General features: G+C 48.2%; 95 protein-coding genes, 5 tRNA genes, 1 pseudogene and 1 riboswitch. Of the genes and pseudogenes, 43 read left to right on the forward strand and 58 right to left on the reverse strand.

Annotated features, from left to right (window positions below; all coding sequences use genetic code 11):
* The 5 genes from FHS77_RS10395 to FHS77_RS10415 form a co-directional block, all read right to left on the reverse strand.
* Positions 1 to 173: helix-turn-helix domain-containing protein (locus FHS77_RS10395; RefSeq protein WP_184223071.1), on the reverse strand; the 173-nt coding region annotated here is incomplete at its 3' end.
* Positions 174 to 351: 178 nt separating this feature from the next.
* A complete protein-coding gene (locus tag FHS77_RS10400) occupies positions 352 to 513 on the reverse strand; it encodes a hypothetical protein (protein ID WP_184223073.1) in 162 nt (53 codons plus the stop codon).
* A gap of 333 nt (positions 514 to 846) precedes the next feature.
* Positions 847 to 1,098: a hypothetical protein gene (locus tag FHS77_RS10405; RefSeq protein WP_184223075.1), complete on the reverse strand. Its 252-nt coding sequence runs from the start codon at positions 1,096 to 1,098 to the stop codon at positions 847 to 849.
* 348 nt (positions 1,099 to 1,446) lie between these two features.
* Positions 1,447 to 1,536 (reverse strand) — tRNA-Ser (locus FHS77_RS10410).
* Between the two features lie 159 nt (positions 1,537 to 1,695).
* Complete coding sequence (locus FHS77_RS10415; protein ID WP_246431294.1) at positions 1,696 to 2,304, reverse strand: Cif family virulence factor; 609 nt, start codon at positions 2,302 to 2,304, stop codon at positions 1,696 to 1,698.
* Positions 2,305 to 2,482: 178 nt separating this feature from the next.
* Here FHS77_RS10415 and sufA point away from each other — a divergent pair, with 178 nt between their 5' ends.
* Complete coding sequence (gene sufA, locus FHS77_RS10420; protein WP_184223077.1) at positions 2,483 to 2,863, forward strand: Fe-S cluster assembly scaffold SufA; 381 nt, start codon at positions 2,483 to 2,485, stop codon at positions 2,861 to 2,863.
* Between the two features lie 72 nt (positions 2,864 to 2,935).
* On the opposite strand, the gene FHS77_RS10425 is transcribed toward sufA, so the two are convergent.
* The 3 genes from FHS77_RS10425 to FHS77_RS10435 form a co-directional block, all read right to left on the reverse strand.
* Entirely contained in the window at positions 2,936 to 3,850 is a 915-nt protein-coding gene (locus FHS77_RS10425; protein ID WP_281383603.1) for a DMT family transporter, read from the reverse strand.
* 97 nt (positions 3,851 to 3,947) lie between these two features.
* Positions 3,948 to 4,099: riboswitch (FMN riboswitch) on the reverse strand.
* 100 nt (positions 4,100 to 4,199) lie between these two features.
* Positions 4,200 to 4,667, reverse strand: a complete 468-nt coding sequence (locus tag FHS77_RS10430) for a GFA family protein (protein WP_184223079.1) — start codon at positions 4,665 to 4,667, stop codon at positions 4,200 to 4,202.
* Positions 4,668 to 4,945: 278 nt separating this feature from the next.
* Positions 4,946 to 5,398, reverse strand: a complete 453-nt coding sequence (locus FHS77_RS10435) for an OsmC family protein (RefSeq protein ID WP_184223081.1) — start codon at positions 5,396 to 5,398, stop codon at positions 4,946 to 4,948.
* A 317-nt stretch (positions 5,399 to 5,715) separates the two neighbouring features.
* Here FHS77_RS10435 and uvrA point away from each other — a divergent pair, with 317 nt between their 5' ends.
* Positions 5,716 to 8,637 (forward strand): excinuclease ABC subunit UvrA, encoded by a 2,922-nt coding sequence (gene uvrA, locus FHS77_RS10440; protein WP_184223083.1) that lies wholly within the window; start codon positions 5,716 to 5,718, stop codon positions 8,635 to 8,637.
* A 1-nt stretch (position 8,638) separates the two neighbouring features.
* On the opposite strand, the gene FHS77_RS10445 is transcribed toward uvrA, so the two are convergent.
* The gene (locus FHS77_RS10445) at positions 8,639 to 9,499 is read right to left on the reverse strand and encodes an NAD(P)H-hydrate dehydratase (protein ID WP_184223085.1); all 861 of its coding nucleotides are present in this window, start codon (positions 9,497 to 9,499) and stop codon (positions 8,639 to 8,641) included.
* A gap of 256 nt (positions 9,500 to 9,755) precedes the next feature.
* Between FHS77_RS10445 and FHS77_RS10450 the strand changes: the two genes are divergently transcribed.
* Together FHS77_RS10450 and glnA are read left to right on the forward strand one after the other, a co-directional pair.
* Positions 9,756 to 10,094, forward strand: a complete 339-nt coding sequence (locus tag FHS77_RS10450; protein WP_184223087.1) for a P-II family nitrogen regulator — start codon at positions 9,756 to 9,758, stop codon at positions 10,092 to 10,094.
* Between the two features lie 47 nt (positions 10,095 to 10,141).
* Positions 10,142 to 11,551, forward strand: a complete 1,410-nt coding sequence (gene glnA, locus FHS77_RS10455) for a type I glutamate--ammonia ligase (protein WP_184223089.1) — start codon at positions 10,142 to 10,144, stop codon at positions 11,549 to 11,551.
* A 69-nt stretch (positions 11,552 to 11,620) separates the two neighbouring features.
* Here glnA and FHS77_RS10460 read toward each other — a convergent pair whose 3' ends face one another.
* From FHS77_RS10460 to FHS77_RS10470, 3 genes are read right to left on the reverse strand one after another with little or no spacing between them, the layout of a single operon-like run.
* Positions 11,621 to 12,406, reverse strand: coding sequence for an ATP12 family chaperone protein (locus FHS77_RS10460; protein ID WP_184223091.1), 786 nt, complete (start codon positions 12,404 to 12,406; stop codon positions 11,621 to 11,623).
* A 49-nt stretch (positions 12,407 to 12,455) separates the two neighbouring features.
* Positions 12,456 to 13,361 (reverse strand): DMT family transporter, encoded by a 906-nt coding sequence (locus FHS77_RS10465; protein ID WP_184223093.1) that lies wholly within the window; start codon positions 13,359 to 13,361, stop codon positions 12,456 to 12,458.
* A gap of 53 nt (positions 13,362 to 13,414) precedes the next feature.
* Complete coding sequence (locus FHS77_RS10470) at positions 13,415 to 14,398, reverse strand: RluA family pseudouridine synthase (RefSeq protein WP_184223095.1); 984 nt, start codon at positions 14,396 to 14,398, stop codon at positions 13,415 to 13,417.
* Between the two features lie 358 nt (positions 14,399 to 14,756).
* Here FHS77_RS10470 and FHS77_RS10475 point away from each other — a divergent pair, with 358 nt between their 5' ends.
* The gene (locus tag FHS77_RS10475) at positions 14,757 to 16,556 is read left to right on the forward strand and encodes a glucan ABC transporter ATP-binding protein/ permease (protein WP_184223097.1); all 1,800 of its coding nucleotides are present in this window, start codon (positions 14,757 to 14,759) and stop codon (positions 16,554 to 16,556) included.
* 43 nt (positions 16,557 to 16,599) lie between these two features.
* On the opposite strand, the gene FHS77_RS10480 is transcribed toward FHS77_RS10475, so the two are convergent.
* The 11 genes from FHS77_RS10480 to cckA all read right to left on the reverse strand — a co-directional run bounded on the left by FHS77_RS10480 (position 16,600) and on the right by cckA (position 29,437).
* Positions 16,600 to 17,421 (reverse strand): MBL fold metallo-hydrolase, encoded by an 822-nt coding sequence (locus FHS77_RS10480; RefSeq protein ID WP_184223099.1) that lies wholly within the window; start codon positions 17,419 to 17,421, stop codon positions 16,600 to 16,602.
* A 49-nt stretch (positions 17,422 to 17,470) separates the two neighbouring features.
* A complete protein-coding gene (locus FHS77_RS10485; protein ID WP_184223232.1) occupies positions 17,471 to 18,256 on the reverse strand; it encodes a TatD family hydrolase in 786 nt (261 codons plus the stop codon).
* Positions 18,257 to 18,305: 49 nt separating this feature from the next.
* The gene (gene metG / locus FHS77_RS10490) at positions 18,306 to 19,853 is read right to left on the reverse strand and encodes a methionine--tRNA ligase (RefSeq protein ID WP_184223101.1); all 1,548 of its coding nucleotides are present in this window, start codon (positions 19,851 to 19,853) and stop codon (positions 18,306 to 18,308) included.
* A 91-nt stretch (positions 19,854 to 19,944) separates the two neighbouring features.
* Positions 19,945 to 21,027, reverse strand: coding sequence for a DNA polymerase III subunit delta' (locus FHS77_RS10495; protein WP_184223103.1), 1,083 nt, complete (start codon positions 21,025 to 21,027; stop codon positions 19,945 to 19,947).
* Positions 21,017 to 21,679, reverse strand: coding sequence for a dTMP kinase (gene tmk / locus FHS77_RS10500; protein ID WP_184223105.1), 663 nt, complete (start codon positions 21,677 to 21,679; stop codon positions 21,017 to 21,019). Before tmk ends, FHS77_RS10495 begins: the two co-directional genes overlap by 11 nt.
* An 83-nt stretch (positions 21,680 to 21,762) precedes the next feature.
* Positions 21,763 to 22,917, reverse strand: coding sequence for a D-alanyl-D-alanine carboxypeptidase family protein (locus FHS77_RS10505; RefSeq protein WP_184223234.1), 1,155 nt, complete (start codon positions 22,915 to 22,917; stop codon positions 21,763 to 21,765).
* Between the two features lie 46 nt (positions 22,918 to 22,963).
* Complete coding sequence (locus FHS77_RS10510; RefSeq protein ID WP_184223107.1) at positions 22,964 to 24,190, reverse strand: septal ring lytic transglycosylase RlpA family protein; 1,227 nt, start codon at positions 24,188 to 24,190, stop codon at positions 22,964 to 22,966.
* Between the two features lie 224 nt (positions 24,191 to 24,414).
* Complete coding sequence (locus tag FHS77_RS10515) at positions 24,415 to 24,663, reverse strand: helix-turn-helix domain-containing protein (RefSeq protein ID WP_210307106.1); 249 nt, start codon at positions 24,661 to 24,663, stop codon at positions 24,415 to 24,417.
* 314 nt (positions 24,664 to 24,977) lie between these two features.
* On the reverse strand, positions 24,978 to 25,481 hold the full coding sequence (locus FHS77_RS10520) for a BA14K family protein (protein WP_184223109.1): 504 nt from the start codon (positions 25,479 to 25,481) through the stop codon (positions 24,978 to 24,980).
* 141 nt (positions 25,482 to 25,622) lie between these two features.
* On the reverse strand, positions 25,623 to 26,849 hold the full coding sequence (locus FHS77_RS10525) for a TIGR03862 family flavoprotein (RefSeq protein ID WP_184223111.1): 1,227 nt from the start codon (positions 26,847 to 26,849) through the stop codon (positions 25,623 to 25,625).
* Entirely contained in the window at positions 26,849 to 29,437 is a 2,589-nt protein-coding gene (cckA, locus tag FHS77_RS10530; RefSeq protein ID WP_184223113.1) for a cell cycle histidine kinase CckA, read from the reverse strand. Before cckA ends, FHS77_RS10525 begins: the two co-directional genes overlap by 1 nt.
* 500 nt (positions 29,438 to 29,937) lie before the next feature.
* On the opposite strand from cckA, the gene FHS77_RS10535 reads away from it, so the two are divergent.
* Positions 29,938 to 31,140: a flagellar biosynthetic protein FliO gene (locus tag FHS77_RS10535; protein ID WP_184223115.1), complete on the forward strand. Its 1,203-nt coding sequence runs from the start codon at positions 29,938 to 29,940 to the stop codon at positions 31,138 to 31,140.
* Positions 31,141 to 31,231: 91 nt separating this feature from the next.
* On the opposite strand, the gene dksA is transcribed toward FHS77_RS10535, so the two are convergent.
* Positions 31,232 to 31,648, reverse strand: coding sequence for an RNA polymerase-binding protein DksA (gene dksA, locus FHS77_RS10540; protein ID WP_184223117.1), 417 nt, complete (start codon positions 31,646 to 31,648; stop codon positions 31,232 to 31,234).
* 330 nt (positions 31,649 to 31,978) lie between these two features.
* Between dksA and FHS77_RS10545 the strand changes: the two genes are divergently transcribed.
* The 4 genes from FHS77_RS10545 to FHS77_RS10560 all read left to right on the forward strand — a co-directional run bounded on the left by FHS77_RS10545 (position 31,979) and on the right by FHS77_RS10560 (position 35,836).
* Positions 31,979 to 32,518 carry a SixA phosphatase family protein gene (locus FHS77_RS10545; protein WP_184223119.1) on the forward strand — a complete coding sequence of 180 codons (540 nt, stop codon included), beginning with the start codon at positions 31,979 to 31,981 and terminating at the stop codon, positions 32,516 to 32,518.
* A gap of 102 nt (positions 32,519 to 32,620) precedes the next feature.
* On the forward strand, positions 32,621 to 34,084 hold the full coding sequence (locus tag FHS77_RS10550) for a YcjX family GTP-binding protein (protein ID WP_184223121.1): 1,464 nt from the start codon (positions 32,621 to 32,623) through the stop codon (positions 34,082 to 34,084).
* The gene (locus tag FHS77_RS10555; protein WP_184223122.1) at positions 34,081 to 35,157 is read left to right on the forward strand and encodes a YcjF family protein; all 1,077 of its coding nucleotides are present in this window, start codon (positions 34,081 to 34,083) and stop codon (positions 35,155 to 35,157) included. Before FHS77_RS10550 ends, FHS77_RS10555 begins: the two co-directional genes overlap by 4 nt.
* A gap of 145 nt (positions 35,158 to 35,302) precedes the next feature.
* Positions 35,303 to 35,836, forward strand: coding sequence for a hypothetical protein (locus FHS77_RS10560; protein WP_184223124.1), 534 nt, complete (start codon positions 35,303 to 35,305; stop codon positions 35,834 to 35,836).
* 65 nt (positions 35,837 to 35,901) lie between these two features.
* Here the strand turns inward: FHS77_RS10560 and folK are convergent, their stop codons facing one another.
* The 3 genes from folK to folP all read right to left on the reverse strand — a co-directional run bounded on the left by folK (position 35,902) and on the right by folP (position 37,695).
* The gene (gene folK / locus FHS77_RS10565; protein ID WP_374786243.1) at positions 35,902 to 36,432 is read right to left on the reverse strand and encodes a 2-amino-4-hydroxy-6-hydroxymethyldihydropteridine diphosphokinase; all 531 of its coding nucleotides are present in this window, start codon (positions 36,430 to 36,432) and stop codon (positions 35,902 to 35,904) included.
* A complete protein-coding gene (gene folB, locus FHS77_RS10570) occupies positions 36,429 to 36,788 on the reverse strand; it encodes a dihydroneopterin aldolase (RefSeq protein WP_184223126.1) in 360 nt (119 codons plus the stop codon). The genes folK and folB overlap by 4 nt, the downstream gene beginning before the upstream one ends.
* A gap of 64 nt (positions 36,789 to 36,852) precedes the next feature.
* Positions 36,853 to 37,695 carry a dihydropteroate synthase gene (folP, locus tag FHS77_RS10575; protein WP_184223128.1) on the reverse strand — a complete coding sequence of 281 codons (843 nt, stop codon included), beginning with the start codon at positions 37,693 to 37,695 and terminating at the stop codon, positions 36,853 to 36,855.
* 209 nt (positions 37,696 to 37,904) lie between these two features.
* Between folP and FHS77_RS10580 the strand changes: the two genes are divergently transcribed.
* On the forward strand, positions 37,905 to 38,522 hold the full coding sequence (locus FHS77_RS10580; RefSeq protein ID WP_184223131.1) for a DUF922 domain-containing Zn-dependent protease: 618 nt from the start codon (positions 37,905 to 37,907) through the stop codon (positions 38,520 to 38,522).
* Positions 38,523 to 38,587: 65 nt separating this feature from the next.
* On the opposite strand, the gene FHS77_RS10585 is transcribed toward FHS77_RS10580, so the two are convergent.
* The gene (locus tag FHS77_RS10585; protein WP_184223133.1) at positions 38,588 to 39,871 is read right to left on the reverse strand and encodes an O-acetylhomoserine aminocarboxypropyltransferase; all 1,284 of its coding nucleotides are present in this window, start codon (positions 39,869 to 39,871) and stop codon (positions 38,588 to 38,590) included.
* A 177-nt stretch (positions 39,872 to 40,048) separates the two neighbouring features.
* A complete protein-coding gene (locus FHS77_RS10590; RefSeq protein ID WP_184223135.1) occupies positions 40,049 to 40,480 on the reverse strand; it encodes a CoA-binding protein in 432 nt (143 codons plus the stop codon).
* 103 nt (positions 40,481 to 40,583) lie between these two features.
* On the opposite strand from FHS77_RS10590, the gene FHS77_RS10595 reads away from it, so the two are divergent.
* From FHS77_RS10595 to FHS77_RS10615, 5 genes are all read left to right on the forward strand, one after another.
* Positions 40,584 to 40,997: a PaaI family thioesterase gene (locus FHS77_RS10595; RefSeq protein ID WP_184223240.1), complete on the forward strand. Its 414-nt coding sequence runs from the start codon at positions 40,584 to 40,586 to the stop codon at positions 40,995 to 40,997.
* Positions 40,998 to 41,232: 235 nt separating this feature from the next.
* Positions 41,233 to 41,697: a 50S ribosomal protein L13 gene (gene rplM, locus FHS77_RS10600; RefSeq protein ID WP_184223136.1), complete on the forward strand. Its 465-nt coding sequence runs from the start codon at positions 41,233 to 41,235 to the stop codon at positions 41,695 to 41,697.
* Between the two features lie 2 nt (positions 41,698 to 41,699).
* Positions 41,700 to 42,173, forward strand: coding sequence for a 30S ribosomal protein S9 (rpsI, locus tag FHS77_RS10605; protein ID WP_184223138.1), 474 nt, complete (start codon positions 41,700 to 41,702; stop codon positions 42,171 to 42,173).
* Between the two features lie 272 nt (positions 42,174 to 42,445).
* A complete protein-coding gene (gene argC / locus FHS77_RS10610; protein WP_184223140.1) occupies positions 42,446 to 43,375 on the forward strand; it encodes an N-acetyl-gamma-glutamyl-phosphate reductase in 930 nt (309 codons plus the stop codon).
* Complete coding sequence (locus FHS77_RS10615; RefSeq protein ID WP_343060996.1) at positions 43,376 to 44,221, forward strand: aminoglycoside phosphotransferase family protein; 846 nt, start codon at positions 43,376 to 43,378, stop codon at positions 44,219 to 44,221. It abuts the gene before it with no gap.
* Positions 44,222 to 44,225: 4 nt separating this feature from the next.
* Here the strand turns inward: FHS77_RS10615 and FHS77_RS10620 are convergent, their stop codons facing one another.
* Positions 44,226 to 45,290 (reverse strand): COX15/CtaA family protein, encoded by a 1,065-nt coding sequence (locus FHS77_RS10620; RefSeq protein WP_184223244.1) that lies wholly within the window; start codon positions 45,288 to 45,290, stop codon positions 44,226 to 44,228.
* Positions 45,291 to 45,591: 301 nt separating this feature from the next.
* Here FHS77_RS10620 and FHS77_RS10625 point away from each other — a divergent pair, with 301 nt between their 5' ends.
* Positions 45,592 to 45,813: a DUF2842 domain-containing protein gene (locus FHS77_RS10625; protein ID WP_184223142.1), complete on the forward strand. Its 222-nt coding sequence runs from the start codon at positions 45,592 to 45,594 to the stop codon at positions 45,811 to 45,813.
* Here FHS77_RS10625 and FHS77_RS10630 read toward each other — a convergent pair.
* Positions 45,767 to 46,819, reverse strand: coding sequence for a tyrosine-protein kinase family protein (locus FHS77_RS10630; RefSeq protein ID WP_184223144.1), 1,053 nt, complete (start codon positions 46,817 to 46,819; stop codon positions 45,767 to 45,769). The two genes, FHS77_RS10625 and FHS77_RS10630, sit on opposite strands and share 47 nt — an antisense overlap.
* A 282-nt stretch (positions 46,820 to 47,101) precedes the next feature.
* Between FHS77_RS10630 and FHS77_RS10635 the strand changes: the two genes are divergently transcribed.
* Positions 47,102 to 47,692, forward strand: a complete 591-nt coding sequence (locus FHS77_RS10635; protein WP_184223146.1) for a polysaccharide biosynthesis/export family protein — start codon at positions 47,102 to 47,104, stop codon at positions 47,690 to 47,692.
* A 148-nt stretch (positions 47,693 to 47,840) separates the two neighbouring features.
* Positions 47,841 to 49,337 carry an undecaprenyl-phosphate glucose phosphotransferase gene (locus FHS77_RS10640; protein ID WP_343060997.1) on the forward strand — a complete coding sequence of 499 codons (1,497 nt, stop codon included), beginning with the start codon at positions 47,841 to 47,843 and terminating at the stop codon, positions 49,335 to 49,337.
* Positions 49,338 to 49,402: 65 nt separating this feature from the next.
* Here the strand turns inward: FHS77_RS10640 and FHS77_RS10645 are convergent, their stop codons facing one another.
* Both FHS77_RS10645 and pcsA read right to left on the reverse strand, forming a co-directional pair.
* On the reverse strand, positions 49,403 to 50,380 hold the full coding sequence (locus FHS77_RS10645) for a quinone oxidoreductase family protein (RefSeq protein WP_184223148.1): 978 nt from the start codon (positions 50,378 to 50,380) through the stop codon (positions 49,403 to 49,405).
* Positions 50,377 to 51,204 (reverse strand): phosphatidylcholine synthase, encoded by an 828-nt coding sequence (gene pcsA, locus FHS77_RS10650; RefSeq protein ID WP_184223150.1) that lies wholly within the window; start codon positions 51,202 to 51,204, stop codon positions 50,377 to 50,379. The genes FHS77_RS10645 and pcsA overlap by 4 nt, the downstream gene beginning before the upstream one ends.
* A 169-nt stretch (positions 51,205 to 51,373) precedes the next feature.
* On the opposite strand from pcsA, the gene FHS77_RS10655 reads away from it, so the two are divergent.
* A complete protein-coding gene (locus FHS77_RS10655; RefSeq protein ID WP_184223152.1) occupies positions 51,374 to 52,582 on the forward strand; it encodes a UbiH/UbiF family hydroxylase in 1,209 nt (402 codons plus the stop codon).
* 68 nt (positions 52,583 to 52,650) lie between these two features.
* Here FHS77_RS10655 and FHS77_RS10660 read toward each other — a convergent pair whose 3' ends face one another.
* Complete coding sequence (locus FHS77_RS10660; protein WP_246431296.1) at positions 52,651 to 54,213, reverse strand: DEAD/DEAH box helicase; 1,563 nt, start codon at positions 54,211 to 54,213, stop codon at positions 52,651 to 52,653.
* Positions 54,214 to 54,551: 338 nt separating this feature from the next.
* Positions 54,552 to 55,328, reverse strand: a complete 777-nt coding sequence (locus FHS77_RS10665; protein WP_184223154.1) for an NAD kinase — start codon at positions 55,326 to 55,328, stop codon at positions 54,552 to 54,554.
* A gap of 156 nt (positions 55,329 to 55,484) precedes the next feature.
* Here FHS77_RS10665 and FHS77_RS10670 point away from each other — a divergent pair.
* A tRNA-Thr gene (locus tag FHS77_RS10670) sits at positions 55,485 to 55,560 on the forward strand.
* Between the two features lie 402 nt (positions 55,561 to 55,962).
* On the opposite strand, the gene FHS77_RS16125 is transcribed toward FHS77_RS10670, so the two are convergent.
* The 11 genes and pseudogenes from FHS77_RS16125 to FHS77_RS10725 all read right to left on the reverse strand — a co-directional run bounded on the left by FHS77_RS16125 (position 55,963) and on the right by FHS77_RS10725 (position 68,014).
* Entirely contained in the window at positions 55,963 to 56,196 is a 234-nt protein-coding gene (locus FHS77_RS16125; protein ID WP_210307107.1) for a hypothetical protein, read from the reverse strand.
* Positions 56,197 to 56,283: 87 nt separating this feature from the next.
* Positions 56,284 to 57,422 (reverse strand): annotated as a pseudogene (locus FHS77_RS10680) (IS3 family transposase).
* A 516-nt stretch (positions 57,423 to 57,938) separates the two neighbouring features.
* Positions 57,939 to 58,024: transfer RNA gene (locus FHS77_RS10685), tRNA-Leu, on the reverse strand.
* A 196-nt stretch (positions 58,025 to 58,220) separates the two neighbouring features.
* A complete protein-coding gene (gene clpA, locus FHS77_RS10690) occupies positions 58,221 to 60,680 on the reverse strand; it encodes an ATP-dependent Clp protease ATP-binding subunit ClpA (protein WP_184223156.1) in 2,460 nt (819 codons plus the stop codon).
* Positions 60,681 to 60,686: 6 nt separating this feature from the next.
* Positions 60,687 to 61,019 (reverse strand): ATP-dependent Clp protease adapter ClpS, encoded by a 333-nt coding sequence (gene clpS, locus FHS77_RS10695; RefSeq protein ID WP_184223250.1) that lies wholly within the window; start codon positions 61,017 to 61,019, stop codon positions 60,687 to 60,689.
* A 253-nt stretch (positions 61,020 to 61,272) separates the two neighbouring features.
* Complete coding sequence (locus FHS77_RS10700) at positions 61,273 to 61,665, reverse strand: SUF system Fe-S cluster assembly protein (RefSeq protein WP_184223158.1); 393 nt, start codon at positions 61,663 to 61,665, stop codon at positions 61,273 to 61,275.
* 5 nt (positions 61,666 to 61,670) lie between these two features.
* Positions 61,671 to 62,915 (reverse strand): cysteine desulfurase, encoded by a 1,245-nt coding sequence (locus FHS77_RS10705; protein WP_184223160.1) that lies wholly within the window; start codon positions 62,913 to 62,915, stop codon positions 61,671 to 61,673.
* A gap of 63 nt (positions 62,916 to 62,978) precedes the next feature.
* Positions 62,979 to 64,250 (reverse strand): Fe-S cluster assembly protein SufD, encoded by a 1,272-nt coding sequence (gene sufD, locus FHS77_RS10710; RefSeq protein WP_184223162.1) that lies wholly within the window; start codon positions 64,248 to 64,250, stop codon positions 62,979 to 62,981.
* 14 nt (positions 64,251 to 64,264) lie between these two features.
* Entirely contained in the window at positions 64,265 to 65,020 is a 756-nt protein-coding gene (gene sufC / locus FHS77_RS10715; RefSeq protein WP_184223164.1) for a Fe-S cluster assembly ATPase SufC, read from the reverse strand.
* A gap of 99 nt (positions 65,021 to 65,119) precedes the next feature.
* Entirely contained in the window at positions 65,120 to 66,643 is a 1,524-nt protein-coding gene (gene sufB / locus FHS77_RS10720; RefSeq protein ID WP_184223166.1) for a Fe-S cluster assembly protein SufB, read from the reverse strand.
* A 189-nt stretch (positions 66,644 to 66,832) separates the two neighbouring features.
* Positions 66,833 to 68,014, reverse strand: coding sequence for an aminotransferase class V-fold PLP-dependent enzyme (locus FHS77_RS10725; protein ID WP_184223168.1), 1,182 nt, complete (start codon positions 68,012 to 68,014; stop codon positions 66,833 to 66,835).
* A 207-nt stretch (positions 68,015 to 68,221) separates the two neighbouring features.
* Here FHS77_RS10725 and FHS77_RS10730 point away from each other — a divergent pair, with 207 nt between their 5' ends.
* From FHS77_RS10730 to FHS77_RS16410, 4 genes are all read left to right on the forward strand, one after another.
* Positions 68,222 to 68,896, forward strand: coding sequence for an alpha/beta hydrolase (locus tag FHS77_RS10730; protein WP_184223170.1), 675 nt, complete (start codon positions 68,222 to 68,224; stop codon positions 68,894 to 68,896).
* A gap of 133 nt (positions 68,897 to 69,029) precedes the next feature.
* Positions 69,030 to 69,575: an acyltransferase gene (locus FHS77_RS16405; RefSeq protein WP_184223172.1), complete on the forward strand. Its 546-nt coding sequence runs from the start codon at positions 69,030 to 69,032 to the stop codon at positions 69,573 to 69,575.
* A 178-nt stretch (positions 69,576 to 69,753) separates the two neighbouring features.
* On the forward strand, positions 69,754 to 71,007 hold the full coding sequence (gene tyrS / locus FHS77_RS10740) for a tyrosine--tRNA ligase (RefSeq protein WP_184223174.1): 1,254 nt from the start codon (positions 69,754 to 69,756) through the stop codon (positions 71,005 to 71,007).
* Positions 71,008 to 72,274: 1,267 nt separating this feature from the next.
* Positions 72,275 to 72,406: a hypothetical protein gene (locus FHS77_RS16410; protein WP_281383605.1), complete on the forward strand. Its 132-nt coding sequence runs from the start codon at positions 72,275 to 72,277 to the stop codon at positions 72,404 to 72,406.
* Between the two features lie 136 nt (positions 72,407 to 72,542).
* Here the strand turns inward: FHS77_RS16410 and FHS77_RS10745 are convergent, their stop codons facing one another.
* The 3 genes from FHS77_RS10745 to FHS77_RS10755 form a co-directional block, all read right to left on the reverse strand.
* On the reverse strand, positions 72,543 to 73,040 hold the full coding sequence (locus tag FHS77_RS10745; protein ID WP_184223176.1) for a GNAT family N-acetyltransferase: 498 nt from the start codon (positions 73,038 to 73,040) through the stop codon (positions 72,543 to 72,545).
* A gap of 303 nt (positions 73,041 to 73,343) precedes the next feature.
* Positions 73,344 to 73,419, reverse strand: a tRNA-Lys gene (locus FHS77_RS10750).
* Between the two features lie 395 nt (positions 73,420 to 73,814).
* Positions 73,815 to 74,024, reverse strand: a complete 210-nt coding sequence (locus FHS77_RS10755; RefSeq protein ID WP_184223178.1) for a hypothetical protein — start codon at positions 74,022 to 74,024, stop codon at positions 73,815 to 73,817.
* A gap of 173 nt (positions 74,025 to 74,197) precedes the next feature.
* Between FHS77_RS10755 and FHS77_RS10760 the strand changes: the two genes are divergently transcribed.
* A complete protein-coding gene (locus FHS77_RS10760; protein WP_184223180.1) occupies positions 74,198 to 75,124 on the forward strand; it encodes a cation diffusion facilitator family transporter in 927 nt (308 codons plus the stop codon).
* Positions 75,125 to 75,139: 15 nt separating this feature from the next.
* Here the strand turns inward: FHS77_RS10760 and FHS77_RS10765 are convergent, their stop codons facing one another.
* Positions 75,140 to 75,766, reverse strand: coding sequence for a LysE family translocator (locus tag FHS77_RS10765; protein WP_246431297.1), 627 nt, complete (start codon positions 75,764 to 75,766; stop codon positions 75,140 to 75,142).
* Positions 75,767 to 75,971: 205 nt separating this feature from the next.
* Between FHS77_RS10765 and FHS77_RS10770 the strand changes: the two genes are divergently transcribed.
* From FHS77_RS10770 to dprA, 4 genes are all read left to right on the forward strand, one after another.
* Positions 75,972 to 76,937, forward strand: coding sequence for an aspartate carbamoyltransferase catalytic subunit (locus FHS77_RS10770; RefSeq protein ID WP_184223182.1), 966 nt, complete (start codon positions 75,972 to 75,974; stop codon positions 76,935 to 76,937).
* The gene (locus FHS77_RS10775; protein ID WP_184223184.1) at positions 76,937 to 78,223 is read left to right on the forward strand and encodes a dihydroorotase; all 1,287 of its coding nucleotides are present in this window, start codon (positions 76,937 to 76,939) and stop codon (positions 78,221 to 78,223) included. Before FHS77_RS10770 ends, FHS77_RS10775 begins: the two co-directional genes overlap by 1 nt.
* Positions 78,224 to 78,290: 67 nt before the next feature.
* Positions 78,291 to 78,917 (forward strand): glycerol-3-phosphate 1-O-acyltransferase PlsY, encoded by a 627-nt coding sequence (plsY, locus tag FHS77_RS10780; protein ID WP_184223186.1) that lies wholly within the window; start codon positions 78,291 to 78,293, stop codon positions 78,915 to 78,917.
* Complete coding sequence (gene dprA, locus FHS77_RS10785; protein WP_184223188.1) at positions 78,914 to 80,131, forward strand: DNA-processing protein DprA; 1,218 nt, start codon at positions 78,914 to 78,916, stop codon at positions 80,129 to 80,131. The genes plsY and dprA overlap by 4 nt, the downstream gene beginning before the upstream one ends.
* A gap of 130 nt (positions 80,132 to 80,261) precedes the next feature.
* Here dprA and FHS77_RS10790 read toward each other — a convergent pair whose 3' ends face one another.
* The gene (locus tag FHS77_RS10790) at positions 80,262 to 80,456 is read right to left on the reverse strand and encodes a hypothetical protein (RefSeq protein WP_184223190.1); all 195 of its coding nucleotides are present in this window, start codon (positions 80,454 to 80,456) and stop codon (positions 80,262 to 80,264) included.
* Between the two features lie 280 nt (positions 80,457 to 80,736).
* On the opposite strand from FHS77_RS10790, the gene topA reads away from it, so the two are divergent.
* The 10 genes from topA (at position 80,737) to parE (ending at position 93,779) form a co-directional block, all read left to right on the forward strand.
* Positions 80,737 to 83,436 carry a type I DNA topoisomerase gene (gene topA, locus FHS77_RS10795; RefSeq protein ID WP_184223192.1) on the forward strand — a complete coding sequence of 900 codons (2,700 nt, stop codon included), beginning with the start codon at positions 80,737 to 80,739 and terminating at the stop codon, positions 83,434 to 83,436.
* A gap of 3 nt (positions 83,437 to 83,439) precedes the next feature.
* Positions 83,440 to 85,821 (forward strand): ribonuclease R, encoded by a 2,382-nt coding sequence (gene rnr, locus FHS77_RS10800; RefSeq protein ID WP_184223194.1) that lies wholly within the window; start codon positions 83,440 to 83,442, stop codon positions 85,819 to 85,821.
* Complete coding sequence (locus tag FHS77_RS10805) at positions 85,821 to 86,270, forward strand: DUF983 domain-containing protein (RefSeq protein ID WP_184223196.1); 450 nt, start codon at positions 85,821 to 85,823, stop codon at positions 86,268 to 86,270. Before rnr ends, FHS77_RS10805 begins: the two co-directional genes overlap by 1 nt.
* Before the next feature lie 174 nt (positions 86,271 to 86,444).
* The gene (locus FHS77_RS10810) at positions 86,445 to 87,218 is read left to right on the forward strand and encodes an NUDIX hydrolase (RefSeq protein ID WP_343061001.1); all 774 of its coding nucleotides are present in this window, start codon (positions 86,445 to 86,447) and stop codon (positions 87,216 to 87,218) included.
* A gap of 3 nt (positions 87,219 to 87,221) precedes the next feature.
* Positions 87,222 to 88,400 carry an MFS transporter gene (locus tag FHS77_RS10815; RefSeq protein ID WP_184223198.1) on the forward strand — a complete coding sequence of 393 codons (1,179 nt, stop codon included), beginning with the start codon at positions 87,222 to 87,224 and terminating at the stop codon, positions 88,398 to 88,400.
* Positions 88,401 to 88,501: 101 nt separating this feature from the next.
* A complete protein-coding gene (gene rpmG / locus FHS77_RS10820) occupies positions 88,502 to 88,669 on the forward strand; it encodes a 50S ribosomal protein L33 (RefSeq protein WP_184223200.1) in 168 nt (55 codons plus the stop codon).
* A 226-nt stretch (positions 88,670 to 88,895) separates the two neighbouring features.
* A complete protein-coding gene (locus FHS77_RS10825) occupies positions 88,896 to 89,135 on the forward strand; it encodes a BolA/IbaG family iron-sulfur metabolism protein (protein ID WP_184223202.1) in 240 nt (79 codons plus the stop codon).
* Between the two features lie 178 nt (positions 89,136 to 89,313).
* A complete protein-coding gene (gene grxD / locus FHS77_RS10830; RefSeq protein WP_184223204.1) occupies positions 89,314 to 89,646 on the forward strand; it encodes a Grx4 family monothiol glutaredoxin in 333 nt (110 codons plus the stop codon).
* Between the two features lie 361 nt (positions 89,647 to 90,007).
* Positions 90,008 to 91,267, forward strand: coding sequence for a multidrug effflux MFS transporter (locus tag FHS77_RS10835; RefSeq protein ID WP_184223206.1), 1,260 nt, complete (start codon positions 90,008 to 90,010; stop codon positions 91,265 to 91,267).
* Positions 91,268 to 91,655: 388 nt separating this feature from the next.
* On the forward strand, positions 91,656 to 93,779 hold the full coding sequence (gene parE / locus FHS77_RS10840; protein WP_374786245.1) for a DNA topoisomerase IV subunit B: 2,124 nt from the start codon (positions 91,656 to 91,658) through the stop codon (positions 93,777 to 93,779).
* 74 nt (positions 93,780 to 93,853) lie between these two features.
* On the opposite strand, the gene FHS77_RS10845 is transcribed toward parE, so the two are convergent.
* The 3 genes from FHS77_RS10845 to galE all read right to left on the reverse strand — a co-directional run bounded on the left by FHS77_RS10845 (position 93,854) and on the right by galE (position 96,192).
* Positions 93,854 to 94,174 (reverse strand): 2Fe-2S iron-sulfur cluster-binding protein, encoded by a 321-nt coding sequence (locus FHS77_RS10845; RefSeq protein ID WP_184223210.1) that lies wholly within the window; start codon positions 94,172 to 94,174, stop codon positions 93,854 to 93,856.
* A 113-nt stretch (positions 94,175 to 94,287) separates the two neighbouring features.
* Positions 94,288 to 95,124, reverse strand: a complete 837-nt coding sequence (locus FHS77_RS10850) for a class I SAM-dependent DNA methyltransferase (RefSeq protein WP_184223212.1) — start codon at positions 95,122 to 95,124, stop codon at positions 94,288 to 94,290.
* A 69-nt stretch (positions 95,125 to 95,193) separates the two neighbouring features.
* Positions 95,194 to 96,192 carry a UDP-glucose 4-epimerase GalE gene (gene galE, locus FHS77_RS10855; protein ID WP_184223214.1) on the reverse strand — a complete coding sequence of 333 codons (999 nt, stop codon included), beginning with the start codon at positions 96,190 to 96,192 and terminating at the stop codon, positions 95,194 to 95,196.
* 174 nt (positions 96,193 to 96,366) lie between these two features.
* Here galE and mazG point away from each other — a divergent pair, with 174 nt between their 5' ends.
* The 3 genes from mazG (at position 96,367) to FHS77_RS10870 (ending at position 98,066) form a co-directional block, all read left to right on the forward strand.
* Positions 96,367 to 97,191, forward strand: a complete 825-nt coding sequence (mazG, locus tag FHS77_RS10860; RefSeq protein ID WP_184223216.1) for a nucleoside triphosphate pyrophosphohydrolase — start codon at positions 96,367 to 96,369, stop codon at positions 97,189 to 97,191.
* A 90-nt stretch (positions 97,192 to 97,281) separates the two neighbouring features.
* On the forward strand, positions 97,282 to 97,725 hold the full coding sequence (locus FHS77_RS10865) for a universal stress protein (protein WP_184223218.1): 444 nt from the start codon (positions 97,282 to 97,284) through the stop codon (positions 97,723 to 97,725).
* 264 nt (positions 97,726 to 97,989) lie between these two features.
* Positions 97,990 to 98,066: transfer RNA gene (locus FHS77_RS10870), tRNA-Asp, on the forward strand.
* A 213-nt stretch (positions 98,067 to 98,279) separates the two neighbouring features.
* On the opposite strand, the gene FHS77_RS10875 is transcribed toward FHS77_RS10870, so the two are convergent.
* The 4 genes from FHS77_RS10875 to FHS77_RS10890 all read right to left on the reverse strand — a co-directional run bounded on the left by FHS77_RS10875 (position 98,280) and on the right by FHS77_RS10890 (position 102,052).
* Entirely contained in the window at positions 98,280 to 98,888 is a 609-nt protein-coding gene (locus FHS77_RS10875; protein WP_374786246.1) for an ABC-type transport auxiliary lipoprotein family protein, read from the reverse strand.
* A gap of 2 nt (positions 98,889 to 98,890) precedes the next feature.
* The gene (locus FHS77_RS10880) at positions 98,891 to 99,886 is read right to left on the reverse strand and encodes an MlaD family protein (protein ID WP_184223222.1); all 996 of its coding nucleotides are present in this window, start codon (positions 99,884 to 99,886) and stop codon (positions 98,891 to 98,893) included.
* A 3-nt stretch (positions 99,887 to 99,889) separates the two neighbouring features.
* On the reverse strand, positions 99,890 to 100,747 hold the full coding sequence (locus FHS77_RS10885; protein ID WP_184223224.1) for an ABC transporter ATP-binding protein: 858 nt from the start codon (positions 100,745 to 100,747) through the stop codon (positions 99,890 to 99,892).
* A gap of 129 nt (positions 100,748 to 100,876) precedes the next feature.
* Complete coding sequence (locus FHS77_RS10890) at positions 100,877 to 102,052, reverse strand: ABC transporter permease (RefSeq protein WP_184223226.1); 1,176 nt, start codon at positions 102,050 to 102,052, stop codon at positions 100,877 to 100,879.
* Positions 102,053 to 102,453 lie beyond the last annotated feature (401 nt).

Raw genomic sequence — 102,453 nt, forward strand, 5'->3', positions numbered from 1 at the left:
GTGCGCTCCAGCAGTGCTGCAACGCCACCTTCTTCAACAGCTGCTTTATAGCGATAAAAAGTATCGCGCGACAGTCCCATCACCTGACAGGCTTTCGAAACATTGCCGAGTTCTTCCGCCAAATTTAACAGGCCTGTTTTATGTTTGATGATTTTATCTGTAGAATGCAACATTGTGGTTTCCTTCGTTTTGAGGTTAGGTTTGCACCACTATCAAAACCGATAACCACAAAGCTCTGCAAGAGCCTACACCGTTCCCATTTCGCTAAGCCTAAATGGGAGCGGTGTCAGATCAAATCAGAACTAATACAACTAAACAAATACAGCCCCGTCCTAAACAGGCGGGGCTTTTTTATTTTGCTTCTTTAACACCTTCTTCTTTATGGTCGCCACAAAACCACAGTTGGCCGTAACGGCCTTGAAAGCCAAAACTGCCCCATTTCTTGCAGCCGTTATGCATGCACCAGTGTTCGTCCATTCCTTTGGATGTTCTGACCTTCTTCTCATCGCTCATGCTATGCCACCTACGAAGCCACTTAATTCCTTAAGGCGCTCCATAGCCATACGGAATCGGCCATCACATCCTTTGCCACGGCATCGTGAGCGGCGCTCGACTTCATCTAGGTAAAGTTGCTCATAGCCTTCCTTCTTACAAATGTCTGCCTTCCTGATGTAAACAAGGCGTCCACATTTTAGGCATATCATTTCCAAGTGTTGATCATCTTCCAGATCTCGGACTTGTATTTGGCTTTTCCAGCTCATATCGTTGGCTCCAAAATCAGGCGAGTAGCATCACTCTCACGCAACAAAATGCGCAAGTTTATGTCTGCAAAATGTGAACTTGTTTTTAGTCTTCTTGTGCCGCTGGCACTTCGCCATAAGAGGCGAGCAGGCGCGGTTCATTCATATCGCCGCTCTCTTCATCGACCACCACGGCATAAGCCACAACGCCTGCAAAGCGCTCCGCCATGAGGCCAGCAATCCTTTTTGCGCTTTCTTCAGTTTGGGCTGGTCGCATTTCGGCAGCGGTTAAATTTCGGCGATTTTTCCGATAGGGGATTACAATGAACTTTTCGGTTGTTTGCGTATTGGTGCTCACGACTCGTACTCCTTTTGTTCTAAAATGTATTAAATAGGAATATTTGTCAATAATTAGGTATATGTTCCGCATGGGGAGATGTGGAGAATGTAAAATAAGTGAGCGATTTCAAACTTTATGAGAGGTTTGACTGAGGGCAATAAAATTACAATTTGGCTAATACCTTGGCGCTGGCAGCTCAACAGTTATAGGAATCAGCCAAGTGTTGCGATCACAAAACTGCGCCTAGAACCCGTAGTTAGAACAGGGATTCAAGTTAGGATAGGACACATCTAAAGCTATCCGTTTTATTTCACGGTTATGTCAAATGAATAAAAACTGGAAAAACACCAATGAAATCAATGGTTATGGCGGAGGGGGTGGGATTCGAACCCACGGTACGGTCACCCGCACGCCGGTTTTCAAGACCGGTGCCTTAAACCACTCGGCCACCCCTCCGGCTAACACTTTATATTTGAACAAGAAGAACAAATATGCGCCCATATAAGGCAATATGAGCAGTGCTGAATGTCGCCTTTATATGCAAATCATTTGAAACGTCAACTGCTTATTATGCTTAAAGAAAAAATAATTGAATGAAGCTGTTAATAACAGTTTTTAGGGGGCCTCGCAGCTTTCCGGAACACTCTTTTCCAGATCAAGCGGTGAGGGGGTAAGACTACCTGTCATAATCTCCAATGGTTTAAACGGTGGCTCTTCCTGCATAGCCGGATTTGTCATTCGCAAAGTGTAACAACCGGTAAAGACAGTTTTTTTACCATCATTATCTTCTGCTTCAATCGCAAGTGGAAGGCTCCAGTAAATTTGTCCGGCACCTGGGTCGGGCTCAATGTGTCTGGTTTTTACACGTACAGATTTAGTATTTTCGTAGCCTTTGGCAAAATCATCAAAATGCGGATCACGGCCTTCTTCTGAATAATAGCTATAGGCGCGCACATATTCCTTACGATTGATCGCATTGTAATATGATTCAATCAATGTTTCGGGATTACTGCGATTATCAAGATAGTCAGGGACTTTTTCCGTTTCTTCAACCTCGTCCTGAACGGCAGGAGCTTCAGTCTTTTCAACGGTTTCAGCTGTCGCAGCAGGTTTAGGCTCTTTTTCATTGGCTGAAGCCGGCAGGCAAGACAAACCGCTAATGACAGCAGCGAGCATCAGCCCGCGCATGGTCACATCCTGCTTTTGTGCATATATCTGTCGCATGAAATGATCCTTGTTAATTTATGAGCTAGCCGCAAAACATTGATCCCTTGCGATCAGCATTGTAGGATACTAAATATAGTGAAATCATGGCAAATTAAGTGAAGTTTTGTGATCGCCACGATTCTTGATTTTCTTGCTGATAGATTCAGTACTTTTGTACAAATTGAAAGTGAATAAAATGGGCCGTTTTGCAGTAATGACCTTGACCGATGCTGCTGCTGGTCGTGTGAATGAAATTGTTGAAGCGCGTGAAGATGCGCATGGCATCCGCATTGGCGTCAAAAAAGGCGGCTGTGCGGGAATGGAATATACGATCGATTTGGTCAATGAGCCGCAGCAAGGAGACGATCTGGTGCAGCATAATGGTGCGCATGTTTATATTGCGCCACAGGCCGTTATGTTTTTGCTGGGTACACAAATGGACTTTGAAGTGACGCCATTACGCACTGGCTTTGTTTTCAACAATCCAAACCAGACCTCGGCATGTGGTTGCGGTGAATCAATTGAACTGACGCCAGTCTCTGAAGAGAAGCTTCGTGAGCTTGAAAGCAATTTATAAAGAATTTATAATAATATATTGAAATCATTATAAAAAAGCCCGCCATTTTATCTAAATGGCGGGCTGCTTCTTTTAAGCGCGGGCAGGGAGCTTTCCGGCATCACGGCGCACGAGATAAAGCGATGCGCCGACAATGAGGGCTGCGCCAAACCAGAAATTATTATCCGGCACTGCGGCAAAGACGATCCAGCCGAGAATGACATTGATCGGCAGTTTCAGATCATCAAATGGTTGCAGGAAGACAGCATCTGCTTCGGAATAAGCTGCGATTTGGCAATATTGCGCAATCGCGGTGAGGGTGCCAATCAGAATAAGAATAAACCAAACCTCCATCGCCGGCGCTGCCATTTCCGGCATACCGATGCCTGATGCAACCCATAAACCTGCATTGATTGGCGAAAGCAGAACCAGCATATAGATGGAGATGCTGACAGAGCGCTCAAAACGCGTCAGATATTTGGTCATGACGGAATATCCCGCCCAGAGAGCTGCCGCCAGCACTGGCAGCAAAGCATAGGCGGTATAGGTGTCAGACCATGGTGCCAGAATAATCACGGCACCGGAAAAGCCGACAATAGCGGTGATAAGGCGCGCCGGAGTGACAACTTCTTTCAAGAAAAACCGTGCAAATAGGATCACGAAAAATGGTGATGTCATTGCCAGTGCAATGACCTGCCAAATTGGCACATGGGTGAGGGCGTAGATCCACACCTGCACGCCAGCTGCGGCCAATGCAACGCGCATAATATGCAGCATCAAATGGTTGGTGCGTAATGCCTGCAAGCCAAGACGGAACACGAAAGGCAGTGTAAGAATAAGGGCAATAATATATTGCCAAAAGGCAATCATAACCGATGGAATGCCTGTTTTAGTGCCAGCCCATTGGGTGGCGACATTGACGCCTGCATAGGCAACACAAGCAGCCAACATCAGGCTAGCGCCAAGTACAGACGATCTGGTCGTTTTAACAGAGGTAATTTGGCTCAACGTTGTTTTCCTGTCTCGTTAGCCTGTCACCTCAGGGTACGGGTAGAAAACAACAATAGCAGGCGGCCAAAAGCCGTTTGCGCATGCAGCATTCACACCACGCTCTCTCTCATCCGGACTATGACCGTCGGCTTCGGAGTTACACCGAATCTGCTGACCCTGACAAGAAATGTCAGGCGCTCGCGGGCTTTCGAATAAGTTTTATTCGTTACCGCCGGTGGGGAATTTCACCCCGCCCTGAGAACTGGATTTCATTAATCTAGCAGCTAAAGACCAAAATCTGATCTCTGGCTGCATATGAGATAGGATATGTGTGGCGTTAAATCAATCTATAGATGGATTTAACGCTTTAAGTATGGGATGCATTTGATGATGCAAACTCACCCATAAGCATTTCAAAGTCTTCAAAAGGCGGGAAACCTTCATAGCTGTGAGTGGCAGGTGTCTGCGCCCAGGCTAGTTTTTCCTTGGTCATTGTTTCGATAAACGGGACGAACCACGCATGATCTTCAAATAATGACGGACGCACATTGAGAAAGCCGTCAACGCCTTCAATGCGGGTATACATCCACGTCATGCAGTGATCGCAGAAATAATGATGCTGTTGGGCTCCATGCAAACCACCGATAACAGGTTTTCCTTGTGTGACTTTAAATCCGGAAGAGGGAACCATCGCGGTTAATGAAAACGCACTGCTGCTCATGGTCTGGCAGCCGGTACAATGGCAAGCTGCTGTCATGATCGGAGCAGCAGTGACTTCAATTTTGACCTGACCGCAACGACATTGTCCGCTTAGTGGTAATCGAGGCATTTTCATCAATTGCATCCTTCAAAGAATAATATTTATTTTACAAATTCTTTGAAACCTTATCAATCAAATGTTCGCTACATGTGCCATTCGACGCTTAAGTGAGAGAGGCTTATTCTATCTTGTAAAATACGCGCATCATGGTTAGATAAGATAGGTTATGGAACAAAGTGATGTGAGCAGTTGAGGTTTTACGGGTATTTAAGCCTCAATCAGCTTGATAATGATTGTGGTTGAAGCGTCAGGCTTATAGCGCGCACACCGTCAACGCCTGACGCTTGGTGTTTTTAACTGATAACCTTAATTTCTGTTTTAACAGAATTGGCAATGAAACACTGTTCATGTGCTAAATGGTGTAATTGCGCTTCCGCTTCAGCGCTTGGCTTCTCACCACCGTAAATGATCTCTGGCTTTAACTCGACACGGCTTACAAGGATTTTACCGTCAATCTTTTCCATGAATCCGGTTGCTTTATCTGTATAGCTTTCAATGACAATGCGCTTGGCTGCGGCCACGCCAAGAAATGTAAGCATGTGACAGCTTGAAATAGCTGCAATGAAAGCCTCTTCCGGATCAACATTAGCTTCAACCGAATAAGGCAGCGGAATGACATGTGGTGATGATGAAGCCGGAACAACCTGACCGCCATCAAAACGCCAGATATGCGCACGGCTATATTTCTTATCCGTAAAAACAGCGCCTTCACGCTCCCAATGCACTTCCACAGACATTTCCATCATACGCGTCCTTTATCGGTTCATGTGCCTCACTATACTATGTCAGGATGAAAGGCAGAACCAGTCCGCAACAGACAAATTATCGATTGCAGAGATTTTATACATTAAATGCGCAAGAAGACGTAAAAGGCACTTGTTCGATATTTGTTCTCATGTTAATTCGAGAAATAATGCTGAAACTGCTCTTCACTATGTGGTTGTCGAGTTCCATATAACTGATCAGTAAAGCAGTAAATGAACCGGATGCCGTGATGACGTGCGTTTTGCGCAGCGTCCAAGCAAGCTGGTTTGGGCATGATTTGAAGCAGGCAGAACGCAAAATGAGTGAACATAAATTCATCTCCATCCGTGGCGCACGTGAGCATAATCTGAAGAATATTGATCTGGATTTGCCGCGTGACAAGCTGATTGTCATGACAGGTCTTTCCGGCTCCGGTAAGTCATCACTTGCCTTTGACACGATTTATGCTGAAGGCCAGCGCCGCTATGTGGAGAGCCTTTCGGCCTATGCGCGCCAGTTTCTGGAAATGATGCAAAAGCCGGATGTCGATCAGATCGACGGGCTTTCACCTGCCATTTCAATTGAACAAAAAACCACCAGCCGCAATCCGCGATCGACCGTTGGTACTGTTACCGAAATTTATGACTATCTGCGTCTGCTGTTTGCGCGCGTAGGGGTGCCCTACTCGCCAGCCACTGGTTTGCCGATTGAAAGCCAGACCGTCAGCCAGATGGTCGATCGCGTTTTAGCTCTCGAAGAAGGCACACGTCTTTATATTCTGGCGCCGATTGTACGTGGTCGTAAGGGCGAATATCGCAAAGAACTGCTGGAATTGCAGAAAAAAGGCTTTCAGCGCGTCAAAATTGACGGTGAGTTTTATGAAATCGCCGATGCTCCACCGCTTGATAAGAAATATAAGCACGATATTGACGTTGTAGTGGATCGTCTTGTGGTGCGTGCTGATATCGGCTCGCGTTTGGCTGACAGTTTGGAAACCTGTCTGCAATTAGCAGAAGGTTTGGCGATTGCAGAATTTGCCGACAAACCACTGCCGGATTCTGAAAAAGCCGGTCAGTCTGCCAATAAATCAAAGAATGAAACCCATGAACGCGTGATGTTCTCGGAGAAGTTTGCCTGTCCTGTGTCAGGCTTTACTATTCCTGAGATCGAACCGCGTTTGTTTTCCTTTAACAACCCGTTTGGCGCCTGCCCGACCTGCGATGGCTTGGGTACGCAACAGGCTATCGATCCCAACCTGATTATCCCGGATACAGCCCTTGCTTTGAAAAATGGCGCTGTGGCACCATGGGCAAAATCCTCGTCGCCTTATTATAACCAGACACTGGAAGCGCTTGCTAAATCCTATGAGTTTGCGATGTCTGACAAGTGGAGCGAATTGTCGGAAATTGCTAAAAAAGCTATTCTTTACGGCACAGGCGGCAATGAAATTACCTTCGCCTATAATGATGGCACACGGTCGTATCAAACGACTAAAAGCTTTGAAGGTGTTATTCCTAATTTGGAGCGCCGCTGGAAAGAGACGGATTCGGCCTGGTCGCGTGAGGAAATTGAACGCTTCATGTCCTCCAGTCCCTGCCCGTCTTGCAAAGGTTATCGCCTGAAACCTGAGGCGTTGGCTGTGAAGATTGGTGGTCTGCATATTGGACAGATTACTGAGCAATCTATTCGTGTGGCTGATGATTGGTTTAAGAATGTCGATAGTGGTTTTAATGACAAGCAGCGTGAGATTGCGGCGCGTATTCTGAAGGAAATCCGCGAACGTCTTCGCTTTTTGAATGATGTCGGTCTTGAATATCTGACTTTGTCGCGTAATTCCGGCACATTGTCAGGTGGTGAAAGCCAGCGTATTCGTCTTGCATCACAAATTGGCTCTGGCTTAACCGGTGTTCTTTATGTGCTTGATGAGCCGTCCATCGGCTTGCATCAGCGCGATAATGCCCGTTTGCTTGATACTTTGCGCCATTTGCGTGATCTCGGCAACACGGTGATTGTTGTTGAGCATGATGAAGATGCCATTCTGACCGCTGATTATGTGGTTGATATCGGCCCTGCTGCCGGTGTGCATGGCGGACAGGTGATTGCGCAAGGTACGCCTGAGCAAGTTATGGCGTCCAAGGATTCGCTGACCGGTAAATATCTTTCCGGTGCACTGGATGTTGCAGTGCCCGCAGAACGCCGTGCACTTTCTGAAACAAAACGCCTTAAAGTGATCGGTGCGCGCGGCAACAATCTTAAAAATGTTTCAGCTGAAATTCCGCTTGGCACTTTTGCATGCGTCACCGGTGTTTCAGGTGGTGGTAAATCAACCTTCCTGATTGAAACTTTGTTTAAATCAGCATCGCGCAAGATTATGGGCTCGCGTGAGCATCCGGCTGAACATGACCGGATTGAGGGGCTCGAGTTCCTTGACAAGGTCATTGATATTGACCAGTCACCGATTGGTCGTACACCAAGATCGAACCCTGCCACTTATACTGGCGCATTTACTCCTATTCGCGATTGGTTTGCCGGGCTTCCTGAAGCGAAAGCGCGTGGTTATCAGGCAGGCCGCTTCTCATTCAACGTCAAAGGCGGCCGCTGTGAGGCTTGTCAGGGCGATGGACTCATTAAAATTGAGATGCACTTCCTGCCGGATGTTTATGTCACTTGTGATGTGTGCGATGGCAAGCGTTATAACCGTGAAACACTCGAAGTTCTGTTTAAAGGCAAGTCGATTGCCGACGTGCTGGACATGACCGTGGAAGAAGGCGCTGAATTCTTCTCGGCGGTGCCATCTGTGCGCGACAAGCTCGAAACTTTGGTAAAGGTTGGCCTGGGGTATGTGAAGGTTGGCCAGCAGGCAACAACCCTTTCCGGTGGTGAGGCGCAGCGCGTCAAGCTTGCTAAAGAACTCTCCAGAAAAGCGACTGGTCGCACGCTTTATATTCTTGATGAGCCGACAACCGGTTTGCACTTCCATGATGTGGCAAAACTATTGGAAGTACTGCATGAACTGGTGGATCAGGGCAACACGGTTGCTGTGATTGAGCATAATCTGGAAGTGATCAAGACAGCAGACTGGATCATCGATATCGGGCCGGAAGGCGGTGATGGCGGCGGTCAGATTGTGGCGATGGGACGCCCGGAAGATATTGTGAAAGTTCAGGCATCTTATACCGGTAAATATCTGAAAGAACTTTTGGAGCGTCGTCCAAATCAAAAAACAGAGGCCGCTGAGTAATTCAGCGGCCAGTAAAATCTGCTAATATTTGCGGTATCATCAGGGGCAGATCTTCAGCAATGAGGCCTGCCCCCTGTTTTTTCGCAGCCTCACAATGGAACCATACGGCGGCAGATGCGGCCTCAAAGACTGGCATTCCGGCTGCCAGTAAGCCTGTAATCATACCGGCCAATACATCACCTGATCCGGCGGTTGCCAGCAGTGGTGTGCCATTATCATTATAAGAATATCTGCCATCAGGCAGTGCCACAATAGTTTGTGCGCCTTTATAGACGACACATGCCCCTGCCCTTATGGCAGCTTGGCTGGCTTTTTCTGCCTTTGTTAGTTTCTCATTATCTGCAATATCGGGAAATAAACGGCGAAACTCGCCTTCATGCGGCGTTAAAACCACGGCAATCTGTGATGCATGAATGCTGGCAAATAATGCATCTGCCATTTCTTTAAATGATGACAAAGCATCTGCATCCAGTATCAGTGCGTTTGTTTTAGCTTTTTTGAGCAAAGTGATGCAGTCATTACGTGTTTTTACGCCCAACCCATATGCCGGACCGATAAGCGCTGCTGTAACAAGCCTGTTTTCGATGCAATCCACCGCATCCTGAATGGTTCTGGTTTCCCGCAACATGATGCTGGTCAGGTGGGATGCATTAACGAGCAGTGCATCCGATGGCGAAAGAACGGTTACTAGCCCTGCTCCGATCCGCGCTGCACTTATGGCTGCAAGGCGTGCAGCGCCTGTATTTGTGAGGCCGCCAGAAAAGACGAGCGCATGACCACGTTTATATTTATGGGTTTCTGCGTCTAAGCGCGGCAGTGCATTTTTCCATAATGGCGGTTCATTGAGTGCTGCGGTTCCCATTTTTTCACCAATATTATTGCTGTGCAGATTAGCCTGATTTCTAAAGCATCATAATGCCTAAAAAATAGGCAGTCCATTATACTTCAGACATGCCTGATATCTAATCATCTTGTTACGGAGCTGCACTATGCACGTTTTTCTCTCATTTTTTACGAGGGAAAACATAGATAATGAAATTTTTTAAAAACAATTACAACTTGGCACGAAACATGCTTTTATCCTTCATAACCGGATCAGATAAGCGGAGCCTTCGAGAATGAAGAAAATTGAAGCCATAATAAAGCCGTTCAAGCTTGATGAAGTTAAAGAAGCTCTACAGGATGTTGGCCTGCAAGGTATCACCGTCATTGAAGCCAAAGGCTTTGGCCGTCAAAAAGGCCATACAGAGCTTTATCGGGGCGCCGAATATGTGGTGGATTTTCTGCCGAAAGTAAAAATCGAAGTGGTTGTCACCGACGAAGCTCTGGAAGGTGCGATTGAGGCCATCCGCAAAGCCGCACAGACGGGACGCATCGGCGACGGTAAGATTTTCGTCTCCAATATTGAAGAAGTCATTCGCATCCGCACCGGTGAAACCGGACCGGACGCAATTTAGTTTAAAACTTTACTCCCAGCGATCATCAGCCCAAGGATAAATTTAAAATGACCACGCCGCATGATATTCTAAAACTGATCACCGATAACGAGATTAAATTTGTTGATCTGCGCTTCACAGATCCTAAAGGCAAGCTGCACCACCTGACCATGGATGTCAGCTTTGTTGACGAGGATATGTTTACCGATGGCGTTATGTTTGACGGCTCTTCCATCGGCGGCTGGAAGGCAATCAATGAATCCGACATGGTGTTGATGCCGGATCCTGAAACCGTACATATCGACCCTTTCTTCGCGCATCCGACACTGGTTCTGTTCTGTGATATCCTTGATCCGATTTCCGGCGAAGCCTATGCACGCGACCCGCGCACCACAGCCAAAAAAGCAGAAGCTTATGTGAGCGCACTGGGCTTTGGTGACACTGTATTTATTGGCCCAGAAGCTGAATTTTTCCTCTTTGATGATGTGAAGTTCAGCACAGACTCTTACAATACCGGTTTCAAACTGGATGCCTATGATCTGCCAAGCAACAATGATCGTGATCTTGAAAGCGGCAATTTGGGTCACCGGCCTCGCAAACAGGGCGGCTACTTCCCTGTGCCGCCGGTCGACTCCGCACAGGATATCCGCTCTGAAATGCTCAGCATTTTGAGTGAAATGGGCGTAACAGTTGAAAAGCATCACCATGAAGTGGCTGCAGCCCAGCACGAACTTGGTTTGAAATTCGACACGCTCGTTCGTAATGCCGACAAGATGCAGATCCATAAATATGTCGTGCATCAGGTAGCCAATTCTTATGGTAAAACCGCAACCTTCATGCCTAAGCCTGTATTCGGCGAAAGCGGTTCGGGCATGCATGTGCATTTGTCGATCTGGAAAGATGGCAAGCCGACATTTGCCGGTAATGAATATGCAGGACTTTCAGAAACCTGCCTTTACTTCATCGGCGGCATCATCAAGCATGCTAAAGCGATCAACGCATTCAGCAACCCTTCAACCAACTCTTACAAGCGTTTGGTGCCGGGCTATGAGGCGCCTGTTCTCTTGGCTTATTCTGCACGTAACCGTTCCGCTTCGTGCCGTATTCCGTTTGGTTCTTCGCCAAAATCCAAGCGCGTTGAAGTGCGTTATCCTGATCCGTCAGCAAACCCGTATCTCTGCTTCGCAGCATTGTTGATGGCTGGTCTTGACGGTATCAAAAACAAAATTCACCCAGGTCAGCCAATGGATAAAGATCTTTATGATCTGCCAGCCAAAGAGCTGAAAGAAATCCCTACTGTTTGCGCTTCTTTGCGTGAGGCATTGGAAAGCCTTGATAAGGATCGTGAATTCCTGAAAGCCGGTGGTGTCTTTGAAGACGAGCAGATCGACAGCTTCATTGAACTGAAAATGGCTGAAGTGATGCGTTATGAAATGACCCCGCATCCGGTCGAATTTGATATGTATTATTCTTGCTAATACTAAAAAGCCCCGATGAAAATCGGGGCTTTTTTAATTAAATCATATAGTTATAAAAACAACCTAAGATTATGATATAGCTTTCAAAAGTGCATCAGCCGCAAACATTTCCGCAGAACGCTTATTGCGACGCCAGACAGCTTCCTCGTCTTCGCCCCAATTTTCAATTGTCCAATCTTCATCCAGATGCGCCAGTTTCCATGCTTCTTCAGCTGTTAAATGCTGCTTGTAAATCGCAAGCGAGAGCAAGGCAGAGCCGGTTAATGTGGTAAATGTATGCAGCACTGCCAGCGTCACCGGATCATTGGCACTGGATAAATGCACACCAAAGGCAGCAATCGCTTCGCGTGGTTGTTCGACATGCATCACACCTTCTGCAAGATTGAAGCGCGCGCCTAAACTTTCTGCCCAATCAATAATCGGATCCCATTGTTTGGTCTGGCGATCAACCAATTCCTGCGGACTGTCGGCACGATAAAACAGCATATCGCAAGAGGCAAAACGCAGAATATCTTCAAAGACTGCCTGATGATCGAGAGCGATACCATCAATCGCTGTGTTGACCAGCCGGGTGACCGGCATGGTTTCAGCGTTAACAACTTCCTTTTGCGCCTCAAACTCGTCAGCGATAAGCTGTGCTGCGGCATGTGTGGTGAGCACTAAAGGCTGTCGTGCAGGTGTGCGCACCAGCTTACCATCAAGCTGTACGGTAAAACCGCCTTCGGCCCCGGCCACTTCGGCTTTTTCATAAAAACGCTTCGGTAATGGTGCTTTCATCTGAATTTGGGCGCGGCGCACCGGATCAGGATCAGAAAGTGTTGGCCCTGCTTCAAGGTCAGATAAAATATCGCGCATATTTAAGTTCCGTCTTTAAGTGAATATCATTGCCGCTTAAAAAGCGTGTTCAAGTTGCAGCTTTATGACTGCCGGATTTAACTGGCCGGTTGATGATAATCAGCCCTAAGGCAATTAAAACAAGAGCTGCAAAAATTTTCCAGCCTAATGCTTCACCTAATATCAGTCCGCTCATCAAAACCCCAATCGCAGGCGTTAGAAAAGCAAAGTTCGATAGTTTGGATACAGGATAGCGGCGCATCATCCAAAACCAAAGCGGGTAGGTAAATGCTACCACAAATACGGATTGGAAGAAAAATGCTAGGATTGACCACATATCAGGCGAGCGAATGAGAGAGCCGCTCAAAGCCATGAAGGGCAATGGAACAATTGAGCCGATTGCCAGCTGATAAAGCAGCACTTTTTCAGGCGCTGCACGGGTAAGCGAGCTTCCTTTGATCACGATATTGGAAAGCCCCCACATAATGCCGGCAATAATTGCCATGATGTCACCGATATAAGCATAAGGGCTAACACTGGAGACTCGATCGGAAAACACCAGAAAAACGCCTGCGAAGGCAATAACCATCCCGATTATGGCTCGTAAGGACATACGTTCGCCAAGGCAAAAATAACTGCCGATCGCGACCCAAAACGGCATCATATTCATCATCAGTGTGACGCGCCCGACATTGGTATAGTCCATCGCCATGAAGATAAGTACAAACTCGCCGCCAAATAAAAGACCCGCGAGGATGCCCGGCCAGAAAGTGCCGTCCTTGTTGAAGAGCGGCACTTGTTTATATTGGCACCACGTGAAAACCAGCACGCCGCCCAGTACAGAACGGGCACTTGCCATCAGCATCGGGTTAAAACCCTGATTGCCGATTTTAATCGCAACCTGATTAAGCCCCCATGTAAACATGATAAGCAGTACCAGCCCTATCGCCACACTATCAAAGGGGGCTTGCTGCATATTGGGGGCTGGTGATATCAGTCTCGTTCCTGTGCCGTTAGCTGACATGAGACTTAGTCTTCCGAATTTTCCATGTCGAAGCTAAGCAGGTTCCAAGTCTGCACCATATGCGGTGGCAAAGGTGCAGTAACATCCAAAGTTCCGCCAGAAGGGTTTGGAATGCGGATGCGACGAGCGTGCAGATGCAGTTTATTTTGGATGCCGCCCGGGAATTCCCAATTTGAATCCGCTTCAAAATATTTAGGATCACCGATAATCGGATGCCCGATATAGGCTGCGTGAACGCGCAACTGATGCGTACGGCCGGTATATGGTTCCATTTCCAGCCATGTCAGGCCGTTACCAGCTTTTTCAATGATCCGGTAAAATGAAACTGCGTGGTCTGAATCCGGCTCACCATGTTTGCAAACGCGCATTTTATCGCCGTCAGGTGTGGTTTCTTTTACCAGCCAAGTGGAGATTTTATCTTCCTTTTTGCGTGGCAAACCTTTGACCAAAGCCCAATAGGTCTTTTTAGTATCGCGCTCACGGAATGCAGCAGTCAATGACTGTGCTGCACCACGGGTTTTGGCTACTACCAAAACACCGGAAGTATCTTTGTCGAGGCGGTGTACCAGACGTGGTTTCTCACCACGTTTGTTGCGCCATGCTTCCAGCATACCATCAACATGGCGGGTGAGACCTGAGCCGCCCTGCACTGCCAGACCTGCCGGTTTGTTGAATACATAAACCTTTGGATCTTCGTAAAGCAGCATTTGCTTAAGCACATCGCTGTCGCTCTGGCTTCGGATGCTTTTGCCGGTCAGTCCTGATGTTTCAGCTTTATCTTCCAGCCCCAGCGGCGGGATGCGGATGGATTGTCCGCCTTGCAAACGGCTGTCGCTTTTTGCACGACCGCCATCCACACGGATCTGGCCGGAGCGAAGCAATTTTTGTAAATGCCCAAAGCCCAATCCCGGATAATAGATCTTCATCCAGCGATCGAGTCGCATTCCTGTTTCATCCGCGGCAACGGTTTTAATTTCTACGCCAGCCATAAGCTTAACCCAATTTGTAATGCAAAGGCTGCTTGAAAAGCATGTGCGCTTTGCCTGACGCCATTCATCATATGGCGCATTTCATCATTTGTTGTTTTAAGCTCCTAGCACTGCTTTGCGCATCTTGCGAGTTAAGAATTGGAAAGTTTGACCAAAGAACACCAAAATTTAACGTTTCTATCACGCAGCATTACAGTCCGTTGTAATTTATGGTTGAAATGGCCACTTTCATGCCATTCTTGAAACCCAACTCTATTGTGGAAATTTCGCAAAAGTCCCATCTCATGGCAGGTGCAGCAAATTGTGAATGCAATAGCCACACATGCCAGCATGCCTGATGAATGGCCGGAGTTGAACTGTGACATTATTAAAACTTTATTGGCGCTCCATGACTTATTTGGCCGCTGAAAAGCGCGCCACAATCATAATGTGCATAGCCAGCACATTGGTAGCACTGGTGACACTGGCCGAACCGATTTTGTTCGGGCGGGTGATTGAGACTATATCCGAACGCGCCAATGTCGTCACACAACTGGCCATGTGGGCAGCTCTTGGCATTTTCAACATCATTGCGGTGGTGTTTGTCGCACGTGGTGCAGACCGCCTCGCCCATCGCCGCCGCCTTAGTGTTCTGACTGAATCTTATGAGCGTATCATCACCATGCCGCTTGCATGGCACCAGAAGCGCGGCACATCGCACGCCTTGCACACACTTTTGCGAGCAACAGATTCACTTTTCACATTGTGGCTCGAGTTCTTGCGCCAGCATTTAACCACCGTTGTTGCCCTCGCCGCTCTTATTCCGCTTGCAATGCAAATGGATGTGCGCATGTCGCTTGTTCTTGTGGTGCTGGGTGTCATTTATGTGATGATCGGCCAATTGGTTATGCGCAAGACCAAAGATGGTCAGGCAGCCGTTGAAAAACATCACCACCGTGTCTTTGAGCATGTCAGCGACACAATCAGCAATGTGTCTGTGGTGCAGAGCTTTAATCGTATCACGACCGAAGCTGAAAATTTGCGCCAATATGCAGCCGACTTACAAAAAGCACAAAATCCTGTGTTGAACTGGTGGGCTTTGGCAAGTGGTCTCAACCGCATGGCATCCACTATTTCGATGGTGATTGTGCTGTTGCTTGGTGCTTATTTTGTCACCAAGGGTCAGTTGAGTGTTGGTGAAGTTATTGCCTTTATCGGCTTTGCCCAGCTGATGATCGGTCGTCTTGATCAGATCAGTGCTTTTATCAATCAGACCGTCTCAGCGCGTGCCAAGCTTGAAGAATTTTTCGAGATGGAAGATGCAACGGCTGACCGTTATGAACCTGAAGATGCGCTGGAACTCAAAGATGTCTCCGGCGAGATCATTTTTGACAATGTCACTTACGAGTTTCCAAATTCCGGTCAGGGCGTTTATGACGTTTCCTTTACCGTGGCGCCTGGTCAGACCATTGCCATTGTCGGCCCGACTGGTGCCGGTAAAACGACACTGATTAATCTGTTGCAGCGCGTTTATGAGCCTGCTGCCGGTCGAATCACCATTGACGGGCACGATACGCGACATGTTAGCCGTCATTCACTGCGCCATTCCATTGCAACTGTATTTCAGGATGCCGGTCTCTTTAATCGTTCGATTGAAGAAAATATCCGTATCGGTTGTAAAGATGCCGATAATGATGCCGTGCATGGTGCATCTAAAGCAGCTGCTGCGCATGAGTTCATTTTGTCGAAAAGTGAAGGCTATGACACCAAAATTGGTGAGCGCGGCTCTAACCTTTCCGGCGGTGAGCGTCAGCGTCTGGCCATTGCCCGTGCAATCTTGAAAGATGCACCGATCTTGGTGCTGGATGAAGCCACCTCCGCTTTGGACGTTGAAACTGAAGCAAAAGTTAAAAAAGCCATTGATGATTTGAGCGAGGGTCGCACAACCTTTATCATCGCGCACCGTTTATCGACCGTACGCTCGGCAGATCAGGTGCTGTTCCTTGATAAAGGTCATGTGGTTGAGCGCGGCAGCTTTGATGAACTGGCTGCGAAAAACGGCCGCTTTGCCGCACTGCTTCGTGCCGGTGGTCTGATGGCATCCGATGATGAGGGCACAGAAAAAGATGCATCCGCCAGCAATGTGATGCCCTTTCCCGTCAAGGAAGTATCTGCTTAAAAAATAATATAAAAAAGCCCCGAAAGTCGGGGCTTTTTATTATTCATGATTTAATTAAAAACTCGATCTGCATGCCGTCATAGGCTGGATCCACATGGTCGGGCACTTGGGCGGAGACTGTTTCATAGTCGAGCGGAATATGCATATGGGTCAAAATGGCCCGTTTTGGCTGCAAACGCTCAATCCATTCCAGCGCTTCTTCCAAGGAAAAATGGCTGGCATGGCGGCGATATTGCAGCGCATCAATAATCAGCAAATCCAGATTTTCGAGCTTTTCGGGGCTACCTTCCGGAAAAGCACTGACATCAGTGCAATAGGCCACATCACCAATACGGAAGCCTAAACTTTCAATGTCGCCATGGCGCTGTGACAATGGCTGAAAATTAATAGCGCCACCTGCCCCGCTAATGCTGAAAGCTGTTTCATTATCAATTTCATTGGCTTTTAAAATCGGCGGATAATTGGAGCCTTCTGGCGTCACAAAGCAGTAGCCGAAGCTTTCATCAAGCCGCGCCTGCGTAGTGGCAGTCGCATAAATATCCATCAATGCCTGATTGTCCGTCACATAGGTCCGCAGGTCATCAATGCCGTGAATGTGGTCCGCATGGGCATGGGTGTAAAGCACGGCATCAAGCTGGGTAACTTTCGCATCAATCATTTGTGCGCGAAAATCGGGCCCTGTATCGATCACTACCACCGTTTTACCGCCTGACGGGCCGATACGCTCAACCAGCAGCGACGCACGTCTGCGGTTATTTTTCGGATTGTGCGGATCACAAGCGCCCCAATCGCCATTGATGCGGGGCACGCCAGGTGATGAGCCGCAACCTAAAATGGTCAGGCGCAGAGTTGATGCGTCACTCATGAGACACCCTTTTCGATCTCAATCTAAAGGTATTGACTTAACCCAACCTCTAGATTGAAGGTCTGGGCATTTTGGAAAACAGACGGAAGACATTGTCAGTGGTGATTTTGGCAATTTCTTCAGATGAAACACCAATCACATCAGCCAGTACATCTGCCGTGTGTTTGACAAAGGACGGCTCATTGCGCTTGCCGCGATGCGGCATTGGCGCCAGATAAGGCGCATCCGTTTCTACCAGCAAACGATCATGCGGCACAATCTTTGCGGCTTCACGAATTTCAGCCGAATTCTTGAAGGTAATAATGCCGGAAAACGACACATAACCGCCAAGCTCGACACCTGTACGTGCCAGCTCAATGCCGGATGAAAAACAATGCAGAATAAACGGAAACGCCCCCTTGGCGGTTTCATCACGCAAAATCTGCGCCATATCATCATCGGCACTGCGTGCATGAATCACCAGTGGCAATTGGGTGCGGCGCGAGGCTTCAATATGGGTGAGAAGTCCTTGGCGCTGCGCTTCCGGCGTTGAATAATCATAATGATAATCTAAGCCAGCCTCGCCGATGGCCACGACTTTTGCGTGCTGCGCCAGCTCAACAAGCTGATCGGCCGTTACATCTAGTTCTTCATGGGCATTGTTTGGATGGGTGCCGACAGAGCAATAAACTTCGTCATATTTTTCAGCCAAAGCCAAAATCTGATCGAACTTTTTAACCCGTGTCGAAATAGTCACCATACGGCGTACGCCATTGTCGAAGGCGCGCTGCATGATAGCTTCGCGCTCTTCGTCAAAGTCGGCAAAATCCAAATGGCAATGGCTGTCGACCAGCAAAGGCAACTGGATTTTACCTGTATTCATATCATTGGCTGACATCAGACAATCACAATCCGTCTTCTGTTTCCACATAGCGCGGGAAAATCGGCTGAGGAGCAGGCAATGGCGCACCGCTAACCAGTGGATGCGCAGCAATATCAGCAAAATTGCGCTGATCTTCTGGAATTGCCAGCACATCCAGCAGCTTGGCGGAAGATGCAGGAATGAAGGCCTGTGTCATGATTCCAACGCGGCGCAGAATTTCCGCCGTTACATAAAGAACGGTTTCCATGCGTGCCGGATCGGTTTTGCGCAGCGCCCAAGGTTCCTGACCGGCAAAATAGCGGTTGGCTTCAGCAACAACACCGAAAATTGCCGCCAATGCATGGTGGATACCTTCCTGCATCATCTGCTTGCGCGCAGTTGCAAGCGCTGCATCAGCCATATCAAGAATAGCTTTATCATCGGCGCTGAATTCACCGGCTGTCGGCACTTTGGCTTCACAGTTCTTGGCGATCATCGACAGCGAGCGCTGTGCCAGATTGCCCAGATCATTGGCCAGATCCGCATTGGTGCGATTGACGATTGCTTCATGGCTATAACTGCCATCCTGACCGAAAGGTACTTCACGCAGCAAGAAATAGCGCAATTGATCAAGGCCGTAGCGCTCGACCAGGCCCTGCGGGTCAATCACATTGCCGAGTGACTTCGACATTTTTTCACCGCGGTTAAACAAGAAACCATGGGCGAAAACGCGTTTCGGTAATTCGATACCGGCAGACATCAAAAATGCTGGCCAGTAAACCGCATGGAAGCGCAGGATATCTTTACCGATAATATGAGCATTGGCTGGCCAGAAGCCTGCTTTTTCAGTGGTCATATCCGGATAGCCAAGCGCTGTAATATAGTTGGTCAGCGCATCAACCCACACATACATGACGTGTTTTTCATCACCCGGCACCGGAATACCCCAGTCAAAGGTGGTGCGGGAAATGGACAGATCTTTTAAGCCCGATTTGACGAATGAAATCACTTCATTGCGGCGCTCAGACGGCATAATAAAATCTGGCTGACTTTCATAGAGAGCCAGCAATTTGTCCTGATAAGAAGATAGTTTGAAGAAATAGCTCTCTTCTTCCACCCACTCAACCGGCGTGCCCTGCGGGCCATAACGTACATTATCGGCGCGAACTTCGGTTTCTTCTTCGCCGTAATAAGCTTCATCACGAACCGAATACCAGCCGGCATAACCGCCCTTGTAAATATCACCATTGGCCTGCATTGCAGACCAGATATGCTGACAGGCTTTATAATGGCGCTCTTCAGAGGTGCGGATATATTCGTCATGGGACGAATTCAGATAAACCGTCATTTTCTGAAATTCAGCCGTGTTTCTGTCAGCCAGTTCGCGCGGGGTAATGCCCTCTTTACGCGCGCTCTGAAACATCTTGATACCGTGCTCATCAGCGCCGGTCAGAAAGTGAACATCCTTACCGTCGAGGCGCTGAAAACGAGCTAATGCATCGGTAGCAATCAGTTCATAAGCATGACCGATATGCGGCTTACCATTAGGATACGCGATGGCAGTGGTGATATAATATTTTTCGCGGTTCATAACTTCACATTACTTCGTTTCAAATCTTGTTAAATGTGACATACCCTATGTCACAGGCTCTGTCACTTAATCTTATAAACAGAGACTAAAATCACATCGCACCAAAAAGGTCGCCATGAGTGGCGAGGTGTGTTTTTTGTAAAACAAGCATGACGGCTTGTTTACGGTCAAGATTATAGGTCATTGTTTCTGCAGCTTCATCAGAGATTTTATGCCAGAAACGCGACCAGGCATCGGCAGCGCCGACAAAACCATCCTGAGCATATTTGCAAGCCTTTGCAGCAATCAGATTGAGCATGTGCTCCATAAATAAATGATACTGCACTTCCGCTTCGCGACCGGTTAAAACCTGCGCCAGATTTTGTGCTTTCGGCACATCAAAAACGGGAGCGGCCAAAATAGCATCGGCCGTATCTGCAATTTCAAGGCCGCCATTGGCAGCCATCAGCAAAGCACGTCGCACGCTGCCTTCAGAGCGCGCAAGCAGCGACTGCATATAATCCGCATTGCCTGTATCAAGCCCCACATGAGAGCCGATACGGCTTAATGTTTCACGCATGGAACCATTATCAAGCGGCTTGAAACGTAAAGCCTGACAACGCGAGCGGATCGTTGGCAGCAATCGTCCGGCAGAGTGCGAAATCAGGATAAACAAAGCCTTTGCCGGTGGTTCCTCCAGCGTTTTCAGCAAAGCATTCGCTGCATTGCGGTTCATATCATCCGCCGGATCAATGATAACAATACGCCAGCCATCATCCGATGCGGTACGCGTTAGAAAATGCGTTACTTTACGGATTTCATCAACCGTAATCACGGTGCGGAATTTGCTGGTTTTCTGATCAAATGGCCGGCTGATATGCAAGACAGCCGGATGCATACCGCCCGCAATCTGGCGATAAAGCGAGGTGGTATAATCCGGTTTATTTAAGTGCAGAGGGGCGTGTACCACTTGCGGATATTGTAAAATATGCCCTGCCAGCCGGAAGGCAAATGTGGCCTTGCCGATACCCTGCGGCCCTTCCAGCAATAGCGCATGATGCATGCGCCCGCTTTTGTAGGCCTGCACCAGAAACTCGACATTATCCTGATGACCTGCCAGAAAGTCATTGGCAGATGGTGTCGGAATACCTTCAATCGTATCATAGGTTGGCGGACTGACTATATCATTGATCATCTGCCGTCCTCTTGAAATCTTTTGTTTTCAGCAAAGCTGCGACCTGAGCAATAATATCCTGACTTATGGCTTCCAAAGGCCTGTCTGCATCAATCACCTTGCAGCGTTCAGGCTCATTGGCAGCAATCGTAAGGAAAGCCTGCCGGCGCGCTTCTTGTGTAAAAATCTTTTCTTTTTCAAAACGATCTGCTGTTTCGTTGCCACGACGCTTTACCGCGCGTGCCATACCTTTTTCCGCCGGAATATCCAGAATAAAGGTCATGTCCGGTTTGACGCCATCAATAGAAACCCGCTCTAAATTCGCCATAAAAACAGCATCCAGATTGCCGGTTACACCCTGATAGGCACGGCTTGAATCGATAAAACGATCGCATAAAACAATGCGTCCTTCATCCAATGCCGGTCTGATCAGTTGTTCGATATGGTCATTGCGGGCAGCGGCAAAAAGCACGGCTTCCATGGCTGCGCCATATTTTTCGGCGGCACCGCTTAAAATTACATGACGCACGGCCTCGGCACCGGAGGAGCCTCCCGGCTCACGGGTAATCAACGGATCAAACCCTGCGTTTTTCAGGTAATCAGCCAGCAACGCTATTTGCGTTGATTTCCCAGCGCCCTCGCCGCCTTCGAATGTTATGAACAATCCGGCCACAGCTATGCGCTCCTTGCTAAAATCATTGACACTCATCACCGTCTTATGCGGCTTGGCTGAGAGACGCAAGCATAGATCAATAATCAGCGAAATTTACGTATCCAGCCCGTTGCGATTTCAACCAGTGCGCCAAGAGAACGCTCTTCTAAATTACCGACTTCAATGGCTTGGCTGGTATAAACAGGTAGCTCGCGCACAATCTGCTTATCTAATTTTATTTTTAAACTGCCCACCTGCTGATCCGCTTTAACCGGTGCATCCAGTGGGCCGCGATAGACGATTTCAGCCGTAAGCTGATCCTGTCCGTTGCGTGGCAGCAGTAAATCCACATCGTCCTTGACAATGAGTGCCACCGCGCTTTGCGTGCCGTTAAACACCTGCGCCTGTCCAACGACTGCACCTTTGGAAAAAAGCCGCATATCGTCAAAATTACTCATGCCCCATTCAATGAGCTGGCGTGCTTCTTCGGTGCGGTGTTTTTCATTCTTTAGCCCTGCAAGGCTTAAAAACAAACGCCTGCCATTTTTCTCGGCAGATGTGACAAGTGCAAAGCCACTTTCTTTGGTGCCGCCAACATTCATCCCGTCAGCGCCGATATCCAGATAAAGAAGCTCATTCCGATTGCGCTGGAAGATTTTATTCCAAGTGAAATCCGTCTTGGCAAAATAAGGATAATATTCGGGATATTGATGATAAATATGGCGTGCCAGCTTCGTAAGATCACCAACACTCACATGCTGACCATCGGCTGGCAGTCCGGTTGAATTGACAAAGAGCGAGTTTTCGAGCCCAAGGAGCTTTGCACGTTCATTCATAAGCGTGACAAATTGCTTTTCGCTGCCAGTCAACCCTTCAGCCAAAATGATGCAGGCATCATTGGCCATTTGCACAATCATACCCTGAATAAGATCTTCAATTGTTGGCGATGATTTGATTTTGGCAAACATGGTTGGTGTGCGCGACGGTGCGCCGCCGGTACGCCATGCATGTTCGCTCACCACATAGCTGTCATCTAATTTGATTTTCTGCTTTTGCAGTGCATCAAAAACCACTTCAGCCGTCATAAGCTTGGCCAGTGAGGCAGGTGGAAATTGTTGTTCGCTATTGCGGGAAAAAAGTACAGTGCCGGTTTTATCATCCAGCAGCAAAACCTGCGGTGCTTTTATTTGCAAATCATCAGTTGCATAAGCGACCTGCCCTGCAAAAATACCGATAACCAGTACTGAGGATTGCAGCATTGCGCGCGATAATTTACACAATGCTGATTTGGTTTGATATTTGGTTTTACCGAACACGCACGACAAAGGCATCCTGCGCTCCTGCCTGCCAGGCCTGACGCAAGAGAGCATCATTATTCCCGTTGGTGGCAATTGCAGTCAGTGTGAAAATCTCACCCTGCTCTGTCGGAATGGTCACATGGCTGACCTTGCCATATTTATTCAGCCGATCAGCGATTTTGTCAGCCTGTACTTTCGAGGAAAAAGAGCCAAGATCGACATAATCAATGTCTGACGGGGCAGAAACATTCTGCTTGCGCCACGAAGCTGAAATTGCATCAGCAGACAAGATGCTGCCATAGGTCTGCTGTTCTTTGAATGAGGCCGTCGCAACGCGGTCTGACGCGTAACCAGCCATACCGGCAAAACCGTTATGGTCGGCATTCGCAATGCCCAAACCAGTGGCCGGACGCGCCATAGGCAGTGGAATCGTGGCTGGCACGAGCATATCGCCCGACATACTCCCCTGCATAGCGCCGGATGCTGGCTCGCTGCTGAATGCAAATGATGACTGACCTGTCGCAAAAGGACTATTATCAGGTCGCGCAGTTGGTGTCGGACCGTTCATGGCCATCATGACACCAGTAGCCGGCTGCCCGACAGGATCTGATCCGTCACGATAGGACGCCATTAAAAATTGATCATCTTTGCCATCAAGTGGCGCACGACCAACATATTCCACCTTCACATCGGCTGTGCCGTGATGGGTGTAATCAAGCATTTCAGCAGCTTGTTTTGAAAGATCAATGATCCGGCCATTGGAATAAGGACCGCGATCATTCACACGCACGATCAGCGAGCTGCCATTAGCCAGATTGGTCACCTTGGCATAGCTTGGCAGCGGCATGGTCGGATGCGCGGCGGTCAGGTGGTGCATATCATAGATTTCGCCGTTTGCAGTCAAACGACCATGAAATGCATCACCATACCAAGAAGCGCGACCTGTCTTTTTATAATTCGGGTCTTCTTTAGGCTTATACCACTTGCCACGAACCTTATAAGGTTTGCCGACCTGATCACGTCCGCCTCCACGCGGCAAAGGCTTGCCTTTTTGCGTGGTTACACGCGGGCTTGCCTTCACACCATACTGGCTTTCCGCAAAATATTCTTTTGAACGGGTTTTGGACTTTGTTTTTTGATCCGTTGCCGGTGCTGCACAGGCTGTCAGAACACCGCCGATTACCGCAATAACAACAAAACGACTGGACAATTTTGTCAGTCGCTTCTCATTCATTGTCGTGTCGGCTTTGCACCAACTTGATTTATATCTCATAAATGCCGTTCGCTCGCTTAACAAAAAACACAGTTTCATTCAAAACTACGTTTCACATACCCAAAACAGATGGCAGCCAATTATTGACAGGTCATTAAAACTTGATCTGCTTCAGGAAGCAAGAGGGGTTATACAGACCAAATGGCCTGTCTTTGCAAATATGGTAAACAATTACCTGTTCGATTTTAAGAAGCTTTAACCAATATCTTGTCGATTGTTTCAGGCTGGAAGCCGGCTGCTGATGTGATGCGCGCAAGTTTTTTAGGCTCAACCTGATCGCTGTTTTCCAATAATGTGATTTCGTCACTGGTGAGACCGCAAACGACTGCCAGCTCTTCAATTGAATAACCCAATGACTGACGCACAGCCTGCACGATATGTACGCCGTGACCTACTAAATTCTGAATATTTTCTAAAACTGATTTAGACGACATTAAACACCTTTGTTTTTTTAAAACGCTTGCTGAATGGCTCCAAAACAACAAACGCGCTTCAATTTGCCGGAGAAATCCGACAGCAGACAGTGAGACAGGCCCTCACCTGATGGGGAGCATAATTGGCAAATATCAAACTTATACGAAGGTTTTGTCTTCGTATGCAGTTTATTTTTACCGTTAAGAAAGTGTTACCACTATCATTAAACAGAGCTTTGACGCAAACAATGATCGTGCAATAACGCAATTTTGATGTAAAAAGCCCGCCTTCACAGGCGTGAAGACGGGTTTTAAAATTCAAATCTATTCGGTTTTTATCGGCTATATGGTGAATAACATAGTTTACGAGGGCCATTATATGGCTGGAATGTATTATCATAGGCGCGATATGAACGATATTTGCTCGCGCACCAGTTTACATGCGCCTGTCTCATTGTCGGGCGAGCAGGCTGTTGAGGCGTAGTCGCACCAACAATCGCCGCACCTAATGCAAAAGCTGCAATTGGATACCACCAGCCATCATTGTGACGGCGATAACCCGGACGCGAATGCCGATAGCCATTATGGCCGTTCCAATGGCCCGGACGTGCCGGCCTATAACTGTGCTGTGGCGGGCGTGGTCTGTTTGCTTGATGTGGCGGACGTGGCCGATTATTATTAGAATGATGTGGCGGGCGCTGATACTGCACATTCACAACATTGGACGGATTGTTAAGTGCCGATGGCAGTATTGGTGCCGCGAGTGAACTGGCAACAGAAGAAAGAATGATACCTGCACTGATGCCGGTTGCATAACAAGCTGTTACGAAGCGTTTCATTTGTAAACTCCATTGAATACAGAGAAAAAAACTGAATGCTGAAAGTAACTCACGCTATAACTTGCGATATGAACCGTTCATGAACAGGATTGCTGTACATATGAAGAATATGTAATGTGTGCATTCACGCATGCACCGTAATCAGCTTTGCGATACCCATTTTAAAGCACCACGTGCACTATGTAATCCGCTAGCAAAACAAGCCGTTAAAAGATAACCGCCCGTCGGCGCTTCCCAATCAAGCATTTCACCTGCAATGAATGTGCCCCGATGACTCCTCAGCATTAAATCATCATTCAGCGCTCCAAAACGTACACCACCGGCAGATGAAATCACTTCCTCTATCGGGCGTGGTTTTTGCATGTGCAGTGGATAGTTTTTAATACGATCTACAATATCTTCATGCGGTAACAGCGCTGGCAATTCACGCAATAAAGCAATTTTGACAGGGCTTAATCCGGTTGCTTTGCGAAGTTTCGTTGAAAAGCTGGCTTTCGGATTTTGACGCTCCAGAGCTTCTTTGATTTTATGCGACGACAAGGCTGGTGCCAAATCAAGGGTCAGCACCGCTTTTTGCTTTTCTAATAAAGTATCGCGCAAATATGCCGAAAAAGCATAGATGAGACTGCCTTCAACACCATTTGGTGTAATAACAAACTCGCCTTGCAAGCTTTGCCCACCCGCACTTGCCAGAACGGTTTTAACCGGCTCACCGGCAAAACGCTCTTTAATGGTTTCACTCCAATCAACATCAAAACCGCAATTGGCAGGCTTTAATGGCTCGAAATCAATGGAATGCGCCGCAAATTCTGTCTGCCAGCGACCATCGGAACCAAGCTTTGGCCAACTGGCACCACCAAGTGCAAAAATAGTGGCATCTGGCTTGATGAAAAGCTCACCTTCCGGCGTGTGCACAACATGGCCGCCATCTTTAAACCTTAACCATTGATGACGTGTTTTAATCACAACGCCCTGTTCTTGCAGCTTGCTGATCCATGCACGCAGCAGCGGCGAAGCCTTCATTACTTTTGGAAAGATTTTGCCTGAAGTGCCGGCATATGTTTCTGCGCCCAGATCATCTGCCCAGCGACGTAAATCCGTTGGTGTGAAACCATCAATCATTGGCTTCAAAAACGGCAGGCGGTCACCGTAACGCGTGATAAAGCGCTCAAAATTTTCATTATGTGTAAGATTGAGCCCTGATTTACCTGCCATTAAAAATTTGCGGCCAACGGTTGGCATCCGCTCATAAAGCGTTACCTTTTGCCCATGGCGGCTTAAATAGTCCGCCGCCATCAAACCAGCAGGCCCACCGCCGATAATTGCAAAATCAGCCGGTGGCGCGATACGCTTGTCTGTCTCGCGCATCAATCTTCTTTCTCGAGCATTTCCTTAACGGCAGTGGCAAGCTGTTTGAGCGAGAACGGTTTTGGCAAGAAGCCAAATTTGGCATCTTCCGGCAGATTGCGTGCAAAGGCATCTTCCGCATAACCGGACACAAAAATAAACTTGATGTCAGGGTAATGAATGCGCAATTCGCGCAGCAGTGTCGGCCCGTCCATCTCTGGCATAACAACGTCAGAAACAACGATATCAACCTTGCCACCGAGCTCTTCCAGCACTTCAAGCGCTTCAACACCGGATGCAGCTTCATGTACTGTATAGCCGCGTGACTGGAGCGCCCGCACGCCGCCCATACGCACAGCATCCTCATCTTCAACCAGCAACACAGTTGCAGAGCCAGAAAGATCGGCGTTTTTCTCTTGTTTTTTCTCTTTAATAGCCGGAGCCTGTTCGCTCACGGCTTTGTGCTCAACAACATGACGCGGCAAGAAGATTTTAAAAACAGTACCTGTACCAAGTTCTGAATCGCAATAGATAAAGCCACCGGTCTGTTTGATGATACCGTAAACCATTGATAGGCCGAGACCCGTCCCCTTGCCCACTTCTTTAGTGGTGAAAAACGGCTCAAAAATCTTTTCCAGCACATCCGGTGCGATACCGCTTCCGCTGTCCTGAACTTCAAACATAACATAATCAGCTTCGGGCAATTCATGATATTGCAGTGCTGCTACTTCTGCCTGCGGCATATTGCGGGTACGAAGTGTAATCAAACCGCCATCCGGCATTGCATCACGCGCATTGACTGCGAGATTGACCGCGACCTGCTCAAACTGGCCAAGATCGGCACGCACTGGCCAAAGGTCACGGCCATGCTCGATTTTCAGGTCAATATCTTTACCCACCAGCCTTGCCAGCAACATGCGTAAATCTGCCAACACATCGGTGAGATCAAGGACTTCCGGACGCAAGGTCTGTCGGCGCGAGAACGCCAATAACTGGCGCACCAAAGAGGCCGCACGATTGGCATTCTGCTTGATATTCATAATATCAGGGAAGGACGGATCGGAAGCGCGATGATTGCTCAGCAGCAGATCGGACGACATGATAATCGCAGTCAGAACATTGTTGAAGTCATGGGCGATACCGCCAGCCAACTGACCAACAGCCTGCATCTTCTGGCTTTGTGCCATCTGCCCTTCAAGGGCTTTTTGCTCTGTCGTTTCAACCGCAGAGACAATCGCCGCCTCATCGGCATCCTCACCGCCAATATCGGTAACAGGGCTGATATAAAAGCGAACATGACGCTCTTCATTGCCCGGCAACACTGTATCAATCGGTGTAATACTGGCCTGACCGGCAAAGGCTGCCGTTAATGCGCGTGAGAAAGCTTCGCGGTCCCGCTCATGAACAACCGATTCAATAGATAAGCGGCGTTCGGCAACATCACTCTCGACAACACCTGAGAAAATATCAAGAAAACGCGCATTGGTGCGTAAAGTGTGACCTTTACTATCAACCGCAGCAATGGCCATTGGGGCAGAGTTGAAAAAGCGGGTGAAACGCACTTCGGCTGAACGCAGCGCTGCGGATGAATCATCACCTTCCGCACGGTTTAAAACGATTGTGCGGCTGGTACCACGCAAACCATCACGCTGCATCTGCACACGATGATAGAAGCGAACCGCCAGACTTTGGCCATTGCGTTTGGCAAGATCGAGATCAATGACGGAGTTACGGCTGGAGCCCGGTTCCGCTTTGACGGAGTTAATCAATGCCATACCGTTTCCGGCAACAATATCATTAAGCGTTAAAGAACCTGGCACGAATCCTGCCAGATCCACACCGAGCCACTCGGCTAATGTCGCATTGAGATAGATAATCCGGCCGCTTGCATCGGCAGAAAAGAAGCCGGCTGGTGCATGATCGAGATGATCGATTGCTTCCTGCAAGTCCTGAAAAAAACGCTCCTGTTCGGCGCGTTCCTGCGAAATATCAGCAATCTGCCACGCGACTAAAGGGCCTTTATGCAGTTCACTTGCAGCAACAGGACGCGCTTTGATACGATACCATGTCGGCGTCAGGCTGGTGGAATGTAAATTATGGCTATGCACCAAAGGGCCGGTAAGGCGAATTTCTTCCTGCGCAGAAAAACCATCGCGCACAGCATTGGACAAGCGATAAATAGCATCCGAGCCACCGGATTCGGACGTCAAGATTGCATCAAGCGAACGCAGTTCATCGCTGTTGGCAGCACCCGTCATCTGGGCATAGGCCTGATTAGCATAAACAATATGGCCTTTGGTGTCGGAAACGACCGTACCTTCCGGCATTGTATCAAGGAATGAATGGGATAATTGCCCGTCTTTCACACCACGATTAAATTTAATCAGGCCGATAGTGGAGCCGATCAGATAAAAGACACCTAGCATTGCCAGAAGGCCAAGCAATGCAAGCACAAAGCCCTCACCTAACTGATCACGAAACAGGAAGAAAATCACAGTAAGCGCAATCAGCACGAGACCGAGTACCAATAATCTGAGGCCGGATCCCGCTGTTGGTTTTTCGTTTACAACCGATCTTGAGAAAACTTCGGTCTTTGTCTGCTGAGACATACGCCCCGCCACCCTGTCTTTAGATTGTCTTTTATCGCTCATGCTGTGATAGCTAATTTTAACGCACTAAACTACTCTTGCATGAAATTTTCCTGACGGCTGTTCACTCATAAACAGATAAGGTGTGGGCTTGAAGGCCTGTTGACGTGATAATGCAGCGTTAGAGAAAGCTTACCAAGTAAATGCATATAACAGATGATGAAAGAAAAAATCGCCAGCGAATCGACCAGCTCACTGCTATTTTTCTATTTTTGCATTTAAATGCATTGAGATGATCATTTTTGCCGTTTGCGCGCTATAAAAAGCATATTAACAATGCAAACATGATTTTAATCACATTTTTTATAGACTGGTGTTAACTTAAACCATTGTGCTGCGAATGATCTCTTGTAGATATGCAGCCTGAAAACAGATCAGATATTTTGGCTCGATATAAAGATTAAGCCGATTTGTCTGTGTTTAATGAAATAGTCCTGATCAAAATTCAAAGGGGTCACAGGATGAAGGAATCGCTTAGCGGCATTCTTGGCGAAGGAGCCGCCAATATCGTATTGTTCATATTGGCATTTGCCGCCATTTTAGTGGCTATCTTCATTATCTATGCGATTATCAGGCGCATTAGCGGTTCTTCGGCCGGTACTGATAATTATCGTGACCATCATGACCCCTCGTCACGCCTTGCCGTTGTTGATGCGGCGATTGTAGATCATCAGCGCAAATTGGTGTTGGTGCGCCGTGACGATGTGGAGCACCTGATCCTCATTGGTGGCCCGACTGATGTGGTTGTTGAGCAAAACATTACCGCTGACAGTGATTATACCCGTGGTTCGCGTATTACCGAAGCACAGATTGCCCGATATCAGTCTGATTATCAGGAAGATGCTGCGCCGAACTTTGCAGAAGAACTTAACAGTACACCGACACGTCCAATCAACACAATGCCAGCAAGCCCTCTGGCTTTAAGTGATGTTTCTAAAACCGCACCTGCCCCGCAGTATGCTGTGCCAGAACCAAAGCCGGAGCCGGTTATTAAACAGGCAGCACCCGCCGCACCTGCAGCGCCGGTCTTTAAGCCATCACCATCCGCTCCGTCTGTCACGCCGCAAGCGCCGAACCTCACCCGACCGGTACCGGCCGCACCAAGTGTTGCACCTGTCGCCAAAACAGTCGCACCGCAGCCGCGCACAGTTATATCATCAACGCCGGCGGCGAATGTAAAACCTACAATACGTTCGCATCCGGCTTATCCGCTTAGTCAGGTTTCGCAAGGTGTATTGACCTCGACCTCTACTGCTGCCGCAGCGGCAGCTGCAACAGTTGCAGCAAGCAGTGGTCGCCTTGATCATGTTGCGCCACAAAAAGCTGCATCATCTGATGATATTAAACCTGCACCAAGCTTTGCACCGCAAGCAGAAACTAAGCCTGAACCAGCTTTTGATCTCGATTTAACAAAAAGTAGCGATGATTTTGGAGCTCTTGATGATGCATTGGATCAGGCACTTTTCAATGATCTGAACAGTGATTACTTCGAAACTGAAAAGCCTGTTGCCTCTAAAGTTGAAGATGACATGGCTTTCATGCTTGAAGAAGAGCTGCTGTCCTCTCTCCATATGGAGATGGATATAGAGGCTGATTTGTCAGTCGACATCGAAGACGAGATGGAAAAACTGCTTGGCGAATTATCCATTAATCCGGAGCGTTAATGGCCGGCCTATTGTTTGAACGATACGCATAAAAAAGGGGCTGTGAAATTCACAGCCCTTTTTAAATAGTTATAATGAATAAATCGTCAGATTAATCATCACGATAAATTTTTTCCCGACGCTCATGACGTTCCTGCGCTTCAATTGAAAGCGTGGCAATCGGTCGGGCATCCAAACGTTTCAGACTGATTGGGTCACCGGTCTCCTCACAAAACCCGTATGTACCCTCATCAATCCGTCCTAAAGCAGCATCAATTTTAGAAATGAGCTTACGCTGACGATCACGGGCACGAAGCTCAATGGAACGATCAGTTTCAGACGAAGCACGATCAGCCAAATCAGGATGGTTTGAATTTTCTTGTTGTAGCGTTTCTAGTGTTTCACGGGCTTCACGTAAAATATCATTACGCCAAGCAATCAGCTTGCCACGGAAATACGACTTCTGCCGTTCATTCATGAACGGTTCGTCATCGGCAGGCCTGTAGTCAAGGTTAATTAATTCACTCATTTGAATCACCCCACACCTAGGAGACGAGGTGTCTCTATAAATCGACAATCACATCCGCACAACATCAAATAAGCCTTTTTTGCCACTTTTTAGTGTGTATCCAAAGATTATTCGCCTAATGAAAGGAAAGGTTGTATCTTCTCCTTGTGATGCTTGAATTATCTTAAAAAACACCGCTTTAATAGTCGCATAAGGTATAACAAGCCTTTGTAACAGCAAGGGTACAAAGGCTGTGGGTAAACGGTACGTTGTGGCTCTGAACATAGAAACTGGCATTTACGACACTGATGCCGCAATTGATCCATTCGTTTTTATAAACTCAGGTAAAACATGACAAAATCAGCTCCTAAGCGTCTTTTTTTATTACGTCATGCCCTGGCCAGCTGGCCATCAATCGGAGCAAAGGATTTTGACCGGTCACTGGATCCGTCCGGTTTTTCCATTATCGATGAACTGGCACAAAATATGGCCGCACAGAATATGATACCGGAAGCGATTTTGTGCTCGGCTGCTTTGCGCACACAACAAACACTTGAGCATTTGCAAGTATATTGGCCGCAAGATCAAATGCCTGATGCCTCCATGATTGAATTTAGTGACAGGCTTTATAGCGGCAGCGCATCCGATTATTTGCAGGCCATTCAGGATTTTGGCTATCTTTATGAGGAATGTCAGTCACTAATGATTATTGGCCATAATCCAAGTATTGAGGATTTAACATTTGCCCTCACCGGCAACCAATCGGGCATTGCTTTCGAGCGTTTACGTGCAGGTTTTCCAACTGCCGGTTTGGCAATATTGGAATTTGAAGTGCCATTTACTGAAATCAGCCCGCGTCATGGGCGATTGATTTCCTTTCCAACACTTTGAGATAAATCCCAGCCTCTCCGAATGTTTTCACCATCTCACCGATTGCCATTTGATAATGGCATCATATATTTAAGTGGTCACAGATATTGATGAGGCTGACTTTTGGCAAAACTGACCACATTGACCGATGAGGCGCTCATTGCCTTTGACACACTGGCTGACCGGTCGCGTTCGCTTTTATCTCCGTCTCTGCGGCTTGGTGTTACCGGCCTGTCCCGTGCCGGTAAAACAGTTTTCATCACATCGCTCATTCATAATCTTATTCATGGCGGACGGTTACCACTTTTTGAAGCCTACCAGTCGGGCCGTATCAGCCGCTCTTATCTGGAACCGCAGCCAGATGATGCAATCCCGCGTTTTCAATATGAAGAACATCTGCAAGCCTTAATCAATGAGCGCATCTGGCCGGATTCGACTCGTGCCATTTCGCAATTGCGCATTACCATTGATTATCAATCCGCGTCCTCATGGGGGCGGATGCTCTCTGCAGGTAAGCTTTCGCTGGATATTGTTGATTATCCGGGCGAGTGGCTCCTCGACCTGCCCCTGCTGGGTAAAAGCTATAAAGAATTTAGCGCAGACTCCTTCAAGCTGGCACAAGAAGCCACACACCGTGACTTAGCCGATAAGTGGCTGCAAGCCGCCAATCTGGTACATCCGTCCAAACCCGCAGATGAAATGACCGCCCAACATCTGGCACGCGTTTTTACTGAATATTTGCGTGCCGGTAAGGCCGATGAACGCGCGCTTTCAACGCTGCCTCCCGGCCGTTTTCTCATGCCCGGTGATTTGGATGGTTCACCTGCCCTGACATTTGCGCCATTGGCCAATCTCAAGCAGGAAGATTTCACCTCCGGTTCATTGGCATCCATGATGGAGCGGCGCTACGAATCTTATAAAACTCATGTGGTAAAACCGTTTTTTCGCGAGCATATTGCGCGTCTTGATCGCCAGATCGTGCTGATTGATGCTATGCAAGCACTTAATTCCGGTGGAGCGGTTGTTGCGGATCTGGAACGCGCGCTCACGGATATTTTATCTTGCTTCCGCCCCGGCGGTTCGAGCCTGCTGACAGGATTGTTTCAACGTCGCATCGGGCGCATTCTGGTGGCTGCGACCAAAGCTGACCACCTGCATCATGAAAGCCATGATCGCTTGGAGGCAATCGTGCGCCGTCTCGTTGAGCGCGCTATACAACGGGCGGATTTTTCCGGTGCTGATATTGATGTCTTAGCCATGGCAGCCGTTCGCGCCACTCGCGAAGCCACTGTCACTCAAGGCAAAGATGTGCTTCCCGTCATTGTCGGCACTCCGCTGAAAGGTGAAAAGATCAATGGTGAAGTCTTCGATGGTGAAACTGAAACCGCTATATTTCCCGGAGACTTACCAAGAAATCCTAATGTAATTTTTGAAAAGAATGAAGCATTTCATCAAGATGATGCGCTGCGCTTTATCCGCTTCCGCCCTCCTAAAATCGAAAGCACTGCCGAAGGTATAAAACTTTCCTTGCCGCATATCCGGCTCGACCGCGCATTGCAATTTTTGATCGGAGATCGCCTATCATGAGTGATAACCGTAAACCCGGCTCCTTTCAGTTGGATAATGACAAACGGATTAATCCTGCGCAAAGCGCACAGGAGACGATCCGTAAACCGCGTGCAGTATCCGATCCGAGCCAGATCATTCCGGAGCCGGTTGATATTTTTGAACTGGATGCCGATGAACTGGCAGCCATTCAAAATATGGACGTGCCCGAAGCCGATTATGAGAAAAACCGGATTTCACTACGCTCGGTGCTTTTTGCAGCCCTTGGTATCCTTCTCTCTTTTGCCATTGGCCTTTGGGTGGAAGATCTCATCCGAGCGATGTTTAACCGTACCAGCTGGCTTGGCATTTTAGCGCTCATAGTGGCGGCTGTTGCGCTTGTCAGTTTTGTGATTTTGATCACACGAGAACTGCTTTCATTACGCAGGCTTGCCTCTGTTGCGTCCCTCCGTCTGGCAGCCCATGAGGCCGCACAAAAAGATGACATAAAAGCTGCCCGTCATGCCGTCGCTCAACTTGTATCAGTCACCTCCAGCATTCCGGCTACTGCCCGCGGACGTAAATTGCTGGATGATACAAAAGACGATATAATTGACGGTCGCAATCTGATTAAGCTTGCAGAAACGGAACTATTGAAGCAACTTGATATACAAGCCAGATCGATGATCTTACATTCTGCCAAACGTGTTTCAATCGTCACTGCGATCAGTCCGCGTGCTTTGGTTGACATTGCTTATGTGGTTTTTGAATCCGCACGGCTTATCCGTCGCTTATCAGAACTTTACGGCAGTCGTCCCGGCAGTCTTGGCTTCTTAAAACTCACCCGCAATGTGATTGCTCATTTAGCGGTTACCGGCACGGTTGCGATGGGAGACAGCGTTATTCAGCAGCTGGTTGGCCAAGGGCTTGCCTCGCGCCTTTCCGCCAAGCTTGGTGAGGGTGTCATAAACGGATTAATGACTGCTCGTATCGGCATTTCTGCAATGGACATTGTGCGACCATTCCCGTTTTTAGCTGAAAAGAGACCAGGGATCGGTGATTTTGTTACGGACCTGACCTCCCTCAACAATATTCGTAAAAATAATGGAAAATAATCGGGAAATTGTTGACTTTCAGAGCAATGCAAACGAAGCATTAACCATTAAAAGCGATTATCGGGTATATCGAAGCAGTCGCTAATAAAGACAGGCTTTATGGCAGACGCCACCCCCATTGACTGAGTTTGGAACAGATACTGCGATGAGAAACCGTATAGCTGCTTGCCTTTTAATGCTGCCTGCCACGACAGTTTCTGGCGCAGCCTATTCTGCTGACAATGATCAGCAGTTTTTCCGTCAGATTGAGGGGCAGTGGACTGGTTCCGGTGAAATTGTTGCCGGAAAATATAAAGGCACGAAATTCGTCTGCAATCTGGCAGGCACCACGCCTGAAACCACTGCCGGCATGACATTGGACGGCTCCTGCCGTGTTGGTGTTTTTTCACAAGCGATGAAAGCGGTGATTTCACGCGATGGTAAGAACTATACCGGTGCCTTCAATGATGGCGCTACGGGTAAGGGGCTGGATGTTGTTTCAGGCAATGTGAGCGGCAATCGTATTGTTCTCGGACTGAACCGTAAACAGCTTGATGGCGCAATGCTTGCTCGTGTTGCTGACAATAATACGATGAATGTCACTGTTTCGGTGCGCGTTGAAAAAGAACTGGTTCCGGTAATCGGCCTGAACCTGAAGCGCACAAGTGGCAGTGCTCCAAGCAACATTGCACGCAATTAAAAAGTGCTCATAAAGATTTTTAAAAAGCGGCTTCAGATTATTCTGTAGCCGCTTTTTTCTATCGTTTATTTCCACCAGTTAACAGCCGCATTGGCGACTTCAATACCTTGCGCCTCACTGCTTTGGGCAGCCTGTGCAATCACCTGCCCCTGCACTTCCAAATCCGGTGCAATGTCTGCAAGCGGAACAAGCACAAATGCGCGCAGCATCATGCGCGGATGCGGCAGACTCAAACGCTCTTCATCCAGCGTGATGAAATCTGCATTTTTTTTCTGCATCACCAAAATATCGATATCAAGCGTGCGCGGACCCCAGCGCTCAATCCGCTCGCGCTTCATGTCAGCCTCAACGCCCAAAGTGACAGCAATCAGTTCTAATGGCGATAAATTTGTCTCAATACAAGCACAAGCATTATAAAACCAGCTTTGGTCGGTTTTGCCCCATGGTGGCGTGCGATAGAGCTTGGAAACCTGACAAACCTGCGTATCGTTGCGTGCATCAAACACTTGCAGCGCATGAGCCATAGATGCCGCCGGATCACCCAGATTACCGCCCAAGCCTAACCATGCGCTAAATTTGAAGCTATCAGCACTCACGGTTCGTGAACCACGACAACTTCAACAAAATCCAACACGCCAGCCACTGGTGCATGAGGCTTGCGCACGGTAATTTCGGCACGTCTGATTTGCTTGAAATGTTCAGACAGAGCTTTGGCAATATCGAGAGCCAAGGTTTCGATCAGATAACGACGTTTACCAGTGACGATTTTTTCAATCAACTGGAATGCCACGCCATAATGAACCGTACCCTCAATACTGTCCTCTTCCAGCGCATTGCCTGCATCCACGGTCAAAACTGCATCAACATAAAAGCGCTGACCTAGCTTTTCTTCTTCATCAAAAACGCCGTGATGTGCAAAAAAAGCACAGTTCATCATCCGGATCGTGTACATTTTCACTCTCTCTTGGCTCACCTTTAATCGCAAAGCTTATGCGAAATCAGGTTAAAGCTCTAATTTAAAGCTTGCTGGCTCTGCTTTGCAAAATACTATCGGCAACAGCAAGAGCTTGCGCGTTTACCGCTACATCATGAACTCGGAATATATCTGCTCCGTCCAAACGTAAAGTGACAGAAGTAGCGCTTGTGGATACATCACGCTGCAAGGGGTCAGTTATACCGCTTATTTTTCCAATAAAGCGCTTGCGTGATGTGCCGACCAGCATCGGATAAGGAAACCGCGCCATTTCCTTAAACCGGCTAAGCAGTTCAATATCTTCATCCAGAGAACGGGTAAATCCAAAGCCCGGATCAAGCACAATCTGATTATCGGCAATACCAGCCTGATGGGCGATCTCAATAGATTTTTTGAAAAATACAGCCTGATCCTCAAGCGGATCTGCCTCGCATTGACGCTCGCGGCTGGTATGCATCAGCACTAGACCGGCACCTGTAGCCTTTGCAATATGGGCGATATCCGGCTCACGATGCAAGCCCCAGACATCATTGACAATGTGAGCACCAGCTTCAATGGCAAGCTTTGCCGTTTCAGCACGATATGTATCAACGGAAATGATGCAATCACCCTGCTCTGACAGCATTTTGATAATAGGCAGCACGCGCTTTTGTTCTGTTTTGGCATCAACAGCTTCAGCATTGGGTTTAGTTGATTCACCACCCACATCAATGATGCGCGCACCATCTTCAATCATCGCGCGGGCTTTTTGCAATGCAGTATCCGCCTGAAAATGATGGCCGCCATCAGAGAAGGAATCCGGCGTTACATTCAAAATCCCCATGATGATGGCCTGCGCACCAAGCTCTAATGTCTTTCCATGTGCCAGTTGCCATTGTTTCAACATTTATGAATGCTCCAACTCAATGCATTAATCATAACCGCGGTTAATGTGATGGGTGCAGATTATCTTCTACGCATTATCAACCGTATCGCGCTATAACTTACTTGACCATTTTGGCAACCGTTACAATGGGCAAGGTTCATTTATGCGGATGCTTGAAATAACAAAACTATGAACATGATAAACACACACATTTTACAAGGGTTGCTGATATGATCAATAAGTTCAAAGTCCTGATCGCAGCTTCCGTATTGTTCTCGGCAGCGGCTCCGGCACAGTCTGCCTCTATTTTCCGTGAGATGAAATACTATAATATCAACGGAAAAACGGCTGCCGATCTTGATTATGCCCTGTCGAACAAAGGGCCGTTTTTGAAATCGACCGGCCAGCACCATCCGGGCGCAGCTGAAATTCGCTTTGATGCCAAAGTGCGCTACGGCAAAGAGGACGGCAAAGCCTGCAAGGTGACCGGTGTTTATGTGAATGTGCATGGCAAAGTGTTTCTGCCTCGCTGGAAACAGCGCAAGCGTGCCCCTTTAGAACTGGCGATGATCTGGGATACTTTATCAAGCGACATCAGACGTCATGAGGAAAGCCATCTGGTGATTGCGCGTGTGCATGCCAGTGAAATGGAGCAGACAATTGCCCGGCTTTACAGCCGTAAAGATTGCGCAGACCTGCGTGACGACATCAATCGTGTGACTGAAAAAATCATGGAAAAACATGATAAAGAACAACAGCGTTTTGATCGTGTCGAAACAATCAATTTTGAGAGCCGTTTTGAGCGCTTGCTGACTTACCGGCTGGAGCAGCTCGCAGACAGTCTTTAAAAAACAGCTATAAAAAAGACCGCGCTTTTAATAAAAAGCGCGGTCTTTTTGTTTGTACCAGAACTTTAGATATTCGCTAAAGCCTGTTCCAAATCAGCGATAATATCGTCGGCATCTTCAATACCGATTGAGAGACGGATCACTTCCGGTCCGGCACCTGCTGCCACCTTTTGTTCGTCATTCAGCTGACGATGTGTTGTGGACGCCGGATGAATGACCAGTGAGCGTGTGTCACCAATATTGGCCAGCAGCGAGAACAATTCGAGGTTGCCCACAAACTTCACGCCTTCGTCATAGCCGCCCTTCAAACCGAAGGTGAAGACAGCACCTGCACCCTTTGGTGCATATTTCTGCTGCAAGGCATGATATTTATCATCAGGCAAACCGGAATAGTTGACCCAAGCCACTTTATCATGGGCTTTCAACCAGGTCGCTACCTTCAGCGCATTGTCACAATGGCGCTGCATACGCAGTGGCAATGTTTCTGCACCGGTCAAAATCTGGAAAGCGTTGAATGGCGAAATAGCAGGTCCAAGATCACGAAGACCAAGAACACGCGCGGCAATAGCAAAAGACATATTACCGAATGTTTTGTGCAATTCCATGCCGGCATAATCTGGACGCGGTTCAGTCAGCAGCGGATAATTGCCGGACTTCGCCCAGTCAAATGTGCCGCCATCCACCAGAATACCGCCCATGGAGTTGCCATGACCGCCAATGAACTTGGTCAGAGAATGAACAACGATGTCGGCGCCATGCTCGATTGGACGCACCAGATATGGCGAAGCAAGCGTATTATCAACGATCAGCGGCAGGCCATGTTTATGTGCAACTTCGGCAATGGCTGCAATATCAACGACAATACCGCCCGGATTAGCAAAGCTTTCAATAAAAATCGCACGGGTGCGATCATCAATCTGCGCTTCAAATGAAGACGGATCAGTGGCTTCTGCCCAGCGCACATGCCAGTCAAAGGCTTTGAAAGACTGACCGAACTGGTTGATCGAACCACCATAAAGCTTGTTACCGGCAACGAAATTATCGCCTGGTCGCATCAGCGTATGGAAAACCAGCATTTGCGCCGCATGGCCGGATGCGGTTGCAACAGCCGCGGTACCGCCTTCCAAAGCTGCAACGCGCTCTTCCAGCACAGCAGTGGTCGGGTTGGTGATGCGGGTATAAATATTGCCGAATGCCTGCAAGCCAAACAGCGAAGCTGCATGATCAGCATCATCAAAGACAAAGGCTGTCGTCTGATAAATCGGCGTTGCACGTGCGCCTGTGGTCGGGTCTGGTTTGGCTCCGGCATGAATTGCCAGTGTTTCAATTCCGGGTGCGCGCTTTGACATTAAATCCCTCCATAGGCGAATAAATTCGCAATACCGTTTTTGTTGGTAGCGAACTTATGGATAAACCATAAAAAAGCAAATGATCCGATGCTAGAAAGCGAGCATTTAAGCAAAATATTTTCTCAAAATTTACGATTTTGAAAAAATAAAACCGGATCAAGGTGGAAAGGCGTGAAATCAGCCGATCAGGCGCGGATATTCAATCGCCGGACAGCGGTTCATGACCACTTTAAGCCCTGCGTCATGCGCACGTTTTCCGGCGTCTACATCGATCACGCCAAGCTGTGTCCAAAGCACTTTTGGCTGCGCTTTTAAAGACAGGATTTCATCGACAATGCCAGCCACGGCATTGGACGCTCTGAAAACCTCAACCATGTCGACTGGCTCCGGAATATCGCTTAAACTAGCATAAACCGATGCGCCAAGTATTTCTTTGCCAGCCTGCCCCGGATTAACCGGCAAAACGCGATAGCCTTTTTGCAACAGAAATTCCATGACATGATAGCTTGGGCGGTCTTCATTGGGGGATGCGCCAAGCAGTGCAATAGTTTTGACGGTAGATAAAATCTCGCGCAATTCTGCATCGCTGTCATTCAAATAGGTGCTCATCATTACCCCTTAAGTACGGTTTGCTTCATTTAATGAATATGGCATGTTTTGATGAAAAATTTAATAGGGAACGAAACTTGTGCAGCCAAATTTAACCCCCGTTATGTCCGTGGCGGAACTGGAAGACTTTTTAAACCGCGAATTTCCGCAATTGCATGAATCGGGTCGCGATTATCATGTGGCTGAAATTGATGCAGGCCGCGCCGTTATGACATTGAATGCAGGTGCTAAACATTTGCGCCCCGGCAATACGGTTTCCGGCCCCTCACTCTTTATGCTGGCAGATGTCTGCGCTTATGCGGTGATTTTGGCGCATATCGGCCCTGTAGCGCTTGCTGTCACGACCAATCTTAATATCAATTTTTTACGCAAGGCGGAGGCCGGTTTATTAAAGGCCGAAGCCAGATTGCTTAAACTTGGCAAACGTCTCGCTGTCGTGGATATTTTCATCACAGATAGTCATGAAGCCTTGATTGCCCATGCAACAACGACATATTCCGTGCCGCCAAGCCGATAAATTATGAGGTATCATAATACCGTAATATTAAGCTGTTGATTTTATTATATAATTTACAAGACGCTCATTTTAATGCGCTTGACGTACCTGTAAGAGTTGTGTAAGTGACACCCAGAATGTGTGAGGGCTAACTTCGCACATTTGTTTATGTTGTGAAGGTTCCGTCCGGAACACTCATAATACAAGCAACAAAAAATGCCTTCCATGCAGGAAGGATTATCCAAGGAAAACTTTTATGGCAACTTTCTCTCAGAAGCCAGCCGAAGTTGAGAAGAAGTGGATTTTGATTGACGCCGAAGGTCTCGTCGTTGGTCGTCTTGCCACTCTCGTCGCCAACATTCTGCGCGGTAAGAACAAGCCAACCTTTACCCCACACGTTGATGATGGTGACAATGTCATCGTAATCAATGCTGACAAGGTTGTATTCACCGGTAAGAAATATACCGACAAGAAATACTACTGGCACACCGGCCATCCGGGCGGAATCAAAGAGCGTACAGCTCGCCAGATTCTTGAAGGCCGCTTCCCTGAACGCGTATTCGAAAAGGCTGTTGAACGTATGGTTCCACGTGGCCCGCTCGGTCGTCGTCAGATGAAGAACCTGCGTGTTTATGCAGGCACCAGCCACCCGCACGAAGCTCAGCAGCCTGAAGTCCTCGACGTAGGCGCGCTGAACCGTAAGAACAAAGGGATTGCATAATCATGGCTGAGCTAAACTCGCTCGAAGATCTGGGCACAGTTGTTGCAACTGAAGCCGCAGCTCCGGTTCATGTACAGAAGCTCGATAAACTTGGCCGTGCATATGCAACCGGCAAGCGTAAAGATGCTGTAGCTCGCGTTTGGGTAAAGCCAGGCAGCGGCAAGATCACTGTAAACGGTAAAGACTTTACCGCTTACTTCGCACGTCCGGTGCTTCAGATGATCCTGCAGCAACCAATCGTTGCTTCAAACCGCAACGGCCAGTTCGACATTATCGCTACCGTTGCCGGTGGTGGTTTGTCCGGTCAGGCTGGTGCTGTTCGTCACGGCATCTCCAAGGCTCTGACCCATTACGAGCCAGGTCTGCGTGCAGTACTGAAAAAAGGTGGCTTCCTTACACGTGATAGCCGCGTTGTTGAACGTAAAAAGTACGGTCGTGCGAAAGCCCGTCGTTCTTTCCAGTTCTCGAAGCGCTAATACGCTTTTCGACTTCGACAAGAAAGCGGGTCTTCGGATCCGCTTTTTTTGTATGTTTCGCCGTAAGGTAAAGAGATACAAAAACGACTATTTACGACACCCCAATGAAATCATACAAATTGAATATAATCGCGATGATTGTGCTATGATTATATTGTATGACTGAAATCGCAGACTCATAGCTGCTTCTTATAATCGCGTTTATTTCTTAAATTAAATTATAAGAAAACGATCGCAACTAATTGAAATTTATAAAGATAAGGCAAAGAAGAATGAAACCGAAAATCTTCATTGATGGCGAACATGGCACAACCGGCTTGCAGATCCGCACCCGACTGGCTGGCCGCACCGATCTTGAAGTTATTTCGATTCCCGAAGAAGAACGCCGCAACAAGGATATGCGCGCTGATTATCTGCGCGCTGCCGACATTGCCATTCTTTGCCTGCCTGATGACGCCTCAAGAGAGGCGGTCAGCCTTTTGCATGGCCACAATGATACCCGCATTATTGACACGTCGACCGCGCACCGTATCCATGCTGACTGGGCTTACGGTTTTGCAGAATTGGAAAAAGCACAGCGCGAGCGCATCAAGTCTGCGCGCCTTGTGGCAAATCCTGGTTGCTATCCGACCGGTGCGATTGCCCTCGTGCGCCCTTTGCGTGACGCTGGCCTTCTTGGCTCCGATCATGCCATCAGCGTCAATGCAGTTTCCGGCTATACCGGCGGCGGCAAGCAGATGATTGCCCAGATGGAAGATCCGAATAATCCGGAACATATCAGCGCTAATAACTTCCTTTATGGCACGTCACTGCGCCACAAGCACGTGCCTGAATTGCAGATGCATGGCCGCTTGGAAAAACGCCCTGTCTTCAGCCCGAGCGTTGGCCGTTTTGCACAAGGCATGATTGTTCAGGTTCCGCTTTTCCTTGATCAGATGCAGGGTAAACATTCGCTGAAAAGCATTCATGAAGCACTCACCGCTCACTATGCGGGTCAGGATATTGTCCGCGTTGTACCGCTCGAAGAAAGCGCCAATGCCGGCCGCATTGATGCAGAAGAACTTGCCGGCACTGACGGCATGAAGCTTTATGTCTTCGGCACCGAAGGCGACGGTGAAGTCAACCTCGTTGCAGTACTTGATAATCTTGGCAAAGGCGCATCCGGTGCAGCTGTCCAGAATATGGATCTGATGCTGAGCTAAATGATGATTGCACCAGCCTTCCCGCAAGACTGGGCTATTCAGGAGCATGCACTTCTGGTTGAAACTTTTAGTAGTTTCATCTGGAAAGTCCGGCTCCTGAATGATGAAATTGCCATCGTCAAAGAGATAAAAATCTTTGACGATGATAAGGACGAGCTACGTGGCGCCCATTATCTGCGCTGGCATAATGACGGAGCTTGTGTGCGTCTGCTTGATTTTCAGGACAGACAAATGCTTTTGGAATATGCAGGCGATAAGACCTTAAAACAGGTCATTACTGAGCAGTCTGATAGTGACGCCACAGCTATCGCTGCCGGGGTCATAAAAGATTTGTTGGCACGATCTGACAAACCAGCCCCAACTCAATTACAGCCATTGCGTGATCGGTTTCAAAGTCTCTTTGAGAAAGCTAGTAGCGACTATTTAATCAAGCCTGACAGTTTTTATGTCAAGGCTGCAACTATGGCTGAGAACCTGCTCGGCAATCAGCAGAATTTACGCGTGTTGCATGGTGATATTCACCATGAAAACATCATGCGGAGCAAGCGTGGCTGGCTGGTGATTGACCCTAAAGGTCTTTATGGCGATATGGGTTTTGATACAGCCAATATGTTTTATAATCCGCTCAATCAGACTGACTTAACAGCTGATCCGGCACGTATTGCAAACATGGCAGAAAGCTTTGCCAAAGCACTCAATCAATCACCGCGCCATATTTTGGATTATGCGGTGATTTACGGCGCCTTATCAGCCAGCTGGCACGCCAATGATGGTAATAATGCCGATGAAGCTGAAGAGCTTATGGTTGCGAGTGCCATCTTAGACACCAGCAACCATTATTTTTAAAAAATCAATAAGCGCCTTTGGTCGCGCGCCAATGCGCGACCGCAAAAGCCAGCACAACCAATGCAAATCCCTGATGCAACAGACCCCAGTGCAGCGGAACCATGGTCAGCAATGTTGCAATCCCGATGCCTGCCTGCACGAGAACCAGTGCTGTCAGCACCATAGCGCGTCTGGCATGCGTTGTGCCGCTTGCATGACGGGCAACCTGCACCACATGTAAAACAGCCAAAAGCAGCACCGTATAAGCCACCATACGATGGATAAACTGAACGGTTTTCGGATTTTCAAAAATATTGCGCCACAGTGGTGACTGACTGAAAAGATCGGACGGGATGATTGCACCATCCATCAGCGGCCATGTGTTGAAGGTGAGGCCTGCATGCAGGCCCGCAACCAGACCACCCAGATAAATCTGCACCAAAACCGCAAAAACCAACCAGCCGGCAAAGCGCTGAATATTACGTTGCGCTTTATTTTCCGTATATTCAACCAGACCCCGCGCCACATAAAAGACGGCAGTGATAATAATGCATGCCATTGTTAAATGAACGGCCAGACGATATTGGCTGACATGGGTTAAAACGCTTAGGCCCGAAGCAACCATCCACCAGCCAATCGCCCCCTGCAATGCACCAAGTGCCAGAATGCCAAGCATACTGGTTTTAAGTCCGTCTTGCAGGCGACCGCTAATCCAGAAAAAGATCAATGGAATGGCAACCAGAAAGCCGACAAAGCGTGCCAGCATACGATGCGCCCATTCCCACCAGAAAATATACTGAAACTCGTAAAGGCTCATACCTTTGTTAATTTGCTCATATTGCGGGATCTGGCGATATTTTTCGAACTCTTCAACCCATTCTGCATGATTGAGCGGCGGGATAACGCCATGGATCGGCTTCCACTCAGTAATGGAAAGGCCTGAGCCGGTCATACGTGTGGCACCGCCCACCATGACAATGGCGATCAGCACGACAAAAACTGCATAGAGCCAGTATTTCACGAGATTGCGGTCACGGCGCTGTTTTTCGGTTAAACCCGCGCCGTCAGGCTGATGATAATAGTCCGGCATCGAAGCAGTTTTCATTTTGAAACCCTATGCCCACAGCAAGTGGCCGATGAGCGTATGAATGTTAATTATGAAGCAATTTTCATCACTTAAGGTAAAATTCCCGCACATGATCTTTAGCGCATTTTTGCAATGCGCGTAAACATGTAAGGATCAATGACAAATCAAATTGAGACTGACAAGAGAGCAGCGCGCGACAGATAGGCACGTCACTTGATCCAAGCTGCCGCTGTACTCTTGATATTACTATCATTATAAGCTGATCACGCTATAATAGTGCAATATTGATTTTGGGAGAGAAACATTGCCAGTGCGTTTGAAAAAACTGATCGGAACTTTTTTGCTGGTTTCGCTCGTCATTATTTATGCACTGCTGGCAACGATCATCGCTGTGGCTCATTTAGGTGATGCCAGCGTATGGGTTCACTTGCTTTATTTCGCAGTCACCGGACTGCTCTGGATTGTTCCGGCAATGGGCATCATCTGGTGGATGGCGCAGCCGCCTCGCTCACGCGCAGATGGATAAATGTTCCATAGCCACTCTGGCTTAAATCATGGGCATGTTTGGCAATTTCTTCGCGTTCACAATCATAAACCGTGAGCGCGATTTGCGTTTTATGGGTAACCAGAGCTGCAATATCTGCTGCCCATGTCGGTCCGCATTCCAGCACGACAAGATCATAAACCGTTTCCAGCGCCCCAATAATCAGGCTTAAATCTTTTTCATTCTTCATGGCCTGCGACGGATCGGTCGAGCCAAGCGGCATCACATGGGCATCAGAATAATGATCTGCATGGATTGCATCGGCAAAGCGCACACGCCCAACTAAAAGATCGGTTACCCCTGCCTCATAATGACCATCCAGCATGGTGGCGCTGACAGCACCCGTGCCGGTCATATCAACGAGAATAACGCGGGAACCACGATCGGCAAGTTCACGCACCAGCTCAAGCGTCACAACCGCGCCATTATCGCCCTCAGGAGAGATCGCCAATATCCGGCTTATTTCCAAATGATGTAATGCGCGTGCAAAAACATTGACCACATAGTGATTTTCATTTTTTTCCAAGGCTGGCTGTAGATCAGACATTGTCTGGACTGGCTCGGGGTCTGATTGTTCTTCACGCATTAAACTATCTTCATCATGCTTTGCCACAACAGGTGTATCTGGCATTATCTCATGCGGCTCATCTTCAACCACATTTTTCTGCTCAACAAAAGGTGCAATCAGTGCGCGCCCGCTCATCAGCTCAGACAAAATCACCATGCTGGAAATTAATAAAACGCCGCTGACACAACAGGCACTGATAATCTTAAATGATAAAATAGCATGAGATATCCCGCTTTTACGGCTCGCGATGATCAAAGCATCAGGATAAATCCAATAGCAGACAACCCAGGCTATCAGCCCCATCAAGACTGCGCCACCAATAATAAGATATGAATTGCGCCAGATGCTTTTAAAAAGAACAGTGCTGTCTACATCAGCTTCTTTAAATGAAAAGCTTCTTTTCGTGTCCTTACCGGACATCCATGAACTCCACCAACATTACGCCCCTGCCATTGCAAGTTTGACCGTAACTTAACTTCATCACTTAAGCATTAATATTGATCACCTGCTCTGCAACATTTGTGGCATTTTTTGTGAATGGATTGATTTACCAGATAAATTGCAAGCGGCTCGCACATTCTTTACGCTGTATTAACCTTAATCATTCGATAAAGATCAGGTAAATTCATTATAAGCAATCGGGAATCGGTGTAACAAGCTGAGTTAATTAATAGACGGCTTGATACACCCTAAGGGTCAGTGATGTTTGGTCAGTTAAAATCAAATGCAGGCAAAGCAAAATGGGCATTTCTTGCCATGAGTGCTGTTTGCCTTTCACTGAGCGGCTGCTCCGGCTATCGCCCTGCCCCTGATAGTTTCTTCAAGGTTTTAAATCAGCCTTACACATTGGATGCGGGTGATCGTGTACGGGTTACTGTTTTCGAACAGACAGACCTTACCAACACATATAGCATTGATCCGGCAGGCTTTCTCTCGTTCCCGCTTGTCGGCAATATTCCGGCCCGTGGTAAAACGGTTAAACAGCTGGAAACGGAAATCGCCAATCATCTGCGCAACGGCTATCTGCGCCAACCTAATGTCAGCGTTGAAATTGACCGTTACCGCCCTGTTTTCATCATGGGTGAAGTGGGGGCTGCCGGTCAATATGCTTATGTGCCTGGCATGACTGCACAAAAAGCAATTGCAGCAGCTGGTGGCTTTACACCACGTGCCAATCAAAATGACATCGACATTACCCGTCAGATCAAGCAGCAGATTATTACAGGACGTGTTGTTATTTCTTCGCCGATTATACCGGGCGACACAATTTATGTGCGCGAAAGATTGTTCTGATAGAAACCCACACTTACCAGTTCAGGCTTGAATTTTCTCTATCCTCTTAATTTTAATAAAAAATCCTCAGTTTTTTACAAGGATTTTTGCCGCACAACATGGTAAAGCATTGGCATTGATCCATCTTTTCTGACGTGAGGCTTTCTCAGTGGGCGACGATACAAAAAGCCAGAACACAAACTCCGAGCCTGTTGCGCTTAATCCAATGGCTGCACAGGTTGCTGAGCAATATAAAAACAACACCTATTCTCCGGTGATGTTTTGTGGCCTTGTTCGTATTGCTGAGTTTACCGCAGTTACTTTAGCGGGGATCGGCTGTTTTCTTTTTTATGTCGGATTCAACTCAAAAGTTTGGCTTTATTATCCGTTTGTGAGCCTATTTGGGGCGGCGCTCTATCTGATCTTCATGGAAATCAATGATGGTTTTCAGCTCTCAGCTTTGCGATCCCCGCTGAAACAGATCAGCCGGATTCTCATTGCATGGGTTTCCGCTTTCACGGTGCTGACAGCAGCTGCTTTCTTACTAAAAGTGTCGGCTGATTTTTCGCGTTTCTGGTTTTTACTATGGTTTGTGTCCGGCTTCTGCCTGCTCATTATCATGCGCACTCTGACGGCCTACAAAATCCGCTCATGGGTTCGTGATGGCACTATGGAACGTCGAGCCGTGATTGTTGGCGGCGGAGCCAATGCGGAAACACTTATTCGCTCGCTTGAAGCGCAACCGGAAAATGATATTCGCATTTGCGGAATTTTTGATGATCGTGACAATCGTCGCTCGCCACCCATTGTTGCGGGCTATCCAAAACTTGGCAACATTTCCGAGCTGGTGGAATTTGCCCGCATCGCGCATATTGATATGCTGATTGTCTCCATTCCGATCTCTGCGGAAGAACGTGTTCTGTCGCTTTTGAAAAAACTATGGGTGTTGCCGGTCGATATTCGCCTTTCAGCGCATAATAGCCACTTGCGTTTTCGTCCGCGCGCTTATTCCTATATCGGCAATCTGCCCATGCTGGATGTGTTCGACAAGCCAATTACCGACTGGGATTCGGTTGCAAAACGTATCTTTGACATCATCTTCAGCCTTATCGGTATTATTGTTTTTTCCCCCATTATGTTGCTCACCGCGATTGCAATTAAGCTCGACAGCCGTGGGCCGGTATTTTTCAAACAAAAACGCCATGGCTTTAATAATGAAGTGATTGAAGTGCTGAAATTCCGCTCCATGTATCACGAGCAGAGCGATTTCACTGCGAAAGTCACTGTCAGTCGTAATGACCCGCGTGTCACCCGTGTCGGGCGTTTTATCCGTAAAGCGTCTATTGATGAGCTGCCGCAGTTTTTCAATGCGCTGATGGGCTCTCTCTCGCTTGTCGGCCCTCGCCCTCATGCGGTTTCAGCGGTCTCTCACAACCTGCTTTATAATGAAGTGGTGGATGGCTATTTTGCCCGTCACCGTGTGAAACCCGGCGTCACCGGCTGGGCACAGATTAATGGCTGGCGTGGTGAGATTGATAATGCGGAAAAAATCCGTATGCGCACCGAGTTCGATCTTTATTATATCGAAAACTGGTCACTATGGTTTGACTTGAAAATTTTATTCCTCACGCCAATCCGGTTACTCAACACTGAAAACGCCTATTAACGTAATAAAAAAGCGGCTTTGAGAAATCAAATCCGCTTTTTTTTAAATCACTACAAGCTTAAATCTTAAGGGATCAGGATTGTACCACCCGTGGTTTTACGCCCTTCCAGATCCTCATGCGCCTGACGTGCATCTTTAAGCGCATAGGTCTGGTTGATGTTAATTTTCACCACACCTTTGGCAACAACATCAAAGAGATCCTGTGCTGTTTGTTCCAGTTCTTCACGCTTGGCAATATAATGGAACAAAGTTGGGCGGGTCACAAAAAGTGAACCTTTTTGCGATAGTAATCCTAAATCAAATGGCGGAACAGAGCCGGATGACTGGCCGAAACTGACCAGCATACCGCGGAATTTAAGCACATCAAGCGAGCCCATATAGGTGTCTTTGCCAACGGAATCATAAACGACATCGACGCCTGCGCCATTGGTGATCTCTTTAACGCGATCAACAAAGTTTTCGGTGTTGTAATTGATGACATGGTCAAAACCATGTGCACGCGCCAGATTGGCTTTTTCCTCCGAACCGGCAGTGCCGATCACGGTTGCGCCCAGATATTTTGCCCACTGGCCTGCAATCAAGCCGACACCGCCAGCAGCGGCATGAAACAGTATGGTTGTGCCAGCCTGAACCTTAAAAGTCTGGCGCAGCAAATATTGAGCGGTCATGCCTTTCAGCATCATACCGGCCGCTTGCTTCAGATCAACTTCATCAGGCACGATCACCAAACGATCAGCCGGCACAATGCGCTCATCTGCATAAGAGCCCGGAGAGCCGACATAGGCCACGCGGTCACCAATTTTCACATTGGTGACACCCTCGCCAACCGCAACCACAATACCGGCACCTTCATTACCAGGGGTAAAAGGCAGTTTTTCAGCCTTATAAAGGCCGGTGCGGAAATAAACATCAATGAAGTTAACACCAACTGCCACATGACGAACCTTAGCCTCACCAGCTTCAGGCTCACCAATTTCAACTGACTGGTATTTAAGTTCTTCTGCGCCGCCCGTTTGCGATACTCTGATTGCGTTGATCGTCATATGCTACCCTTCACATTTTCACCTGAACTACCAAGCTTTGGAAAAAACTGCATAACCGCACCGATACAATACATGTAGATACCGGCAACCGAGATTGCCACGCGCAGCCATAACGGCGCATCAAGCGAGTAATAAAGCGCTGTAACACCAAGCACACACCATAACAGGAAAATGCTTAAGTTGAGCATACGCAGACGTACGACCCGCACCGGATGCAGGAAGTAAATCGGCATGAATGAGAGAATGGCCGAGAACACAACAATGCTGAAGGCGACCCATTCGCCCGGACGCACGATAAATAAGGTGAAAACAACCATGTTCCAGACAACCGGAAAACCTTTGAAGAAGTTTTCACGTGTTTTCATTCCTGTATCGGCATAATAAATGGCACTGGAGACCACAATAATCGCGCCCGAGATGAAAGACAGATTTTGCCCCATGAAACCGCTTTGATAAAGCGCGAAGGCGGGAATCAAAACATAGGTCACATAATCGATAATATTATCGAGCAACTCGCCTGACCAGTTTGGCAACACATATTTGACTTCCAGCTTGCGGGCAATCGGCCCGTCAATACCGTCAACAAAGAGTGCGAGCCCCAACCACCAGAACATCGCTGTCCAGCGGCCATCACTGGCAGCAACAATGGACAAAAATGCCAGAAACGAGCCGGATGCTGTGAGTAAGTGAACCGAAAAAGCCTTGGCCTGAGGTGCCGTCACTTTTTTGGCTTTAATCTTGTCTGCGATTTTGCTTTTCACGCTTCTTAACCGTTTCTGTCTCGATCTTTTCGTATGGGCTGCATTATCAGCACGATTTAACATGGGTTTCTACCAGCCTTTAGCAATAGCATGCAAACCACAAAATAAAACCGGCCATTAAATGCACGTTTTCTGCGATTAGCCTTTACACTGTAAAATGCTATAAAAGCCAGCAAGACTTATATTATGTTGAGGAATCAACAAGACGTCTCGTGTGTTGAGGATAAGTTCAATGAAACATGGCCAGACTAGAGATATTATAATCAATGGTGGCGGACCTGCCGGTATGATGGCAGCGCTGGCGTTAACGGGGCGCGGCTATCATGTCACGCTGATCGGCCCTAAATCGGACAAAGATGACCGCCGCACCACTGCTTTGATGAATCCGGCCATTCAGTTTCTGGAAAGTATCAATGTATGGGACGCTATCCGGCCGAAAGCCGCTGCCTTATCTTCCATGCGGATTATTGATGGCACCAAGCGCCTCATCCGCAGCCCGACCGTGACATTCAGAGCATCTGAACTTGGTGAAGAAACATTCGGTTTCAATATTCCCAACGCGCATTTGAACGAAAAGCTTAGTGAAGCTGTCATTGCCGATCAACGTATTGAGCGCATCCATGCGCATGCCGGGAGTTTTATCTCCAATACTGATAATGTCGAACTGACTTTATCGGATGGTCAGCTTTTCAATACACGGCTTTTGATTGCTGCTGACGGGCGCAATTCAGGTGCCAGAGATGCAGCCGGTATCCGCACACATCGTTGGGCATATCCGCAAACGGCTGTTGTTTTATGCTTTAGCCATGAGCGCCCACATGAAAATATTTCCACTGAGTTTCACACTGAAACCGGCCCATTTACGCAAGTTCCCTTACAGGGCAACCGTTCAAGTTTAGTCTGGGTGGTGGATCCGGCACAGGCTTCCGCGCTTTTAACTATGAGTGCAGAACAACTTAGCCGTGAAGTTGAAAACCGTATGCAGCATATGCTGGGCGCTGTGAGTGTTGAAACTGTGCCGCAAGGCTGGCCTCTTTCAGGGCTGGTGCCGCATGTTTTTGCAGCCAAACGCACAATCCTGATCGGTGAAGCAGCCCATGTGTTTCCGCCGATCGGTGCGCAAGGGCTTAATCTGGGCACCCGCGATATTGAAACTATTCTGACTGCGTTAAAAGCCGATATCAGCGATCCGGGTAGTGATCGTGTTATTCGTCAATATGACCGCCTGCGCCGCCCTGATATTCTGGCACGAACCGGCTCGGTCGATGCGCTGAATCGTTCATTACTATCACCGATGCTGCCAGCGCAGATCGCACGCAATCTAGGCCTTGAAATGTTACGTAATTTCATGCCGTTACGTTCATTCTTTATGCGTGAAGGTTTGCGCCCGGGCAGCGGTTTCAACAAAATGCTGCCTGCATTTTCAAAGCGCAAAGCTTGAGCTTTAAAAACTGAACAAAAATAAAGCCGGTCAATCGACCGGCTTTATTGTTTTTATTCCTGCAATGATCAGCTGGACTGACTATTGCCGATATTAATTTCAATCAGCATGAAAGCCGGAATATCATTACCGAAACCAATCGGTGAAGGGCCGTCATCATGATCACGGCGATGATTGTTGCGGCGGTTCTGCTGATCATTCTGACCGCGCAAACGGCGTTCTTCATTCGCAGCGCGGATTTGCTCGCGACGGCTGCCTGCATCAGCAGGTGCAACATTTTTGTGCTGGCCAACAAAAATCGGCACATCATCAATAATAGGCTGTGCGGCTTTGCTCAGATCCTGCGGCATTTCTTCGCTTACACGCGGCTCTTTTTCAGCTACGCGCACATCTTTATCCGCTTTATCTGAATGTTGTGCTTTTTGCGGCTTGCCACGTTGATTACGGCCACGACGATTATTGCTGTTGTCTTCAGTTTCTTCAACGGCAGGCAATGTCGAAAGATCACCGTCAAGCCATTCAATCTTTTCATTGATCATAGCTTCGATCGCAGCCAATGGCTTGGTATCAGCCTGTGTCACGACTGTGAAAGCTTTACCAGAGCGCCCTGCACGACCAGTACGGCCAATACGGTGTACATAATCTTCCGCATGAATAGGCACATCAAAATTGAACACATGGCTGACATCAGGAATATCAAGACCACGCGCAGCCACATCAGAGGCTACCAAAAGCTTCAAACGGCCTTCTTTGAAATTGCTCAGCATAGTCATGCGCGAGCGCTGGTCCATGTCGCCATGCAATGCACCGGCTTCAAAACCGTGTTTTACAAGCGAGCGGAACAGTTCCGACACATCTTTTTTGCGATTGCAGAAGATGATCGCATTTTTCAGTTCAGCTTCTTCCGCATTGATAATATCGCGCAGAGCCGCGCGCTTATCCCAAGGTTTCTTACCGGACTTGATCAGACGCTGTGTCACCGTTTTAGCAGTTGAAGAGGCCTTGGCCGTTTCAATGCGTACTGGTGAATGCAAAAACTGCTCGGTCAGTTTGGTAATTTCCGGCGGCATAGTGGCCGAGAAAAACAAGGTCTGACGGGTAAACGGAATGAGTTTGCAAATACGCTCAATGTCAGGGATGAAACCCATATCCAGCATACGGTCAGCCTCATCAACGACGAGGATTTCCACGCCGGTGAGCAGCAGTTTACCGCGTTCAAAATGGTCAAGCATACGGCCGGGCGTTGCGATCAGGACATCCGCGCCCCGCTCAAGCTTACGCTCCTGCTCTTCAAATGAAACACCACCAATGAGCAAAGCCACATTGAGGCGGTGATTAATACCATATTTGGTGAAGTTTTCTTCCACCTGTGCAGCCAGTTCACGGGTTGGCTCAAGGATGAGCGTGCGCGGCATACGGGCACGGGCACGACCTTTTTCCAGCAAGGTCAGCATTGGTAAAACGAAAGAAGCGGTTTTACCTGTTCCTGTTTGGGCAATTCCCAAAACATCCTTGCGCTCAAGTGCTGGAGGAATTGTGCCGGCCTGAATAGGGGTTGGGGCTGTATAGCCTGCCGTTTCTACAGCTGAAAGCACTTTCGGGGAAAGTCCGAGTTCGGCGAATGTTGTCAATGGAGGCTTAGCTCTCTTAGCTTGGGTTTTAGTGATCATATCATTCTGATGCAGCATTATAAAATGCCAAGCATGACAGAAAGAATATACTTATAAATGATCAGACATTTATCTTTAGCTTTGCGATAAAAGGATGAGCTTCAAAAGTCAACAAAAATGGCATTTTTGTTAAGTTTTGACGGTTCAAAGCGATAAAAATGCTTCAATTAGAGAGCTCCGCAATCAAATCAGAGCAAAAGAAGACTTCATCACCAATCTTAGCGCATATAAAGGCACTGTTATTTACATCATATAGGCGCATAACACACTCTAGATAAGAGGCTTTATAAGAGTATGTGTTAATTGTGCCTGAACTGCTCGGTTAAAATACGCTCATCCCATGAGTGGTTTTTATCAAACAGAATATTGATTTTACTGTTACGTGCTTCACGAATGGTAACACTCAGGACGGATTTCACTTCCTTATTATCCGCAACCGCATTCACTGGGCGCTTATCGGCTTCCAATATATCAAAGCGAACATTTACGTTTTTAGGCAAAAGCGCCCCGCCCCAGCGACGCGGCCGATAAGGGCTGACAGCCGTTAATGCCAGAAGCGGTGCTTCCAGAGGCAGGATCGGCCCTTGCGCCGACAAATTATAAGCGGTTGAACCGGCAGGGGTTGCCAACATCACGCCGTCACAAACAAGTTCTTCCAGCCGCACTTTATCATCAATGGAGATTTGTACCTTGGCCGCCTGATAGGACTGGCGGAACAAAGACACTTCATTAATAGCCATCGCTACGATTTCACCGCCGCTCGCTGCCTTGGCACGCATACGCAAAGGTCGGATTGTTTCCAATTGGGCATCTGCCAGCCGCTCCGGCAGTCCCTCGACATGAAATTCGTTCATTAGAAAACCAACCGAACCGCGATTCATTCCATAGACCGGTTTGCCGGTATTCATAAAGTCGCGAAGCGTTTGCAACATCAAACCGTCGCCACCAAGGGCAACAATCACATCAGCATCCTCAATTTTGGTCTGTCCATAGCGGGCAACGCACAAAGATTCGGCTTCAAGCGATTCTTTTGTGCCGGAAGAAAGGAAATGATAGCTGTTAAATTCACGCGACATATGTTTTTTCAGGCTCCATCAGTGCCAAATTGTGGATGAATAATGCAGTTTATCCATAAAAAGGGGTAGCACAGCTAAAAAAACTTAGCCAGTCGACGTTTTTTTAGATTTTCCCCTTTACTCTTTGAATTAATATGCTATTTCAGCATCAAGGTTGCCCTTATAGCTCAGTTGGTAGAGCACCTGATTTGTAATCAGGGGGTCGGGAGTTCGAGTCTCTCTGGGGGCACCACTTTTCCTAACATGTTTAAATTGTTAGAAGCTTGGTGCTTAATCAAGCGATCATATATATGATCATCAACCTCCCTGATAAATCTTCATGCAAAACGCAAGCACTCCAAACGTGCTTACAGTTGCAGCACATTCTAATTCATTACGAATCAAGTCGATTGATCCGGAAGAATTACCTTCCAACTCAGCATTAAAAATACAGCTCTCTCAAAAAACTTAAATGCTAAGTAAGTGAGCTGCATTCAGGCTCATGATTTCGGTAACGGGGGCTTCCATGTCAAGCATTTTTTGACGTGCGAATACACGCCATAGCTATGGTGTTGATCCTATCTGTATTTTTACGTTCCTGTTTGCGTTGCTGTCTTCGCGTGATGTCAACCCGGGTACATGCTTCGGTCCGTGGTCAGCGCAATTGGCTGCCAACGTGATGCTGGTTCAAATGTAATCCCGATGTGCATATCTCATGGGTGCGCTCGACTTTCATCGGCACAGTCCTGACCCCTGTATCATCTGACAGAAAGTCGGTATCATCGACCCACCTTCGATGAAGGATAACACTGGCACGACGCGCCAAAGCAACCATCGCGCGCTTCGTGCCGCAGCTGCGGATGACCTGTGCAGCCATGTTCTCAGCCATGTCGAACGTCCTCGATGCATCATGACTGTCGCCGCCTGACACCGCGCGCGGCGTAAGTTGGACTTGTCCCGCTTTATTTCCGCCTCATTATCTCTTTTCGGCGGATATTTTCTCGAATTGAGCGGGCGATATTCCTCCGAGTGTCGAATGCCTTCTGCGTATGTTGTAAAATCCTTTGATGTATTTGAAAAGCGCATCGGTCAGCTGTTTTCGTGTTTGCCACGAATACCGCCAAATTTGCTCCGCACTCAGTGTTTTGATAAATGTTTCAGATACAGCATTATCCCAGCAGTTTCCCTTGCCGCTCATTAAGACTTGAAATTTGAGCTGTCTCAGCTGCTTTTGATAGTCATAAGCACAGTATTGACTGCCCAGATCTTTATGGTGAATGCAGCCGAGCTCCGGATTGCGCAGAGCAATGGCTCTGTTCAATGCCTGCATTGCAAGATCTTGTTTCAAACTATCGCTGACGACCCAACCCACAATGCGCCGTGAGTGAAGATCAATTATGACAGCCAGATATTGCCAACCTTCCCGTGTCCATAAATAGCTGATGTCACCTGCCCATTTCTGATTTGGCTTGTCAGCTGAGAAATCCTGATCCAGCAAGTTCGGCGCTATATTGAAAGTATGGTTGCTGTCAGTTGTGACCTTATATTTGCGGATTCTGATAGCATAAATGTTGTTTTGGCGCATCAAACGTCCAACACGGCGGTGTCCGACAGATAATCCAATATCCTTAAGTTCTTGCGTCATGCGAGGGCGGCCATACGATTTAAGGCTAAAATGATGCTGCTCCCGAATATGCGCCCGAAGCACCATGTCCTGTCTTTGCCGTTTGCTTAATGGCCGTCTGCGCCAGGCACGATAACCACGTGATGTAACGTCCATAATCTGGCACAGCCGGTGGATTGGAAATCTGAGTGCGGTGCTCTTCAATGAAAGCAAACCTTATTTGCTTTGCTTCGCGAAGAACACGGTGGCCTTTTTAAAATTTCCCTCTCCTCCGAAAGTAAGTGGTTCTCTTTACGCAAGCGGTTGTTTTCTTTCGCCAAATCAATATCGTGAGCTGGAGGCCTGTCATCAGGGCTAGAGCGCTGTATCCATTTCGATAGCGTGGAAAGGCCGACACCCAAATCAGATGCTACCTGGCGGCGAGTAAGACCACTCGTCAGCGAGATCCGAACGGCTTCGCGTCGGAAATCATCAGTATGTAAAGCTGTCATATATCTGCTCCTTAATGACCAATAGTCTATTCAAGGAGGCGGAAAAAAACGTGACAAGTCCATCCCATCAACAGAGCATCTTCAAAGTGTTCATAGGCAAAGTCTGTTGCTAATAACTCTTGTTGGGATTGCTGCCCTACAAACCAATCATACCACTGACCAGCAAGCGCGTGTAGCTCCCTGTTGGAAAATTCAGCTTCATCCCCTAATTGCACAGCACGTAATTGAACTATTCGGAACTCAATCTTAGCTAACCATTCGGCATACTGAGCTTTAGCGGAACTGGGGGAATTAAAGATGAAACCCGAAAGCGCTCTTCATGGCTCTTACCATGCAAACGCATGGATTCCTCTCAAACATCTGAGGGTATAACTTTACGGACGAAATAATCGCCATTCTTGGCACGTTTTAAACTAGACATAGTAAGGGTCATTTGTAGCAGCCTTTGTAGCTATAGCCAATGACAACCCTTTGAAATCAATCATCCATTTGAAACTATTCAGAAAAATAAATGAATGGTGCGGACGGCGGGACTTGAACCCGCAAGCTCTATGAGCGGCAGATTTTAAATCTGCTGTGTATACCGATTTCACCACGTCCGCGGATGATGCGATTCATATGTCACAAGTCCGGCTCCAAGTTCAAGAGCTTTCTTCGGTTTTTCCTTTAGATACCACAATTAATCAAAGAGATAGCTGCAGTTTCTGACCGGTTGACCAGCCAGTTTCATAAAACATACCAAAACGGCCACAAAACTATGTGGCCGTTTGATTTCATAAGTAAAAGCTTAAATAAAAATCATCCACGCGGAATCTTCGGAACCGCACTTTTTGATTTTTTCACCGGCTTTTCATCGTCCGATGTCGCAGCAACCTTTTCCTTCAGCTTCGCCACCGGCTTTTTCGCTTTGGCAGCAGGCTTCTTCGGTGTGACAACTTCCTTAACTGGCTTTGCCACGCGGTCTGCCACTGTTTCCAGCTTCAGCACCTCGTTGCCCTGCTCATCCGACGTCACATCCAGTTTGACAGTGCCGCCATTTTTAAGCTTGCCAAACAGCACTTCATCCGCCAGCGGCTTCTTGACATATTCCTGAATGACACGTCCTAACGGACGCGCGCCCATCCGTTCATCATAGCCCTTATCGGCAAGCCAACGGACAGCCGCATCACTCAGTTCAATTGTCACGCCACGCTCAGCCAGTTGCGCTTCCAATTGCAGCACAAATTTCTGCACCACCTGATGAATAACAACAGAAGGCAGCGGACCAAACGGAATAATCGCATCCAAACGGTTACGGAATTCCGGCGTAAAGAGACGGTTGATCGCCTCCAGATCATCACCCTCACGACGGCCGGAGCCAAAGCCAATTGCAGCTTTTGCCATATCAGCCGCACCGGCATTGGTGGTCATGATCAAAATCACATTACGGAAATCGATCTTCTTACCATTATGATCCGTCAGCGTGCCGTGATCCATCACCTGCAACAAAATATTGAAGAGATCAGGATGGGCTTTTTCAATTTCGTCAAGCAGCAAAACGCAATGCGGATGCTGATCAACGCCATCGGTAAGCAAACCACCCTGATCAAAACCAACATAGCCCGGAGGCGCACCAATCAGACGTGAAACCGTGTGGCGCTCCATATATTCGGACATATCAAAGCGCAGCAGCTCGACACCCAACGAGGCTGCCAACTGGCGTGCAACCTCTGTTTTACCAACCCCTGTCGGGCCGGAGAAGAGATAAGAGCCGATTGGCTTATCCGGCTCACGCAAACCAGCACGCGCCAGCTTGATCGCAGCCGACAGAGCATCAATGGCCAGATCCTGCCCATAGACAATGCGCTTTAGCTCTGCTTGCAAATTGGCAAGCACGGCCTGATCGTCTTTCGAGACAGTTTTTGGCGGAATGCGAGCCATGGTCGCAATCGTTGCCTCAATCTCGCTCAAACCGATTGTTTTCTTACGCTTATCCTGCGGCAACAGCATCTGGCTGGCACCGGTTTCATCGATCACGTCAATCGCTTTATCAGGCAATTTACGATCCGAAATATAGCGTGCGGAGAGTTCGACCGCAGATTTGATCGCCTCATCCGTATATTTCACTTTATGGAAATCTTCGAAATAAGGACGCAGACCATTCATGATTTCAATCGCATCAGGAATGGTTGGCTCAACCACATCGATTTTCTGAAAACGACGCACAAGCGCACGGTCTTTTTCAAAAAACTGGCGGAACTCTTTATAGGTCGTTGAGCCCATGCAACGGATTGCACCGGAAGAGAGAGCCGGCTTCAACAGGTTGGAGGCATCCATTGCACCGCCTGATGTGGCACCTGCCCCGATAACCGTGTGTATTTCGTCAATAAACAGGATCGCGCCCGGATAGTCTTCGAGCTCTTTAACAACCTGTTTCAAACGCTCTTCGAAATCACCGCGATAGCGGGTGCCGGCCAGCAGGCTGCCCATATCGAGCGAAAAGATCGTCGCATCGAGCAGCACTTCCGGCACATCGCCATCAACAATACGCTTGGCCAAGCCTTCGGCAATCGCGGTTTTACCAACGCCCGGATCACCCACATAAAGCGGATTATTTTTAGAGCGACGGCAGAGCACTTGTATTGTGCGGTCAATCTCGCTTTGACGGCCGATCAGGCGGTCAATACGGCCAGATTTTGCTTTCTCATTCAAGTTGACGCAATAAGCGGTCAGCGCATCCGGCTTTTTCTTTTGCGCTTCATCTGCTTCGCTATGATTGGCTGAATTATCTTCCGAGCTTGCCTCTGCTCCACGCGGAATGCGAACTTCACTGCTTTCCGGCGCTTTGGAGATGCCGTGCGAAATGAAATTCACCGCATCATAGCGGGTCATTTGCTGCTCTTGCAGAAAATAAGCCGCATGGCTTTCACGTTCGGCAAAGATCGCCACCAGTACATTCGCGCCGGTCACTTCCTCACGATTGGAGGACTGCACATGAATAACCGCGCGCTGAATGACGCGCTGGAAAGCGGCTGTCGGCTTTGAATCTTCATCATATCCGGTAACCAGATTATCCAACTCGCGGTCGATATAATCTGTGACAACACGTTTTAAATGTGCAAGGTCAACACTGCATGCACGCATAACGGCGCCTGCGTCCTGATCGTCAATCAACGCCAGCAGTAAATGCTCCAGCGTTGCATATTCGTGGTGCCGTTCGTTGGCAATGGTCAGGGCCTGATGCAGTGCCCTCTCAAGACTGGTAGAAAACGATGGCATATGACCTCACTTTTTCTCCATCACGCAATGCAGCGGATGCTGGTTTTGGCGAGAGAATTCCATGACCTGATTAACTTTAGTCTCGGCAACCTCATAAGTATAAACGCCACACTCGCCCACACCATGATTATGAACATGCAGCATGATGCGGGTGGCATCATCAATCGACTTCTGGAAAAACCGCTGCAACACATGCACAACGAATTCCATCGGCGTATAATCATCATTCAAAATAAGAACGCGGTAAAGGTTTGGCTTTTTTATGACTGTTTTGGTGCGTGTAATAACAGCTGTTCCATGACCGGTACCGCCATGGTCGTCCTCTTCATGATTTTGCATTACGATATTGATAGAGTTCATTTTGTCGAAAACCACTTAAAGCTCCAGCTGCATCTGATGATACATATGTAGAGAATGTTTTAAAGATTTTAAGCCCTCTGACAGAAGTTACAACCGCCAAGATTATAAAACCGTCATCAATTTTGTCAGGCCACATTCATGCACAGATAAATGCAAAAATCAGCATGCCCGCCTTCAACGCACATGCTGATTTAAACTTTCACAGCGACTGATCTTGTTTGTTCAAACCGGCTTAATACCAGCCAACCGCCACTTGTGCCTCTTCAGACATACGATCCGGTGTCCATGGCGGATCAAAGGTCATGGTCACTTCGACATGCGAAACGCCCTCAACCGTGCCAACCGCATTTTCCACCCAGCCCGGCATTTCGCCAGCCACCGGACAGCCCGGTGCGGTCAGCGTCATTTCGATTTTCACCGTATAATCATCTTCAATATCGATCTTGTAGATCAGGCCGAGCTCATAAATATCAGCCGGAATTTCCGGATCATAAACGGTTTTGACGGCCGCAATAATATCATCGGTCAAACGCAGCAGCACATCTTCAGGAATGGCTGACGATGTGTGGAAAGGAGAGCTTTTTTCCGCCTCATCCTGCGGCTTGTTATCGGTTTCTTGTGTCATCATTCTTATCCGAAAAATTTCTTGGCTTTTTCAAGCGCTTCAGCAAGCACGTCAATTTCAGCAAATGTATTATACATCGCAAAGGATGCACGGCATGTAGAGGTAACACCGAAACGCTTCAAGAGCGGCTGCGCACAATGGGTGCCCGCACGCACGGCAACGCCCGCACGATCAATCACCATCGACACATCATGAGCATGAATATCGCCAAGCATGAAGGAAATAATCGCACCCTTATCAGGCGCCTGCCCGATAATACGCAAACCATCAATCTGCTCTAAGCGCTCATGCGCATAATCACGCAGTTTTTCTTCATGGCTCCAGATAGCATGACGCCCGATGCCTTCCATATATTCGAGTGCTGCACCCAAACCAATGGCCTGAACAATCGGCGGCGTACCAGCCTCAAAGCGATGTGGCGGATGATTATAGGTCACATTTTCCAATGTGACATCTTCAATCATTTCGCCGCCGCCCTGAAACGGACGCATCTTTTCCAGCATTTCTTTACGGCCGTAAAGAACACCGATACCAGACGGACCATAAACCTTATGACCGGTAAACACATACCAGTCACAACCCAGATCCTGCATGTCCACATGCATGTGAACAGCGCTTTGGCTACCATCCACCAAAACCGGAATGCCGCGTTCATGTGCAATACGCACAATGTCCTTGATCGGCGTTACCGTGCCCAAAGCATTGGACATATGGGTAATAGCCACCAGCCTGGTTTTTTCGGTCAGAGTTTTCTCAAACTCCTCGATATGGAAAGCACCGCTATCGTCAACAGGCGCAAATACCAGTTTTGCGCCTTGGCGCTCACGAATAAAATGCCATGGCACAATGTTGGAATGATGCTCCATAATCGAAAGAACGATTTCATCGCCCTCGCCGATTTGCGGCATCCCGTAACCATAAGCCACCGTATTGATCGCTTCAGTGGCATTTTTAGTAAAAATAATTTCGTCGGTTGAATTGGCATTAAGAAAACGGCGCACCGTTTCACGTGCCTTTTCATAAGCGTCGGTTGTCGCATTGGACAGAAAATGAAGGCCGCGATGCACATTGGCATATTCGTTGGAATAGGCTTCTGTCACCGCATCAATCACGCTTTTAGGTTTTTGCGCGGAAGCACCATTATCCAGATAAACAAGTGGTTTTCCGTGCACTTGCCGTGACAAAATCGGAAAATCAGCACGAATAGCTTCAACATCATAAGCCGATGCAGGCGTCATAATTTTGTTCATGATTATTCCCTTTGCCTACGGCAATCATACCCGGGCAGACAGAGCCCACCCGGGTTTGATTAATCAGGCATGTGCCACAAGCCAATCGGAAAGGATTGCTTCCAATGCTTCCACCAATGGCTCATTTTCCAGCTCTTCGATGATTTCAGCGATAAATGCCTTCACCAGCAAACCGCGTGCTGCTGCTTCCGGAATACCGCGTGCCATCAGATAGAACAGATGGTCATTGTGGATTTCGGTAACGGTCGCACCATGGCCGCAAGCAACGTCATCAGCAAAGATTTCCAGCTCCGGCTTGGCATCAAACTCAGCGCCATCGGACAGCAACAAAGTGTTGCAAGCCATACGGGCATCAGTTTTCTGCGCAATCTGGGCAACTTTAATCATGCCCTGAAACACACCGCGCGCTTCACCGGTTACGACGTTACGTACAATCTGCACAGAACGGGTATTTTCCACCAAATGCCCTGCTGTCATAGTCACATCAGTGTGGCTCTTATCGCTGAGCAGGTTCAGTGTGCGCATCTCAAAATCGGAATCTTCCCCGAGAACGTCAACGTGGATTTCCTGACGCACCAAATGGCCGCCCGCATTGACCACATAAAGGGTCAGCTTAGCATTAGCGCCAATGGTTGCATTGAACTGCGAAAGCTGTGTGGATTCTTCGTCAAATTCACGAACAATCACCCAGATAATATCCGCACCATCATCGACAGTTACATGACTGACAGATGAAGACAGCGTTTCCGCGGTGCCGCCGATCTGGCGTTCAATGATTGTGGCTTTGGTGTTTTTGCCGAATTTTGCCGGAAAACGCACATGGCTCTGACCACCAAGCTGCACATTCTGCAACTCAAGCGGTGCTTCAAGCTCGGTATCGTCAGCCAGTGTCAGCGCCCAGCCATCAGTCACATAAGCCGCATTGATCTGGCCTACTGCATCATCAAAGCCTTTGGTCTGCATGGTTTCAACAACCGAGCCATCCTGCAACAGATCACGCACAGCGGTAACAGTCACATTGCTTACCTGTTTGGCAGCTTGCGCAACGCCATTGATAACAGCAAACTGGCTTGAGCCGGCCACCAGAACGGGACGCGTTTTGGCATCCGAGCTGCTGACAAACGGTGCAGTACTCTTAAACAGAGTACGCAGGTCCGTATAATGCCAGCTTTCGATGCGGCGCGATGGCAAGCCATTGGTCTTCAGTTCTTCCAACGCATTATCACGCGCAGCCAGAACTTCCGGTGTGCCGGCAAGCACGCCAAGGCGCTCGCCAAACATATCAATCAGGGCACTTTCAGCAGGCGTTTTCGGCCTGACGGTCTGAATATTCATAACCTGCGCCCCCTTCAAGCAACTTCGCCGATGGTGTCAGCGTAACCGTTGTCTTCCAGATATTTTGCCAGATCTTTTTCGCCTGATTTAATAATCTGGCCTTTGTAGAGAACGTGAACTGAATCCGGCACGATATAGTCAAGCAAACGCTGATAGTGGGTGATAACAATCACAGCACGATCAGGCGAACGCAGTGCATTCACACCGTCGGAAACGATCTTCAGCGCATCAATATCAAGACCTGAATCCGTTTCATCAAGAACGCAAAGGCCCGGCTGCAACAATTTCATCTGCAAAATTTCAGCGCGCTTCTTTTCACCGCCCGAAAAACCAACATTGAGCGGACGCTTGAGCATATCCATGTCAATACTGAGGGTTGCAGCAGCTTCTTTAACCAGCTTGATGAATTCCGGAATTTTCAGCTCAGGCTCACCGCGTGCTTTACGCTGTGAGTTCATGGCAACTTTCAGGAATTCCATAGTCGCAACACCTGGGATTTCCATAGGATACTGGAATGCAAGGAAAATACCGGCGGCAGCACGTTCTGCCGGATCCATTTCGAGAATGGATTCACCGTTTAAGAGAATATCACCTGATGTGACTTCATAATCAGGACGTCCGGCCAGAATGTAAGACAGGGTCGACTTACCGGAACCGTTTGGCCCCATGATCGCTGCAACTTCACCGTTTTTAACGGTAAGGTTCAAACCGCGGATAATTTCTGTATCTGTGCCAGCGATATTGGCGTGCAGGTTTTTGATCTCAATCATACTATTAAACCTTATAATCGTGCTGGTACTCTGCCAGCTGAAACTTCAGCGTGGTAAACCACGCAAAGATTAGCCCCGTATCGGGTAAAAGCTACGTCGTTAACCGACACTGCCTTCAAGCGAGATACCAATCAACTTCTGTGCCTCAACGGCAAATTCCATCGGCAATTCCTGAATGACTTCTTTAACGAAGCCGTTGACGATCAGAGCAATCGCCTCTTCTTCCGGAATACCGCGCTGCATCACATAAAACAGCTGATCATCAGAAATTTTCGATGTCGTTGCTTCATGTTCAAACTGAGCAGTGGAATTTTTCGCCTCAATGTAAGGCACAGTATGCGCACCGCAATCATTACCGATCAGCAAACTGTCACACTGGGTGAAGTTACGGGCATTTTCCGCCTTGCGATGGGCAGAAACCTGACCACGATAGGTATTGCTGGAATTACCGGCAGAAATACCCTTCGAAATGATGCGGCTGGAAGTGTTTTTGCCAAGATGGATCATCTTGGTACCGCTATCGATCTGCTGATAACCATTGGAAACAGCAATCGAATAGAACTCACCACGGGAATTATCGCCGCGCAAAATGCAGGACGGATATTTCCAGGTTACTGCTGAACCGGTTTCCACCTGTGTCCACGAAATTTTCGAGTTCTTACCGCGGCAATCACCACGCTTGGTCACGAAGTTATAAATACCGCCCTTGCCGTCCTTATCGCCTGGATACCAGTTCTGAACGGTAGAATATTTAATCTCTGCGTCATCAAGCGCAACAAGCTCAACAACAGCTGCGTGCAACTGGTTTTCGTCACGCTGCGGCGCGGTACAACCTTCCAGATAGGAAACATAGCCGCCTTCTTCCACAACGATCAATGTGCGTTCAAACTGACCGGTATCTTTTTCGTTGATACGGAAATAGGTCGACAATTCCATCGGGCATCGTACGCCCTTCGGCACGTAAACAAACGAACCGTCGGTGAAAACAGCCGAGTTCAATGTGGCATAGTAGTTATCTGAAACCGGCACAACGCTGGCCAGATATTTCTTCACCAATTCCGGATGTTCGCGGATTGCTTCTGAAATGGAGCAGAAGATCACACCGGCTTTGGCCAGTTCTTCTTTAAAAGTGGTAACCACTGAAACAGAATCAAACACCGCATCCACAGCCACACGGCCGGAAGCGTAGATGTTGTCTGACGGATTTTCATCCATCGGGCTCGGTTCGCCCATTTTGCGCACACCAGCCAGCAATTCCTGCTCACGCAAAGGAATACCAAGCTTTTCATAAGTACGTAAAAGCTCCGGATCAACTTCATCCAATGACTTCGGACCAGTCTGATCTTTTGGCGCTGCGTAATAACGGATATCCTGAAAATCAATTTTCGGATAATCCACACGCGCCCAATCAGGCTCTTCCATAGTCAGCCAGCGTTCATAGGCCTTCAGACGCCATTCAAGCATCCATTCCGGCTCTTCTTTTTTGGCGGAAATGAAACGGATAATATCTTCGTTCAGGCCTTTAGGCGCCTTATCCATCTGGATAATGGTCTCAAAGCCGTATTTATACTGGTCCACATCAAGATTGCGGACCTGATCGATCGTTTCCTGCACGGCAGGCATCGGCGTTCTCCATCCTCGTCAGGTTCAAGGCCCGACAGTTGCAAACGTCAAAGACAGTTATTTCTTACCGTCTTTATATAGTGCGCGACTGGCGCTTTTGTAACCTGTATCGCCTGATATCCAAAGATACCCGGGTTTACCTGAATTAAACCGGATCAAATCCGGTTATTACTGACAACAAAAGCGCGCTTACGCGCTGATGTTGCTTTTCTCATTCACACGTTGCTGTCTGCTAACAATTTCGTGTAAAACCTGCATGAACTTGTCGATGTCGGCACTGTCTGTATCAGGTGATAGTGATACTCTGATAGCGCCCGTTCCGTGTTCATAACCCATGGCCACAATCACATGGCTGGGGCCAACTTTGCCGGACGAACAGGCAGAGCCTGCCGATACGGCAATGCCGCCTAAATCAAAGGCGATCTGTACTGTTTCCGCTTTCATATTTGCCAGCGAAAAGAATGACGTGTTTGGCAAACGCTCAACATCTGCACCATATATCAGCGTAGAAGGTGCAACTTCCAGAATGCGGCGCTCCATATCGTCGCGCAAAGAGGAAGACCAGCCACCATTTAAAATACGCTGATGCGCCTGATGCGCAGCCGCACCAAAACCGGCAATCAATTGCAGCGCTTCTGTTCCTGCGCGATGGCCTTTTTCCTGACCGCCTCCACGTATGAGAGCTTTCGGCATCAGCAAATCAGAAACGGCAACAATCGCCCCCACCCCTTTTGCCCCACCAATTTTGTGTGAGGAAAGGATGAAGTAATCACCGCAATTATTTGTAATATCAAGCGGAATTCGTCCCGCAGCCTGTACGCAATCCACCACCAGAATGCCGCCGGCATTTTTAACGATGACCGCTACTTCTGCAATCGGCTGAATCACACCGGTTTCATTATTGGCGTATTGCACAGCCACAAGCGGCAGACCTTGCGCACTATCATGCGCTGACAAGTTTTCGCGTAAAGCTTCCAGATCCAGCAGGCCAGTTTTATGAACTGGCAATGTCACGATATTTTCAGGCGCAAACTGCCCGCCCGCCAACATACAAGGATGCTCAGTCGCACTGACATAAAGCTTCGACATACGCACTGGTGCACGACCCATCATATAGGTCGGACTTAAAAGCATGGATGCCGCTTCGGTGGCGCCGGAGGTAAAGAAAACATGATCGGCGCGTACATTAGTGAGTGCTGCCACCTGACGACGTGCCGTTTCCATCATAGCCTTGGTGGCGCGCCCCTCACCATGAACCGAAGAAGGATTTCCGGTCACATCGAGTGCTGTAATGATTATATCGCGCGCTTCGCTTAAGAGCGGAGCGCTGGCATTATAATCAAGGTAGAGCCTTTTCTTGCTCCCGCCCACGAGCTATTCTCCTAATTCTGCATCATTTAGGCGCTCAAAGCGCAATTTTCTTGAAATTTCAATCAAGAAAAGCCTATGAAGCCTATATAGAACAATTAAACGGTTCAGTTTTGAAACGTTCTAAAGTGGTTTTAGGTGTCATTCGCCCTTGCGTCAAGGAAAACTATACCTAAATCCTCCGATATTGCGGTTAACAGCGGAGTATATATGCCTGAAGTCATTTTCAACGGACCTGCAGGTCGTCTCGAAGGTCGTTATCAGCCTTCTTCTGAAAAAAATGCGCCTATTGCTATCATTCTGCATCCGCATCCCCAATTTGGCGGAACGATGAACAACAAGATCGTTTACGATCTGTTTTACATGTTCCAGCAGCGCAATTTCACCACTTTGCGCTTCAACTTCCGCGGAATCGGCAGAAGTCAGGGTGAGTTTGACCATGGTCCGGGTGAACTGTCCGATGCAGCCAGCGCGCTGGACTGGGTACAATCACTGCACCCTGATTCCAAAAACTGCTGGGTAGCCGGTTATTCTTTCGGTTCATGGATCGGCATGCAGCTTCTGATGCGCCGCCCGGAAATCGAAGGCTTTATTTCGGTCGCCCCACAGCCGAATATTTATGACTTTGCGTTCTTGGCACCTTGCCCGTCATCAGGCCTCATCATTCATGGTGAGAATGATAAGGTCTCGCAGCCAAAAGATGTGCAAGTGCTGGTTGATAAGCTTAAAACCCAAAAAGGCATCACCATCACGCAGAAGACCATGGAAGGTGCCAACCACTTCTTCACCGGCCATGGTGACGAACTGATTGCAGAATGTTCCGAATATCTCGACCGTCGCCTTGCTGGGGAACTGGTTGAACCACGCATGAAGCGTCTGCGTTAATCGCGGCCGCTTTAAAATTTAAAAAATCCGGCACTCACCTGCCGGATTTTTTTAAAACTAAAAATCTGCTATTTTAGCAAACACAGCCGTCAAGCCCGTCAAAACTATCACGACCCTGAGAGACTTGTCCGCCATGCTTCGTTTTCTCGCAGCCCTTTCCGATATTTATCGCGTTGCAACAATGAGCGGCGCTGATTATGCGCGCAGACGCGGTGTCAAAGTCGGAAAAAACTGCGATATTCATACATTTAAATGGGGTTCAGAACCGTTTCTCATCGAAATCGGCGACAATGTCGTGATCTCTTATAATGTGCTGATGGTCACGCATGATGAATCAACAGCTTTGGTCAAAGACGAAAACGGTCGCCGCTACCACATTGCACCGATCACCATCGGCAATAATGTTTTCATAGGTGCAGGTGCCATTATTCTGCCTGGCGTCACCATTGGCAATAATGTCGTGATTGGTGCCGGAAGCGTGGTAACTAAAAGCATTGGTGACAATGTCGTTGTTGCAGGCAATCCGGCAAAATTCATGCAAACATTTGACAGTTTTCATCAAAAAACACTGTCACGCTCTTCAACCAAAGACTTCCCCAAAACCGATAGCCACTATGATTGGGCGTTAAAAATTGCCGATCGCACACCACGTCGTCATATCGACATAAATCAACTTTGATGGTTTGAATTTACATCAAGCCATCAACTTTTCTAGCGCATTCTTTGCCTGCCTGCCTGACAAATTGATATTTAGCCGCAGCGGCTTTCTTTTTGTTTTCAAAATTTTATGTTAAGGGCAGTGCACAAACAATGAGTAAGTATTGTTATACTTCGTAACAGATAGTCAGGAAAAGGGTATGTCCGGCTTCAAGTCCGATTTTCTTCGCACGCTCTCCGAGCGCGGTTTTATTCATCAGGTCTCCGACGAGAGCGGCCTTGATGAGTTATTCACCAAGGAAATCGTCACGGGTTATATCGGCTTTGACCCGACCGCATCCAGTCTGCATGCGGGCGGCCTTATTCAGATCATGATGCTGCATTGGATGCAGAAAACCGGCCATCGCCCTGTAGCGCTGATGGGTGGTGGTACAGGCATGATCGGTGATCCGTCTTTTAAAGACGAAGCACGTAAGCTGATGACCGAAGAAACCATCGCTGAAAACATTGCAGGCATCAAAAAAGTATTCGCCAATTATCTGACCTTTGGTGACGGCCCGACCGATGCACTGATGGTCAATAATGCTGATTGGCTGCGCGGTCTCAACTATCTTGAATTCCTGCGCGATGTCGGCCGCCATTTCTCCGTCAACCGCATGCTGTCGTTTGATTCTGTCAAACAGCGCCTTGACCGCGAGCAGTCACTGTCATTCCTCGAGTTCAACTACATGATCTTGCAGGCTTATGACTATGTCGAGCTCAACAAGCGTTACGGCATGCGTCTGCAAATGGGCGGTTCCGATCAATGGGGCAATATCATCAATGGTATCGACCTTGGTCATCGGATGGATACGCCACAGCTTTACGCACTCACCTCGCCGCTCTTGACTACCTCATCAGGTGCCAAAATGGGTAAATCGCTCTCCGGTGCAGTTTGGCTCAATGCGGATATGCTGAGTGCTTATGATTTCTGGCAATATTGGCGCAATACCGAAGATGCAGATGTCGAGCGCTTCCTGAAGCTCTACACAACGCTGCCTTTGGATGAAATTGCCAAGCTTGCAGAACTCGGCGGCTCGGAAATCAACGAAGCCAAGAAGATTTTTGCAACTGAAGTAACCGCCATGCTGCACGGCCGTGAAGCAGCGGAAGAAGCAGCGGAAACAGCACGCAAAACCTTTGAAGATGGTGAGATTTCTGACAATCTGCCAACTGTCGGCGTGCATCGTGCGACATTGCATGAAGGCATCGGCCTGCTGGCTCTGATGACATTGGCCGGTCTCGTCAACACCAATGGTGAAGGCCGCCGTCACGTTGAAGGCGGCGCTGTGCGCCTTAATGATATTGTCATCAGCGATCCGCGTATGCTGGTCAATGCCGAGCATCTGAACGATCAGGGCGTTATCAAACTGTCACTTGGCCGTAAAAAACATATTCTGATCCGCCCGGCATAAAGCTTCACGGATTGAGAAACAAAAAAAGGCGGCTCTTTATGAGCCGCCTTTTTTGTTAGAAATTATAAAACTTAATCAATCACTGCTGCTGCAACAAAACTGGTTAGCGAAGCAATAACAATATTGCCCCCCTACTTTAACTGCCAGTGATGCAAGCTTGCCAGAATGTTTGCTACTGGTGCTATTGAGATAAAACAGAGCGCATCCAATGATCACATTTGAAAAAACAATTGCTGAACCCCGCTGTGCAAGTTTTGACACAAGAGGTGCTCTCTTCTGTTTAAGGGGTATATCTGCATTGGTAATTCACAGAGATACATAACGTTAATATAAGTTTTTTGTGCTGAAAATCATCAAAATCAGTGATTACCCGCACAATAAAAAAAGGCCGGGGCGAAACGCACCGACCTTCCCGAAGTCATTTTGCCAGTGCCAGTACATCCGTGGTCAAAGGCTTCAAATGACGGTGACATATGCGAGCGGCTGACGCGTCCAGCGCTCTTAAAGTTAGTAACTTTAAAGCAATGTCTGTAGTGATATATAGAAGCTCAATATGTCTTAAATAAGACAATAAATCTACGAGTAAACAATCACCAAATTTCATCAATTGGCTTTAATCGTTTCGACCATTTTTACTGATTTCACCCGCCCCATAAAATTACATATTCCGGGAGTATTGAGGCAGAAGCAACCAGCCGCACTTCGTGCATAAAGCGGATACTTACAACCCGCCCGCCTCTTTCTTTTTCTTCTTATCTTGATCGTAATGCCACTTGATGGCGAAAAACATACAAACACCAAGCACGACAAGTTTGAAGATCACGAAGACTATTGGAACCCAATCCATTTTTGTGTCTTTCCATGCTATATTATAACGTGGACTGCATTAGCACATTCTTTTGAAAGGAAAAATGGAAAAGCAATATCCATTTTCACAACTTCGTGCTCAGCTATCAAATAGCCATTAGCCAAGCCGAACCAAGGCCTACCAGTAAAACAAAACTGCACATTCTCAAAATAAAACTATAAGTCGCCCGTGAAATTAAAAATGCACATGATGCACAAAGACAATTCCCTACGAACCAATATCCTGCTTCTGTAATCTGGAGCAGCGCTTTGTCCGCTGGTATATATTTGCTTTTATCCCCGGAGCTGTCTCGTCAGCAGATCAATTACGCTCTGAAAACAACATAAAATCAATGTATAGCACCAGTCCGGAAGCATCAGTCACCCTACCGCCTAAATGCAACAAATCAGGCGGGTCGCAATGATGGATGCAAAAGCGAATAATTCAAGCGCCGCACAAGCAGCCCAATCAATCGCATCAGCCAATAGCCCTGACATCACCAACAATGCATTAAGCCTTGGATTAACGGGTGATAGTATCGGCTTAATCTAAGGTGGCCTCATTCGCCTGGCATGAAAGAAAAAAGCACAATAAAACTATAAATTATTGTAACATAAGGCAGAGGCAATTGCGTGCCGGCCCTTTGTTACAATTTCATTTTGAAAATAAATAAATCGCCTAAAACAGCTTATTTCCCGTAAAAAGCTTTGTGATACATGACAACGCCATGCCTTGGTGCACTGCTAAAATCCAAGCACTGAAAATACTCTTCAGGAACATCAGGAAAGCGCAAGGCGGGATCGCACTTAAAACCAAAGCGTGAATAATAATCAGGATCACCTAGAACAACACAACCCGCAGCGGACAAAGATTGCAGCCTCAACAAACCAGCACGAACAAGCTTTGTGCCAATCCCGCCACGTTGATAGCTGGGATGCACTGCAAGTGGCCCAAGACCATAAAAGCCCGCTCCTACGCCTTCGATACTCACCGGAGAAAATGCGACATGGCCGACGACCTCATCAGCGTTGATTGCTACGATTGAGACGGATAACGCGCCGTCTGCCCTTAAGCCATCAACTATAGACGCTTCTGATCCGTCGCTATGCTCAGCGCCCGTAAACGCAAGCGTTATAAGATCACGGATATCTTGAATATTTTCGGGAGATTCAGATTGAACAATCATAAGAAATTTATACCAATCCCCTTATTATGCAGTCAATTATATTAAAAAGCATAATAACTGACAATGGAGAGATGAAAGCAGCGTTTGAACTGCTATTAATCTCATTGATTATTCAGCATCATAATCAGCAATAAAGCTCTTCATTCCCAACAGAATCATAAGGCAATATCAAACGTGATATTTGAGATAACGAAAGTAAATCAGATATCGTAAATGTATCAATTATGATCATACTATGATGAATGACCAATTTTATAATGGAGGTTTTTACTTCCTGCTAAACCATTCTAATCACTGTTAGAATGGTGAGCGCGCACGGGTTCGAACCGTGGACCTACTGATTAAAAGTCAGTTGCTCTACCTGCTGAGCTACGCGCTCCCTTGGGGAAGAAGTTGTTGTCTCCCTCAGAAGTTGGCCGATACATAAGGCTCAGTTTCGGATTGGTCAACACCCAAAAAACAGAAATCGTAAGAAATCGCATTTTATTTCGTTTTTCCTGCAAAAACGATTACCTTTGATTGATTTCACAAGATATAAATCGCGACATAGTTGCATTCACTATCCACAACCCTGCAAATTTTTCCCTAAAATGATTCCTGTAGCCCATTGAAAATGCATGATTTTAACCGATTCCGCGAATCTCATCATCGAATCTCCTAAAAGATTCGTCCAAAACGGCTTCACGTTTCAAAAAACTTTGAAAAAAGTTTTACGAAAATAAAAAGGGCGCTTGAAACAAGCGCCCTTTTATTAAAAAAAATCTTCGTTAAATTTTACTTCTTTTGAAGACTTTGAATTTTTCCGGCAACCAACCAGCCAATAAATGGTGTTATAACAAAACTCACGGCAGCCAGAATGATCATAGGATAGATCGGGCTCTTCGCCAAAGCAGGCACCGTCAGAATTACAATAAAACCAGAGCCAACCAAAACCATAAAGGCAATGGAGCCCAGAAATAACGACATCTGCATCTGAGTGGACATAACAACTCCGTAAAGGGGCAAAACAGATCAATTCATCCGCGAAACTATCGCGTATTTTAGAACTATTCAATATTATAAAAACTGTTCACGCATTGATCCTGATCAACTTTAAAAATATATCCTTTCTGTGAACAATTAAATTTTATTTTAACTGCATAATGCCGGAGTGAATTTTGCATAGTGAACAAGCCATTCTCAAAACATCGATTACTGTCACGATATTCCTAGCCGGATTCGGTGTCCTGTTCGGTCTGCTTGCAGGCTCTTTCTCTATTGTCTTTGATGGCGTTTATCTTCTGATCGACGCGGCTTTGAGTGGCCTTGCCTTGATTGTAGCCAGACTCATCAGCCTTTCCACCCTGCCCGTCCCACCAAGCGGCAAACTTCGTGATCGTTTTACCATGGGCTTTTGGCATCTGGAGCCAATGGTGCTCGGTCTTAATGGCTTAATGCTCACCGGCGTATCCATCTATGCGCTGATTAATGCGATCGGCAGCCTGATGTCCGGTGGCCGCCATCTCGAATTCACCTATGCCGTCTTTTATGCAGCATTTGCTTTAGTTGTCTGTGTTTTGATGGGCTGGATGGAAATGCGTGCCAACCGCAAGTTACAATCAGACTTTGTCGCGCTGGATGCCAAAGCGTGGTATATGTCCGCTGGTATTACAGCCGCACTCTTTATTGCCTTTCTGATCGGGATGATCCTGCAAGGTACAAGTCTGGATTGGATGCTGCCCTATATAGATCCGGCTGTACTGACGATTGTATGTCTTATTATTATCCCGATGCCATTTGTCACCATCAAACAGGCACTGGCAGACATGCTGTTATTCACCCCGATTGAATTGAAGGAAAATGCTGAAAGCGTCGCGCAGCAATTTGTTGAGCGCTACGGATTTTTATCCTATCGGGCATATGTTGCCAAAGTTGGTCGCGGCACACAGATCGAACTTTACTTTATTGTGCCATCTAACTGGCCGGCCAAAAAACTGGAAGAATGGGATGCCATCCGCGATGAACTGGCCGACGCTCTGGGTGAACGAAGCCCTGACCGCTGGCTGACTATCGCCTTTACCACCGAACCGGAATGGGCTGACTAAACCATATTGGATATTCTAGTTTTTTGTCATCAAGGTTGCGGCTCCCGCCGCAACCAAAGCGCCACCACCAGCGCGCCCCATCCAGATTTTTGCACGTGGACTGACTAATAATGTGCGCGCCCTTGCAGCCGTTAAGGCATATAAGGCGTCCGTGATCCCGACCACTACAGTAAAAGTAAAAATCAACAAAATGGCCTGCGGCCAGTAAGCATAATGCACATCAATAAATTGCGGTGTAAAAGCCACAAAAAACACAATGGTTTTGGGATGAAAAACGCCGATCAGAATATTGCTGCGAAAAGCCAGTCTCGCAGAAATCGGTTTAAGGATAACATCCTTATCAGTAGCATCCATATGACTACGCCGGATCGCTAAAACACCAAGCCCGATCAGATAGAGTGCCCCTGCCCATTTAAGAAGTGTAAAAGCTGCGGCAGAACTGGCAAGTAACGCACCCACACCGGCAAGTGAGAGTGTCATTGCGCATATATTGCCAACGGCCATACCTGCAACGGATGCCAAAGCCGTGCGTGTGCCTGAACTCACAGCATAACCAATAATGCTTAGAACACCCGGCCCCGGCACCAAGCCCATCACAATAGAGGCAGCCACAAAGCCTAACCACAAATGGTAATTCATCATGCGCCTCACTTCTTATTATACAGCCGGTTATACGCTGAGCGAAAACTTGCTATAAACTGCGCACAACCAAAGCTTGCTGGCAAATCATTTCGACAAACAGAAATGCCTTTTTGATATACGTTTCTTTAAATTCAAGATTTTTACGTAGACTCACTATAAGTCTGCTTGCGGCGCGCCTTACAGCGTCTTATAGGGATAACTTGCCATGACATCACAAAACGTTTCCCCGCTGTTCCCTCATCGCCATTTGCTTGGCATTAAGGGACTATCGCCGCTGGACATCGATTGCCTGCTTGATCTTGCTGATCAGGAAGTGGCTGTTTCGCGCCAGTTTGAAAAGAAAAAATCCGTCTTGCGCGGCAGAACACAGATTAATCTGTTTTTTGAAGCTTCAACGCGCACGCAATCCTCCTTTGAGCTTGCAGGCAAGCGCTTGGGCGCAGACGTTATGAATATGTCTGTCGGTAATTCCTCCGTTAAAAAAGGGGAAACACTGATTGATACGGCCATGACGCTTAATGCCATGCAACCGGATATTCTGGTTATACGCCATACATCTGCCGGTGCCGCTGCTCTTCTTGCCCAAAAAGTCGGCTGTTCGGTGGTCAATGCCGGTGACGGTGCCCATGAACATCCAACTCAAGCCCTGCTTGATGCACTCACCATCCGCCGCGCCAAAGGCAAGATCGGTCGCTTGATTGTCGCTATTTGCGGCGATGTGCTGCATTCGCGCGTTGCCCGCTCCAATATTTTACTGCTTAACACTATGGGCGCCCGCGTGCGTGTGATTGCCCCTTCGACACTTCTTCCTGCCGGCATTGCCAATATGGGTGTTGAAGTTTTCAATTCGATGGAAGACGGCTTGAAAGACGCCGATGTGGTGATGATGCTGCGTTTGCAGCGCGAGCGCATGGCTGGTTCTTTTGTGCCATCCGTGCGTGAATATTTCCGCTTCTACGGTCTTGATAAAGAAAAACTAAAATACGCCAAACCAGACGCGCTGGTCATGCATCCCGGCCCGATGAACCGCGGCGTTGAAATTGCCTCTGATGTTGCAGACGGCCCGCAAAGCGCCATTCAAAATCAGGTAGAAATGGGCGTTGCAGTCCGCATGGCGGTAATGGAAGCCCTGCTTGATCCGCGACGCACACAAAGCACGGGAGAAGCCTGATGAAACCGATCTGCTTTACAAGTGCGCGTATCGTTGACCCATCCCGCCAGATGGACGAAATCGGCAGCCTGATTGTTCAGGACGGCAAAATTCTGGCCTCAGGTGCAGATGCCCGCAATCAAGGCACACCCGACAATTGTGAAAAGATCGACCTGCAAGGCAAAGCCATTTTGCCGGGTCTGGTTGATGCCCGCGTTTTTGTTGGTGAGCCAGGTGCGGAGCACCGCGAAACCATCGCATCGGCCAGCCGTGCTGCTGCCGCCGGTGGTGTCACATCCTTTATCATGATGCCTGATACTGATCCGGTTATTGATGATGTGGCACTGGTTGAATTCGTCAAGCGTACAGCCCGTGACACGGCAGTGGTTAATGTTTATCCGGCAGCCTCGGTTACGAGCGGCCTTAAAGGTGAAGAACTCACCGAATTTGGCCTGTTGCGTGCTGCAGGAGCGGTTGCTTTCAGCGAAGGTCGCAACACAATTGTCAACACGCAGACGATGCGCCGCGCCCTCACCTATGCACGTGATTTCAATGCGGTCATTTCCTGTGAAGCGCGCGATCCGTATTTGGGTGCCAATGGCGTGATGAATGAAGGACTGCTTGCAAGCTGGCTTGGTCTTTCCGGCACCCCTCGCGAGGCCGAACTCATTCCGCTTGAACGGGATTTGCGTTTGGCAGCCCTCACCAAAGGCTTTTACCACGCCAGCCAGATTTCATGTGAAATGTCGGCCAATGCGGTTCGTAAAGCTAAAGCTGATGGTGCTAATGTCACAGCTGGTATTTCCATCAATCATTTGTCGCTCAATGAAAATGATATTGGTGAGTTCCGCACATTCTTCCGTCTGTCGCCGCCGCTGCGACAAGAAGAAGATCGGTTGGCTATGATTGAAGCCATCAAGGACGGCACGATTGATATTATCGTCTCGGCTCATGATCCGCAGGATGTTGACACCAAGCGGCTGCCATTTGCTGATGCGGAAGCCGGAGCGATCGGACTGGAAACGCTGCTAGGGGCAGCGCTGCGTCTTTATCATAGTAAAGATTTAAGCTTGCTGCGCTTAACAGAGGTTCTCTCCACAGCACCAGCGCGCATTTTCGGTCTTGACGCGGGCACTTTAAAAACTGGCGCTTCAGCCGATCTGATTGTTGTTGATCTGGAAGAGCCTTGGGTTGTGCATGAAAAAGACCTGCATTCACAATCGAAAAACAGTTGTTTTGAAGGCGCGCGCCTCACCGGACGTGTCTTGCGAACACTGGTTGGCGGAAAAACAGTTTTCGAACTGTAATATAAAAATAAACAGGCTATCGTAAGATAGCCTGTAAACATATCTGCATTGATTCAATCGATCTGATATGAACAATGCAAACCTTCAGACTACCTCATGGGAGGCCCACATTTTTTTAATTATTGCAGCTCTTGCCCTGGGCTATTTGCTGGGCTCCATTCCTTTTGGCCTTTTGCTCACCAAAATGGCAGGGCTTGGCGATGTACGTTCTATTGGTTCAGGCAATATCGGTGCCACCAATGTACTGCGTACCGGTAATAAAAAACTCGCAGCCGGCACATTGATTTGTGACATGCTTAAGGGCACAGTGGCAGTATTGCTCGCAAGCTATTATGGTGCTGATGCGGCACTGGCGGCAGGTCTTGGAGCGTTTATCGGTCACACATTTCCGGTTTGGCTTGGTTTTAAGGGCGGCAAAGGCGTTGCCACTTATTTGGGTGTGCTTATTGCCCTTGCCTGGCAGGTTGCACTGATTTTTGCCGGTGTATGGCTGCTAATTGCAGTCTTGACCCGCTATTCTTCCCTTTCAGCACTAGTGGCCTGTATCATTGCACCCATTGCACTTTATTTGCAGGGCAATAATCACACCGCCCTTTTGATGGCCGTCTTAACGATCCTGATTTTTATCAAGCATCACACCAATATCACCCGCCTGATGGATGGCAGCGAAAGCAAGATCGGCGCTAAAAAATGACGGATAAGGCGATTTCAACTCATGGAATACGCCTGTCCGACCAGCAAAGACTCAACTGGCTACGTCTTATCCGTAGTGAAAATATCGGCCCTGTCACATTCAGGGATCTGATTTTGCATTGCGGTTCTGCCAGTAATGCGCTGGAAATGATTCCAGAACTGAGCCAACGCGGCGGCGCTTACCGTCGCATCCGCCTCGCCTCCCTTGATCAGGTCAGCCGCGAAATAGAAGCTGTCGAGCGTTTGGGCGCACGTCTTATCGGCATGGGTGAGCCGGATTATCCGTTATATTTAAAAAACTGCGATGCTCCGCCCCCTTTAATCACTGTCAAAGGTGATTTATCGGTTTTTGCCAAGCCGCCCGTCGGCATTGTCGGTTCACGCAATGCGTCAATTGCTGGCGCCAGATTCACGCAAAATATCGCCGCCGAATTAGGCAATGCAGGCTATGCCATTATCTCCGGTCTGGCACGCGGTATTGATGCCAGCGCCCACCAATATAGCTTGAAAACAGGCACTGTTGCAGTTCTTGCTGGCGGCATAGACCGCCCTTATCCGCCACAGAATCTGAAGCTCTATCACGAAATCCCTGAAAATGGCGGCGCGGTGGTGAGCGAAATGCCCCTTGGCTGGGAACCACGTGCGCAAGATTTTCCACGCCGCAACCGAATCATAGCCGCGCTTTCATCCGGTTTGTTGGTTGTAGAAGCAGCCAGACGTTCCGGCTCGCTGATAACGGCGCGTATGGCAGGCGAATTGGGACGCGTAGTATTTGCTGTTCCCGGCTCCCCACTTGATCCGCGCGCTAGCGGCACCAATGACCTGATCAAGCAAGGCGCACTTCTTGTGACAGAAACCAAGGATATTATTGAAGCATTGTCCCCGCAACTAATCCAACATGGGGAAGACAGACCGCTTTCGCAGCCTGCTGATCAGCTCAGCTTTATAATTGAAGAATCAGAGCAAGATTATCAGTCACCCTTGATGCAAGCTGAGACATCAGAACCGGAAAAGCTGACCACGCCGGCCTCTGATAAAGACAGGGAGCAGATCTCCGGTCTGCTAAGCCCTGTTCCGGTCTCAGTCGATGAACTTATCCGCCATACAGGCATGGAAGCCGCACAGGTTTTCCTGATTTTACTGGAGCTTGATCTGGCAGGTCAACTCACGCGCTATCCCAACGGCCATGTGGCGCTGGTGCCGATCAATGATTGAATTAAGCTTGAATAAAAGCCCTTCAATACATTGAACCGGTCACGCTTAATTTAACCACAGCGCTCGCACTAATTTTTCAATTGTCGCATATTAACGAGAGCTAAATGAAACCATTGCTCTTCGTCATGCTTTAATTGACCATTCGCCCCATAGATTGCAAATGCTGTTCTTGCGCCTTTATCTGATCACGGCTTTCCAGAACGGCCATTTCCAGCAAATAAACCAACACCTGACTATCGGTACTTTTTGCCATTACCCGCATATCGCACAGCATATCTTCAATATATTGCAGAATATCAATTTTGTTAAATCTTACATCACCCATTATCTCCCCCGCTCCGTTATGTTAAATTGCCTGTCTCAAATAATTTTAGTTCTGAAATAATTTTAAGCATGGCACATTATATCGCATTTTCTTTTGAGCTTTACTCTGGATACCCTTGTTACTAGTACTTATCAACACGTAAAACCAATGGTTGTAATTTGAATAAAAATCATGGCGCACTCTTGACCAAATGGTCTGCGCTGTTCATGTGATGGGAAACCCTCGCCATTCGGGCATGTGCATAAAAACACTGTGGGGACCAGGAATTTAGGCTGTTGTAATGAACGTCGTCGTTGTCGAATCGCCTGCCAAGGCTAAAACTATCAATAAATATCTGGGGTCAGACTATACAGTTCTGGCATCCTTTGGTCATGTGCGCGATTTGCCAGCCAAAGACGGCTCTGTCCGCCCTGATGAAGATTTTGAAATGTCGTGGGAAGTTGACAGTCAGTCTTCCAAACGACTTACTGATATTATCAAAGCACTGAAAGACAGTGACAGCCTCATTCTGGCAACTGACCCTGATCGCGAAGGGGAAGCCATTTCATGGCATGTGCTGGAAGTTTTAAATAAGAAAAAAGCCATTGGCTCCAAGCCGGTCAAGCGTGTTGTTTTCAACGCGATCACCAAAAAGGCTGTTCTGGATGCAATGGCTAATCCGCGTGATATCGACATGCCGCTGGTGGATGCCTATCTGGCACGCCGCGCACTCGATTACCTCGTTGGTTTCAATCTTTCGCCGGTTTTGTGGCGCAAGCTGCCCGGAGCCCGCTCGGCAGGCCGTGTGCAATCTGTTGCACTGCGTCTCGTCAGCGACCGCGAAAACGAAATCGAGCGTTTCGTTCGTGAAGAATATTGGAGCATTGCAGGTAAACTGCAAACACCGCGCAGTGATGATTTTGCTGCCCGCCTCACCTCGCTGGACGGCAAGCGCCTAGGCAAGCTTGACATTAAAAATGAAGAGCAGGCAACCGCTATCCGCACCATGCTGGAAGGCGCCGAGTTTAAAGCGGCCTCCGTGGAAGCAAAGCCGACAAAGCGCAATCCGGGGCCTCCGTTCACCACCTCGACGCTGCAACAGGCCGCATCCGGCCAGCTTGGTTTTAGCGCATCACGCACCATGCAGGTAGCGCAGCGCCTTTATGAAGGTATTGATATCGGCGGCGAAACCACCGGTCTCATCACCTATATGCGTACCGATGGTGTGCAGATGGCACCGGAAGCAATTCAGGCCGCACGCTCTGCTATCGGCAAAACCTTCTCCGACAAATATGTACCGGAGAAGCCACGCTATTATTCAACAAAAGCCAAAAATGCTCAGGAAGCGCACGAGGCAATCCGCCCGACGGATTTCATGCGCACGCCAAAAGAAATGCGTCGCTTTCTTGATGATGATCAGGCACGCCTTTACGAACTGATCTGGAAGCGCGCCATCGCCTCTCAGATGCAATCGGCTGATATCGAGCGCACAACCGTTGATATTGAAGCGACCAACGGTTCCCGCGCTGCTATGCTGCGCGCAACCGGCTCTGTCACACGCTTTGACGGCTTCTTGGCGGCTTATATGGATCACCGCGAAGAAGAAGATGAAGACGAGGACAGCGCACGTCTGCCGGAAATTATTGCCGGTGAAAAACTGGTACGTCAAACCATTGATGCAACCCAGCACTCCACCGAACCGCCTCCGCGTTATTCGGAAGCATCACTTATCAAAAAGATGGAAGAGCTTGGCATTGGCCGCCCTTCTACCTATGCAGCCACCCTCGCAACCTTGCGTGACCGTGAATATATTACGATTGAAAAGCGTAAGCTTATTCCCGAAGCCAAAGGCCGTCTGGTAACTGCCTTCTTGGAAAATTTCTTCAAGCGCTATGTGGAATATGATTTCACTGCTGATCTGGAAGAAAAGCTCGATCTGATTTCCGATGGCAAACTGCTTTGGAAAGATGTGCTGCGTGAATTCTGGACAGATTTCTCCGGCACCATCGACGGCACCAAAGAACTGCGCGTCACCAATGTGCTGGATGCACTTAACGAAGCTTTGGCTCCAATGGCATTCCCTGATCGGGGCGATGGCAGTGATCCGCGCAGCTGCCCGACCTGTGGTGTTGGCCAGCTTTCGCTGAAGCTTGGCAAATATGGCGCATTTGTTGGTTGCTCCAACTATCCGGAATGTAAATTCACCCGCCAGTTCAGCGGTGAAGAAGGTGCTGATGGCGCCAATGGTTCCAATGAACCCAAAGTTCTTGGACAGGATCCGGAAACACAGGAAGACATCACCGCGCGTACAGGACGTTTCGGCCCTTATTTGCAGCGTGGCGAAGGTAAAGAAGCCAAACGCGCCAGTCTGCCAAAAGGCTGGACGCTGGACACGGTCGATTTTGAAAAAGCACTGGCACTGCTTGCATTGCCGCGCGATGTCGGCGTGCATCCTGAAACAGGCAAAATGATTTCAGCCGGTATTGGTCGTTATGGTCCTTATGTGATGCATGACGGTACCTATGCCAATGTTGAAAATGTCGATGAAGTTTTCACCATCGGTATCAACCGCGCTGTTTCCGTTCTTGCTGACAAAGCTTCCAAAGGTGGCGGACGCACCCGCTCCACACCGGCGGCTTTGGCAACACTTGGCGACCATCCTGATGGCGGCTCAATCACTGTGCGTGACGGACGCTATGGACCATATGTCAATTGGGGCAAAATCAATGCCACATTGCCAAAAGGTAAAGATCCGGCAACGGTGACTTTAGAAGAAGCCTTGCAGTTGATTACCGACAAGGCTGGCTCATCCAAGTCAAAAGCCAAGAAAGCTCCGGCTAAAAAGGCTGCAGCAAAAGAAAAAGCAGCAACAAAAGCACCGGCGAAGGCTAAAGCAGAAGCAAAGCCTAAAGCACCAGCCAAGGCAAAAGCTGCCGCCAAGCCAAAGGCTGCGGCTAAAACGACGACGAAAAAGAAAGCCGCAACGGCTGAAGAGGAATAAAAATTGGCACGTCGCTCCCACACCAGTCCCGAAAAGGGCAAATCTATGCGTACAGAACGGCGTGCATCAAAAGCCAAATCAGGCTCGAATGAGCCTGGTCGGGCAGATACAAGCCTTGCTTATTTGCCGACGCGTGAAGATATTCTCAAATTTATTGAAGAAAATCCTGATCGCGCCGGCAAACGCGACATTGCCAAAGCTTTTAATCTTAAAGGCAATGCGCGTATCCATTTGAAAGACATTCTGCGCGACCTCACCGATGAAGGTGAATTGGAAAAACGTTCCAAGAAATTGTCGCGTCCGGGCTCCATGCCGTCCATCGCCGTACTCGACATCACAGGCCGTGACAGCGATGGCGGCCTGATGGCACGTCCTGCTGATTGGCCAACAAATGGAGATGTTGAGAATAAAGCGCCGCTTGTTCTCATTCGCCGTAGCCGTGAAGATAAAGGCCCTGCGGTTGGCATTGGCGACCGCATCATGGCGAAAATCTTCCGCAATTCGGATAATTCCGGCCCTCGCTTTACAGCGCGCGTGATTAAACGCTTAGAACACCATGAAAATTCTGTGCTTGGCGTTTTACGCCAGACAGAAAAAGGTGATTGGCGCCTTGAGCCGGTTGATAGAAAGCAACCGGAAGTGCTTATTGATAAAGATCAGATCGGCGAAGCAAAAGCTGGTGATCTGGTTGAGGTTGAAGTCACCCGTTCCAAGCGTTTTGGCCCAACGCGAGGCAAGGTCTCGCAGGTGGTTGGTGCGCTCGACAGCGAAAAAGCGCTTTCGATGATTGCCATCCATGCGCATGATATTCCGCATATTTTTCCGGAAAGCGTGCTGGAGCAAGCTGAAAAATGCAAACCGCTGGAACTTGGCAAGCGCGAAGACTGGCGCAACATCCCGCTTGTCACCATTGATCCGGCAGATGCCAAGGATCATGACGATGCGGTTTATGCTGAGCGCGATGAAGACCCGAATAATCTCGGCGGCTATATTGTTTATGTCGCTATTGCCGATGTGGCAGCCTATGTGGCATCCGGCTCACCAATGGACAGAGAAGCTCTGCGCCGTGGTAACTCGGTCTATTTCCCTGACCGTGTTGTGCCGATGTTGCCGGAACGTATTTCCAATAATCTTTGCTCTTTGCGTGAAGGCGAAGACCGACCGGCACTTGCGGCACGGATGATTTTCACCGCAGAGGGTCGCAAAAAATCCCATACATTCCACCGTGTGATGATGCGCTCGGCTGCACATCTTGCTTATGGGCAAGCACAGGCTGCCATTGATGGCGCACCCGATGATGTGACAGCACCGATCATGGAAAGCGTGCTGAAACCTCTGTGGGAAGCCTATTTTGTCATGAAGCGCGGCCGCGATAACCGCGAGCCGCTTGAACTTGACCTGCCGGAAAAGAAAATCCTCCTCACCCCTGAGGGCAAGGTCGACAAGGTGATTATTCCTGAGCGTCTTGATGCGCATAAGCTCATCGAAGAATGTATGATTCAGGCGAACGTCTCTGCGGCCGAAAGTTTGGAGCAGAAAAAACAGCCTCTGATTTTCCGCATCCATGATTCTCCGTCCATGGCGAAGCAGGAAGGCTTGCGTGAATTTTTGCGCAGCCTCAATATCAGCCTTGCACGCGGTGCTGAACTCAGACCCGCCCAGTTTAACGGCATTCTTTCGCAGGTTAAAGACAGTGACCACGAAGAGCTGGTTAATCAGGTGGTGCTGCGCTCGCAAAGTCAGGCGGAATACAACCCGGAAAATATCGGCCATTTTGGCTTGAATTTGCACAAATATGCGCATTTCACTTCGCCAATCCGCCGTTATGCCGATCTGATTGTGCATCGGGCCCTGATCGGCTCGCTGCATTTGGGTGCTGGCGGTATTACGCGTGATGAAGAAGCAAATCTTGCCGAGATCGCCGCCGAGATTTCGCAAACTGAGCGCCGCGCTATGCTGGCGGAGCGCGAAACGGTGGATCGCCTGATTGCGCACCATCTGGCAGGCCAGATCGGTGATACATTCCAGGGCCGCGTTTCAGGCGTTACCAAAGCCGGATTGTTTGTAGCACTTGCGACATATGGTGCAGATGGCTTTATTCCCATTTCAACTTTAGGTTATGAATACTATTTATATGACGAAGCTAATCATTCTGTAGCGGGTGAGCGCAGCGGTAAAGGGTACCGGCTCGGCGATATTGTGGATGTGAAGCTTATTGAAGCGCTGCCGGTTGCCGGTGCACTTCGTTTTGAAATGGTTTCTGAACCGCGTCCACTGCCATCGACAACGAAGTCTTTTCACAAGTCGAAACGGTCAGGTCGCATGAGCCGCGGAAAATCCGGTCCCTCAGCCGCTTTTCCTCGCAGCCGAAAAAGAGGTCGCTGATGAGCGCGTTACAGGTAAAAACAGTTGAAACACCGCAGGTTTTCGGCGGCAATCATGAACATACACAACGCCCTGCCCGTTCACTCGGACAAGCTATGTGGCGTGGAATGCTTTGCCGCTGCCCCCATTGTGGTGAAGGTAAACTTTTTCGTAAATATCTCAAATCCGTCGATGCATGTGCCGTTTGCGGCGAAGATTATCGCGCCCAGCGCGCTGACGATCTGCCAGCATACCTGACTGTTGTAATCGTCGGCCATATTGTCATTGCCGGTGCGATGATCATGGAAGCATCGACCACTTTGCCACTACTGGTGCATCTTGCCGTTTGGTCTCCGCTGACTATCTTATTGTCGCTCGCGATGCTGCAACCAATCAAAGGTTCCATCATCGGGCTGCAATGGGCAAATTATATGCACGGCTTCGGCGGTGAAGAAAAAGGCGACGCGTAAAGCGCCTGTCCTCTTGTCAAAAATAACAAACAGCCGGCTTAATCATTGTCATTCAAGCCGGCCGCTTTCTTGAAGGCACGTAAAATCTGTTTGAAACCGATGCGATAAATGCTCAGATCATCAAAGCAGCATCGGGGCTCCGGCTTACGGGTGGTTTAAAAGGGCAATTATTTCATGTCGGCGTCTCATCACAATCCGCGCTATCCAGAATCATTTCCGCAAAAACCTGTGTCGGATAAGCCTGGCCTAAGAAAACGCCCTAAAGACGCTGCTTCCCTTTTATTGATCGACCGCTCGCAGGTAAAACCCCGCGTTTTAATGGGGCGACGCAATGCCAATCTCGCTTTCATGCCCGGTAAATATGTGTTTCCCGGTGGTCGCACTGACCTGCAAGACGGCTCCATAGCAGCTGCATCCGAGCTATTAGAAACAGATCAAAACAAACTTCTGGCAAGTATGGGCTCGCGCCCGTCTGTTCGTCGTGCGCGCGCTCTAGGCCTATGTGCGGTTCGTGAAACATTTGAAGAAACCGGTTTGCGTCTTTCCACTCCGGCACGCATTGATTCCAATGTGTCAGATCACAATCATCCCGATTGGGGTGAATTTTTAAAATCAGGCGATTTGCCCCATCTTTCAAAACTGCGCTATTTTGCGCGTGCAATTACGCCGCCGCATCATGTGCGCCGTTTTGACACCCGTTTTTTCATGGCTTTTCGCGATTCATTGCCGGATTTGCACATTCAGCCGTTGAAACCCAGTGGTGAACTGGAAGATTTAAGCTGGATTACGTTCAATCAGGCACTCAATCTTGATATTCTGGAAATTACCGAATCTATTTTAAAACATGCCCAACAGCTATTAGACGATAACGGCTCATCATTGCCCGCCTCCATTCCGGTGGTGCAATATAGCCCCCGTTATGGTCGCTATCTGCGTGAAGTAATCTGATTAATGACAAATCTGCCACCTTCTGATGAAGCTGTAATTTTCAACTGGCGCTCACTGGGTGCTGCCATTGCAACAATCAGTGCTGTTGGCGCTGCCATCGGCTTAGGGATTCCGCTGTTAAGCGTACTTCTGGAAAGCCGTGGCTACTCTTCCACTGTCATTGGTGCCAATACAGCTTTTGCAGGCCTTGCCTCTATTGCCGCAGCACCACTCGCCTCGCCCATTGCCTCAAGACTTGGAGTGGTGCGCACTATCTTTCTGATGTTGCTGATTGGTGGTGCCGCCTTTATCGGCTTCCATTTTTTCCAGGATATCTGGATGTGGTTTGTGCTGCGTGTCATTTTGCACTTCGCGCTTACCGTGCTCTTTGTATTGTCCGAATATTGGATCAATGCCTCCGCACCGCCTGAAAAACGCGGTTTTGTGCTGGGGCTTTACGCCACCTCCTTCGCAATGGGCTTTGCGCTTGGACCCTGGCTATTTTCAAGAATCGGCAGTGCCGGCATGATGCCGTTTGGTGTCGGCTTCTGCATCATCATGCTCGCTATAATTCCAGTACTGATCGCATGGCGTGACAGTCCTGATTTTGAAGAAGGCGAACATGTACCATTTCTGCCTTTCATCTTCACTGTTCCAACCGCCACAATGGCTGTTTTTGTCTTTGGTGCGGTGGAAACCGGCGGCCTTGCACTCTTTCCGGTCTTTGGCGCTAAAATCGGCTATCCGGAAGGCGACACAGCCCTGCTGCTGACCATTATCGGCCTTGGCAATGTGATGATGCAAATTCCGCTCGGCCTCGTCAGTGACCGTATTTCGGACAGACGCAAGTTGCTGCTCTTTTGCGCAGTCACCGGCCTTGGCGGAATGATCGGCATGCCGTTTTTACTCGGCAACTGGTATTTGCTGGCTATTTGCCTTTTCTTATGGGGCGGTGTTGTCGCAGGCCTTTATACGATCGGCCTTGCCCATCTGGGCTCTTCGCTCAAAGGGCGTGAGCTCGCATCAGCCAATGCAGCCTTCGTTTTTTGCTATGCAATCGGTATGCTGACCGGCCCTCAGCTGGTCGGTATTGGCATGGATGTGGTGGGAATAAATGGTTTTCCGCTGGTTCTTGGCATCTTTTTTGCCGGATATGCCATTATTGCTGCAATACGTTTGATGAGATTCAATAAGCGGGGTTGACTTTTCTCTGGTTTTTCGTAGTGTCGCGCCGAATTTCCGCTACCGGGTGAAGTCGCCGGAATCGCTGGCGGTTTCAATTTTAAAAGAGCAGGTATAGCGAAATGGCTAAGGCTAACACGATCAAGATCAAGCTTTTGTCAACCGCAGATACGGGTTTCTTCTACGTAACGAAGAAGAACAGCCGTACGATGACGGAAAAAATGACAAAGACTAAATACGACCCAGTCGTAAGAAAACACGTTGAATTCAAGGAAACCAAGATCAAGTAATCTTGTTCCTGAAAGCGTTAAAAAAGCCACTCTTCACGAGTGGCTTTTTTTATAATTCCCTACCCCGATATTAATCATCAGCCGCGACCAAAAGAACCGCCCCGTCCATAAACCGGTGCAGGCCTTGCCTTGGCTCATGCTTATTGTCATTATCAATCCTAATTCCCATATCTGATCAGCAAATATGCGAATGACAGTTTAATTCTTTGAATTGACGGAGAACAACATGGCTATGGATGCTCACGAGATCGAAAAACTCATTCGCGTCGGAATTCCTGACGCACAGGTGACGATCCGTGACCTTGCCGGAGATGGTGACCATTACGCGGCCGAAGTTATTGCGGAAAGCTTCCGTGGTAAATCGCGCGTACAGCAACATCAGATGGTCTATGAAGCTTTGAGCGGCAATATGGGCAATGCACTGCACGCCCTCGCCTTGCAAACAAGCGTACCTGAAAAGGTATAAGCCTGAAGCTTTCTATGTGAGCTGTAATTGCCGCAGTTTTTAAGACAATGTTGCATTGAATTGAAAAAAGTGGTTTTTACAGCTTAACACCGAACAGACCTGATCATTTTTTGATCACATCCGACAATTCGGACAGATGTTTCTGCTGGTTGAGCGGAAAAAGAAAAGGACGAAGAATATGAGCGGCATCAACGAACTTATTGACAGTGAAGTAAAAAATAATGATGTCGTACTTTTCCTGAAAGGTACGCCTGGTTTCCCACAGTGCGGTTTTTCCGGACAGGTTGTACAGATTCTGGATTATATCGGCGTTGATTACAAAGGAATCAACGTTCTGGCATCGGACGAAATGCGTAACGGCATTAAAGAATATTCCAACTGGCCGACCATCCCCCAGCTTTATGTTAAAGGTGAGTTCATTGGTGGTTGCGATATCACCCGTGAAATGTTCCAGTCTGGTGAACTGAAAGCACTCTTTGAAGAAAAAGGCATCGCTATTAAAGCGGCCTGATTCCCATTATTCTTAAATGAATGCCCGAAGGTGCCGGTCTCCGGCACCTTTGCTATTTTTGAACCTCAGTGTTATTTGTCACTATATTGAAGCTTCTCTTTCCTCACGATTTCGTGAACAGGCTTTTTCACACAGATGTTGCCATTCACGCGCTAATTTCACTATTCAATTGATTCAACCAATCATTGAAATAAGTTTTTAAAATATTATTGCTTGATTATACTGGTCACTCATAAGATCGGGGGTCGAACGATAATTTCTGGTCCACCCAACCGCATTTCACGGGCACGATAGACTTAAACAATATAGTTTAGGTGCTATTTCAGGTTGACCATATGTATGCCGCAGACAGGAGAGTATTTTGCCAATTGATATAAAACAGGGTCACTCCGAACAAAGAACCGGCATGCGCGGTCGTGGCGAATTTATTGCTCTGATTGCAGCGGTTATGGCGATTAACGCTCTGGCAATTGACATCATGCTTCCGGGATTACAGGAAATCGGTGCAAGCTTAGGGGTCGAATCTGAAAATCATCGCCAATTCGTCATTACAGCTTATTTGCTGGGCTTAGGTGTTTCGCAATTATTCTACGGGCCATTGAGTGACCGTTTCGGGCGACGCATTCCGCTTTTTGTCGGCACAAGCATTTATATTGTCACGGCACTGGCTGCCGCCTTTACCACCAGCTTCTCAATGCTGATTCTTTTACGCGTTTTACAGGGCATTGGAGCCGCAGGCACGCGCGTTATTTCCGTCTCTATCGTGCGTGACCTTTACGGCGGCCGTCAGATGGCCGAAGTCATGTCGCTGATTATGATGGTTTTCATGATCCTGCCGGTGATTGCACCTGCTACCGGTCAGTTCATTATGCTATTTGGTGAATGGCACCTGATTTTTGTCTTCATGGCTGTTTCAGCGGCTGTGGTGATGGTGTGGGTATACTTCCGCATGCCGGAAACATTGGCTGTAGAAAAAAGACGCTCACTGTCGATTACAAGCCTTGCACAGTCCTTCAGCCTCGTGCTGACCAACCGTGTGGCGTTTTTCTATATGCTCGGCACATCATTCATCTTAGGCACATTGTTCGGCTTTATCGGATCATCACAGCAGATCTATGTCGGCATTTATGAACTGGGTGAATTGTTCCCGCTGGCTTTTGCGGTAGTTGCAGCGACAATGGCGCTGTCTTCATTCCTCAACTCACGCTTTGTCGGCCGTTATGGTATGCGCCGTATTTCACAAACAATGCTGTTTGTCTTTATCGGATTCAGCTTACTGTGGTTCGTGTTGTCGCTGAGCTTTGAAGGGCCTGTGCCACTGTTCCTGCTTTTGCCGCTCTACATGGTCATCATGTTTTCGTTCGGGCAAATCACCTCAAACTTCAACGCGCTTGCGATGGAGCCTTTGGGTGCTGTTGCCGGAACCGCATCGTCGGTGCTGGGCTTCACCCAGACAACCGTGGGCGCAACCTTGGGCGCCATCATCGGTCAATCCTTTGACGGCACCACGACACCAATCGCACTGGGATTTACCATTCTCGGCATTATCAGCTTCATCTGCATGCTGATTGCGGAGCGCGGCAAGCTGTTTGCATCTCAGCATCAGGCTCCCAAGCCATAAGACTCAAGGCATCTGATCCAATAAACAAAAATCCGGCATGCAATTTCAAACATGCCGGATTACTTCATTTTAGTTCCCCCGCATTGAAATGCGTTTTCTTATCCCTTTGCCGCTGTCAATCAGCGCAAAAGGGCTTATGCGTGAAAAGTCCGTGCAAAACTTGACGTTTTGGTATGAATGCGACAGAACATAAAGCGAACCTTATTCGCTTTTTATCAATTGGCATGGCATGATGTGGGTGATTCGAAAGTACGCATTGCTGAAATCAATGCTCATGTTACAAAACAATAGACAGTGACGAAAAATTTGCAGCTCTTGAAGCGGTATATTTAATAGATAGGCTGAACCGAAGCACATGGACAACAACAACGATCTTTTTTCAAGTGTTGTGAGTAAAGCCCGTGAAAGGCAAACAGCGTCAAAAGCTGATAGTGAGGCGCTGACTGCTGCTGCGCCGGCTGTCAGTGCTGTGGCGCCTGCCCCTGCAACTGAAGACGCAACAGTAACGAAGCCGGTTTCCGCTGCACCAACAGCTCCCGCACCGGAAGAGCCGTTTAAGCGTGCAACACTTGCTGCTGATAATGGTGATTATAACGCCTCCGCCATCCGTGTTCTGGAAGGCTTGGAGCCGGTACGTCTGCGCCCGGGTATGTATATCGGCGGCACCGACGAAAAGGCGATGCACCATCTCTTTGCAGAAGTCATCGACAACTCGATGGACGAAGCTGTTGCGGGACATGCCAATTTTATTGAAGTCAGCCTTGATGCGGACGGTTTCTTGTCGGTCAGCGATAATGGTCGCGGTATTCCGATCGATAATCACCCGCAGGTTCCGGGCAAATCCACGCTTGAAGTTATTATGACCAAGCTGCATGCCGGTGGTAAATTCGACGGCAAGGCCTATGAAACATCCGGCGGTCTGCACGGCGTTGGTGTGTCGGTTGTGAATGCGCTTTCCGATGTGCTGGAAGTGGAAGTCGCGCGTAATCGCCGTCTGTACCGCCAGTGCTTCTCGCGCGGTATTCCGCAGGGTGGACTGGAAGAACTCGGCGAAGTGCATAACCGCCGCGGCACACGTCTGCGTTTTCATCCTGATCCAGATATTTTCGGCAAAAATGCCAAATTTGACCCGACGCGCATTTATCGCATGGCGCGCTCAAAAGCCTATTTGTTCGGTGGCGTTGAAATCCGCTGGAGCTGTGACCCGTCACTCCTCGACCCGAAACAGGATACACCTGAAAAGGCAGTTTTCCATTTCCCGGGCGGCTTGAAGGACTATCTCGCCACCACTTTGGGCAAAGACTTTCAGGTCACGCGCGAAATTTTTGCCGGTAAAACCGAGGCGCAAGGCCGTCACGGCGCGATGGAATGGGCTGTTAGCTGGTATGGCGGCGATGCGTTCGTCCATTCCTATTGTAACACGATCCCGACCGGCGATGGCGGCACGCATGAAGCAGGCTTGCGTATCGCGCTCACACGCGGCCTCAAAGCCTATGCGGAGCTGACCAACAATAAGCGCGCTTCTGTCATTACCACTGATGACGTAATGACCTCAGCTGCTGCTATGCTTTCGGTGTTTATTCGTGAGCCGGAATTTGTCGGTCAGACGAAAGATAAGCTTGCAACAGTTGAAGCACAGCGCATTGTTGAAAATGCCATTCGCGATCCGTTTGACCATTGGCTGGCGGCCTCCCCGCAAGAAGCTTCCAAGCTGCTGGATTGGGTGATTGAGCGCGCGGAAGAACGTCTGCGCCGTCGTCAGGAAAAAGAAGTCAATCGCAAGACGGCTGTGCGTAAGTTACGTCTGCCGGGCAAACTTGCCGACTGCTCACAAAATTCTGCCAACAATGCCGAACTCTTTATCGTTGAAGGTGATTCCGCGGGCGGCTCTGCCAAACAGGCGCGCAACCGTACCAATCAGGCGATTCTGCCACTGCGTGGTAAAATTTTGAACGTCGCCAGTGCCGGACGTGACAAGCTAACTGCAAACCAGCAGATTGCAGATATTATTCAAGCCCTTGGTTGTGGCACACGCTCCAAATACCGTGAAGAAGATTTGCGCTATGACCGTATCATCATCATGACGGATGCTGACGTGGATGGTGCTCACATTGCTTCGCTGCTGATTACTTTCTTCTATCAGGAAATGCCTGACCTCATCAGCAACGGTCACCTCTATCTGGCTGTTCCGCCGCTTTACCGTTTGAGCCAAGGCGGCAAAACGGCTTATGCGCGTGATGATGCACATAAAGATGAGTTGCTGCGTACGCATTTCAGTAACCGTGGCAAGGTTGAAATCGGTCGCTTTAAAGGCTTGGGCGAAATGCGCGCCGAGCAGTTGAAGGAGACGACAATGGATCCGGCCAAACGCACACTGTTGCGTGTCGAGATTGATCACAGTACAGAAGATGCTACCAAGGCAACGGTTGACGACCTGATGGGCACGAAGCCGGAAGCGCGCTTCCGCTTCATTCAGGAAAATGCCGAGTTTGCCGACAAGCTCGATATTTAAACATTGATATAACAGTCATAAAAAAAGCCGGAGTACGATCGCACTCCGGCTTTTTATTTATTCGATAAAATAACTTAGCCCTGACGTTCAGGCAAACGCACGACAAGCCCGTTGATTTCATCACGAACTCTGATCTGGCAAGATAGACGGGAATTCGGCTGCACATCATAGGCAAAATCCAGCATATCCTCTTCCATTGCGTCCGGTTCGCCAACGATCTCAAGCCATGCATCATCCACATAAACGTGACATGTGGCGCAGGCGCATGCACCGCCGCAATCAGCATCAATCCCCGGAATACCATTGCGAATTGCCGCTTCCATAACGCTGGAGCCATTCGGGCTCTCCACCTCATAGGGCGTGCCTTCCGCAGTGATATAAGTAATCTTCGTCATTACTTGCCTCAAACTTTTAAAATTATCCGGCCATTATCCGGTCAAACTGTCATCTTGCTTGACCAGATACGTATTATTAGCCCAAAGTTCAACCATACAGCGTCAAAGTGCCGTCAATTTACCCGTGCGACGATCAACTGTCCCGGCACTGGCTGGCCTTGTTCATGGCGCACCGTAATATTTTCGCACGCCAGACACTCAAAGCCATTGGCCTCCATCAGCTTTCGCAAATAGCTCTCGGCATGTGCAAAACGCTGATAAGCGCCAACCATGAAATCACGCCCTTGAAAAACGTCCTGTGGCTGTGTTTCAGATGAAAAGGCGATCATGCCACCTTTATTGACGCGCGCTTTCAAGCCAGCAAAAAAATCCTCCAACGCGCCCATATAAGGCAACACATCGGTTGCAACGATCAAATCCCAGTTATCTGCGGTCGTCTTTTGCAAAAACAGCACGACTTCACTGACAAAAAGCTCGTCATAATCACCTTTTTCATAAGCGATTTCGATCATGTTTTCCGACAAATCAACGCCGGTTTTATGATCGGCCATGTCGTCGAGCGCATCAGCTGAAAGGCCGGTGCCGCAACCCAAATCAAGCATTCGCGTGAAATTGCAGTTTTCGTCCAGCTCTAGCAATACTTCGCGCAATTGCAGCGGCACATCATAACCAAGCTGATCGACCAGAATAGTGTCAAACATATCCGCATGCTGGTCAAACAATGTTGCAACATAAGCATCCGGTGCCTTTGGCGGCACTTCGCCCTTGCCCATACTGGCAAGACGCACAGCTGCGCCACCATGGTCGGACGGATCAATTTTAAGAACTTCTTGATAGGCCAGACTGGCCGCTTCAAAATCACCTGCTTTTTCAAGTCTTAAAGCGCGATCATAGGCTTCTTCCAGCGCTTCTTCATCAAAAGCAGCAGGGGTTTCATTGTTCGTTGTCATCAAAATTTTCCTTTAAACGGATGATCCGCACCCGCATAGTCGCGCATTTTTTTAAGCTCAGCTCAATCATTATACAGCGTTTTTAGATTGCCAGTTCCACATATCCTGACACATTTCAGAAAGCGTTTTTTGCGCTGTCCAGTTCAATATTTCTTTGGCTCGTGTCGGGTCTGCATAATATTCAGCAATATCACCGGCTCTGCGTTCCGCAATCTCATAAGGGATTACCTGACCAGTCACCGTTTCAAAAGCTTTGATCACCTCAAAAACACTATAGCCGTGTCCTGCGCCAAGATTAAGTGCCAGACATTGCGGTTCATCCAGCTTTTTCAATGCCCGCACATGGCCTTTAGCCACATCTTCAACATGGATATAATCACGCACCCCCGTACCATCACGGGTCGGATAATCATTTCCCCAAATCATCAGTTTTTCACGTTTACCACTGGCAACCTGCGCAATCAGCGGCATCAGATTATTCGGCTCACCTTTCGGGTCTTCACCAATCAAACCACTTTCATGAGCGCCAACCGGATTGAAATAACGCAAAATTGCAATTTGCCAGTTCTTATTACCGCGATGAATATCACGCAAAATATCTTCAACGACCAGTTTGCTGCGGCCATAAGTATTAGCAGGCGCCAGCCGGTGATCTTCATTAAAAGGTAACTGCTCCGGTTCACCATAAACGGTTGCCGATGAGCTAAAAACTATCTTTTTCACATCAACCGAGCGCATTGCTTCAAGTAAGCGAATAGTGCCGACAACATTGCAATCATAATAATGCAATGGTTTTTCAGTCGATTCTGCAACTGATTTCAGTCCGGCAAAATGCATCACTGCATCACATTTATGGCGTCTTAATACCTGCTCCAAAAACGTACGGTCACGCACATCACCTGCTTCGCGAAACAATGTACGTCCGGTGATTTCCTCCACGCGGCGCAACACCTCCGGATGGCTATTATCAAAATTATCAACCACCACCACATCATAACCAGCTTCTAACAGCTCGACACATGTGTGTGATCCGATATAACCGGCACCACCGGTCACCATAACAGCCATGATTTTCGCCTTTCCGGGGCTTTCCAGCACGCTTATGAACAGCGGCCTTCATGTTATATTGTTCTTTTTTATGAAATTAAAAGAACACGTCAAAAAACACATAAAGCCGTGCCCAACCATGATAGACATATTAAGAATCGAATAGCATCGCAACGGATAGATTTGGAGTTTATTTTGCAACCTTCCGGCAAAATTGAACGGCTGCTTGAAATTATGGCGGCCTTACGCGATCCTGAAACCGGCTGTCCGTGGGATGTCGAACAAAGTTTCGAAACCATTGCTCCTTATACGCTTGAGGAAGTCTATGAGGTACTGGATGCCATTGAGCGACAGGACAAAGATGATTTGCGTGAAGAGCTTGGCGATTTGCTGCTGCAAGTAGTGTTCCACGCACGCATTGCCGAAGAAGAAGGCTCGTTCAACTTTGCCGATGTGGTACAGGCTATCACTCATAAAATGATCCGCCGTCATCCACATGTTTTTGGCGATGAGGAAGCGCGCAGTGCCGGTATGGCCAAGGGTGCGTGGGGACGCATCAAGCAGGAAGAAAAAGCCGAACGTGAGGCACGCCGCGCTAAAGCAGGACTACCGACATTGGATGAGAATGGCTATCTTGATGACATTCCGCGCGCCTTCCCTGCACTTTTGCGCGCTTTGAAGCTGCAATTGAAAGCCGCCAAGGTTGGCTTTGATTGGAGCGAGCCGGAACCTATACTGGCAAAAATTGAAGAAGAAATCGCAGAGCTGAAACAAGCAAAACTTTCTGCTGATCAAAACCATATCGAAGAAGAATATGGTGATTTGCTGTTTGCGATGGTCAATCTTGGCCGTCATATGAATATCGATCCGGAAATTGCACTGATGCGCGCCAATGACAAATTTCTCAATCGTTTTCACTATATCGAGAAAAGCCTCAAACAAAACGGCTCATCACCGGAGCAATCCGATCTGGCAGAAATGGAAGCACTCTGGCAGCAAGCCAAGAAAACCGGTCTTTAAAAAATATCACATTCTGAAGAGCTTGATTCCGATCAATGTCATGCCTGCGTAAAAAGCTTAAAGCATGAGTATCACATCAAAGGGGATTAAATGTTTAAGCATATTTTAGTCGCAGCTGACGGCTCGGAAACCTCCAATAAAAGCATCAAATATGCGGTTGAACTGGCAAAGCAGCACAAGTGCGAGCTGACGGTGCTCACAGTTACCATCCCCTATTCGCTCTCAAGCTTTTCTGTTGCATGGCAAAACGCACCACTTGATAGCGATGACTACGATAAAAGCATTGAAGAGGCTGCAACCCAGATTCTTGAGGAAGCACGCGAAATTGCTGCGGTTTCGGGTGTTGTCATGGCCACTCGTCACATCTCGGAAGTCTCCGCTGCCACAGCAATTGTGGATACGGCAGACCAACTTGATTGTGATCTGATTATTATGGCCTCGCATGGCCGACGTGGCGTGGTCAGAAAACTGCTGGGCAGCCAGACCAATGAAGTTTTGCAAATGAGCCCGATTCCGGTTCTCGTTTATAAATAAGCGTGAATTGGCCATTATTGCCGCAGTTTCAAATGCTTAAACCAACCGAAAAGGTAATTTGAAAAGGGAAAACTCCCTTTTTATGCCATTTTCCGACAATTTAAGTGCGTTCTGAATGATTAGCCTGTGGGCAATTAAAACTTTTGTCATATTGTGCAAAATACAGCATTGACGAATGCAATATATAACATTAAACAACCAAACATGTTCAGCAGCAATGCTAAACAGCTAAGGCCTTCAAATTGAAAGCCTCTTTTAAAATGCGCGGGTGTAGCTCAGTTGGTTAGAGTGCCGGCCTGTCACGCCGGAGGTCGCGGGTTCGAGCCCCGTCACTCGCGCCATTTTAAAAAAAGCAGTCGAGATTATCTCCTGCAACTCTTTAATTTTCCATTGCATAACATGATGTTCAGATACTTTATCTGATATACAATCGCATTTAAATTTCGCGCAAAGTCAGCATGCAAGAATCATTGCTGCAATATTTTTTCCCTGATTCTACCCAATAAAAAAGCCACCCCTCAGGATGGCTTTTAAGAACACTTATACGCAATTGATTACATTGCAGAAAATGTCCAGCTTACGATTTCCGTGGCGGTTTTCTCAAATGCCTGATCCAGCGCTTTGAGATAAGAATTATTGCCACTGCCATGCACCGCAACCACATTGCGGAACACTCTGGTGGCACGGACATTGCCATTCTTATCATCCATCAGCTTTACAGCCAGCTCCACCACAGCCGTTTGCGGCGATGTGGAGGCGTGGATGCCAAACTCACGAACATCAGTAAGCACCTGATAATTGATGGCCAGACCATCCCCAGGACGCCCTACGCCACCCAGCAGGCCAGTGTTTTCATAGCTCTGCACTAATCGTGACTGGATGATATTCGGCAGACGATCACCCCATTGCGCACCGCTCAGATAAGCGATGGAACCGGATGCCGGATTGATCACAATATTCTCGCTGTCGAGCGCTTTTAGAGCGGTCGGGGCAGCCACCAGCAACTGAACAGATTTACGGCTTTTAGCCGTTACTGCCGGACGCGGCGCACTCAGACTATAGGTATCAAGCGGTGTTGTTGTGCCACAAGAGGCCAACAAACCGCCAAGCCCCACAACCATCAGACCAAGTTTTGCACCACGCAGGAGCTTGACATCAAACATACTCATCGACGTGATCTCCCGTCATATTGCGGCACATTACCCTGACCGCCAAAAATAATACGCTGCGGATTTTTCTCAAGATCCGTAATAGCCTGCTCAATGCGCTGGATTGAGCGGCGGCTTTCATTGACAGCCGACTGCACATCACGCAGCCCCTGCCCTGAGAAGCGCTGTAAATTATCGGTAATCGGCGCCATACGTGTGTTCAGGCTATCCGAGGTTTTACGAATAGATTCAAGTGTTGCATTAAGCTGCGCCACGACACCGTTTTTATCGTCCGGCGACAACATATTGTCAGCCTTTTTCATAATGTCTTCAACACGCACGGATGCATTATTCAGACGCGCCATCATTTCACGCGCATCTTTGATCATCAGCTGAATGTCTTCGGCATTAGAACCAAGCTTTTCAACGATGTCGGAATTTTTAGCCAGCGCATCGGTGAAGGTACGGGTATTTTTGACCGTATCAGTCAGCGGCTCACGCACATCCCGAATAAAGCCTTCCAAAGCACCAATGGCACTATTGGCACGGGCGAAAATATCCTGCGCCGTAGCAAGCAAGTTATTGACGATCGACGGATCGGCATTAATACGTGCGACATAGCCACCTTCATTGGCGGTGGTCAGCAAATTCGGCTCATCCAGACGTCCGCCTTTAAGCTCGACATAGGCCTGACCAGTCAGCCCCTGAAAGCCAAGCGTTGCAACGGTTGATCGGGTGATCGGCGTGGTGGAGTTTACCTGTGTCAGCACAATCACCATGTCCGGATTGGTTTCATCCAGATGGAGACGGCGCACATCGCCCACCTTAATCCCGTTGAACAGAACCTGACTGCCTTGCGCCAAGCCTGTCACCGAACCCGGTATGCGGATTTCCAGCGGCAGTGAATCACGCGATTCACCATAGCGCGCAATCCAATACACAAAGCCGAAAGCAATAAGACTGACGACCAGGGTAAAAACACCCACCAGAACGTAATTGGCTTTCGTTTCCATATTTTACCCTGCCTGCGAGCGGAAAGTGCCGGGCTTACGCCGGCTCGGCGCGGAAAGATCAATCTGCCGCGCCCGCTTGCCACGAAAATAAGATTTAACCCACGGATCATCAAACTCCAGCATTTCTTCCATGCTGCCGCTGACGAGAATTTTCTTATTGCCCAATACCGCAATCCGGTCACAAATTGCAAACAGACTATCAAGGTCATGCGTGACCATATAAACAGTCAGCCCCATTGTATCGCGTAAATTGGCAATCAAATCATCAAATTCTGCCGCGCCAATCGGATCAAGTCCGGAGGTCGGCTCATCAAGAAACACCACATCCGGATCAAGCGCCAAAGAGCGCGCCAATGCTGCACGTTTGATCATGCCCCCTGAAAGCTCGGACGGAAATTTCTCCGCCGTATCCGGCTTCAAACCGACAAGCTCGATCTTAACGCGCGCCAGCTCGTCCATAAGCTTTGGCGACAAATCCAGATATTCACGCATTGGCACCTGAATATTTTCCAAAACATTCAGCGCAGAAAACAGCGCACCATGCTGGAATAATACCCCCATACGCATATCAACGGCCATTTTGGAGCGTTCATTCAAGCCATCAAGGCTTTGCCCGAACACTTCAATTTTACCGGTTTTCTTAGGTGTCAGCCCTAAGATCGCACGCATCAACACCGACTTACCCGAACCTGATGGTCCGATAAAGCCCAGCACTTCGCCTGGATAAATATCCAGATCGAGCTTATCCAGCACGGTGTTTTTGCCAAAAGCCACAGTGACGTCACGCACAGAAATAATAGGATTGCGCTCTTTACCGCTCAAAGAATATGCTTTCTGTTCATCGTGATCGTGCTGCTCCATAAAATATCTTTATCTCAAGCTTCCCATTTTTACGAATATCGAGAACAATAAAAAATCATTATTCCCAAACACTGTGGCAGTTAAGCCATGTAAATTACAGTTTTAACGCTGTTTTATTCAGATATCACCTTAGAAATCAATTGCAGCATAGAACATTGCAAACAAACCATCGATTACGATGACCACAAAAATCGATTTAACCACCGATGCAGTGACACGGCGCCCCAAAGACTCAGCGCTGCCGCCAACTTTCAAACCTTCAACAGAAGCCATGATGCCAATGATCATCGCCATGAATGGTGCTTTGATGAGACCGGCAAAATAAGTATTTAAAGCCACAGCATCGTGAAGACGTGCAATAAAGGCTTCCGGCGAAATATTGGAATAGAACCAAGCAACGCCGCCTGCGCCCAAAAGCGCTGCAACATCAGCAAGGATTGTTAAAAGCGGCAGCACAATCACCAGCGCAACAAGACGCGGAAAAACCAGAACACCGACAGGGTTGAGCCCCATCACTTTCAATGCGTCCGTTTCTTCGCGCATTTTCATCGAGCCGATTTCAGCAGTAATCGCACTGCCCGAACGCCCTGCAATCATGATAGCAGTCAGCAAAACACCCAGCTCACGTAAAACCAGAATACCGACCAAATCGACCACGAAAATCTCTGCACCAAAATAACGCAGCTGAAACGCACCTTGCTGTGCAATAATCGCACCCACAATGGTGGACATAAGCATCACAATAGGAATAGCGCCAACGCCCATCCGGTGCATCTGATGCACGATCGCCGGCATACTGATCCCGGAGCCTCGCCCCTGCTTCATTTGTGAGCCACGAATGGTCGAGCCTAAAATATACATCGACATTTTAAAGTCTTTGTACATTGAAAAAACACCTTCACCTATAGCGGCAAAGAATGTCGTTAAAAAGAAATCTCTTTTGTCTTTTTTGCGCTGCGTAATCGGCGCATAGGCCTTTGCCACTTCCTGCATCAAGGGCTGCCAACTGGCATGAAGACCGGTAATTTCCACCGCCACATTATCGCTTTCCAGCGATTGACGCAGACGCTCAATCAGCCATGCACCGGCTGTATCCAGCCCCTGCACGTCGCTCATATCAATCTGGAAAAAGCCCGAACGCTGCGAGCGCTCGATTTTACGCATAGCAAGGTCAATCTGATTGACGCTATGCGTTGTCCAGCGACCGCTTAAACAAAGCCGCGCGCCGTTTTCCTCTTCGGTGACGCTGATTTGAGGGGCGGCACGCATCTGTTTGTTTGCATCACTTACAGTGTCAGTCAACATGCAGCTTTCTATATACGAGTCGCCAAAACCTTAACAGGGACTTAAAATTGACGTTATTTTGATCATTATACAACTGATCTCTTATGCATATTTAACATAACAATTAAAGCCCGTCATAGAAGCATCGATAATCCTACAATAAAGATATGATTATACCCTCTCCATGCTTGCTGCATGTTCATTTAAGCTTTATTGCAAGTCGTGGAACTTTACAAATAATACCGGAGCACTCCTGATGCCACCGCCTGCGTCCTATCATAAGCCGGACACATATCTTCATATGTGTTTACAAAAAGGGCGCGCGCATGTAAGAGCCCCCGAATTCTCCGGACATTTTCTCACCCTTAATTAAGGGTTAGGAGTAATGTTAGGCATATGACTAGTCATAATTCGCATATTGA

Origin of the sequence: Paenochrobactrum gallinarii (genome assembly GCF_014205685.1) — a bacterium.
In the GTDB taxonomy this organism is placed as follows: Bacteria; Pseudomonadota; Alphaproteobacteria; order Rhizobiales; family Rhizobiaceae; genus Paenochrobactrum; species Paenochrobactrum gallinarii.

Bases quoted from the DNA above. Each gene is read 5' to 3' on its own strand.
- FHS77_RS10400 (WP_184223073.1), bottom strand. From the start codon at position 513: ATGAGCGATGAGAAGAAGGTCAGAACATCCAAAGGAATGGACGAACAC.
- FHS77_RS10415 (WP_246431294.1), bottom strand. From the start codon at position 2,304: ATGCGACAGATATATGCACAAAAGCAGGATGTGACCATGCGCGGGCTG.
- sufA (WP_184223077.1), top strand. From the start codon at position 2,483: ATGGGCCGTTTTGCAGTAATGACCTTGACCGATGCTGCTGCTGGTCGT.
- FHS77_RS10430 (WP_184223079.1), bottom strand. From the start codon at position 4,667: ATGAAAATGCCTCGATTACCACTAAGCGGACAATGTCGTTGCGGTCAG.
- FHS77_RS10435 (WP_184223081.1), bottom strand. From the start codon at position 5,398: ATGATGGAAATGTCTGTGGAAGTGCATTGGGAGCGTGAAGGCGCTGTT.
- uvrA (WP_184223083.1), top strand. From the start codon at position 5,716: ATGAGTGAACATAAATTCATCTCCATCCGTGGCGCACGTGAGCATAAT.
- FHS77_RS10445 (WP_184223085.1), bottom strand. From the start codon at position 9,499: ATGGGAACCGCAGCACTCAATGAACCGCCATTATGGAAAAATGCACTG.
- FHS77_RS10450 (WP_184223087.1), top strand. From the start codon at position 9,756: ATGAAGAAAATTGAAGCCATAATAAAGCCGTTCAAGCTTGATGAAGTT.
- glnA (WP_184223089.1), top strand. From the start codon at position 10,142: ATGACCACGCCGCATGATATTCTAAAACTGATCACCGATAACGAGATT.
- FHS77_RS10460 (WP_184223091.1), bottom strand. From the start codon at position 12,406: ATGCGCGATATTTTATCTGACCTTGAAGCAGGGCCAACACTTTCTGAT.
- FHS77_RS10465 (WP_184223093.1), bottom strand. From the start codon at position 13,361: ATGCAGCAAGCCCCCTTTGATAGTGTGGCGATAGGGCTGGTACTGCTT.
- FHS77_RS10470 (WP_184223095.1), bottom strand. From the start codon at position 14,398: ATGGCTGGCGTAGAAATTAAAACCGTTGCCGCGGATGAAACAGGAATG.
- FHS77_RS10480 (WP_184223099.1), bottom strand. From the start codon at position 17,421: ATGAGTGACGCATCAACTCTGCGCCTGACCATTTTAGGTTGCGGCTCA.
- metG (WP_184223101.1), bottom strand. From the start codon at position 19,853: ATGAACCGCGAAAAATATTATATCACCACTGCCATCGCGTATCCTAAT.
- FHS77_RS10495 (WP_184223103.1), bottom strand. From the start codon at position 21,027: ATGATCAATGATATAGTCAGTCCGCCAACCTATGATACGATTGAAGGT.
- FHS77_RS10505 (WP_184223234.1), bottom strand. From the start codon at position 22,917: ATGCTGCAATCCTCAGTACTGGTTATCGGTATTTTTGCAGGGCAGGTC.
- FHS77_RS10510 (WP_184223107.1), bottom strand. From the start codon at position 24,190: ATGAATGAGAAGCGACTGACAAAATTGTCCAGTCGTTTTGTTGTTATT.
- FHS77_RS10515 (WP_210307106.1), bottom strand. From the start codon at position 24,663: ATGTCGTCTAAATCAGTTTTAGAAAATATTCAGAATTTAGTAGGTCAC.
- FHS77_RS10520 (WP_184223109.1), bottom strand. From the start codon at position 25,481: ATGAAACGCTTCGTAACAGCTTGTTATGCAACCGGCATCAGTGCAGGT.
- FHS77_RS10525 (WP_184223111.1), bottom strand. From the start codon at position 26,849: ATGCGCGAGACAGACAAGCGTATCGCGCCACCGGCTGATTTTGCAATT.
- cckA (WP_184223113.1), bottom strand. From the start codon at position 29,437: ATGTCTCAGCAGACAAAGACCGAAGTTTTCTCAAGATCGGTTGTAAAC.
- FHS77_RS10535 (WP_184223115.1), top strand. From the start codon at position 29,938: ATGAAGGAATCGCTTAGCGGCATTCTTGGCGAAGGAGCCGCCAATATC.
- dksA (WP_184223117.1), bottom strand. From the start codon at position 31,648: ATGAGTGAATTAATTAACCTTGACTACAGGCCTGCCGATGACGAACCG.
- FHS77_RS10545 (WP_184223119.1), top strand. From the start codon at position 31,979: ATGACAAAATCAGCTCCTAAGCGTCTTTTTTTATTACGTCATGCCCTG.
- FHS77_RS10555 (WP_184223122.1), top strand. From the start codon at position 34,081: ATGAGTGATAACCGTAAACCCGGCTCCTTTCAGTTGGATAATGACAAA.
- FHS77_RS10560 (WP_184223124.1), top strand. From the start codon at position 35,303: ATGAGAAACCGTATAGCTGCTTGCCTTTTAATGCTGCCTGCCACGACA.
- folB (WP_184223126.1), bottom strand. From the start codon at position 36,788: ATGTACACGATCCGGATGATGAACTGTGCTTTTTTTGCACATCACGGC.
- folP (WP_184223128.1), bottom strand. From the start codon at position 37,695: ATGTTGAAACAATGGCAACTGGCACATGGAAAGACATTAGAGCTTGGT.
- FHS77_RS10580 (WP_184223131.1), top strand. From the start codon at position 37,905: ATGATCAATAAGTTCAAAGTCCTGATCGCAGCTTCCGTATTGTTCTCG.
- FHS77_RS10585 (WP_184223133.1), bottom strand. From the start codon at position 39,871: ATGTCAAAGCGCGCACCCGGAATTGAAACACTGGCAATTCATGCCGGA.
- FHS77_RS10590 (WP_184223135.1), bottom strand. From the start codon at position 40,480: ATGAGCACCTATTTGAATGACAGCGATGCAGAATTGCGCGAGATTTTA.
- FHS77_RS10595 (WP_184223240.1), top strand. From the start codon at position 40,584: ATGTCCGTGGCGGAACTGGAAGACTTTTTAAACCGCGAATTTCCGCAA.
- rplM (WP_184223136.1), top strand. From the start codon at position 41,233: ATGGCAACTTTCTCTCAGAAGCCAGCCGAAGTTGAGAAGAAGTGGATT.
- rpsI (WP_184223138.1), top strand. From the start codon at position 41,700: ATGGCTGAGCTAAACTCGCTCGAAGATCTGGGCACAGTTGTTGCAACT.
- argC (WP_184223140.1), top strand. From the start codon at position 42,446: ATGAAACCGAAAATCTTCATTGATGGCGAACATGGCACAACCGGCTTG.
- FHS77_RS10615 (WP_343060996.1), top strand. From the start codon at position 43,376: ATGATGATTGCACCAGCCTTCCCGCAAGACTGGGCTATTCAGGAGCAT.
- FHS77_RS10620 (WP_184223244.1), bottom strand. From the start codon at position 45,290: ATGCCGGACTATTATCATCAGCCTGACGGCGCGGGTTTAACCGAAAAA.
- FHS77_RS10630 (WP_184223144.1), bottom strand. From the start codon at position 46,819: ATGTCCGGTAAGGACACGAAAAGAAGCTTTTCATTTAAAGAAGCTGAT.
- FHS77_RS10635 (WP_184223146.1), top strand. From the start codon at position 47,102: ATGTTTGGTCAGTTAAAATCAAATGCAGGCAAAGCAAAATGGGCATTT.
- FHS77_RS10645 (WP_184223148.1), bottom strand. From the start codon at position 50,380: ATGACGATCAACGCAATCAGAGTATCGCAAACGGGCGGCGCAGAAGAA.
- pcsA (WP_184223150.1), bottom strand. From the start codon at position 51,204: ATGTTAAATCGTGCTGATAATGCAGCCCATACGAAAAGATCGAGACAG.
- FHS77_RS10655 (WP_184223152.1), top strand. From the start codon at position 51,374: ATGAAACATGGCCAGACTAGAGATATTATAATCAATGGTGGCGGACCT.
- FHS77_RS10665 (WP_184223154.1), bottom strand. From the start codon at position 55,328: ATGTCGCGTGAATTTAACAGCTATCATTTCCTTTCTTCCGGCACAAAA.
- FHS77_RS16125 (WP_210307107.1), bottom strand. From the start codon at position 56,196: ATGGCTGAGAACATGGCTGCACAGGTCATCCGCAGCTGCGGCACGAAG.
- clpA (WP_184223156.1), bottom strand. From the start codon at position 60,680: ATGCCATCGTTTTCTACCAGTCTTGAGAGGGCACTGCATCAGGCCCTG.
- clpS (WP_184223250.1), bottom strand. From the start codon at position 61,019: ATGCAAAATCATGAAGAGGACGACCATGGCGGTACCGGTCATGGAACA.
- FHS77_RS10700 (WP_184223158.1), bottom strand. From the start codon at position 61,665: ATGACACAAGAAACCGATAACAAGCCGCAGGATGAGGCGGAAAAAAGC.
- FHS77_RS10705 (WP_184223160.1), bottom strand. From the start codon at position 62,915: ATGAACAAAATTATGACGCCTGCATCGGCTTATGATGTTGAAGCTATT.
- sufD (WP_184223162.1), bottom strand. From the start codon at position 64,250: ATGAATATTCAGACCGTCAGGCCGAAAACGCCTGCTGAAAGTGCCCTG.
- sufC (WP_184223164.1), bottom strand. From the start codon at position 65,020: ATGATTGAGATCAAAAACCTGCACGCCAATATCGCTGGCACAGATACA.
- sufB (WP_184223166.1), bottom strand. From the start codon at position 66,643: ATGCCTGCCGTGCAGGAAACGATCGATCAGGTCCGCAATCTTGATGTG.
- FHS77_RS10730 (WP_184223170.1), top strand. From the start codon at position 68,222: ATGCCTGAAGTCATTTTCAACGGACCTGCAGGTCGTCTCGAAGGTCGT.
- FHS77_RS16405 (WP_184223172.1), top strand. From the start codon at position 69,030: ATGCTTCGTTTTCTCGCAGCCCTTTCCGATATTTATCGCGTTGCAACA.
- tyrS (WP_184223174.1), top strand. From the start codon at position 69,754: ATGTCCGGCTTCAAGTCCGATTTTCTTCGCACGCTCTCCGAGCGCGGT.
- FHS77_RS16410 (WP_281383605.1), top strand. From the start codon at position 72,275: ATGATGGATGCAAAAGCGAATAATTCAAGCGCCGCACAAGCAGCCCAA.
- FHS77_RS10745 (WP_184223176.1), bottom strand. From the start codon at position 73,040: ATGATTGTTCAATCTGAATCTCCCGAAAATATTCAAGATATCCGTGAT.
- FHS77_RS10755 (WP_184223178.1), bottom strand. From the start codon at position 74,024: ATGTCCACTCAGATGCAGATGTCGTTATTTCTGGGCTCCATTGCCTTT.
- FHS77_RS10765 (WP_246431297.1), bottom strand. From the start codon at position 75,766: ATGATGAATTACCATTTGTGGTTAGGCTTTGTGGCTGCCTCTATTGTG.
- FHS77_RS10770 (WP_184223182.1), top strand. From the start codon at position 75,972: ATGACATCACAAAACGTTTCCCCGCTGTTCCCTCATCGCCATTTGCTT.
- FHS77_RS10775 (WP_184223184.1), top strand. From the start codon at position 76,937: ATGAAACCGATCTGCTTTACAAGTGCGCGTATCGTTGACCCATCCCGC.
- plsY (WP_184223186.1), top strand. From the start codon at position 78,291: ATGAACAATGCAAACCTTCAGACTACCTCATGGGAGGCCCACATTTTT.
- dprA (WP_184223188.1), top strand. From the start codon at position 78,914: ATGACGGATAAGGCGATTTCAACTCATGGAATACGCCTGTCCGACCAG.
- FHS77_RS10790 (WP_184223190.1), bottom strand. From the start codon at position 80,456: ATGGGTGATGTAAGATTTAACAAAATTGATATTCTGCAATATATTGAA.
- topA (WP_184223192.1), top strand. From the start codon at position 80,737: ATGAACGTCGTCGTTGTCGAATCGCCTGCCAAGGCTAAAACTATCAAT.
- FHS77_RS10805 (WP_184223196.1), top strand. From the start codon at position 85,821: ATGAGCGCGTTACAGGTAAAAACAGTTGAAACACCGCAGGTTTTCGGC.
- FHS77_RS10810 (WP_343061001.1), top strand. From the start codon at position 86,445: ATGTCGGCGTCTCATCACAATCCGCGCTATCCAGAATCATTTCCGCAA.
- FHS77_RS10815 (WP_184223198.1), top strand. From the start codon at position 87,222: ATGACAAATCTGCCACCTTCTGATGAAGCTGTAATTTTCAACTGGCGC.
- rpmG (WP_184223200.1), top strand. From the start codon at position 88,502: ATGGCTAAGGCTAACACGATCAAGATCAAGCTTTTGTCAACCGCAGAT.
- FHS77_RS10825 (WP_184223202.1), top strand. From the start codon at position 88,896: ATGGCTATGGATGCTCACGAGATCGAAAAACTCATTCGCGTCGGAATT.
- grxD (WP_184223204.1), top strand. From the start codon at position 89,314: ATGAGCGGCATCAACGAACTTATTGACAGTGAAGTAAAAAATAATGAT.
- FHS77_RS10845 (WP_184223210.1), bottom strand. From the start codon at position 94,174: ATGACGAAGATTACTTATATCACTGCGGAAGGCACGCCCTATGAGGTG.
- FHS77_RS10850 (WP_184223212.1), bottom strand. From the start codon at position 95,124: ATGACAACGAACAATGAAACCCCTGCTGCTTTTGATGAAGAAGCGCTG.
- galE (WP_184223214.1), bottom strand. From the start codon at position 96,192: ATGGCTGTTATGGTGACCGGTGGTGCCGGTTATATCGGATCACACACA.
- FHS77_RS10865 (WP_184223218.1), top strand. From the start codon at position 97,282: ATGTTTAAGCATATTTTAGTCGCAGCTGACGGCTCGGAAACCTCCAAT.
- FHS77_RS10875 (WP_374786246.1), bottom strand. From the start codon at position 98,888: ATGTTTGATGTCAAGCTCCTGCGTGGTGCAAAACTTGGTCTGATGGTT.
- FHS77_RS10880 (WP_184223222.1), bottom strand. From the start codon at position 99,886: ATGGAAACGAAAGCCAATTACGTTCTGGTGGGTGTTTTTACCCTGGTC.
- FHS77_RS10885 (WP_184223224.1), bottom strand. From the start codon at position 100,747: ATGGAGCAGCACGATCACGATGAACAGAAAGCATATTCTTTGAGCGGT.
- FHS77_RS10890 (WP_184223226.1), bottom strand. From the start codon at position 102,052: ATGTTGACTGACACTGTAAGTGATGCAAACAAACAGATGCGTGCCGCC.